Consider the following 115343-nt stretch of genomic DNA (forward strand, 5'->3'; position numbering starts at 1 on the left):
AGCTTGCTGGTGGTTTGACTTAGTTTCTAAGTGAATAAAAAGAAAGTTGGAATATTTTAGGAGAAATTGATGAGTAAGTTTCTGCTGTTCCTGATTTTAACTATGAGTGCCTTTGTTGCGGCTGCAAACCAAGATGTTCTTATCGGTAGCGGAGAATGGTCTCCGTATGCTGGCGCTAAATTGAAAGGATTAGGTTTTTTAAACGATGTGGTCACAATCGCTTTTGAGCAGGAAGGAATTACCGCAAAATTCGAGTTCAAACCTTGGGCTCGTATTGAAGTCGAAACCGGTAATGGGTATTTTCTCGCGTCACCCGGTTGGTCCATTCAAGAAGATCGTAAAGCCCAATATCTGTTCAGTAAGAAACCGATAATCGTTTCTCGCAGCGTATTTATTGAACGAGTTGATAGTCAGTTTGACTGGAAGATTATGAGTGATCTTAAACAATTTACTATCGGGTGCAACCGAGCCGATTACTATGTTAAGGCACTGACTGAGATAGGAGTTAAAGTTCAAGAGTTAAACGAATACCCACAGGGAATCAAGATGCTACTTGCTAAACGTTTTGACGCGTTCCTTGTAAATGAAGCCGTGGGGCGGAAACTGATACGTGATTTATCCGCTGAAGAACAAGCTAAAATTCAAATTCACCCTTTAGCGTATGATGAAAATTTCTCCTTCCTCATGTTTTCTAAAAATTACCCTAATGTCGAAGCTTTTGTCGAAAAGTATGATTCTGGCTTTGATAAAATGCAGAAATCAGGGCTATATCAATCAATGGTTCAAGATTTATATAAAGGTAAATATGATTGATTAGATTTTATTGCGCGGTAAAAAAGTGGGATATTTTTACGATTAAAATGTTTTTCACCCTCAAGTCATTGTCTAAACGTGTGACTTAACTAACCATCATAGCTTTGCAGCGGCGGGCTATGGTGGTTAACATGTCGGCTGGCATAGCTCATGTCGATATTTCAGCTTTATGGGCTATTTCTTTTTGATACCCACTTATGACTTTTATATGAAACTCATTCCTCTGCTAAAACAACCGCGTATTCACTGACTATTCTAATGTGAAACTTCTCATAACATTATGTCTTATATTTATTATTTTGTTTATAAAGAGGATTTACAATGCAGAACAAGCATTGGTCAAAAGTTCAGTTATTGCATGAGGTGGTCACCAATCCCAATATCATAGTCAAAGGCCAACATAGCTATTACAGTGATTGCTGGGATGCTGGCTTTGAGGGAGCAGCGGTGAGATATCTTCATGGTGATGAAGTGAGCCGTGAGTGGGAGCCTAAGTGGCCTATCGATAAACTTTATATCGGGAACTATGTGTGTATCGCCGCCGAAGTTGTGATCTTAATGGGCGGAAATCATACACATAGAGCGGATTGGTTTTGTTTATATCCCTTTATGGATTTCATCGAGGAGGCCTATGTAGGCAAAGGCGATACTCATATTGGTGATGGGGCTTGGTTAGGTATGAGATGTATGCTGATGCCTGGGGTGACGATAGGTGAAGGTGCGGTTGTTGCCGCAAATAGTGTCGTCACTCAAAATATCGAACCCTACAGTATTGTGGCGGGATCACCTGCGAAATTAATCAAGTATCGGTTTGATAAAGACGTCATTACTGAGTTACTGGCGTTAAAAATCTACGATTGGCCTGCCGAAAAGTTTGAAAGCTTAAAGCGGTATTTGTGTTCGGCGGATTTTGACGCGCTCAGCAAAGCGATCACTCTCTATGACCAATCTGTACATCAAAATAAATAGCCGTTAGTCCCAAAGTGAAAGGTCGCGCTTAGTCGAGGCCTTTTACTTATCCTGCCTTAAATCTGCTTTTGGGCGCTTTCGCTAAGTCGACCAGTTCTTCGATGATCACCCGTAGCTTGGGTTGGAGGTAAGGGGTTTTAAGCCAAATCAAGTGGATGGGTGTGTCGTCACTGGCGAGTTCGTCCAGTACCGAGATAAGTTCACCAGTTTTAAGATAGTCCTCAACCAACCATATAGGCACTTGCGCTAAACCCACTCCCGCCAGTGTGGCCGCTAAAATGGCTTCGCAATCAGCGATTTCGTGGCGTACTGGAATGTCATAAGCCTCGATAATCCCATCCTCATTTTTAAGTAACCAGCGATGTTGCTGCCCAAGCGGCCAGCCGACAATGCATTGGTGCTGGCTGAGATCTGCTTTGTCTTGTGGCGTACCAAGTCGAGCGAAATAGGCGGGAGATGCGCAGATTACTCGGCGTTGTTCTCCTAATCTACGGGCGACTAAATCCACAGTGTCGCCGAGTTGTCCGACACGCACCGCCAAATCAATGCCGTCACTGAATAAGTCGGTCATTCTATCGTTGAAGGTGATAGATAACTCGAGCTTGGGATATTTTTGCGATAGTGATAATAGGGTTGGCAGTATATATCGCCGCCCAAATGTGACGGGTAAATCCACTCGCACTCGACCTGAGGGAATTTGCTGTTCGCTGCCGAGTCGGCTCTGTGCATTGTCTAGGATTGCCATAGCATTTTGGCAATCTGTGAGGTATGAATCGCCATCATTGGTTAAGCTCACCCGCCTTGTGGTGCGGTGCAGCAGCTTAGTACCTAAGCGGGTTTCTAATCGCACTATGCTTTTACTGAGTGCCGAACCAGTCATGCCTAACGCCTGCGCCGCTAAGGTAAAACTGCCGAGTTGTGCAACTGTGACGAAATGGCGTATCTCAACAAATTGATTATTTATCACGGCAATTAATTCCTTGAAGGACTTAGTGATGGTAATTTTAGTGACTTAATCATGGAAAGTGAATCGCGTAAGCTACTACCACAGTATGAAAATGAGCGTTAATAACTGGTCAATGGTTAATTTATGATTGATAAGTAACGTTTTCTATACCATAAATTTTTTATCCCTATTGAGTGAGCTAACTATGAAATCGTCAAATAATCTGCAAGGTAAAGTGGCTTTTGTACAAGGTGGTAGTCGTGGTATCGGTGCCGCCATTGTTAAGCGTTTAGCGAGTGACGGCGCAGCGGTTGCCTTTACCTATGTGTCTTCTGAGGCGCAGTCACAATTGCTGGTGGATGAAGTTATATCGCAGGGTGGTCAAGCCGTTGCCATTAAGGCCGACAGCACAGAGCCAGAGGCGATCCGTCGTGCCATTCGCGAGACCAAAGCGCACTTCGGTGGTTTAGATATTGTGGTCAATAATGCGGGCACGTTGATTTGGGATAGCATCGAGAACCTGACGTTAGAGGACTGGGAGCGAACCGTTAACACTAATGTGCGTAGTGTGTTTGTGGCGAGCCAAGAAGCCGCGCTACACATGAATGACGGCGGCCGCATCATCAATATCGGTAGCACCAACGCTGAGCGTATTCCGTTTGTAGGTGGTGCGATTTACGGCATGAGTAAATCGGCATTAGTCGGTTTGGCCAAAGGGTTAGCACGGGATTTAGGTCCAAGAGCCATTACGGTGAACAACATTCAGCCAGGCCCTGTGGATACCGATATGAACCCTGATAACGGTGATTCATCTGAGCCAATCAAGGCGATGGGGGCTCTGGGTCGCTTTGGTAAAGCCGAAGAGATTGCCAGTTTTGTTGCTTTTATCGCGGGTCCAGAAGCGGGCTACATTACAGGTGCGAGTTTGATGATTGATGGCGGGTTTTCGGCATAAGCTTTGTCTGTATCTATTTTTCAGGCAAGCCAAATTAATTTGCTTGTTGATGAACTATTGTTACAATCCGCCGGTCTTATCTTCAGCTATCTGTTGCAAGACACTCATTTTTTATCTTTATTATCAAAGAATAAGACGAAGAGAAATCCAAATTTTTACGTTATTGACTAAGAAAACAGGCAACTTATGGGGCGTGATGGTGTTTACCATTCTGACCTTGTTCTGTTTGACTCAAAACAGTGGAATACTTAACTTGTTGCTCAAAGAGTCGAGCGCGCAAGCGATGTCGGCTACGTCTTTTTCTGGAGCTGGTTTTAGCGCCAACTCAGTTTTAAACTCAAGTTCAGCTTTAAACAGCAGCCCAGCTTCAAGCAATATGGCGAGTCACGTCGATGCCCAAGTGGCGGGTACTGAGCTTGTCAAAAGCGAGCCTAAAAAATGTGAATTGTCTGAGAAATCGATCCGAACCTGTATCGATGCTCCGAGTTCCATTCCATTTCTTATCCTGTTGTTCCTACTGCCGTTACTTCCCCGCGTCTCCCGCGTGATAACACTGTTACCCATACAAGGTTATCAAGCGAAGCCTAGGCGAATACATCTCACACTCTGCCGCTTTCAAGAATAGAAATAACCTATTTATCAAATTGATAGGTGAGTTTATTCTGGCGCCCATTCTCTAGCTCGATAGTTGGCTTTCTTACCCGTTTACCGGTTGAAAGGATCATTACCCAGCTGCAGAACGTCCGCTTTACACATCCTATCTCAGATCAAATTTCTTGAATTAAGCCTGCTATCACACTGATTTTTCTTTAGCCATCACGCCCTTTGTAATGGGGGCAGAGTTAAGCAGTAAAGCAAGCATTTACAGGGCATAACGAACGGTTCATGCCAATGGGGACAAAATGAGTACATTAAAATCCATGTTAACCAGATTCTGGATACTCGCCTTGATAGTGACGAGCCCGTCGCTATTGGCGGCATCGACAGGATGGTTAGTTAACGATAATCACCCGCCAGCCAAAGTACGTTTTATGCTGACGGGCGAAGTTGATCCCGCAACGAATACTTTGCCCGCTGTGCTTGAAGTACAACTTGAGGGCGATTGGAAAACCTATTGGCGCAGTCCTGGGGAAGGCGGTATCGCGCCGAGTATCAAGTGGGATGACTCACGCAATCTACGGCAAGTGGATTGGAGGTGGCCTGCGCCAGAGGAATTCTCATTATTGGGATTACAAACCTTTGGTTACAAAGGTAATACCACCTTACCATTAACCTTGAAAGTCGATGATATCTCTACCCCAACTCAGTTGCGTGGCAAAGTGACCTTGTCGACTTGTACCACTATCTGTGTACTAACGGATTATCAGATTAGTCTCGACTTCACGCCCAATGCGCTGCAAGCAGATACCGATGCCATGTTGGCTTACAACAAGGCCGTGTCACTTGTGCCACAAAAAGTGTTGACCCAAGAGGGCCAGAATCCTGCCATGACAATGGGTTGGGATGCCGCCAAAGGTCAACTTGAAGTCAGACTCAATGATGCCAACTGGCAGAGTCCAACCGTGATTATCGATGGTGAGCCAGATACCACATTCAAGCTAGTGAGCTTAAAACCAAACGAAAGTGATGCTAACGGCAAGCAATTGGTCGGTATTTTTAGCGGTAAAAGTTGGCTGGGTGAGCCTGAAGTTTTGGGTAAATCGCTGAACATGACTGTCGCCGATAGCGAGCGGGCGTTGGAATACAGCGCCGAAGTGAAGCCTGTGGTGATTTCCCAAGCAAGTACCTCGATATTTGGCATGATTTTGTTAGCGCTTATCGGTGGTTTGATCTTAAACGTCATGCCCTGCGTGTTACCCGTTCTCGGTATGAAGCTCAGTTCAGTGGTTGCTGCGCCTGATCTGAAGCGTAATCAAATCCGCCAACAGTTCATCGCATCAGCGCTGGGGATATTGGCCTCATTCTGGTTACTGGCTGGCTTTATCTTAATGCTTAAGCTCACGGGTCAAGCGATTGGCTGGGGTGTGCAGTTCCAAAACCCTTGGTTTATCGGCTTTATGGTGCTGGTGACCACAGTTTTTGCCTTCAACATGTTAGGTGTGTTTGAGATTAACTTACCCTCTAACGTTCAAACTAAGTTGGCGACGACGGGCGGCAATAATAACAGCGGTCACTTTTTACAGGGTATGTTTGCGACGCTACTGGCGACACCGTGCAGTGCACCATTTTTGGGTACCGCGGTCGCCTTCGCTTTGGGCGCCGATGTACTGAGCCTGTTTGCCATCTTTACCGCGTTGGCCGTGGGTATGGCGTTCCCTTGGTTGATTGTGGCGGCATTTCCACAAGTGGCGGGTTATTTCCCTAAACCCGGTCGCTGGATGAATACAGTCAAAGTGTTTTTCTCCGGCATGTTGCTCATCACCAGTTTGTGGCTGATTAGCCTGTTGGCCAGCTTTATTGATGTGCTCTACCTCTGGCCGTTAGCGGGTGTCATTACACTGATATTTATGGTGTTTATGGCTAAAAAGTATGGCGCGATTGCCATCGTGAGCTGCTTAGGTATCGGCATTTTACTGTCGGCGGTTATTGCATTTATGACGGCGAACCAGTGGGCTAAACCTTTACCTGCGGATCTTGCTTGGACGCCATTGGATCAAGCATTGATTAATCAGCAGGTTGCCCAAGGCAAGACAGTATTTGTCGATGTGACTGCCGATTGGTGCATTACCTGTAAGGCCAATAAAGTTGGTGTGATCTTGCAAGATCCTGTTTATAGCCTGTTGCAACAGTCGCATATTTTGCCGATGAAGGGCGATTGGACTACGCCTTCTGAGCCCATTACTCACTACCTGCAAAGCCATAATCGTTTTGGAGTGCCATTTAACGTGGTTTACGGCCCGGGTGCACCGCAGGGGATTGAGTTACCGGAAATTCTATCGACTGACCTTGTGCTTGCTGCGATTGAGCAGGCCTCTGCGTCCCCTGAAAAGTCATCCGTAGCGGCAGGGAAATAACGCTAACGACCAGCCATTCACTCGGATATGTCACTCGGCAATATCACTAGCCAATCTCGTACGGTAGCTCGCCGAGTGACACTCAACAAATACTCAGGTCAGGAAGCTCCTGACCTGAAACAATGGAAATCGATTATGAAACAGACAATTGAAGCACAAAACATCACTGAATCAATGCGGAATACTCAAGTCATTGGAGGCACTAAAATGTCGAAATTTAGCTCTTTATTCAAACATCGCAAGTTGCAGATGTTTGCTGTCTCGGGTGTCGCCATGGCAATGCTGGTGGTTTCCTTGCCTTCGGTGAGCACCATGGCCTATGCCAAGGACAGCAGTTTATCGGCGGCGCAGCAGCAAGAGGTGCGAGCGATTCTTAAAGATGCCTTGATCAATGATCCTGACCTTATGAGGGAAGCGATTATTGCGTGGCAAGCAAGGGAGCAAGAGGGGGCAAATACAGCCATGCAAACCAATCTTGTGACTCATCATAAAGCCATGTATGAGACCAAAAGCGATCCGTGGAAGGGCGCTGCGACACCTGAGATTGAGATGGTGTACTTTACCGATTTTAACTGCCCATACTGCAAGAAAATCGAGCCTTCGCTGAACCAGCTGATTGAAGAATTTCCGCAGTTAAAAATCATAGTCAAAATGGTGCCACTGCAGGGCGAAGGCTCCAAAATAGCGGTCGATTTTGCCCAAACTGTTTGGTTAAACGAGCCTGAAAAGTATCTCAAGGTGAAGGATATGTTGATGTCGAGTCCGCGTGGACTCGATGCCGCCGCCATCGCTAAGGTCGCTAAACTGACGGCAACCGAGCGCTGGGTCGGCAACACAGATGAGCGTGTGGCTAAAATGGTCGATGACAATGTTAATTTAATGAATGAGTTAGGCATAGGTGGCACGCCAAGTATGATAGTGGCCGATACGCTTATTCCCGGGTTAGTGCCTTACGAAGTGTTAAAAGAGCAGCTCGAAGCCGCGATTGCCGCTAAAGATAAGACGCAGAAGAGCAGTTAAGATGCCGCCAAAGGAAACTGAAAATATGAGCGCCGAACAAGTTTCGATATCTTTACCTAAACGCATATTGGGCTGGATTAAGCAGCTGGCACTTTGGCTGCTCATTGCCCTTATCGTGACCAGCGTGATGGACATCTGGCGCGGCAAAGATATCCCGCGGGATAATTTGCCACAGCTACAAGGGACGACGTTGGCAGGGGATACGCTTGATATTGCCACGCTCAGCCAAGATCAGGCGGTATTGGTATACTTTTGGGGCACTTGGTGCCCTGTGTGTAATTTTGTCAGTCCAGCGGTCAATCAAATGTCGGCCTATTACCCAGTGGTGACGTTTGCCATGAGTTCGGGTGAGGATGAGAAACTGAGAAAATATCTGCAGCATCAGGATTATGGCTTTGACACTATTAACGATAGTGACAGCAAGATTGCCCGTGATTGGTCATTGCAGTCGACGCCAACCATTATGATCTTTAAAGATGGTGAGTTAAAACACTACACGACTGGTTTTACTAGCCTGCCAGGCATGTGGTGGCGAATGATGTTCACTTAGAAGTGATACATCAGGGGCTGTTTTAAGGTAGAAAAAAAGCGCTAATCTAGGTTAGCGCTTTTGTATTATCAACTTATCTCAGGACTAGGCAACTAGCTGAAAGCTTAGGGTTTACTTCACTAAGGTGAGCAGTGGCGCCTGACTCACAACTTGAAAGTCGAGCGCCATAGTCACGCTGAGCGCCGTAATAGTGATGATTGAAAAACCAAACACTTGGCGAGCCCAGCGGTGCATGTCGACGCCGTGGCGATAACCTTTTAATGCCATGGCAAGCCACCACAGGCTGGTTGCACAGGTGACCGCCATAAAGGCGATACCTGTGTAACCCGCGAGTGGCAACAGTGCGCTGACTAAGGCGAACACGGCAATATAAAGCACGATATGCAGTTTTGCTTTGGTCATGCCTTCTGCAACCGGCAGTACTGGAATATTGGCGGCCGCATAGTCATTAAAACGGAAAATCGCGATGGCATAGGAATGTGGCATCTGCCATAGACTGAACATCAACAGCAAAATAGCCGCGCCCATGTCCATTTGCCCTGTCACGCTGCAATAGCCAACCACGGGCGGTACTGCGCCCGAGAAGCTGCCAACCAAAGTGCCATACACTGAGTTACGTTTCATGTAGAGGCTATAAACCCCCACATATACTATGTAACCAATAACGGCAAATAGCAGGGCTAATGCATTGGTAAATAAGGCTAAGATGCTAAAGCCCAACACGCCTAAGGCGAGTCCAAACGCGAGTACGTTACCCACGGCAATTTCGCCCGTGACGGTCACGCGTTTGCAGGTTCGCTGCATCTTGGCGTCGATATCACGGTCAATACAGTTATTGATTGCGCAGCCCGAGGCTACGACCAAGGACAATCCCACTAAGCTCGCTAGCATCAAGACCAGATTTACGTCGCCTTTGGCGGCTAATAAAAAACCGCCAGCAACGGAAATCAGATTCCCGAAAATGATGCCAGGCTTAGTCACCTGTACATACCCTTTGAAGCGTGCTTTCCATTGCGGTGACATAAATCTGTCTTGTATTTGCATAGACTGTTTCTCGTTACATCATCAAAGCGTTGGCTTCGAGTATGATCCACACCGACAGGCCGACTACCATGACAATAATCAGGGCGGTAAACAGGAAGGAGAAGGTATTTACTTTGCCTTCTTTCGAGAAATCTAAGTGTAAGAAGTACTTAAGATGTACCACTATCTGCACTATCGCCATCACTAGCACTAAGCTAAGTGTGGTCGCTTTCTCGAAGTGATGGGTCATTACGGCCCAAAACGGAATGGCGGTTAATACCACTGACAGCATAAAGCCCATTAGATATGACTTAATGCTCGCGGCCAGATCGTCAGTGCCATGGCTAGGCTTATCAGTATGACTATGTGCGCTCATTAAAGTGCTCCCAATAAATACACGACCGTGAATACACAAATCCACACTATGTCGAGGAAATGCCAGAACAAGCTTAAGCAGCTCAGGCGGGTGATGCTGCGATGACCTAAACCAGTTTTCGCCACTTCAATCATCATGATCGCCATCCAAATCAGACCTGCGGTCACGTGCAAGCCGTGCATACCGACAAGGGTGAAGAAGGACGACAGGAAAGCGCTACGCTGTGGGCCATTGCCGTGTTCAATCAGGTGATGGAATTCATAGACTTCCATCCCGATAAACACACATCCGAGGGCGAAGGTGACGAGTAACCAAGCCAAGGTCGCGGCTTTGTTGTGGCGCTTAGCAAAAATCAGCGCCATGCCATAGGTAATACTACTAACGAGCAGGGCGGCAGTTTCAATCAGCACAAAGTCCAATTCGAAAATGTCTTTACCCGAAACGCCACCGTCCGTGTTCATGTAGAGCACGGCATAGGTTGCGAAAACCGAGGCAAACAAAATGCAGTCGGTCATCAGGTAAATCCAAAAACCAAACAGAGTGTTGCCACTCGTGTCATGGTGTTCGTGGTGATCTTCTGCGTGAGCTACTTCTAAATCTGCTGGGATTGCAATACTCATATCAGCCCCTTACTACATTGTTTAAGTGGGCATTTTCAATGCGAGCCACTTCATCGGGTTGCACGTAATAGTCGACGTCATTGTTATAAGCACGGAACAGGAACACCACGAAAGCGCCCACTAAGCCCACAATGGCTAACCACAGGATGTGCCAAATAGCGGCAAAACCAGCGGCAGTGATCCCCAGCGCCATTAAGATACCGCTTGGGGTATTTTTCGGCATATGGATAGCTTGGTAGTGTTTTTGACGTTGATAAGCCACGCCTTTTTCTTTCGCATCGGTAAAGGCATCAATATCAGCAACCTGTGGCAGCTTAGCGAAGTTATAGAACTGTGGTGGAGAAGCGGTTGACCACTCTAAAGTATGACCATTCCATGGATCGCCTGTGGTGTCGCGGTTTTGGTCGCGGTCACGGATACTCACATACAGTTGGATAAACTGCAGAATGATACCGACCATGATGATACAAGCACCCACGGCGGCTAAGTAGATCCACACGTTCCACGCTGGGTTATCAATGTGGTTGATACGGCGTGTCATACCCATAAAGCCCAGAACGTACAGCGGCATAAAGGCTACATAGAAACCGATTTGCCAGCACCAGAATGACGCTTTACCTAAACGCTCATTTAAGTGGAAACCTGTCGCTTTCGGGAACCAGTAAGCAAAGCCTGCTAAGTAACCAAATACCGCACCACCAATAATAGTGTTATGGAAATGCGCGATTAAAAACAAACTGTTATGTAGGACGTAGTCGGCACCTGGTAAGGCTAATAACACACCTGTCATGCCGCCTATGGTGAAAGTCACCATAAAGCCCAGCGTCCACAACACAGGTACCGTTAAACGTAGGCGGCCACGGTAGATAGTGAACAACCAGTTAAACAGTTTTACCCCGGTTGGAACCGCGATCACCATAGTCATAACCCCGAAGAAGGCGTTGACGTTGGCACTTGAGCCCATGGTGAAGAAGTGGTGTAACCAAACGATGAAACCTAGAATTGAAATCGCACCACTCGCCCACACCATAGAGGTGTAACCGAACAGACGTTTAGAGGTAAAGGTTGAGATCACATCGGAGAAAATACCAAAAGCAGGCAAAATCAGGATGTAAACTTCAGGATGTCCCCACGCCCAAAACAGGTTGATATACATCATGGCGTTACCGCCACCGTCATTGGTGAAGAAGTGGAAATCCATGTAACGGTCGAGTGTCAGCAAGGCTAACACAGCGGTTAAGATTGGGAATGACGCGACGATCAATATGTTCGCCCAAGTACAAGTCCAAGTGAAGATTGGCATTTGCATCAGCTTCATGCCTGGGGCACGCATCTTCAGTACGGTGGCGATAAAGTTCACCCCGGTTAAGGTCGTCCCTATGCCCGAAATCTGCAGTGCCCAGATATAATAATCGACCCCAACCCCCGGACTGTAAGCCAGCTCTGAGAGGGGTGGATACGCCACCCAACCTGTCTTAGCAAATTCACCTAAACCCAAAGAAATATTGATCAACACAGCGCCGGAGGCGGTAAGCCAGAAGCTGAGGTTGTTCAAGAATGGGAAGGCAACGTCGCGAGCACCAATTTGCAGCGGCAACACTAAGTTCATTAGACCTATCATAAATGGCATCGCCATAAAGATAATCATGATCACGCCGTGGGCGGTGAAGATTTGGTCGTAATGTTCAGGCGGCAGATAACCTGCGGCGCCGTTGGTGGCGAGTGCTTGCTGGGTACGCATCATAATGGCATCGGAGAAGCCACGAATGAGCATCACCAAAGCTAACACTATGTACATGATACCGAGGCGTTTATGGTCAACTGAGGTTAACCAGTCGTTCCAAAGTACGCTCCATTTTTTGTGTTTAGTGATCAAGGCTGCGATATACAAACCTACCACGGCGACGACCGCTAAGGTCACCATGATGATAGGCTCGTGATACGGAATCGCATCTAAGCTTAATTTACCGAGAAATGACATGATTACTCCGCCTCCACTTTTTGAGTGGATGAGTGCTCTAAGGATAAAGGTTCTGTGGATGAGTCCTGTGTTGATGACGGTACAGAAGGTGTTGAGCTATCCATGTCGGCCATGTTCTGTGTATTTTCCATCGCGTGCTCGCCTGCCATATGTGCCATGTCGTGCATACCTTTCATGTCTGCCATGTCAGATGTATGCTCAGTGCCCATGTGTTCCATGCCTGCGTGCATGTCCATTCCTTCGTGACCTTTCATGCCGTCATGTGAGTCCATGTGCATGTACTGCATCACGATTTGGTCAAACATCCCTTTGCTCACTGAGCCAAAGTATTCAACCGGATTGTATTCACTCGGTTTAGCCAGTGTGGCGTAGGCCGCTGAGTCCAATGTCTTGCCCTGTTGTTTTAACTTGGCAATCCATGCATCGAAGTCGGCAGGTGTCTGAGTGGCAATCGCTTTAAACTTCATACCCGCAAATCCGGCGCCGCTGTAGTTAGCCGAGATACCGTCGAAGGTGCCTGGCTCGTTAGCGATCAAATGCAATTTAGTAGTCATGCCCGCCATAGAGTAAATCTGGCTGCCTAACTGCGGGATGAAGAAGGAGTTCATCGCAGTGTCAGAGGTGATCTTAAAGTTCACCGGCACATTGGCTGGGAACGCCAACTCATTGACCGATGCCACGCCTTGTTCTGGGTAAATGAATAACCATTTCCAGTCCAGCGACACCACTTCAACCGTGACGGGTTTAGCTTCGTGATCTAAAGGTTTGTATGGATCAAGATCATGGGTCGAACCCCAAGTGATCACACCGAGCACTATTACGATCACAATCGGCACTATCCACACGACGGTTTCAATCGCTGTTGAGTGTGCCCATTTAGGCGCATAGATTTCTTGATCACGGCCATCGCGATATTTCCACGCGAAGTACAATGTCATGGCAATCACAGGGATAACGACAATGAGCATGAGTAGGGTGGCGACGATAATCAGGTGTTTTTCATCGATACCGATTTGGCCCTTAGGGTCCAACACACCGCCATCACAACCCGCGAGCATGAATGCTACTGCCGCGATTGCCGCTTTACTTAATTTTCGAATTAACAAAGGAAGATTCCTCTAACCCTAAGGTTTACAACTCTGCCAAGCGTGAACCGGCAGTCGCACTAAGCGGCGTTATCTGAGCGCAAATCCTGAAATCCAAGAGGAATGACACAAAATGTGCCGCCATCCCGACGAAATCGAAGATCAGCTTTCAGCGCTTAATGCTTAATTTGAATTTAAAAACAGAGGGTTAAAATGGTGGGGCGCGACAACCGTGGGCGGTATGTTCGAGGGATTTTAGCCTTGGGGGTGCTAAAAAAAGTGAAGCGTTCGTTAAATCGAGATTATTGAAAAATTTGAAGCAGCAGTCGATTAAATGCCATAACTGCAGAATAACGAGGGGGTTGAGCAATAACAGGCTGAGCAGACTGGCGCCGATAAACTCGACTAAAAAGCCATTGCTGAGGCTGATGAGTTCACTAATATCGACACAACCGCCGATCAATACGTACAAAACGTCAGCTACAGGCAGCACAAACAATAACCCGAAAAACAGGGTTAGGTTTGTCATGCTAAAGGTTGAAAACCGAATAATCAGGTTCAATCTTTCAGCAATGAATTGGCTAAGAGCTAATTTCAATTAACGGGTCCGGTTGAACGGGAAAGGGAGTCAGTTGGCAGAACAAAAAATATTCAGCATGCAACTTTTTTATGCGGCAGGAGGATACCAAGAAGCGGCTATTGAATGAAAGCGGATCCCCGCGGTAAAAGGGCTTAAGCGTTAAAAAAACCTTAATTAAAACCAAATAAAATCAATAAATTTACAAAATTAACCAAAATTTAACTGATTTGGTTCTCATAAAATAAAAATGTGTGAGGCGCTTCATTTATTCGTTTTGGCTAAAGTTGATGTGTTGGCGACGGTATGGCGTGGATTGATCCCCCCATAAGCATGTGGGTTTTAGCCAACAGTCGCTTTTATCGCATACGAATGACACTGCTATTTACCCTTGCGCGCCGCACATTTTTGCATGCTGATTTTTGATGCGAGTTAAGTGTCGTGGAATGGATTTTAGCTGGGCATCTCAAATAAAAACATCAAGTTAAAACAGTGACAGTGTCAGTCATTTACGCTATTTACATTAGATAAAGCGATTATTAGACTGTGATTTCATCACAACCTTGATATCTGCTTGAGATTGATCGAGTGACTAGTGCATGATACTTGTTAACATTTAGATGTGCCAGCTAGAAGGACTACACATAAAGTCATTTATTCCATACCTTAAGGTAAATATTTTCATCGCCTTAGCTTACATTGTTGTAGGTAAATTAGGCTTGATGATTGCTTTGCCGCCTGGATATTCTGCGGCGATTTGGCCTGCTGCAGGGATTGCTATTGCCGCATGTATCCTGTGGAAAGAATATGTCCCTTGGGTTGGCGTGTTAATTGGTTCGCTGCTGATTAACATCAATATTGGCGGGCATATCCATTGGGGCTGGTTACCCTTTGCTATCTCGATTGGGTCTTGTATACAGGCTGTGCTTTCAGCCCATGTACTTGGCCGAGTCGATCATTTATTCACCTTAGATAATCCTAATACCGTCATTAAATCCTGCTTGAGCTTAGCCTTAACTTGTATTGTGGCGACCGTTTTTGGCAACAGTGCCTTAGTGATCAACGGTACGATTCCACCATCTGATTTACTGGGAAGTTTAATAAATTGGTGGACGGGGGATTTGCTCGGCGCCGTGATCTTTATCCCTTTGACTATGTTGTTATTTGATAAGCGGACTATCTGGCGTGCTCGCCGGATTCAGACGGGTGTTCCCCTGCTGGTGGGCTTTTTATTCTGCGTGGGGATTTATTACTACTCGGATATGAACCAGCGCCAACAGTTGCAGGATAAGTTTCAGATCCAATCCAATGCCGTGATTAGCAATATTGAAAGTTTTCAAGAGGCTAATCTGCAGCAAATCGTCGCCCTAGCGAGCTTGTTCGATAATAGTGAGCAGGTTTCAGAGGATGAGTTTGTGCAATTTGGCAAACGTAACATGCTGCAGCAAGATGGCTTTAGAGCTTGGTCTTGGTCGCCGTTAGTGGCGGCCGCCGATCTGCCCAGTTTTGAGGCATCGACCCGCTCAGCCATTGGCGGCCCTTACAAAGTCACGCGGCCTCAAGGCTGGCAAACTAATACCGATGGCTGGTTAGTGCCTGTGATGTACATTCAGCCAATCATAGGCAATGAGGCGGCGCTGGGATTAGATCTCAATAGCGAGCCGACACGAGCCGCTGCCGTTGCCAAAGTGCGCGCGACCTTAGCGCCTGTGATGACGGCTAAGATTCAATTAGCTCAAGATCCCAATGGCCCAGGTGGTACTTTACTCATTGCGCCCGCGTTCGACCGACTAGGTAGAATCTCAGGATTTTGTTCAGCTGTGATTGATTTGCAGAGCATTATTAATGATGTTGAGAGCGTAAAGGGACTGCAGTGGAAACTCTCCGACATGAGTGCGGGCGGTGCATTACTTTATAGCAATACCACTAAGTCGTTTCCCGCGTTTAGCAGCAAGTTATTTAGCGATAAAACTGGCCAGTATTTTCAAGCAAACCTGATGCTAGCGGATCGGCATTGGCACATAGTGATTTATCAATCCTATGCCGTGCTGATGGGCGATACTTTTAGCTTATCGCTACTTATGCTGCTCCTCGCCTTTATCACCTGTGCTGTTGTGGGTGGTATGACGCTGGTTTCCTCCGGCGAGCGCCAACGTATTGCCGAGAAAGTGACTGAAAAAACCATGGCCTTGTCGAAGGAAATTGCCCGCCGTCAGGCTTTTCAGGCTACCTTGGTACAAAGCGAGCAAAGATATCGTAATTTGTTTGATAAGGCGCCTGTAGGGCATGTGCTTAAACGTTTAGATGATGGTCAGTTTGTGGCGATTAACCCCGCATTCGAAGCGATGACGGGTTACTCACTCGATGAGTTAAATCAGCTTGACCCTTGGGATCTCACGCCAAAGCGTTATCAATTAAGTGAAACTGAGCAATTAGAGCGCCTAAAGCAAACGCGTCGTTATGGCCCCTATCAGAAGCATTATGTTCATAAGAACGGCCAGTTAGTGGCAGTGCGCCTCAACGGTGCGTTAGTCACAGGTGCCGATGGTGAACAGCTTATTCTCTTTATCGTTGAAGATATTACCGAGCAGGAGCGCACCGTTGCGCGGGTAAATCTATTGGCGCAGGTGTTCCAGCAGAGTGGTGAAGGCATCACTATCATGGATGCCAACGACATTATTGTGGATGTGAATAGTGCGTTTTCTCAGATAACCGGTTATTCACGAGAAGAAATCATTGGTAAAAACTGCCGCTTTTTAGAGGCCGAGCGTACCGACAAAGGTATCGATCCTCAAGTGCGTGCTGCCCTAGAACAAACAGGTTTCTGGCAAGGTGAAGTTTGGGACAGGCATAAGCATGGTTACGATTTCCCTAAATGGTTGATGATGTCTGTGGTGCGCGATGACGCAGGTGCGGTGAGCCATTACATCGGCAGCTTTACCGATATCAGCGAGCGTAAAGTCAGTGAGGAACGGATTCATTTCCTCGCCCACCATGATTCTTTGACGCTACTGCCTAATCGACTCAGCTTGCAGTCGCGTCTCGAAGTGGTATTCAGTGAGGCGCTGGCATCCGACAGCCAAATTGCTGTGATGTTTATCGACATGGACCACTTTAAAAATATCAACGACACCTTGGGTCATCATGTGGGCGATCAACTGTTGTTAGAGGTCGCGCGTCGTTTGAAAAACATTGTTGGTGATACTGACACTGTGGCGCGTCTGGGTGGCGATGAGTTTGTGGTCGCATTATCTGATACGAATCATGATAAGGTGGCCAGTTTAGCCGAGGCGCTGCGCAGTGGTTTGAGTCAAACCTATATCATTAATAATCAAGCATTACATTCATCGCCAAGTATAGGCATCAGTTTATTCCCGACCGATGGTGACAGTGTTGAAGCCCTGATGAAAAACGCCGATATGGCCATGTACCGCGCCAAATCGGCGGGACGCAATAACTATCAATTCTTTACTGCGGCGATGAATACCTTGATCACTGAGCGCCAGCAAATTGAAACTGGCCTCAGGCAAGTGCTCGCCAACGATGAATTGCGGCTGCATTATCAGCCACAAATTGATATCCGTACTGGGCAAGTGGTCAGTGTTGAAGCCTTAGTGCGCTGGCAACATCCTGAATTTGGCATGGTAGCGCCAGACCGCTTTATTCCCATTGCTGAAGAGATCGACATGATCATTCCTATCGGCCAATGGGTGTTAGAAACCGCGATGGCGCAGCTTGCCGCTTGGCGCGCTGCGGGTGCGACCGAGCTGCGAATGGCGGTGAATCTGTCGGCGCATCAACTCCGCAAAGATAGCATTGTCGCCGATATCACCAATGTGCTTTTAAAGCATAAGTTGGGCAAAGGAGCATTGGAGCTTGAAATCACCGAGAGTGTGGCGATGCAATATCCTGAGCAGAATGCGCGCCTGTTAGCGGAATTGCGCCAGCATGGTATCGAACTTGCGATTGATGATTTCGGCACAGGTTATTCCTCGTTATCCTATTTGAAACTCTTGCCCTTAGACAGATTGAAGCTTGACCGCTCCTTTGTGAAGGATATTGAGAGCGACCCGAACGATGCTGCTATCAGTGCTGCGACCATTTCTATGTCCCATGAGTTGGGGTTAACTGTGGTGGCCGAAGGGGTTGAAAACGAGGCGCAGTTGGTATTATTGTCGAGCATGGGGTGCGACTTAGTGCAAGGGTTTTACTTTAGTAAACCCTTAGCGGCAGAAGAGTGTTTCCGCTTTATCCAGCGTAATTTATAACGGCAGAGTGTTGTTGTTTTTCTAATGCTGGCGCAGAGTTGGACTATACTTGAGTTCGCGTTATGTATGCGTTGATCGAAATACTAAGGATGGTTTTATGCAAGTCATCTTCACCAAAGGAACCCAGCGTTATGGTCAGTTGCGCTGCGTGCGCATGGACGGTAGTGCGACCCAAACCCAAATGCCAGAACAGGGCATTGCTCCCCACGATATGATTCATTATGTGGTTGAAAAACGTCTGCATATTCAAGGGGCTTTCTTCTCGCAGGTCAGAGCTGGCGCCGATATCAGCTTCGCCTTGGAACATAATGAAACCTCCCGCGCTATCGCTGATAAAACGGAGGTGTGGCAAACCGAATCCATAGTTGAGACCCTGCAGTCGCTACTCTGGTCGGGTGAAACGCCAACCTATGACGGCTTTATTTATCTGTTAGAGCAAGCCTGCAACAGCCGTGACCTAGCCGTTCCAACCGTTAGCCAATCGGACTTTGAACATATTCTTAATGAGATTATGGATTTGAGCATCGAGTGGCAGGGCATGGGCGAAGGTCAGTCCCTGACTTTGAAGTTTTAAGCGGTTTAAAACTAATTGATTTAAAAACAACTGATTTAAAAACAACTGATTTAAAAAAAGAGCGCAGTTAACTGCGCTCTTTGTGTTACTGCGGCTATAGCGAAATTATTCCCTATGACGACGTTCTTGGCTTTGAGTTGAGCGGCCTTGGTTATGTTCTACCGAGCGAGCAGTTTGCGCATTTTGGCGTGGCTCACTTTGTCTCACTCTCACTTCTTCGCGTTGTCTCGGCGCTGCTTGTCTTGGTTGTTCAATACGTTGCGGTTCTGCGCGTCTTGTCTCAGGTCGTGGCGTTTCAACTCTTGGGGTCGCAGTTCTTGGATTTTCTTGTCTTTGTGGCTGCGTCCTTTGTTGATCGACATTACGCGGCTGTGACTCCCGAGTTTGATATTGCCTTTGCTGTGACTCCTTCGATGGCATTGGCTTTGACTGCACGGGTCTCGATTGCGCGTCATTACGATCCTTGTGAGTCGGCGTTTGTACCATAGTCGCGGATCGACGTTCCTTTAACTCGGCCTGCGTTTTTTGATAACTCGGTGCGCGGTTATCACGTTCACGACTGGCGTTGTGATAGTCCTTATTGTCACGACTCTTATGACCCTGATTACTCATATTACCCTGATTGCTATGGGTATCTTGGCGTTCTTTTGACTTCGAGTATTGGCTATTAAAGTGCTGCTTGCTGCCGCTAGAGTGTGAATCTCTGCCGCGATACTTGTCTTCGTTGTAATAGCGTTGCTTCACGACGGGGTTGTGGTAACTCACGCCACGTCTATGTTCGGGTTTATGTTTCCAAGGCTGGGCACCATAACTGACTGTGTATCTTTCACGTGGGCGATAACGATGTGAATGGCGATAGTCGATCACGACCACTTTATGGTTGTGCCAGTGGAATGAACTGAAGAAGTAGTTAAAGGAAATATGGATGCCAGGTGACCAGTAGAAATGGTTATGACTCGGACGATAGGGATAGCCAGCATAGCCGCCAAATTCCCAATACACGGGGGGATAAGCCACACCCCAGCGCCATGTACCATAAACCACGCGCGGATCATAATAGGGCACGTAGACGATTTCTCGCTTAACGGGTTCTATGATGATCTGATTGTTGGCGCGGGTGATCGCCATGTTATCCATGTCTGCTAAGCTGTTCGCTTTATCAGCCTGTTGTCTTAGGGACTGAATGCTGTTCATCACTTGGCCTTCATCTTCTAAGAAGGCTTCACCGAGTCTTTGAGTCCAGTCGAGATCTTCACTCATTTTTTGCAGCAGCGTCGGAAAAGCCAGCAAAGCTTTGACGCTCGGGTCCCAATCTTGATCTTCGGCCTGCGTCATCAGTTGATCGACCGAGGATTTGGGGCGCTGGGTTAACCAACGCTGTGCCTGCACGATTTCGAGTGGATAAGTTGAGGCAATAAGTATGTGGGTCAATAAGCTATCGGGATACAGGGCAATAGGCGCCAGCATTTGTTCGAGTTCGGCTTGGCTTGCCGCAGCGCTCGAGCCCTGGCTCACAGATACGCCCGCAGCTTGTGCTGTGGTAGTGAAAGGCAAGGCCACTAATGCCGCCGTTAACACTAGCCAATTCCATCGATGTAGTCTGTTCATGGTTTGCTCCAATAATCCTGTTCGAGGATGTTATGGGCATCATAGGCGTTTGAATATGAACATAAGCTGAAAGTATTTTGCGGTTAAAAAGTTATTTTTAACCGCAATTTAGGTGGGAATTTTAATCTATGGTATTGAAACTAAATCATTAAATTGAGTGTACAAAGCTGATGCTGAACTTGGCGCCGCCCAAGGTTTCTGAACGTGAGACTGAAATTCTGCCGTTATAGCTGTCGACTAAATCGCGCACGATCGCAAGCCCAATACCATTACCCTGATGATAGGAATCAGCACGAATACCGCGTTCAAAGATTTGATTTTGCAGTGCTTCACCGATCCCAGGTCCATCATCTTCGATGCAGATCAGCAATTGATAGGCATCGCCGGTCACGGTTAATTTAACTGTGGACTTTGCCGCTTTGCAGGCGTTGTCGAGCACGTTACCGAGAATTTCCGTGAGATCCGCTTCATCACCTTTGAATACTGCTGCGTCCGCCATCTCGCCGCTGAGATTGATTTGCGGCTCACGATAAATTTTAGCTAAGGTGCGTAATAACTTAGCGGCGACGTCATCGACGCGAATCCCTAAATGCCACGAGGCTGCCGCTGCCGTTTGGGCGCGTTTCAACTGGTGGCCAATAATGCGGCTGATCACCGACACTTGCTCGCTGGAGGCTTCGCTTAAGTCGGCCTGACTCTTGATCACCGCCAGCGGTGTTTTGAGGCTGTGGGCAAGATCGGCCAAGGCATTACGATAGCGTTTGCGCTGGGTTTGTTCGGTATTGAGCAAAATATTGAGCTGCCGCGCAACGGCTTGTAATTCAGTGGGGTACTGACTACTTAGCTGCATCGACTTACCTTGCTCGACGGAATGTAATTCTTGGGTAAAGCGCGCCAATGGTTGCAACGTCCACACTAGCCAGCTCAGTTGGAACACCAGCATGACGAACATGAGGATCAGCAGCCAAGTCCAAAGCTGTTGGTTAAATTGATCGATTTGTTGCTGAAATTCGCGCTCGTCCTTAATGATGTGAATCGTTACTGGCACGTTTTGATTTTGGCTGGCGAAACTAACGCTAAAGCTATAAATCAAATGGGGTTGTTCGGCGAGCTCGATTTGCTCAAAGGCACTTTGACCCGTTGCTGGGATGGTAAAATGTGGCGGTGGCATCATGCCCATAAAAGATTGCGAGTGCCACACGATCGTTTGTTTGCCGCTGGCATCTTCAGTGGTCGCAATGGCATACAGCCCAGATTGAATGAGGTTAAAACGATTTTCGAGTACTAATTCTGGGATAGAGATTTGCTTATTCTCGACTTCAGTCACCGCGAGTATTGAATAAACATAGGCGCTGAGTTCATTTTTGGTCGCGCTTTTAACTTGTTCGGTAAAGGCATCGTTTAAGGCGACGCCGATCAAAGGCAATAACACTAAGATAAACAATAATGCACTGGCAACTAAGCGCGCTTTAAGGGAGTTCAACACTTGCCACACAATGGCACGTTTACTCATCGGCAGCTGGCTCGGGCGTTAACGCTTTTAGGCGATAACCTTGGCCGCGCAGGGTTTCAATCAGGTTGTATTGATTATCAGGATCGAGTTTTTTACGTAATCGGCGGATAAAGACTTCAATGACGTTTGAATCTAAATCAAAATCCTGATCGTAGATGTGCTCCGTCAATACGGTTTTGGATTTCACTTCGCCTTGATGCAGCATAAAAAATTCGAATAACTTGTATTCAGAGCCGCTGAGGTTAACCAACTCTTCACCTTTACGCACTTCTAAGCTGCTGGTATTCAAGCTAAAGGGCCCGTTATAAATCAAAGGGCTGGCCTTGCCGGCAGAGCGACGGATCAAGGCTTTTAGCCGCGCGACCAGTTCTTGGGGATGGAAAGGTTTCGTCAGGTAGTCGTCGGCACCGGCGTCGAGTCCTTCAACCTTATCTTGCCAACTGTCCCTCGCGGTTAAAATCAGGATTGGGAAGTCGCGTTCCTGTTCGCGTACGCTGCGGATAAGCGCGATACCATCGAGCTTAGGCAAACCGACATCGATTATCGCCGCATCATAGTTGTATTCGAGTGCTTGAAATAAGCCTTCTTCACCATCGCTCGCCACATCGATACTGTAATGGGCATCGAGCAGATGTTGTTTTAAGTTCGCCTGCAGTTCTAAATCATCTTCAACCAATAACAATCGCATAGTTAGTTCCTCGACACTCGGCCAGTTGCGGCATCCACTGAGACTGAAAACACTTGGCCGTCATTATTGAGGAGCTTAACCCGATACCCTGAGCCGCTGGATTGCACGCTCAGAACCTTGCCTTGGTATTGGCGCTGCACCATAGCCACAGCTTGATCTGGGCTATTGACCGCCAGACGGCGCTGCTCATTCTTCGCACCTTGGTTGCGATCATTCTGTCTATCATTGCCTGCCATGCTGCCAAAGGAGGCAAACAAGCAAGCGATTAGGGCCAATGTCAAACCAAGTTTCATATCTGGTACCCGCAATGTTCGGCGATCTTAAGTTAATGAGTGAGATGGATAACTTATCGAGTCGACTAAGAATACCTCATCACCTTAACAAACACATAGAGATCAGCCAATTGGTTGGCACAATTCCATCAAAATTAACTTTGGTAGTCATTTTGTTATTCGTGACAGAACTGAAGCTCTGTCAGCGAGTCTATTCCTATGCTCGCATTCAATATGCCCTAGTGTCGGCTAATCCAGATGAACTAAGGCTGAACGTATTGTCGCGCTAAGAACACTAAATGTTGATGTTCAGCTTATGTTCACCTTCATTGCACTTTAATGGCTCCAATTTGAACGGATTATCCATGGGGTATTCAAGATGAGCACACTCAATAAACAAGGTATGGCAGCCACAGTTAACAGTCAGGTTAACACCCATTTCGTTAAAGCGACGGCCATTGCCGCGCTGTTTTTAGCGTCCACTGCCGTCAGCGCTCAGCCCCGCGAACTGGAATCATCGCAAAGCTTAACGCCATTTACTGCGGCCAGTGTCGGCATTGCCAAAAAAGCTGAAAACAGCGAGCAAGCAGCCGAGCAGGAACAGCAAGCTTTAGCCCTGTTACAACAAGCTGCGCCCGCAAAAAATGTCACTGAAGCCGCTGCTGCAGCCGTTAAATCCTTGGCGCCCGCGTTATCCTCTAAAGCGCCGACGGCAAACCGCGTGCAACTAATGGGCGCATCGCCGATGACGCGTGAGCAAGTGACTGCGAAACATGCGAGCCAAGGCATGCCGAGTTCGAGCGCGACCAGTGAAGATCCCTACCGCGCCCCTGTGTATCACAGCTTTTCGATTTTTGATGCCAGCAGTCGTTTGTTCGAAGACTTTGACTACGATGGGTTTTATCAAACCTTTAGCGTGACCTTCGACGTCGATGTTAACGGCGCGTATCTTAATGAAAGAGCTGACTTATTTGCCGAGCTTTATCTCAGTCGTGATGGCGGCCCTTGGGTGCATTACTACACCACGGACGTGTTTACTATTTATGGCGATTCAACACAGGACGATTATGAAGTGCTGACCACGCTCTACACGGGTTATGCGACGGACCACTACGATGTGCTAATCGATGTGTACGAAGTGGGTTACAGCGATATTGTCGCGACCATCAGTGCCGATGAAACCGATGGTTTGTATGCGTTGCCACTGGAAAGTAGCGATCGAGACAGAGAGCCTGAAGTTATCGTCGTCGAAGAAAGTGGCGGTAGCTTATCGGTATTGGGTCTGTTGTTCCTCGGTTTGTGTGCTGGGCTGCGGATGAATCGTACTCGCGGCTAATCACCCTTTTTTCTCTCTGTGTTTATCTCAGGTAAATAGGGCTAGTATGGTCAGGTTAATTTAACTAAATGGAGATAAATATGATTGCTCAAGGTCAAACATTACCAGCAGCTACATTAGGCCAACTAACGAAAGATGGCATGGTGAATCACCAAGTTACTGAACTGTTCGCTGGTAAAAAAGTGGTATTGTTTGCTGTACCCGGTGCTTTTACTCCGACCTGTTCTGAAGCGCATTTACCTGGTTATGTGGTATTAGCCGATCAATTTAAAGCGAAAGGCGTGGATTTGATTGCCTGTGTATCAGTGAATGATGCCTTCGTGATGAAAGCCTGGGGCGAAGCGCAAAATGCTTCTGAATTGATGATGTTAGCCGATGGCGATGCCAGCTTTACTAAAGCGTTAGGCTTAGAAATGGATACAGCTGGTTTTGGTGGCGTGCGTTCACAACGTTACGCCATGATCATAGATAACGGCGTAGTGACTCTGCTGAATGTTGAAGAGCCAAAGGCTTTTGAAGCCAGTAAAGCCGAAGTGGTTTTAGCTGCACTGTAATGATTAAGGTCCGAACGTAATCGGACATCAAAATAAATGGGAGCTTAGGCTCCCATTTTTATTGGTATTTTAGTGGGTTAAGCGGCCCGCGACTGCGGTGCTAAGTTACCAACATCGGCAATGCCTAAACTGGTCTCAATATCCTCGACGCTCTGCTGTACTTCTTGGGCGATGACTTCACTCTGTTGTGAACTGGTTTGCGCCTGTTCTTTTAAACTATCCATAGTGCGCACAAATTGATCGAGATAATCGACTTGCTCCTTGGCATTGAGCGAGCCTTGTTTGGCGGTATTGGCCATGTCACTCGCTTGATTTTGCACCGTTTGCGCCACTTGCCATAGGCTTTGAGCGCGCAGTTTTTGGCTGCTGGTGGCCTCTGCTATGCCATCGACACTCTCACTGAGAGCATGATTCGATTGGGTCAGTTGCTGCAGAATCTTCACGATTTCATTTAAAGACACTTGGGTGCGCTGACTTAAATTTCGCACTTCATCGGCGACCACGGCAAAGCCGCGACCTTGCTCTCCCGCCCGCGCAGCTTCAATGGCGGCATTGAGGGCGAGTAAGTTAGTTTGTTCGGCGATATTGCCAATCACATCAATGATTTTCGACACGTCCGTCACTGAGTTATTCAGGCTTTCGAGGGAAGCATGGCAAAGGCCAACGGCGGTTTGCGTCTGCTCGGTTGCGCTCAGTACGGCCTCGGCCTGTGTTTGACTCGACTGCATTTGGCGCATGGTTTCGGCGGCGCTGTCTTCCACGAGTGCCGAAGTGTGGCTCACCTCATTGGCGAGGCTGCGGATATGTTCGGTCTGTGTTTGCGTATCGGCCACAATCGTTTGGGTGTGCTCTGTGTGCTGCGATAGCTGAGTAATGCGCGCCACCAGTTGGCTTAATGATTGAGAAACCTTAGTGATTTGCTGGCGTTGTGCCTCGTCTTCCTGTTCAAACCTGTGTAGCAACTGGTTGAAATGACCCGCGATTTGGCCCGTCTCGCAGCGCCGATTAATGTCTAAACGCTCGCGGCTGTTCGATTCGCTTAATTTCATAAAGGCTTGGTTGAGACGTTTTAACGGTTTGACGACGCGGTTTTGCTGCAGGATTAAATAACCTATGGCAAACAAGGCCATGATGGAAACCATAGTGTAGAGGATCAGTTGTAGCTCATATTTCAGCTGTTGATTCTTTGCTGCTTGCGCCTCACCTAAGCCAATAAGCTGTTGTTCCACATTGCTAATCGCTTGAATGAGTTGATCTTGCATCTCTTGGTTGGCTTGCAGCAATTGGTGGGTATTAGCGACTTCTTTATTGTATCGATTGGCGAGACTCAGCAGTTCACTACGGTCACTTTCGCCGACTTCAACCTGTTCCGGTTCGCTGGCACCGAGGGCAAATTCATCGGCTTCTTGCTGCTCATATACACCGATTAACGGCAGTGCGCTGAGGGCGTCGTGCCACGTATTGAGCTCTTTGCTGGTGCTGTCTAAAATGCCCTTGAGTTGCTGATTTTTGCCGATGAGGTAGCCATCGGTTAGCTGGGAAAGTTGGTAGACGATGGAAGGTAAATCGCGGCTCAATTGCAGATATTGTTCGGCGACCGCAGCATTTGTGGTTAAGCCTTTATCGGCATAACTGCCCAGACGACGGTTATAGTCGAGCATTTCAGATTCGGCGTGGGCCAGCAGTTGCCTAGGATTGCCAGCGAGTTTACCCGCGGCGCGGTACTTGGTATCTAAATCTTGAATGAAGCTGCTTAGGCTAGCTTGCAAGTCATTATCGGTAGCGCCCATGGTAGCGAGATTAAGCTCTGTAAGCTGGTTCTTAATGGCGCTGAGTTTGGTTTTCGCTTGTTCCAGTTGGCTAGCGTTGCCGCTCGCGAGGTAGCCGTCGAGATCGCGGCGTACGCCGACGAGGAAGTCTTCTTGTATGCTTTGCAGTGTGAGTGTTTGCTGTTCTATATTTTGTCGCTGATCACTGCTCCACAGCACTACGGCCGCCAATAATCCCGCGAGCAATAACAACAGGGCAGAAGCAGAGAGCGACAGCGTTGAAATTTTCATTTTGCAATCTTCATAATTGTCAGAGCCAGTTAACTGTTCTGAGTTTATGAATTTAGCGTGACATTAATATGACAAGCGCCCACATGAATGTCAGCGTTGTCATTTGATTTGTCGATATGTGATCTCGCGCTATTCCAGCGGCAGCCACACTTGGGCTCTTAAACCGCCTTCGGCGCGGTTGGAGAGGGTGACTTGCCCTTGGTGTCTATCGATAATCCGTTTGATGATGGCGAGACCTAGGCCTGAGCCGACACTGCCTCGGGCGATATCACCTTGGGTAAAGGGTTGAAATAGTTTGGTGATTTGTGACTCGTCGATTCCTGGACCATTATCTTCAACACTAAAACCGATACGTTTGCCATCGAACTGCGAGCTAATGCGGATCCAGCCAGAACCATAGCGAAAGGCATTTTCGACTAAGTTACTCAGTACCCGCTTGATGGCAATCGCTTGGAATTGGGCTTCGGGGCAGTCAGTTAATACTACTTCAATTTCACCGGCGCGATTGGCTTCTGCTTGAGCGACATCTTGAATGAGTTTATTGATTTGCCCTAGCTCACGGCTGGTTTCCTGATCTTGGCGAATATACGCAATAAACTGGCTGATGATGGCGTCCATATCTTCGATATCGTTGACTATGCCATCTTTAAGATATTGATCTTCCTCAACCATCATTTCAGATGCGAGACGAATACGGGTGAGCGGCGTGCGCAAGTCGTGGGAAATCCCCGCCATCAATAGCGCTCTGTCCTGCTCCAGTTGTTTCATGCTGTGCGCCATCTGGTTGAAGGCGTTAGTCACTTCGACAATTTCACTCGAACCATTCAGCGGCAAGGGATCGGGGAATTCACCGCGGGAAACGGCAATCGCGGCTTTTTGTAGTCGTCTAAGTGGACGGTTTTGTTGGCGGGCAAACCACCACCCCCCGGCGACGCTGAGGGCGCCAATGACCATTAAATAGAGGGTCAGCGGCGAAAGATCTGAAACATTTTGGCCGATAAGCGGCACTTTTATCCAAATCGAAGGCGCCTGTGGTGGACGGATCCAAATCTGCAATACACTGCCGTGGGTGACGCGCACTTCGGCGTCGCCGCCGAGATATTCCGACATCTGCGCCGACCAGAAACCATAGTAGGTCGCTTGCTCAATGCCAGCTTCACGCGCTTGCTGTTGATTGTAGATTTTCATGCCATCGTCGTGGACTTTGGCATTGAGGGCATCGACTATGGTTAAGTGTTCGCGGCCAATATCTATGCCATCGACAAACAGCAATTTGACTTGGCGAGCGATTAACTGATTGATTTGCTGGTAGCTTGGCTTAAGCACATAAACGGCAACTGTGACGTAAGACACCAGCTGATTGATCAGCAATAGACAACCAATCAGCATCACGGTTTGGCTAAACGCGCTGCGAGGCACAAACCGCCACCAAAACTTAGCTTTCATCGGGGGCTCAATAACCGCAGCAGATTAAGATGGCAGCGCGGCTCATCGACGCGCGGCGCCATCGGGCACAAACACATAACCTAATCCCCACACAGTTTGAATGTAGCGCGGATTCGCAGGGTCTTTTTCGATTAAACGCCGCAGACGTGACACTTGCACGTCGATGGAGCGTTCTAGCGCCGAATAATCGCGGCCACGGGCGAGGTTCATCAATTTATCCCGAGACAAGGGCTCGCGTGGATGGGTAACTAGCACTTTAAGCACGGCAAACTCACCGCTGGTGAGCGCAATCGATTCGTCGCCGTGGTACATCTCACGGGTGGCTAAATCCAGCGAAAACTCACCGAAGCTGATCTGCGCTTCCTGCTGGGCTGGCGCACCGGGCACATCTTGGGTTTGGCGACGCATCACGGCTTTGATCCGTGCGAGCAATTCCCGTGGATTAAAAGGTTTTGGCAGATAATCGTCGGCGCCTAACTCTAGGCCAATAATACGGTCGACTTCATCGCCCTTGGCCGTCAGCATCACGATCGGAATAGGATTACCTTGCTGGCGCAAACGGCGGCAGATAGATAGGCCATCTTCACCGGGTAACATCAAGTCGAGCACGAGTAGATGGAAGTTTTCGCGTTCTAATAGGCGGTCCATCTGCTCGGCATTGGCCGCGCTGCGCACCTGATAACCTTGCTCCATCAGGTAACGCTCGAGTAACGCTCGCAGGCGCATATCATCATCGACGACGAGGATTTTCGAGGTTTCTTGTCCCATGGGATGTCCTTTAATTGCTCAGATTGGTGCTTATTCTACTGACGAGAAACAGTTAAGATTAACCAACTGGCTGAAATTGAAAACGAATCTGCCTAATATAGCCGCATTCAACCAAGGCGACTAGCTCACCTTAGTAACTTGAATGCGATAAATGCTGATATTGATTGCCCAATGTTAATACTAAGCAAATGAAATTGCATGGGAATACTCGCGTTTATTCACGCTATAGCTGAAATTGTAACTAAATGGGCATCAGCAACTTTTGGCGCATTTATCGTTTGTTGCCACTCGCTGAGTGGCAAAAGAATTTTTATTAGTCCAAAATCATAACTCTCTGATTAAAAATTATTAGGCGTTTATGCACTTGTCCATGAGTTATAAAAATGCTTCGAAATGGGGCTTATTAGTCCTGTTGATTGGATTGGTGCTAAGCGCGTTATTAACAGGGTTGACGGGGCGCATGAACGCCCAAAAGATTGAGCAAGCCTTGCGCGAGGACGCGGAGCAAATCAGTGAGAACGTGATTAACCGTATCACCTTATATCAATATGGTTTACGCGGTGCACGCGGCACGATAGTCACTGCGGGTGAGCATGATATTAGTCGTGCTAGCTTCCATCGTTATAGTTTAACGCGGGATGTGGACCATGAGTTTCCCGGCGCCCGTGGATTTGGCTTTATTCGTCGAGTACCCAGTGCCGATGAAGCGGCATTTATAGCAAGAGCTCGTCAAGATGATTGGCCTGACTTTAATATTCGCCAACTTAACGCTCATGATGGCGAAAGATACGTTATTGAATATATTGAGCCTGTAGACCGCAATAAAGCTGCCGTTGGCTTAGATATTGCGTCAGAGGCACATCGTAAAGCCGCTGCCGATGCGGCTATGTTATCCGGTGAAGTGCGCTTATCTGCACCCATCACATTAGTGCAGGCTACGGGTAGGCCGCTACAATCATTCTTAATTCTGCAGCCTATTTATCGCACGGGTTTAGTACCTAAATCACAACAGGATAGACTTTCAGCTGGGTATGGTTGGAGTTATGCCCCCTTAGTGACGAACGAAGTTCTAATGGGATTAGCGTTGAATCAGAAGATGACTAAGCTGTTGCTTAGCGATATCACCCAAGCTGAGCGTCCCATCAGTTTTTTTGAAACACACCCTGATGAGGCGTCTCCATTATCTGCATATCGCCATAAAATGACGAAAGACATTTTTGGTCGTCAATGGCAGATAGAAGTCATCGCTTATCCATCATTTATTAAGTCATTGCATCTTAATCAACCCAGTTTAGTGCTGTTGAGTGGCAGTTTGTTTAGCCTGCTTTTAGCCGCATTAATTGCCATGTGGTCCATCAGTTTGCAGCGTAAGCAGCAGGTGCTGCTTGAACAGGCAAGGCGCGCTAGCATGTTGGAGCATTCTCTCGATGGCATTATCAGTTATGACACTAAAGGCCAAATTACCAGTTGGAACCAAGGTGCGGAGCAGCTATTTGGCTATACCGAGGCGCACGCTCTTGGCCAGTCGTGTTGTAAATTGATTGTTCCTGCCAGCATAGTGCAGGAAGAAAGAGCATTATTCGCCGAAGTGTTAGCGGGTAAAACCTCTTTAAATCGGATAACTAGCCATCAACGGCAAGATGGTAGTCATTTATCGACCTCAACTACGGCCGTGCCTATTTATGACGAGCACGGCAAGATAGCTGGCATGAGCCAAACGATCCGCGATATTACAGCGCAGCTTGAAGCTGAACGACATATTTTAAGCTTGAATGCGAGTCTCGAACGGCAAGTCACCAAGCGTACCCATGCGTTGCAGCAGGCGTTACTCGAAAACCAAACCTTGCTCGACACTATTAATCAACAGCTACTCTATTCCGTTACTGACCCCAATGGCGTCATCTTAGAGGTGAATGATAACTTTTGCCGCATTAGTGGCTATTCGCGTGAGCAACTGGTGGGGAAAACCCATGCAATACTTCAGTCAGGTGAACATGATGTGTCTTTCTGGCGATCTATGTGGCAACAGATAAACTCGGGACAGTCTTGGCACGGTGAAATCTGCAACCTTGATAAGCATCAAACGTTGAAATGGTTCGATACTGTGATTGGTCCCGTTTTTGATGAATACGGTAAAATTGAACGTTTTGTGGCATTAAGGATTGATATTACCGACCGTAAGTTGACACAGATTGAGAAAAATAACTTAGGGTCATTACTGACTAACGTGCTCGATGCCGCCTCTGAAATGTCCATCATAGCCACTGATGTGCAAGGGAATATCACCATTTTTAACCGTGGAGCAGAGCGCTTACTCGGTTATTCAGCCGAGGAAATGATAGGTCAATCTACCCCTGCGCCTCTGCACTTGCTCGAGGAGGTGATGATAAGATCTGCAGAGTTATCCGCTGAATACGGTAAAGACATTCAAGGCTTTGATGTTTTTGTTTATAAAGCAAAAGCCGAAGGTTCTGAAACTCGCAATTGGACCTATGTGCGTAAAGACGGTAGCCAGTTCCAAGTGTCACTTTCTGTCACTGCTATGCGTGATAGTGTTGGCGAGATTATTGGTTATTTAGGCATTGGCGTCGATATTTCACTGATGTTACTGCAGCAACAAGCACTGATGACGGCCAGTAACCATTTAAGTAAGGCAGCCGAAGTGGCTCAATTAGGTATCTGGACTTGGAATCTGCTCGGTAATTCGCTTGAATGGAATGAACGTATGTTTGCGATTTACGATCAGCCTGAAAGTCTTCGTGAACAAGGATTAACCTATGAACACTGGTCGATGCGGGTTCATCCTGACGATATTGCTTTTGCTGATGCTAAATTGAAAGGCGCTGTGGAAGGAACGGCGCAATATGACCCTATTTTTAGGGTGGTAAGGACAGATGGCTCGATTCGCTACGTTCAGGCAGCCGCCCAAGTTGAGCGCGATAAACAGGGTCATGCGATTAGAGTGATTGGGATTAATTTAGATATCACTGAACAGCAACAATTGGAAGAAAGCTTGCGAGAAGCTAAGCAGGAGGCCGATGCGGCGAGTGCGGCTAAGTCTGCATTTTTAGCCAATATGAGCCATGAAATTCGCACCCCAATGAATGCCGTATTAGGCATGCTGCAATTAATTCAATACACCTCTTTGTCTAGGCAGCAGCAAGATTATGTTAATAAAACTCAAACGGCCGCTAAGTCCTTATTAGGACTGCTGAACGACATTCTCGACTTTTCTAAAATTGATGCTGGCAAGTTAGTACTCGATCTTCATCCCTGTTCGATTGAATTGCTGATGCGGGATCTTGCCGTTGTACTGTCGGGTAACCATGGTGATAAAGATGTCGAGGTGATGTTTGATCTCGACACGGCTTTACCTCCTTGGCTGTTAGCAGATCAACTTAGATTGCAACAGATCCTCGTTAACCTCGCGGGTAATGCCCTTAAATTCACTCACCACGGTCAAGTGATTGTCGGCATTGAATGTTTACGCCATGAGGCAGATACAGTCACAGTACAAATTTCAATTACCGATACGGGTATTGGTATCAGTGATGAGCAGATTGAGCGGATTTTTACCGGATTTGAACAGGCAGAATCCTCAACATCACGCCGCTTTGGGGGCACAGGGCTCGGGCTAGCAATAAGCAAAAGGCTTATCGGCCTTATGGGCAGTGAGTTACATGTGACCAGCAAGGTGGGTGTTGGAAGCCGTTTCTGGTTTGATATGACGTTTCCTATTATACAAGTCGAACAAACTCGGCACACAGACCTTAGCGGATACCGTGTGTTAGTGGTTGATGATAATGAATTGACGACGGAGATTTTAGAGAAAATTTTGACCGGATTTGGGTGTGAGGTTGAAACTGCCTTAGGTGGATATGCGGCTCTAGAGAAGGTTAAAAAATCCCATGACAAATCGGTACCGTTTGATGTGGTGTTGATGGATTGGCGTATGCCAGACCTTGATGGGTTACAAACCGCCGAAATGCTGCGTAACTCAGACGCGAATAATCAGACTCCGCTGGTGGTGATGTTAACGGCCTACGGCCATGAAGTGATTGCCGAGAGTCAGCAGATTAGACATGTCCCTTTCGTTAATTTCCTCACTAAACCTGTGACATCGCAGATCTTGGCTGAAGCTGTGTTAAATGCCATCGAAGGTAAGACAATGGAGGCGCACCCTCAGCCGCGTTCACAGCGATTTTTAGCAGGGCTAACCATATTAGTGGTGGAAGATAATCAACTCAATCGACAAGTTATCGATGAGCTATTGAGTTATGAGGGCGCGAATGTCGTATTGGCAGAAGGCGGCATGGAAGGTGTTTCCTTGGTGCTCGAGAGTGGTGACTTATTCGATATTGTCATCATGGACATGCAAATGCCCGATATGGATGGATTGGAGGCGACTCGACGTATCCGAGCTGATGAACGTTTCGCAGCATTACCGATACTTGCGATGACAGCTAATGCTTCACAGTCCGATAGGCAAGAGTGTCTCAATGCGGGTATGAATGACCATGTTGGCAAACCCATCGATATGCCATTATTACTACCGAGTATTTTGCGCTTAGTTGGCCGTGAGGATATGACCTCTGCTGAATTTGAAGGGCACTGGCCTGAAGCGACGCAGGAGCAGAGTGATGAGCAATTACTCGATGATATTCGCCTGATCCTGCGTCGTTTTGGGGGGAATCAGTCTTTCTTCCAAAAAATGGCCAAAAGTTTTGCGCCTGAAATGATGAAGCAACTCGCGCTCTTTAAGCAGTCGACTAAGATATTTGATCACTCAACGGCGGCGGCGATTAGCCATGGTATTAAAGGCATTGCCAGTAATTTTGGTGCTCGGCGTTTAGCTGCGCATGCGGCTTACATAGAGAAACAGTTTAAGCAAGAATGCCCTGAACTGATTGATATTAAGCGCTGGACGGATACGTTAGAGGTACTCATTAATCAGAGTAGTCAGCAGCTTTCAACCTACTTTGAGGTGGAAGAATTTAATGCAGTTATTAGCGATAATGTAGGAAAAGCCGTGTATTCTTCGGTATCGGTGCAAAGTGTTAAGACGGACCTTAATACCCTAATGAACCTATTAAAAGAGAACAATTTAGAGGCTATAGCCTTAACTGACCAGTTAGCTGAATTGCTGTCAGGCCATCCACAATGGTCCATATTGCATGGGCAAGTGCAAGCGCTCGATTTTAATCAGGCATTAGATACGCTACGGATTATCATGTTGGAGGAGGCGTAATGCATCTTGCAGAATTAATTGCTCGGCCCCAAAGTGAGAAAGGTAAGATCCTCATCGTTGATGATCAGCCGCTCAATATCAAAATACTGCATCAACTCTTCAATGAAGAGTATGAGTTGTTTATGGCGACCAATGGTGAGCAGGCGATAGCCATATGCCAGAAGGTACAGCCAGATTTAGTGCTGTTAGACATTGAAATGCCTGGTATGTCGGGTTTTGACGTTTGCCAACATCTTAAAGCCGATCCTGAAACCGCGACTATTGGGGTTATTTTTGTCACGGCTCATTTTGATGAAGTGCAAGAAGTTAAAGGTTTTCAGCTGGGTGCAGTCGATTTTATCCATAAACCTATCAATCCAATTATCACCACTGCGCGGGTAAAGAATCAGTTTACCCTCAAGCGACAATCCGATCTGTTGCATTCCATCGCGCTGCTTGACAGTTTAACGGGCGTCGCCAATCGACGTCAGTTTGAGCAGCGACTTCCTGAAATATGGAAACATTGCTGCCGCAACGAGTTAGCCTTATCTGTGGTGATGCTAGATGTGGATTTTTTTAAACGTTTTAATGATCGTTATGGTCATCAGGAAGGTGACCAATGCTTGCGGCATGTTGCAAAAGCCATAAGCGATTCTCTGCTGCGCGCGACTGACTTTGTTGCACGTTATGGCGGGGAGGAGTTTATTTGTATTCTGCCAGAAACCAAGCTTGTCGGTGCCATTCATACGGCACAGAAGATAGTAAATGCAGTACAAGCTTTGCATCTTGAACATCTCGAGTCGAGCTTCCAAGAAGTGACGATTAGTGCGGGTGTCGCGAGCGTGCTACCCAAAAGTGATTTGACTTGGCAAACACTGATCGAAACAGCGGACCAGCAATTGTACTTGGCGAAAGAGAGTGGACGTAACCAAGTAGTGGGCCTAGGGCTTTAGCCTGTGAGTTTGTATGTGATTTTTAGCGTGCATTTTGTGAAATTGCCGCTGTTTTTTGCTCAGCATGTGGATAATAAAGAGTTATGAAAGCGCATTTGATCACCCGACAGGGTTGGCAAACTTTAGATAAAGAATTGAAGTATTTGTGGAAAGAATATCGGCCGCAAATCACCCTTAAAGTCCAAGAAGCGGCGGCGCAGGGCGACCGTAGCGAGAACGCTGATTACACTTACAACAAGCGTTTATTAAGACAAATTGACGGCCGAGTCAGGTACTTAGTTAAGCGGCTGGAAGAGTTAAAAATCGTCGATTACTCACCGCAGCAGGAAGGTAAAATATTCTTCGGCGCTTGGTTCGAGCTTGAAAATGAAGCTGGTGATCGCGTGCGTTATCGGATCGTCGGTAAAGATGAACTCGATACCAAATTGGGCTACATCACCATCGACTCGCCCATGGCGCGTGCCTTAATCGGCAAGCAAGTGGACGATGAGGTGGTAGTGCAAACGCCATCGGGTCCAAAAGAGTGGTATATCAATCAGATCCGTTACACTCCTTTTGAAACCACTCTCGCCAGCGAGGCAGATTAGCGACAGGGTTGCCGCCGTGACAACCGCTGCGGTCACCATGGCATGGCGATGAAAGATCAAAGACTCTGCTTTGACCTAGGCTTTAGCATGAAACATACGGGGCGCCTGTGGTATCTTTGGCGCAATAACGACTTACTTTACAGTTAGGCACGACACTTTATTTATGCAAACTAATGCACATAACATCGCTCAGATTATCGCTCAAGAACTGAATGTTCGTGAGCAACAAGTTGCCGCAACCATCACTCTGCTTGACGATGGTGCGACAGTTCCCTTCGTTGCCCGTTATCGTAAAGAAGCCACGGGCGGATTAGACGATACGCAACTGCGTACCTTGTACACACGTTTAGGTTACCTGCGTGAGCTGAACGACAGACGCCAAGTGATTCTGTCTAGCATCCAAGCTCAGGGTAAGTTAACGCCAGAATTACAAAGGGCTATTGACGACGCAGACAGCAAGACACGTCTCGAAGATTTGTATCTGCCCTTCAAACCTAAGCGCCGCACTAAGGGCCAAATCGCTATCGAAGCTGGGCTTGAACCATTAGCCGATGCCTTACTGGCTGACCGTAGCGCCGATGTCGAAGCCAAAGCGGCGGGTTATATCAATAGCGAAGCGGGTTTCGCCGATGTGAAAGCTGTGCTTGAAGGCGCGCGTTATATCCTGATGGAGCGCTACGCCGAAGACGCGGAATTACTGCGTAAAGTGCGTGAACATTTAAGCCAAAACAGTGTGTTAGAAAGCCGCTTAATTGCAGGTAAAGAGAAAGAAGGCGCGAAATTCCGTGATTATTTCGAGCATACCGAACAGTTAGCTAAGATCCCTTCTCACCGTGCGCTGGCGATGCTGCGTGGCCGTAACGAAGGTTTCTTAGCGTTATCTATGAATGCCGATCCTGCTGCCGAAGCGGGCCAAGGCAGTTACTGCGAAGTAATTATCTGCGATCATTTAGGGCTGAAATTGGGTGATAGCAGCGTCGACCAGTGGTTGAAAACCGTCGTGACGGCGACATGGCGTATCAAGATTGCGCTACAGATGGAAACCGAGTTTATTTCGCAAATGCGCGAACGCGCCGAAGCCGAGGCCATTAAAGTTTTCGCACGTAACTTAGGTGATTTATTGATGGCCGCTCCAGCGGGCGCGAAAGCGACTATGGGACTCGATCCAGGTTTACGTACCGGCGTGAAAGTGGCTGTGGTCGATAACACGGGTAAGATGTTGTGCCATGCGACGATTTTCCCGCATGCACCGCAAAATCTGTGGGAAAAGTCGATCCGTACTTTGGCTAACTTAGTCAAAATGCATAAGGTTGAGCTGATTGCGATTGGTAACGGCACTGCATCACGGGAAACCGACAAGCTGGCCGCTGAGCTGATTGCCGCCGTGAAAGATACCCATCCACACTTGACCAAAGTAATGGTCAGCGAAGCGGGCGCGTCTGTGTATTCGGCATCGGAATTGGCGGCGCTGGAGTTCCCTGATCTCGATGTCTCGATTCGTGGTGCTGTGTCTATCGCGCGTCGTTTGCAAGATCCGTTAGCCGAATTGGTGAAGATTGAGCCTAAGTCTATCGGTGTGGGTCAATACCAACACGATGTGAGCCAAAGCCAATTATCGGGTTCACTGGAAGCTGTGGTGGAAGACTGTGTAAACGGCGTGGGTGTGGATCTCAACATGGCCTCTGTGCCGTTATTGTCACAAGTGGCGGGGTTAAATAAGACGTTAGCGAAAAACGTGGTTGATTACCGCGATGCCAATGGTCAGTTTAAAAATCGTAAAGAGTTACTGAAAGTGCCACGTTTAGGGCCTAAAGCCTATGAGCAAGCGGCGGGCTTTTTGCGTATTCGTGAAGGTGATAATCCACTCGATGCTTCGTCTGTGCATCCAGAGGCTTATTCACTCGTCGAAACTATCGCTAAGGCTAAACAAGTGGAACTGGCGAGCCTGATGGGTAACTCTGATTTGCTGCGTAGCATCAAGCCTGAAGAGTTTATTACGGCGGAATTTGGTTTGCCGACCGTGACGGACATTTTGGCCGAACTGGATAAACCGGGTCGCGATCCCCGTGGTGAGTTTAAAACCGCTAAGTTTAAAGATGGCGTCGAAGAGCTTAAACATTTGAAACCAGAAATGGTGCTCGAAGGCGTAGTGACCAACGTGACTAACTTTGGTGCCTTCGTTGATATTGGCGTGCATCAAGATGGACTGGTGCATATATCTTCACTGACCGACAAGTTTATCAGCGATCCGCACACTGTGGTGAAAGCGGGTGATGTGGTCAAAGTTAAAGTGATGGAAGTGGACGTTGAGCGTCGCCGTATCGGTTTGAGCATGCGTTTGGAGGAAGCTATCGACCAGAGTAAGTCGCAGCAAAGACCGCACAACTCTGCCAAAACTCATAATGGCAAGGCGCCTCAGTCGGCAAAACCTGCTGCACGTCCGGCGCAAAAACAAGCACCTAAAGCGCCGGCAAATGCGGCTATGGGCAATGCCTTTGCCGATGCCTTCGCTAAGCTGAAAAAGTAAGCGTTAACCGTTAAGACTCGGACTTAAACCTTGTCCGAGTCGACTTTTTTACATGTTACTCACAAAATTGTTGCATCAATGTCGCCTTAGGGAATATAAAGTCGGCATTTAATGCAACGTTAAGCAAAATCGGTTGTCATAGCACAGCTTATTCACCGATTTTTTTCAAATTGACACTCCAACGCTGAGTGGCTCTTTATACGTTTTGGGGTAACACATGCAATCTGGTTTATCACCTCGCGGGCATCACAATGCCCATGGGCCTTTCCGCGCCATCTTTATTTTCTCATTATTAGTGCTTTTTATTGCCACCGCGAGCCGTATCGCTTTAGGGCTTTGGCAAGCCGATCGCGTGGCCGCTGTTGATGGTTGGTCGCATCTATTAATCCAAGGTTTGCGTGTCGATATCGCTACCCTGTGTTGGTTATGGGGTATTGCCGCCCTAGGAACCGCATTATTTTCGGGTGATCATTTTATTGGCCGTCTGTGGCAGCCGATTCTACGGGTGTGGTTAACCGTCGGTCTGTGGATCATGTTGTTTTTAGAAGCATCGACCCCTGCATTTATCGAAGAATACGGTATTCGCCCGAATCGTTTGTATGTGGAATATTTGATCTACCCAAAAGAAGTGCTTTCTATGCTGTGGGCGGGTCGTAAACTTGAGCTGATTTTCTCCGTGTTATTAACTATAGGTACACTATGGGGCGGTTGGATATTAAGCGGTAAGCTCACTAAAAATTTACGCTTTCCACGCTGGTATTGGCGTCCAGTATTAGCATTAATTGTTATCGCTATCACGATATTAGGTGCCCGTTCAACCTTAGGTCATAGACCACTTAACCCTGCTCTAGTGGCCTTTGCCGATGATCCATTAGTTAACTCGTTAGTTATCAATTCAGCCTATTCATTAGTGTTTGCCATCAAGCAAATGGGCAGTGAAGAAGATGCTTCTAAAGTGTATGGTAAGTTAGATAATGCTGAGATTATTGCGACCATAAGACAGGAAAGTGGTCGTCCTGACAGTGCATTTACCTCTACGGATATCCCATCGCTAAGCTTTAACCAAGCCAGTTATACCGGAAAGCCAAAGAACTTAGTGATCTTACTGCAAGAGAGTTTAGGCGCACGTTTTGTGGGGAGTTTAGGCGGTTTACCGCTGACTCCGAATATCGATGCTTTATCCAAAGAAGGTTGGTATTTCGATAATTTGTACGCCACTGGTACTCGTTCAGTGCGCGGGATAGAAGCCGTAACGACAGGTTTTACCCCGACGCCAGCTCGTGCTGTGGTGAAACTGGGTAAGAGCCAAGTTGGCTTCTTCAGCATAGCTGAATTACTTAAAAATCATGGTTATACCACGCAGTTTATCTATGGTGGTGAGAGCCATTTCGACAATATGCGTAGTTTCTTTTTGGGCAACGGCTTTAGTGACATCATAGATCAGAAAGATTATAAATCTCCGGCCTTTGTGGGTTCGTGGGGCGCCTCTGACGAAGACTTAATGCGCAAAGCGAATAGTGAGTTTGAGCGTCTGCACAGCGAAGGTAAGCCTTTCTTTAGTTTAGTGTTTAGCTCGAGTAACCACGATCCATTCGAATTCCCAGATGATCGTATCGAGCTGTACGAGCAACCTAAGCAAACCCGTAATAATGCGGCGAAATATGCCGACTATGCGATTGGTGAGTTTTTCAAACTGGCGAAAAATGCGGACTACTGGAAAGATACGATTTTTATCGTGGTTGCCGACCATGACAGCCGAGTAGGTGGTGCGGATCTGGTGCCAGTGTCACGTTTTCGTATTCCGGGTTTAATCCTTGGGGATAATTTAGCGCCAAAACGCGATCATCGCATTGTGAGCCAAATTGATTTACCGCCAACACTTCTATCATTGATTGGTATTTCAGACTCCTATCCTATGCTGGGCCGAGATTTGACCCAGGTCAGCGATGATTGGCCTGGACGCGCGTTAATGCAATACGATAAAAACTTTGCCCTGATGGAAGGTAAAGATGTAGTGATCCTGCAGCCAGAAAAAGCGGCTCAAGGTTTCGAATATAACGAAAAAACTGAGCAGTTAACGCCTTATGCGCCAGCTGCAGCAGCGTTAGAGAAGAAAGCCTTAAGTTGGGCATTATGGGGCAGTTTGGCCTACCAGCAAGAGCTGTATCGTTTGCCTAAATAAGCGTTAAACAGCATAAAAAATGCCGCTATTTTTAGCGGCATTTTTGTTTATCATTCATGTTAATTTTGTGCGCAAACGGATTTATACGATTAGAATAGGTTAAATCCACGTCGACATAATAGATTCTTGCTCTGGCTGAGTCTGTTGCTGATAGAACTGACCAATACGTTGTCCAAGCTGTTGATAAAATTGAGTCGGTTCTCCTTGGAGCGATTGACGCGCCGCACTACTGGTATTCGCTTTAGCGTTACTGCTGGCATAATTTGCCGCACCTTGACTGACCTTTAAGCGGATATCCTTACGTTGCAGCGCCGCTTGACCGCGTGCAGCAACTTTAAGCGTCTTAGGTAACACCCGCTCGGCCACCACAAGGGAGGCTTTTTTCTCTTGCTGTTGTTGGCTTTGTTGCTGCGAGGATTGCTGTTGCTGCTGTTTTTCTTGAACTTGTTGCTGATTATTCTCGAGCGTTTTGGTTTGTTGCTGACTTTGATCTGCTGTGCGTTCATTCTGCGGATTAAAGGCGCGTTCTTCATGACCTTTAGTGGCAGCTTGTGGGGGAATGACCACAGGTTTCAGTTGGTTGTCGACCCGAGCCGAGTCCGTCGCGACATTACTGGTCGCTAGTGGGACTTGGGGGTAGTTACTGACAACTAACATGGAAAATTCCTTGGTGCACTAATGGTTAAATACTAGCCATTAATCGCTCAAAGATAAAGCGTTAGCGTGTCTGTAACGCTAACCAAGGCATAAATACCTGCAAAAACTCCTGTTGATGGGAAATAAACGGCGCATGGGAGGCTTTGGCTAGCATCACATCTTCAATTTGCGTCGTGATCGGCATCTTAGGTTGTACACGTTTGGGGACGAGTCCATCGAGTCGTCCCCAAATTCTAAGCCAAGGTTGCTGTAACTCTGTCAGTTGCGGCCTTAAGTCGATGTCGGTCAGCATACTCAGACCTTGAGTTAAGGCTCTGGCATCGGGTAACGGACGCGCAAGCACAAGATCGCGCAGCCGTTTGATATCTTCTTTAGCGGTTGCGCTGCCCATGGCCTGAATCGCTAGAAATCTCTCAATGGTTTTAGGTAAATTTTGCCCGAGTTGTTCTCTAAATTGATTAAGAACTTGTGGTGGAATACCCGGCCATGCTTCGTCTTCCCTTGCCATAAAGCAGGGGGATGAGGCGATAGTGATCAAGCCTTTGATTTTTTTTGGATAACTCAGTGCTGCCTGAGTCGCAACTAGCCCACCAAGTGACCAGCCGGCCCAAATAGCGTGTTCTGGTAATGCGGTGACTAAGGCATCGACCCAAGTTGATAGGCCACCCTCCACCATTTGGCTATGGCCAAAGCCCGGCAAGTCGACATAGTGCACCCTATACTGAGACAGTGACTCATGTAATGGCGTAAACACAGCGCTATTGACTCCCCAACCGTGAAGCATCACCAGATCTGGCCCTTGGCCGCTGATTTCAATATGCAAATTTGCTTGGTTTGTGGATGTCACTTGGCTCACTTGAGTGCCTCAAAAATGGATTAGGTGAAGGTATGTCGCGCTTTGTTAAAAGGATTTGGCCGCCATCCGCTTGGCGGATAGTGTGTTTAGGCTATCAACTCAGCACAAGGTGGTTGGCGGGCAGTTTACCTAACCGTTGCCTGCTGTGCCACCAATCCATACCTATCCCCGAGACGGGCATTTGCATCGTTTGTCTTCAATCTGGCTTATATCATGGACATATTTGCTTAGGCTGCGGTAAGTCGATGCAAATCGAGGTTGATTATTGCGGGGAATGCCAAAAGCGTCAGCCGCGTAAAGTCGTTGCCCCCTGCAGTTACCATCAAGGTTTAGGTGCTTGGATCGGCGCGATTAAATATCAGGGGCAACTTGCCGCTTTACCTGTGCTATGCCGCGCCTTAGTGGCGCGAATTAAGCTATTAGAACAGCAAGGATTAATCATGCTGCCGCAAGCTATAGTGCCAGTCCCATTGCATCCAAAACGCTTGCAACAACGGGGGTTTAATCAGGCGTGGTTAATTGCCCATGAGTTATCACAGCTCTTGCAACTGCCATTAGTGAGCGAAGGATTAACGCGCCAGCAAGACACTCGGCCGCAGGCCGGACTTTCAGGTGCACAACGACGACGCAACTTACACGATGCCTTTATGTTAGCGGATGATTTTGCGTTCCAGCGTATTGCACTGGTGGATGATGTGGTCACGACAGGCACCACAGTCTCTGAAATTGCCCGCTTATTCGAAGCGCGATACGTGCACGTGCAAGTATGGTGTCTGGCAAGGGCAGAGGCGCCAGGCTTGTTGGATGATGTTGACGCTGTTTAAAACATAGCGGTCACATCATTATATCTATGTGTATGTCAAAATTATGTCAAAAATACTGAGTGAAAATGAATAAGTTTTAATTCTGAGACAAGGTGTAAGTATCTGTATCAATGGGTTTTGTTTATTTTTTGTATTGAGATACCTTCCTATATTATTTCGTTTGGAGGGTATTTATGGACGCTAAACTGGCGCGATCAAATGCAGATACGGCATCAACGCTGAAGGACGTTATTCAGGCGATAAACTACTCTTTAAAGCTACATGGTTTTTGTGGTTTCTGGTTTCAAGGAGTTCCACATTGTGCGTATGAAAATTATCACTTTCCAAAAGATACCAATCTGTTCTCTCCTACGGCACTAAGAAAACCTATCGCCAGCATAGCTTCTTCCCCTGTTATGGCTGAATTACAGCGTTTTTATTTAAATCAGATAGCCTCCCATGATTTCAATTTTGGTTTTTCATTGGATACTTCAAAATCTTATATGTATAGATTCACGAGTGAAAAAAATGATAAGACCAGCCTACTGTTTAGTAAGCATAATATTCAAAGTGTTTTGAGCTGGCCCATCTCTTGCCACTCTAATCGTCATTGGGCTGGCCGCTTCATACTACTCAGCCATCTTAGTGCCTCGGAGGTGGTGTTAGAGGGATTGGCAGACACTTTAAAGGAAGCCCAAAACAAGCTGTTTGAATGTAATAAACAATTGTTCAATCCATTTCTACAAAGCTCGCTACTTAAAGATAATGCGAGAGATATCCTGCTCATGGTCGCAAACGGCCTTCAGAATGACGAAATTTCAACTCAGCTCCCGATAAGTGTCAGAGGAGTTGAATATCATATGGAAGCTATGCGCAAGAAATTTGGGGCTACAAATAGAGCAAACTTAATCCATTTAGCCCATCAATATGAGTTGATCTAAATATGTTGATATTACTGGTTGAAGATAATCGACTTCTCTCTAACAACATCATTCAATATCTTGAATTGAGTGGCATAGAGTGCGATTACGCTTTCAACCTAGCTCAGGCTGATATGCTCATTAGTCAGCAGCAATTTGACGCTATTATTCTCGACCTAAATTTGCCTGATGGTGATGGGATTGAAGCATGTGAACGCTGGAAAGCACAGTGCATTACTTCGCCCATAATAATGTTAACCGCACGTAGTAGTCTGAATGAGCGCTTGAATGGGTTTGCTGTTGGCGCGGATGATTATTTAGTAAAACCATTTGCAATGGAGGAACTCGTCGCGCGATTGAAGGTGGTTGCTCAGCGTCGTCCGGCGCCTCAAAGGCTAGTCATTGGGGAGCTAGAAATTGATTTTGGAAACCATAGGGTATATCGCCAAGGACAGCTTCTTGCTTTACCTAAAACAGGCTGGCAGATCCTTGTTTTATTAGCTCGGCGTAGCCCAGAAACAGTGAGTAGAGAAGAGATTGAGCGAACGATTTGGCCCAATAGTGCTCCTGATAGTGATAGTTTACGCAGCCATATTCATCTGTTACGAAGGGTGATAGATCGACCCTTTGAACGACAAATATTGCATACGATTCGTGGAGTCGGTCTAAGCCTTAGGGATGATATCAATGCAAGCTCCTAAGCTTAGCCTCAAGCGGAGCTACCAAGTATGGGGTGTTATTTTTCTATTAATAACATTAGGTATTAATAGCTTTATACCACTGTGCATGATGTGTGCAGGTATGATTTCTATGCATGAGGTCACCATACATAATGCAGGGCAAGCTGCTGAGTCATTACTGACTATGGCGGAACATGCTCAACCGCAAAAACAATTACTTAATCAGCCGATTCTAAAAACTGATAACTTAACCGTCTATCTTAATTGGTCAGATATCCCTCCGCTGATTCGACAATTAAGTAATGATGAAGTCTTAACTGATGCGAATACAATTCTGTATGAGCATGCAGAAGGTCCCTTTGTTGATGCTTTGAGTGTGTACTACACACAGAGTGGCCAGCCACTCTATGTTTGGCTGCAGTACAGCGTTACCCATGACTTGCAATTTGCACCTAAAAACATGACTGCAATCTTGCTTCTAGTATTGATAACCTTCTGTGCAAGCGCAGGCCTTGCGTTTTATATGCAAAGTAAAGTGATTACACCTGTCCATCAAATTAGCCATGCGATTAAGCAGCATGATTGGGAGGGAGGAGGGAAACTTAGCTTACCGAAACAAGAATATGCTGAATTAAAGGCTATTGTTGATGCTTTAGATAACTCAATTTTACAACTTCAAGAGGCTCAGCAGCGGGAGCTAAATTTTCTGCGATTTGCTAGCCATGAATTACGTACGCCTGTTGCAATATGCCAGTCTTCATTCGAAATCCTCGCTTTACAACAAGGTGAACTCACTGGAGCGACTTTGTATGCTTCTCAAGCGACTGGACAAATGAAGTCTCTTATTGAAACACTGCTATGGTTAACAAATAAAGAGTGCTCCAGCCTAGAAAAAGAAAACGTAGCTCTGTCACCTTTACTTCTCAGTATTATCGAGGAGCAGCAACAAGTACATGGTCATGAACAAAAAATACAGTTATTAGCTGATGATACTTGTTTGCTAGTTCAGCTCCAGCCTTTAAAAATAATAATAAGTAATTTATTAAGGAATAGTATTGAACATGGTGGAGTCGATATTAATATTACTCAAGAAGGTCATTGTGTTGAAATTATTAATTCCTACAATAGTAACGGTCATAATGGATTCGGTTTAGGATTACTGTTGGTTAAACGGCTGGCAGATCAACTCGATTGGTTTTTTACAACATCATCAAAAAATGGCATGTTTATAGCAAAATTAATTATAACTAAATGACTTAAATATATTTCATCGATGTTTACTACATTTAACCACACACTTTTTAAATCTAACAGCGCCTTTGGGTCTAGATCACATAGCCTTCATGTTAGCTATAGTAAATTAATCCAATAAAGTTTATCAGGCATGGATAGTATTCTTTTTTTAAAAGAACATTGTCTCAAATAATATATGGATATGTGAGAGGTTTTATGTGTAACAAGAGTGTTATAACAGCTTTGTTTGGCGCGATTTTTGTCAGTGGTTCAGTATATGCTGATGTGAATAAGACTAGCGTAGATTTAGGTTATAAATTCTACACAAACGACACGAAAAATGATAACCCAGGCGTTTTTAATCAACCTTTTGTTAAGTTAAATCATCTGGGAATTGCAGATTGGGGATCCTATTTTGCTAATGTTAAGTTAGAAAATCCTGCCGAACTCGCTGAAAATCAAAGAAACATAGATGGCAAAACTACAATTAAATCGTTAATGATAATAGAAAATAGGCTAGGAGACTCTCAGTTTAATTTTTGGACGCAAAACTTTGTATCAGCGAGTGAAACTTTAGTTGAGGATAATCTTTATTTTGGTCTTACCCATAATGCTAAATTCAAAGACTTATCATTAAATTATGGTGTTGGTTTGAACTATACATTTGGAAATTTTTCACCTACATCAGCGAAGTTTAACGATTTATCAGGCTACGCTGTCGTACTGAATGCAAAGTATCCATTTGACTTTTTGGGTTTTAACCACAGTTTAAGCTTAAATTATGAGGCTCAAATCGATAGGGATGAAGTACATCAAGAGCTTTTTTCATACAACAGTTACGGCCACCAAATCATAACAACTATACAAACAAAACTAACAGATTCGATATATTCTAAGTTGCATCTAACTCATTATGATAGTTGGGGCTCGCAATATAACGATGGGCTTGAGTATGGTATATCGATTGGTTATCAATTTTAACTATTAATCAGAGGGTCTGATGTTTTTCAAATATACGGCCTCATCTCTATTAGTGATCATTTCAAATATTCAATCTCTTTATAAAAGTTGATAAGGGAAGCAATAATGCATTATAAAAAATCCATGATAGGTCTTACTGTAACTGCGATAGCTATTATTGCTGGCTGCCAAGTTACGCATCAAATAATAAAAAGCCAAGGTACTGCTCAAGGTAAGCATGGCGAAGTGCAGGTCGAAACAACATTCAAAGACGGGCATATTGTTGCGATTGATGTACTTAAGCAAAAGGAAAATAAAGTCCTTGCAGGTGCCGTATTTAAAGATGTGAAACAGGCAATTATTGATAACAACTCTATCGAGGTTGATGGTATCACTGGTGCAACAGTGACGTCTAAAGCGCTAAAAGAAGCCGTGGGCAAGAGTATTGAAGCCGCAGGGGTAACACTAGTTGCTGTCGCTTCAGCTAAAAAAAGTGAAGCATTAACTCCTGCAGAATATACCTATGATGTCGTGGTCATTGGCTCGGGTGGTGCAGGTTTTAGTGCAGGCTTAGAGGCAATGGCTGCAGGTCGAACAGCTGTTATTATTGAAAAGATGCCAATTATTGGTGGTAACTCATTGATCTCTGGTGCAGAGATGAATGTGGCTGGTAGTTGGGTGCAAAAAAATATGGGAGTAACTGATAGTAAAGACCTGTTTATTAGCGATACGTTAAAAGGTGGAGATTTCAAAGGCGATCCTGAAATGGTTAAGACCATGGTCGATAATGCTGTAGAGGCTGCAGAGTGGTTAAGGGATTACGTCAAAGTAGAATTTTATCCAGATCAGTTATTTCAGTTTGGTGGACATAGCGTTAAACGGGCCTTAATCCCTAAAGGTCACACTGGCGCTGAGGTGATCAGTAAGTTTTCTATTAAAGCCGAAGAAGTGGGCTTACCAATTCATACAAATACAAAGGCTGAAAAGTTAATCCAAGATCAAACAGGTCGAATTGTTGGTGTAGAAGCGACTCATAATGGAAAAACGATCACTTACCATGCAAAACGTGGTGTTGTGATTGCTACGGGTGGATTCTCATCTAACATGAAAATGCGCAAAAAATACAACCCAGAGTTAGATGAACGTTATGGTAGCACTGGCCATTCAGGTGGTACTGGTGACGGTATTGTGATGGCAGAAAAAATACATGCAGCAGCTAAAAATATGGGATATATCCAGTCATATCCTATTTGTAGCCCAACCTCTGGTGCTATTGCCTTGATTGCAGACTCTCGCTTCTTTGGTGCAGTGTTAATCAACCAGAAGGGCGAGCGCTTTGTTGAGGAATTAGAGCGCCGCGATGTTATCTCACAAGCTATTTTAGCCCAACCTGGCCGTTATACTTATGTGTTATGGAACCAAGCTATTGAAGATGTTGCCCATACCGTTGCTATGCACCAAGGAGAGCTAAAAGAGTTCACTAAAGATGGTCTGATGCATAAAGTTGATACATTGGAAGATGCGGCGAAGGTTTTCGATATTCCAGTGGAAAAACTAGCATCGACTATCAAAGATGTTAATCATTATGCTGCTACAGGTAAGGATGAGGCTTTTAATCATCGCTCAGGATTGGTTGATTTAAGTAAAGGACCTTATTGGATTTTAAAGGCTACACCTTCCGTGCATCATACAATGGGTGGACTAGTGGTTGATACTCATACTCGTGTATTGGATGAGCAAGGCAATGCTATTCCGGGCTTGTTTGCCGCGGGTGAAGTGACAGGCTTAACACATGGTACCAATCGTCTCGGTGGTAACGCCTACACTGATATTATTGTTTTTGGGCGCATAGCAGGGCAAGCTGCGGCTAAATAACTTGTGTTTTATGTCTAACTTAAGCGACTCAATTGGGTTGCTTAAGTTTGTAAAGAATGATTGTTTATTCGTGCATAATACGGTGTTTACAGTCTTATTTATGATGAGTAAATCGTGATCGCTATGGCAAAAATCCACAAACTTGCTACCCAAGGGACTACAAAGCCAAGGTGAGTCGGAGTATCATACGGCTAATTCTTACTAAAACACTCAGGTATCCCCTGACGGAGCAGGTTTTCATGATTACCATTTCCGATGCGGCTCAAGCCCATTTTGTTAAGTTGTTAGCAGATCAACCTGAAGGCACTCATATTCGCGTATTTGTGATCAGTCCAGGAACCTCGCAAGCCGAGTGTGGTGTGTCTTATTGTCCACCGGATGCAGTAGAAAGTGATGATATTGAAATCGAGTTCACTGGCTTCAATGCTATGGTCGATGAGAAGAGTGCACCTTTCCTTGAAGATGCCACTATCGATTTTGTGACTGACCAATTAGGTTCACAACTCACGCTGAAAGCACCTAATGCAAAAATGCGTAAAGTGTCTGGCGATGCACCTTTAGTCGAGCGTATCGAATACGTGATCCAATCTGAGATCAACCCTCAGTTAGCCGGCCATGGTGGTAATATCATGCTGGTTGAAATCACTAAAGAAGGCGTAGCTGTACTGCAGTTCGGCGGTGGTTGTAACGGTTGTTCTCAAGTTGATATCACCCTGAAGGATGGTATCGAGAAACAACTGTTAGACATGTTCCCAGGTGAGTTGACTGGCGTACGTGACGTGACAGATCACCAACACGGTGAACATTCTTACGCTTAATCTTGTTTGTTAAGCTGAATAAAAAACGCGACCTTAGAGTCGCGTTTTTTTATGTTTTGGCTTTCGCTTAAAGTACTGTTGTTCAGTTATAACTTAGGGTTGAGATTATCAGCTAAGAACTTATCTAAGGCTTTAAATGTCGCGAGTCTGTTGTCGTTATTGCTCAGGTAATGATCGCCATTTTCCAGCTCAATATACTCCACTGGTTTTTTCAGTGATTTGAGTTCGTCATACATTTCTCGGCTGTGTTGAACCTTAACCACTCTGTCCTTATCGCCATGTAGCAGTAATACTGGGATGTTAATTTTATCGGCTTTACTGATCGGCGAGCGGTCATAGAGCGCATCAAAGTCATCCCCTATTTGCTCTTTAACCACTTTGTAGTTAGTAAATCTTCGGCTCGATTTCACTAGATAGGCCACATCGGTGACACCCGCTACACTCACGGCGCAGCGGTAGAGATCGGGAGTCATGGCGGCCCCCATTAAGGCCGCGTAACCACCATAGCTAGCCCCGACAATACAAATATGTTTAGGATCGCTAATCCCTTGATCTATTAAGTAGCGAGTTCCGTCTTCGACGTCATTTTGCATTTCGAGTCCCCAGCTTTTTAGGCCAGCTTTCATAAACTCATAGCCGTAACCTGCCGAGCCCCTGAAGTTCATCCGAAATACCGCATAACCACGATTTGCGAAGAACTGTGCCCAGTAGTCGAAGTCGTTGCTGTCGTAACTGATGGGGCCGCCATGGGGGAAAATAATCGTCGGCAGTTGCTTGGCTTCAAGCCCTTTTGGCACGGTTAGGTAAGCATCGATTTTGAGCTTATCCCTTGCCTCATAAGTTAAATATTGGGTATCGGCGAGGAGTTCACTCTTGAGCCTGCCATATCGGTTAGCGATGGGATAAAGCGTTTTTTCGTCCCTATCGCCAAAATAGTAAGTACCGGGCTCGGTCGAGCTAGTGGAATACACTATATAACGGCGTTCATCTGCACTGAACTGAGTGATGTAGTTGTGTGCATTGGGTAACACGGCTTTTAGGCCATTTTGTAGGCCCACATATTCTTTTTCCCAAAAGGTGTATTCTTCGCCGTCACCCTCACTGATACCAATGACTTTTTTCTTCAGTTTCGAATAGAGTAAATTACCTTCAACGTCAGTATCTTCATTGGCGTAGACTAATTCTTTTGTGAGCTTAGGATCGGTCAGATTGACTTTAAATATGGCTTCGAAACCTTGGTGATAGGCGCGAACGTAAAGAATGTTAGGATCAGCATCGAAACCTAAGGGCCAAACACTGTCTTCTGAAAAGGCTTTAAAGGTCCAAAGTAAGCGTGAATCACTCTTCTGTTCTGGCTGTTCATAAATACGGTACTCAGTCTCATCGTTATAGATAGAAATACGGACCTTGTGTTGTCTGTCGGTAATCCAACTGATGATCTTCTTTTTAGCATTTTGGCTGTAACTGGACTTACCCTGCGCTAAATTGACTTTTAGTACGCTATCTTCGCCTACGTTTTCGCCCATTCCGTCTAATGACAGTAAAATATTGTCGGGATCATCTGGCATAAGATCGATAATTTGCCCCTGATGTTGCGGGATCCAATTGAGACGATCTAAGACACTGCGGGGAATGACACTTGAGGTCTTTTTTGTGGTCAAATCATACTTAACAAGGCGGGTTTCGGTTGTCGGTGTACCGTAACGGTTAGCCGGAAATTTAGCACTGATCAGTAAGATATTATCGTTTGCCCACTGCAGAGACAGGATGACAAATTTTTGATTATCCGTGTGCAGCGGAATGCTTTTTTCGCCCGTTTCTATATCTTGGATACTAACGACAGTACCTTTGAGTTTGGCTTGGTCGACGCGGACAACAGAAGCGATTTTTTTGCCATTAGGTGAGAGTTGTACAGAGCTCACATCTGGGATGCTGGCAAAGGCTTCAACGGGTAATTGTGGCGCGGTGTCGGCAACGGCATGGTTGCATAGCCACAGGAAAAACAGCGGTAAAATCCTTTTCATTATCGATTCACATCATTGTTACAATTGTAAAATCAATATCATAATGATTATGAGATTAGTAAACTACTGTCTTTACAGATTATTTATTTAAAAAGTTTTTGCTGAAATAATAGTGCCCCGCAAGCGTCAGGCTTCTGGCGATCATAAAGGCACTCATGGCGGCCCAAAGGGCGTGGTTACCTTGCTCAGGCAATAATAGTTGCTGCAGCAAATACCATGTCGGGAAAAATGCACCGAAGGTGGCGAGTATCATGCTATTGCGCATCACTTTTCCTTTAGCTGCACCGATATAAACCCCGTCGAATAAATACGAGCTAAAAGACCATAAAGGCAAAAATATCAGCCAGATAAGATAGGTCTGTGCTGTGGCTCTGACCTCATTAATGCTGGTCAATAACGCGATAATATTGCTACCAAAAAGACTGAATACAGCGCAGAACCCTAACGCAGTAATGGCCGACCAGCTCCAGGCTAAGATCACTGCTTCCCGTAATTGCTCCGCCTGTTTTTGGCCATAGGCTCGGCCGACTTCTGCCTCGGCATAATAGGCAATGCCATCGAGCGCATAGGAGATTAACAGCAGTAAATTCAGTAACACGGCATTGGCGGCAACGGTATTATCACCCAGACCCGCACCATGGAAAGTCATAAAGGCAAAGGCCGCTTGCAGGCAGAGGCTGCGGATAAAAATATCTGTGTTGAGCCTTAGTAATTTGCCGTACCCCGTCAGGGTGACATGGGGTAATAGCTGGGATAAGTGAAAATCGGCTTCGCGCTTGAGTTGCTGCAACACCATAGTGAGTGCGACTGCGAAAGCGGTGATATCGGCAAAGACTGAGGCGAGGGCGGCGCCTTTAACGCCCCAGCCTAAGCCGAGGACAAACACCACATCGAGAATAATATTGGCAAGGTTCGCTAATATCAGCTGCCACATGGCGGCTTTAGGTTGTTGTCGTCCTAAGAGCCAACCTAACATCACTAGGTTGAGTAGGGCGAAGGGCGTTGACCAAATCCGTACCTGAAAATATTCGCGGCAATAACGTTCGACTTCGCTACTCGCTTCGGATAATCCTAAGGCTAAATTCAATATCGGGACTTGCAGCGCGATAACGCCAGCGCCCAATAACATCGCTAGCATAGCGCCTTGGACTAAGAGTTTGTGCTGGGCATGAAGATCGTCAGCACCAAAGGCCTGCGCGACTAAGCCTGTGGTCGCCATACGCAAAAATCCCAATAACCAAATGATTAATGTGATAATCGTTGACCCGACGGCGACTCCCCCTAAATAATAGGCTTCACTCAGATGACCTATGACAGCCGTATCGACTAAGCCCAACAGTGGGACAGTGATATTGGAGAGTATCATCGGCAGGGCGAGGATGAGTAATTGACGATTTTTCGCGCCGTTGAGCATCAGGTCGAGCCAAGTTGATTTAGCTGTATTCATTAATTTCAGAGGTGTTCACATTATGGTTAAACGTGTGCTGTTGGCACTCATAGGGCTAATGACGTTTTCTGCCCATGCCGTGGTCATTCTGCAATATCACCATGTATCAGAGACTACTCCGGCGGCCACAAGCGTGACGCCCGCGCAATTTCGTGAGCAAATGCAGTTTCTAGCCGATGATGGCTTTAAGGTGATCCCGCTTTCTCAGGTGGTTGAAGCGATAAAGCAAAAACAAGATTTACCGGCCAAAACAGTCGCGATTACCTTCGATGATGGTTATCGCAGCATAGCCACGACGGCGCATCCTATCCTAAAGGAATTTGGCTTTCCCTACACCTTGTTTGTGGCAATTGAGCCGATTAAACAAAAGTTTACCGAGATGATGACCTGGGATGAGCTGATAACGCTATCCAAGGAAGGCGCCGATATTGCTAACCACAGTTGGGCGCACGAACATTTGATCCGCGCCTTAGAAAATGAATCACAGGCGCAATGGTTAACGCGGATAAAAGCCAATATCTTAGATACAGAAAAGGCGATTGCAGATGCCACTGGGCACAATTTTAAAATGCTGGCTTATCCCTACGGTGAGTACAATCAAGCCTTGCAGGATATGTTAACCGAGAACGGCTTTGTCGCTTTAGGGCAGCAATCGGGAGCCGCTGGGCCCTATTCGCCGTTAACGGCACTGCCGCGTTTTCCTGTTGCGGGACAATATGCGGACTTAAAAAGCCTTAAGGCCAAGCTATACAGTTTAAACATGCCTGTAATTGCACAGAGTCCTAGCGATCCTGAGTTAAAGGGCGGCCACTGGCGCCCAGAGCTTAAAGTGACCCTCGATATGAGCGATATCTCCGCTAAGCAGGTGATGTGTTATATCCAAGGCCAAGGTTCAAAACAGCCGACTTGGCTCAGTGAAACCGAGTTTAGTGTTCAAGCGGATTTAGCCTTACCTGCGGGGCGTTCGCGTTACAACTGCACTGCGCCGAGTAAGGCGCGCAATGGCTACTATTGGTTTTCTCAGCCTTGGGTGAGGCCAAAGGATGATGGTTCTTGGGTCAGAGAGTGATCAACGGTTAGGTTTGTATTGCGCCACTATTTTTCTAAAATCGCTAATCATTTCATCATTTAACACCTGCGGCGGCTTGCCTAGCGCAGCCGTAGGTTTGAACACTGCAACGCGCGTACCCTGCGGTGACACCAACACATAACCCGCACTATGGTCGACTAGGTAGTTTTCCCCTTCACCGACCATGGCGTAGGTGAGCCCGAGACTGCGGGTGAGCGGGAAGATTTGTGTCTGCTCGCCCGTGACCGCTTTAAATTCTGGATTGAAAAAATTCACATAGGTCAGGAGTTTATCCGGTGTGTCCCGTTTGGGGTCGACGGATAGAAACACCACCTGTAATGGCGCAATTTTGTTTAGATCGGGATAAGCCGCCGCGAGTTTATTTAAGGTCGTAGGGCAAACATCGGGGCAAAATGTAAAACCGATAAAGAATAAGCTCCACTTCCCCTGCAAACTGGCGTTGGTAAAAGCCTGCTTATGTTGATCGACCAATTCAAAGGGCGCTAATTCATAGGCCTGTGGATACAGAAATCCGCTCTCTAGCTCGATAGGTTTAGGGGAATTAAATTTCACCGCAAATAGGCCGCCAAGACCGAACAATAAAATGGCGATGATTAAAATTCTTTTCTGCATTATTGGCTCCATAACGACAGGTTAGCGCGACAAATGAGTTGCATACACTAGTTCCACAAATAGTGGTCGAGTAGTAATGCCATAAATAACAACATCAAATGATAGATAGAGAAGCGGAACACTTGCATCGCCAAGCCATCATGATCTCGATATTTAAGTTGCCACGCTTTATAGATAAATCCCGCGCTGAGTAAACTCGAGCAGACGAAATACACGGGCCCACACATACCAACCAGTACAGGTAATAGGCAAGCAATTGCCAGCAATACTGTGTAGAGCAGAATACAGGTTTTAGTAAACTCGACACCGTGGGTAACCGGCAGCATGGGAATATCCACTTTGGCATATTCGGCGCGTCTGTGAATGGCCAGAGCCCAAAAATGTGGCGGCGTCCACGTAAAGATGATGATCACTAACAACAGCGCATGGCCGTGAAATTCGTTCGTCACTGCAGTCCATCCCAGCAAGGGTGGCATGGCTCCCGCAAGGCCGCCAATCACAATGTTTTGTGATGTCGCGCGCTTCAAATAGGCAGTATAAACCAAGGCATAACCAATCAAGCTGGCAAAGGTGAGCCAAGCCGTGAGTGGATTTACTAAGGAACATAAGACGATAAAGCCAAGGCTACCTAAGCTAGCGGCGAAAATTAACGCGCGGGTTGCCGAAATACGCCCTTTGGGTAGTGGGCGATTGTAGGTGCGTGCCATTAAGCCATCAATACGACGATCGATCAGATGATTGAGCGCCGCCGCCGAGCCCGCCATCATGGCAATGCCCAGCATACCCGCGAGTAAAGGTTGAACGGGCACCGCATGGGGCACGGCCAGACACATGCCGACTAAGACAGTGAGCAGCATGAGTGCGACCACTTTAGGTTTAGTCATTTCAAAATAGGCGCGCCATGTCACGCTGAACGTGGGTAGGCTACTGGTGATTGAGAGTGGTTTTGCCATCTTGGAGCCCTCGCTTAGGCTTTGCGCCATAAGAAATAGTTGATTGCGACTAAGGTCAGCAGCAGTAGTGCCGCCCCGCCGTTGTGAGACACGGCAATACCCAGTGGTAAATGCATCACTACGTTAGAAATACCTAAGCTCACTTGCAGGATCACTAACCCTGCCAATAAGAGGCTTATGGCCCTCATCCCTGCAGCGCCAACAAATAATCGATAGGCGAGCACGAGTAATAAACTCGCGGTAACGATAGCGCCAATTCGGTGGGCGATGTGAATAGTCATGCGGGCTGGGTAATCGAGTACCCCAAATTCGAAACTGTGGTGTTGGCCTTGGAATGGTGAAAAGGCCTCCGCTATTGCCAAGTTATCCATCCAGTTGCCTTCGCAAATGGGTAATGCGGTGCAGGCTAGCGCCGCATAGTTAGATGAGGTCCAAGCGCCCAGCATAATCTGACCCACAAGCACGAACAGGCTCACCAGCGCCAACGGTGCCAGATTACGGGCATGGGATTCGCTATTAAAGATCCGCCGCGGCCGCGTTCGTAGATAGAGAAGTAACAACAGTGAAATTAGGCTGAAACCACCAATAAGATGCGACATCACAATTATTGGCATGAGTTTCATCGTCACAGTCCACATGCCTAGCGCTCCTTGAAAGAGGATCAGCAGCACTATGATGAGCGGTAACTTTTTCGGTGCTTCTGGCGTTTTCAGGCACAAAACTAAGATTAACAACACCAGTAAGCCAAGTCCGCCTGCGATATATCTGTGGATCATCTCCAGCCAGGCTTTTTCTGGGTGGATATCATGATCGGGGAAGATGGTTTGGGCATGGGCGATTTCATGGTCTTGGGTAGGCACCTTGATATGGCCGTAGCAACCCGGCCAATCGGGGCAGCCTAGACCTGCATCCGATAGGCGAGTGTAAGCACCCATTAAAATCACTAATAGGGTAAAGACTAAGGTTAAGCGTAGAACCCAAGTTAGCTGCATCAATCTACCCTCGACAGTTTTAACAACTTACGCAGATCCGCAATCAAGGCTTTGCCTTGAGCTAAATGCGCTTCTCTACCCTGCACTTGGGGATAGCGCAGCACTAAGCTGCCTAAGGGATCGACTATGATCAGCTGCTGTTCATCTAGCCAATGGCTTAAGCCTGCATTGGCGGGACGAGTGTTGAAGTGAAAGGCGCTTAAAGCGTTAAGATCGCTGTCGGGATGGGTGAGAATGAGTGGTTCGACTCGCGCCTGATCTGGCCCTAGCGCAGTGTGGCTTTGGCGTAAAATATACAGGCGTTCGCGGCAAGCATCGCCGCATTGGGCGGGCAGTAAATATAGCAGTTGCCATTCTTTAGGATTGGGATTTTCAACCCCAAGGCTGGCATAACTGGTCTCAGGATTGATCAGCTCGCCATGATTAGTGGCGCCGCCGTGGTATAAATTCAGGCTCAGCACTAGCTTGGCTATCACCACGGGCGCGATAAACGCCAGCAACAACAAGCCCAATGCCTTGTGTTTCGATTTATTCTGGGAGTTCATGCTTGCTCCTCTCATTCAAATTATCCCTAATTTATTGTTTTATATTTATTTAGTTTTTATTTGTGTCTTGCTAAGTATGGGTCGAATTTGCCTATTCGCTCCTTGAGTTTGCGATTGTTTCGGCACTCTGGCGTTTTACATATTTAATCCCTTGCCACAACATGAGCCCAGCAAACACGGCCGCCATCGAAAACCACTGCAACGCATAACCCCAATGTTTTTGCGCCGACAGTGGGAAAGGTTGCCAAGGATGGGGCAATGTGAGGGAAGGTAATTGCTCTGGTTGCAACACGACAGGTAACACTGGGTGCCCTAATACCTTAGCCATTTCGGGCATATTTAAATTTTGAAAGCGAATACTTGTCCCTGTTTCTGCCATTAAAGCTTGGCTCAAGGGATTGATTTGCTTTTGATAAAGCCTGCCTTCGATATTTAATGCCCCGCTTAGGGGAGTGATGTGGGGTAACTCATCCCGATGGGATCCAGCGGCAACAAAGCCTAACTCGACCAGCAACCAAGGTGTTCCAGCTTCCACTTGCAGGGGCTGAAAGGCTAAATAGCCCACTTGACCTTGATAGATTTGATTATCCTGTAGCCAGATTTGTGAGCTCGCGGGCGTCGCCTGTATTTGTAGACGATAACCTGTGACGCTTTCCTTATTTACCTTAAGCTGGAGCTGCTCAAAACTGAGTGGCAATAAGGATTGCCTCGCCTCCATTTGCGCTTGTAGGACGGTTTTTTCTTCACCTCGGGCTAATTGCCATAGACCCAGCTTGACCAAAATCCCGAATACAGCCACAGTCAGTATCAGCAAAAAAACCGTTAATTTATTCAGCAGGACATAAGGATATTGTATGAATACCCTGTTTATTTTTAAGTTGGCCTTAGTTCTGCTGTTGCTGTTTATCATTTTTAATTTAGGTAGAGCCTTGTTTATTATGGTGAAAGGCGGCAACAAAATGCCTATGAGTCGCTATCTTGGTCGCCGGGTGCTCTTCTCTGTGCTCGTTATCCTGCTATTGCTGGTGGCATTAGGGACTGGATTAATCAGCCCCAATCCTACGCCTTACTAAAGCCTTAGAGTACGTAGACGAAAATAAACAAACACAGCCAGACCACGTCCACAAAGTGCCAATACCAACTCCCCGCTTGGAAGGCGAAATGCTTATCTGCGCTAAAGTGCCCCTTCAACACTCTGAAAAACAACACTAATAAGAATACCGTTCCTAGGGTCACGTGCATGCCGTGAAAACCCGTTAGCAGGAAGAAGGTATTGCCATAAATCCCAGAGGTTAAGGTGAGTCCCATTTCCTGATAGGCGTGGATATACTCTTCGGCCTGTAAGGCAAGGAAACCCATCCCTAAGAGTATGGTGATCCCGAGCCAGAGGGTAATGGCGGAACGTTTGCCTTTTTCTAAGCTGACATGGGCAAAATGTAAGGTGACAGAAGAGGTTAGCAGCACAATAGTGTTGATTAATGGCAGACCAGTCCATGGCATAGCCTCGGTTTTTGTCCCATCAGGCGTGGTGATCAATGGCCAAACGGCTTCGAACTGTGGCCAGAGCACTGCGTGGGTCATGGCATTATTCGAGGCGCCGCCGAGCCAAGGCACTGCGACCATGCGGGCGTAGAATAATGCACCGAAAAATGCCGCGAAAAACATCACTTCGGAGAAAATAAACCAGCTCATGCCTTGGCGAAAGGATCTATCCATTTGGTGGGAATAGAGTCCTGTCATGGATTCGTTGATCACGGTTCTAAACCAACCCACTAGCATAAAGAGGATTACGGCGATGCCTGCGAGCAGTATATAGCCGCCACCTGAGGCACCCGATTTGAGTTGTTGTACAAAGCTTCCTGCACCAAAGGCGATTAAAAACAGCCCTATAGCACCAATGATGGGCCAAGCGCTTTGGGCGGGGACATAGTAAGGTTCATGTTTTGTAGTCATTTTGCAGCTCCTTGCTCTAGGGCAGACGCTAACTGCTTGTCGGTAATGTCGTAGAGGGTGTAAGAGAGGGTCAGTGTGTGGATGGACTCAGGTAACTGAGGATCCACAAAGAAAATGAGTGGCAACTCTGCGCTGGTCGAAGCCGCTAAGTGCTGTTGATTAAAGCAAAAACATTCAGTTTTATTAAAATAGGCAGCGCCTTGGCCGGGTGATATTGAAGGTATCGCCTGACCAACCGTGGCTCTGTCTGACACATTGCGTGCCAAAAATGCTGTGTGTATCAGCTCGCCGGGGTGGACTTCGAGCCGCTTGGTTTGCGGCTCAAATTTCCACGGCATACCTGTTTGTACTTGGGAGATAAATTCCACGGTGACAATACGGCTAGTATCGACGGTTATCGCTTGATAACTACTGGCAGTATTGGAGGTTTTACCGTTAATCCCTAGCTTCTCACACAGCACATCGTATAGCGGCACCAGCGCAAACCCAAAGCCAAACATACCGATACAACCCATGACTAATAGGCTGATGAGTTTACGATTTGACTTAGGTTTTTCTGGCTGGCTATGTTTGGTCATTTCATTTCACCTCGGGTGGTGTCGTGAAGGAGTGGTAGGGTGCTGGGCTTGGCAATGTCCACTCTAAACCCTCACTGCCTTCCCAAGGTTTAGCGGGGGCTTTTTCGCCGCCACGGATGCACTTGATCACTAGTACTAAGAAAATCAATTGCGATAAACCGAAGGCAAACCCACCAATAGAGACGATTTGATTAATATCGGCAAATTGAATCGAGTAGTCGGGAATACGCCTTGGCATACCCGCCAGCCCAAGGAAATGCATTGGGAAAAACAGTACGTTGACCGAAATCACCGAACACCAGAAGTGCCATTGCCCCAGTCGCTCGTTGTACATATGCCCCGTCCACTTAGGTAGCCAGTAATAGGCCGCCGCCATGATGGAGAAAATCGCCCCAGTTACGAGCACATAATGGAAATGCGCCACCACAAAATAGGTGTCGTGGTATTGGAAGTCGGCGGGCGTAATGGCGAGCATTAACCCCGAAAAACCGCCAATGGTGAAGAGTATGATAAAGGCCACGGCGAACAACATAGGGGTTTCGAAGCTGAGCGAGCCGCGCCACATAGTCGCCACCCAGTTAAATACTTTCACCCCCGTTGGCACCGCAATCAACATAGTGCAATACATGAAAAACAGCTCGGCAAACACTGGCATACCTGTAGTGAACATATGATGTGCCCACACGAGGAACGACAGAATTGCAATACTCGCAGTTGCATAAACCATTGATGCATAGCCAAATAAGGGTTTGCGACTGAAGGCGGGCACTATGGCTGAGATGATACCAAAGGACGGCAAGATCATGATGTAAACTTCGGGGTGGCCGAAGAACCAGAAGATATGCTGGAACATCACAGGATCGCCACCCCCCGCGGCGTCGAAGAAGCTAGTGCCGAAAAACTTATCGGTCAGCACCATAGTTACAGCGCCCGCAAGTACGGGCATCACAGCGATCAGCAGGAATGCAGTGATAAGCCAAGTCCACACAAACAGCGGCAACTTCATCCATGTCATGCCGGGCGCACGTAAATTCACTATGGTTACAATCACGTTGATTGCGCCCATGATCGAACTTATCCCCATGATATGAATAGAGAACACGAAGAGTGCCGTGCTGTCAGGACTATAAGTGGTAGACAGTGGCGCGTAGAAGGTCCAACCAAAGTTAGGTCCGCCGCCTTCCATAAACAGCGAACTGAGTAGGATGGTAAAGGCGAAGGGTAAGATCCAAAAACTCCAGTTATTCATCCGTGGCAGCGCCATATCGGGCGCACCAATCATCATAGGGATCAGCCAGTTTGCTAGCCCAGTAAAGGCGGGCATTACCGCGCCGAATACCATGATCAGCCCATGGACTGTGGTCATTTGGTTAAAGAAGTTGGGCTCGACCAATTGTAATCCGGGCTGAAACAGTTCAGCGCGGATCACCATGGCCATAGCGCCACCGGTTAAAAACATAATGAAGCTGAACCATAAATACAAAGTACCAATGTCTTTATGGTTGGTGGTTAGCACCCAGCGCATGATGCCCTTTGGCGCACCATGATGATGGTCATCATGGGCTGCGGTTTGATCTTGAGTCGTTGTGCTCATCATAATCCCCTACTGTCCATGGCTTGCGATATCAGCAGGTTGCACTGTATCGCCGGTATTGTTGCCCCAAGCATTGCGCTCATAGGTAATGACTGCTGCGAGTTGCTGTGGGCTGAGTTGTTTGCCAAATGCTTGCATAGCCGTGCCTGTTTTGCCGTGCATCACAATATCGAGATGATTGGCGACGGGCCCAGTGGCGATAGCACTGCCAGCGAGGGCGGGGAAGGCGGGTGGTATGCCAGTTCCCGTCAACTGATGGCAGGCCGCACAAGTGGTGGTGTAGACAGTTTCACCTTCGGCCATCAGTGCCTCATGGGTGAGAGTGGGGAGGCTCGCCGGATCGACTATGGTTGCGGAGTCGACAACGGCTGCGGGCTCAGTTGTAGGTGCGGGTGTTGGGGTCGTGTTGACTGGTGCGGTAGCAGGTGCCTGTGTGCCAGTACTGCCGTTCATATGCTCATTAACATCTTTGGCCTGCACAGCATCGCCAGTATTATTACCCCACGCATTACGCTCATAGGTAATCACAGCGGCCATTTCTTGTGCCGTCAATTGCTTACCAAAGGCTTGCATGGCGGTACCCGCTTTACCGTTAATCACGATTTCAAGGTGGCCGCTGAGCGGTCCCGTTGCTATCGGACTGCCTTTGAGGTGTGGGAATACGCCTTGTAACCCCTCGCCATTAGGCTGGTGGCAGGCTGCGCAGTGACCGAGGTACACTTGCTCACCTTGGGTCATAAGCTCTTCTTTACTGAGGGTCTGTGCTAATGCGGCTTGAGCTGCGGTGGCCGCAGCACCTGCGGCTTGTTTTTGCTCCGCTACCCAAGCTTCAAACTCGGCTTCGGGTAGGGCTTGCACTACAATGGGCATAAAACCATGGTCTTTACCGCAAAGCTCGGCGCATTGACCACGGTAAATGCCGGGTTTGTCTATGCGAGTCCAGGCCTCATTGATAAACCCAGGATTAGCATCTTTCTTCACGGCAAAAGCAGGTACCCACCATGAATGAATGACGTCTTCTGAGGTCATTAAAAAGCGGATTTTGCGATTTATCGGTAGCACGAGCGGCTTATCGACCTCCAAAAGGTAATTTTCCCCTTTGGTTTCGGTACCGTCGATTTGTGCTCTAGGGGTTGCGAGTATGCTGTAAAAATCAATGTCCTGATCGAAATAGCTGTAGTGCCATTTCCATTGGGAACCTGTGACTTTAACTGTGAGATCGGCATTGCTGGGATCTTCCATCGCAATTAAGGTTTTTGTCGCTGGAATCGCCATTAAGATCAAAATGATAAATGGCAGAATCGTCCAAGCGATTTCAACTTTAGTGCTTTCGTGAAAGTGCGACGCGACAGCGCCTTTGGATTTTCTGTGATTGATCATGGCGTAAATCATCACGCCAAAGACCACAAGGCCAATGGCGCAGCAGATATACAAGATGGTCATGTGCAAGTGATAAACCTTGCCACTGATCTCGGTTACGCCAGGGGTCATGTTGAACCGCATGTCCGCGGCGGCCAACGGTGGTGCGAATAACACCACGAGTAAACAATACAACAATTGCTTCACAAGACTTCTCCTCTGCCAATTGCGAATAGCAACTACAAAGAAGAGCAACACAGTAAGTCTCAACTCTATGCAAACTCTTCAGTTCCCAAAAAAGCGTTTTTGACTTCAACGTGCGTTGGCGGCTGTTACTTTTAATTAAGTATTGTTACTGCTGGTATTAGCCACGCTGGCACATACGACTGAAATAAATCTGTTCTCTATTTTTAGTGGCATTTTGAACTCGATTACGGCTCGATTTATTTGCCACGGGCGGCGATATATCATCGCCGACTAAATCAACCATACTTGCTGTTTAAATATTGATCAAGATCACTTATTTATCTAATTGTCTGAAAAATTGCCAAAAAAAAGCCTCACATTCATAGGCGAGGCGGCTTTCAAGGTAAAAAAATAAATGAATATTTAATGTACAGCGCTAAAAAAAGATTGTTGGCCGAAGAGATTGCCTTGCTCAATGCGTACGTCGCCATGTAAGTGACTGTTTACGTCTTCAAGCACTATGCCCATGGCGCGAGCACTTTTAGCCACGATTTGCAGGCGACGATTATCGCGTGCATCCAGTGATTGGGTCCAAGTAATAACTGCACTGGACGTACCACTTGTTAAGGCTTTTTCCATCGCCCACAGGGTTTCGACTTCATCTTTAGCGTGCACCAGCAAGACTCTGTCCATACGCACGCCTGCATTGGCGAGCATTTGTTTGTAGCCAATACTCGGCGGGTTGATGAGCACTAACCAACGGCCCTGTTGGCTTAACTGGGCGAGTTGCGCGCTTAGATGGATTAATTCTTGGCGACCTTGAGTCTTCGTTGGCATGCAGGCGATAGGTGCATGGTGCCAGTCATAGTCGGCATCACGGACTTCATCGAGCCACAAGCCTGGGTGGCGGGGTGCATTGCCAAGTAGTTTGTTCATAGCCAATCTCCATTACGGATCACACCGACGGCGAGTCCTTCAATTGTTAAACTTTGATAGCCTAAATCCACTTTAATCGGGGAATAGTCTTCATTTTCGGCGTGTAGATAGACTACATTACCTTTTTTTTCGAAACGTTTAACAGTGACATCGTCGTCGACTCTCGCGACAACCACTTGACCATTTCTAGCTTGTTGTACTTTATGAACTGCCAGCAAATCTCCTTCGAGAATGCCGATATTCTTCATGCTGTCGCCTTTAACCCGCAGTAAGAAATCGGCGGCGGGATGGAACATGCTCGGGTCGACTTGGTAGTACTGTTCGACATGTTCTTGGGCAAGAATAGGTTCGCCAGCAGCCACTTGACCGATAAGTGGTAAACCTGTTTCAGTTAAATCTTCGACTTCCGCAGGTAGGCGAATGCCCCGCGAAGTGCCCGGCATGATCTCAATGCAGCCCTTTTTCGCCAACGCTTTAAGATGCTCTTCAGCCGCATTGGCGCTCTTAAAACCTAAACGGGTCGCGATTTCTGCCCGTGTGGGTGGCATGCCAGTATCGGCAATATTTCGTTTAATTAGCTCTAAAATTTCAGCTTGGCGTGGCGTCAAAGGTCTCATGGTGTTTCCTGTTTTTCTATACAGTTACTGTTAGTATATACAGTATTATTTGCAGCGCAAGTATTAACCACTTTTTAGCTATGTTGGAGAGAATTAGCGAATATTACCCATAGTCTGGTATTCTACCGGGCTAGTAAACGTACTTAATTGCATAAGAATAATGCCTAAACACGACTCTCTTTGGTTGAAATCATTACGCTGGATCCAAAAACACTTAGTGCACACTATTGTTGTGCCTCAGGATCCCTTTGCCGATCTGAATCTGGATGCCTCCAGACCCCTTGCTTATGTGATGAAAACGGAATCGCTGAGTGACATCGCTGCCCTGAGTGAAATAACGGCTAAGTTAGGACTACCGAGCCCCTATGAGCCTTTAGTGGCAAATGGTGTGATTGCGCCTCGGGTTGTCTGCCTTCAAGGGCGTAAGCCGCTGTTTGGTGAGCGTGCCGGTAACGAGCCTTTCCTCGAATGCTTTATGCGTTTGTTGGCCGTGCATAAGGAACGCCCTGAATTAGACATTCAACTAGTGCCCGTGAGCCTGTATTGGGGCCGCACGCCAGGGAAAGAAGACGACACTATGAAGGCGGCTGTGTTTGAGCGGGAAAACCCGACTTGGCTGCGCAAATGCTTGATGATTTTATTCTTAGGTCGACATAACTTCGTACAGTTTTCAAATGCGGTATCTCTGCGATACATGGCCGACGAACACGGCACTGACATGGGGATTGCCCATAAATTAGCGCGGGTCGCGCGGGTGCATTTCCGCCGTCAACGTAAGGTGATGACAGGGCCTGTGCTGCCAAATCGCCAAGCACTGTTTCATTCGCTGCTCAAATCCGAGTCCTTGCGTAAAGCGATTCAAGAAGAAGCGGCCAACAAAAAGATTTCTGAGACCCAAGCGCGCGAGACGGCTATTGAGTATCTCGATGAAATTGCTGCCGATTACTCAGATAGCTTAGTGCGTATTGCCGAGCGTTTCTTAACTTGGTTGTGGAACAAGCTTTACAGCGGGATCAACATTAAAGGCGCCGAGCAAGTTCGCCAGCTGCACCATGATGGTCACGAGATCGTTTATGTACCTTGCCATCGCAGCCACATGGATTACCTGCTGTTATCGTATATTTTGTATTATCAAGGCATGGTTCCGCCGCACATTGCTGCTGGTATTAACCTCAACTTCTGGCCCGCGGGACCTATGTTTCGTCGCGGTGGTGCCTTCTTTATCCGCCGTAGTTTTAATGGCAACAAGCTGTATACCGCAGTATTCCGTGAGTATTTAGACCAACTGTTTGCTAAAGGTTATTCGGTGGAATACTTCTCCGAAGGCGGCCGCTCACGTACCGGTCGTCTATTGGCGCCAAAAACCGGCATGATTGCTATGACGATGAACAGCGTGCTGCGCGGTATCGAGCGTCCGGTAACATTGGTGCCTGTGTATTTAGGCTATGACCATGTGATGGAAGTGGCGACGTACCATAAAGAGTTAAGTGGTAAGAAAAAGAAAAAAGAATCTGTGTGGCAGGTGTTTGGTGCGATTCGCAAACTTGGTAATTTCGGCCAAGGGTATGTGAACTTTGGCGAGCCGATTACTCTGCAAAACTTCTTAAATGAGCGCGCGCCAAACTGGCGTACTGAGTTGGCCGATGATCCTGAGCAAAAACCAAGCTGGTTAACGCCAGCGGTAAACGTGCTGGCGAATCGAGTGATGACAAATATTAACGATGCTGCAGCGGCGAGTTCGGTGACCTTGACGAGTTTAGTGTTGCTGGCCACAGATCAAAATGCCTTAGAGCGCAGTCTGCTGGAGCGTCAGCTTGATCTGTATCTGACCCTACTCAAAAAAGTGCCTTACACTACTTATACTTCGGTTGCCGAAGGTGATGGTAAGCATTTAGTGCAGCAAGGTTTAGAGCTGAATAAGTTTGTTGTTTGTGCCGATCCTTTAGGTGAAATCGTGTCTATCGAAGCGAGTCAGGCAGTGTCTATGACTTACTATCGTAACAATATCATTCACTTATTTATTGTGCCGTCATTAATTGCGAGCTGCTTAACGCATAATGAGCAGATCCCGCGTCAGCAAGTGGTGTCAATCGTTGCCGATTTTTATCCACTGCTGAAAGCCGAACTCTTTATGGGCATTAAAGATGTACCTGCCTATGTCAATCAAGTGCTGGATTTCTTCATTGAACAAGGGTTAGTAGTCGAGACTGATACCTTAACTGTCGTGCCTGAACACACTAGCCAACTATTATTGTTAGCCAGTTCAGTGAGCGAGACTCTGCAACGCTATGCCATTATTTTCAATCTGTTAGCGAACAGACCTAAGATGGAGCGCTCAGAACTTGAGTCTGAGAGTCATCTACTCGCCCAGCGTTTAGGCGCTTTGCATGGCATTACCGCGCCTGAGTTCTACGATAAGAAACTTTACGGCACCTTGAGCGTTAAGCTCAAAGAATTGGGCTATCTAGCGGATAACCAAGATAAGTCCAATATCAATCGCATACGAGATCAAGCCAATAGCTTATTACGTCCGTCAGTGAAACAAACGATAGTGGCGAGTGTCACCGCGGAGCATACAGTTTAATGGCAAATCATATGAATGCGGCTAAGCATAAGCCCGCAGGTAAGTCCTTGCTCGGCGGCGCCATGATTATTGCCGGCACGACCGTAGGTGCAGGGATGTTTTCTCTGCCCGTGGTCGGTGCCGGTATGTGGTTTGGCTATTCGATTTTAATGTTATTGGGCATTTGGTTTTGCATGTTGATGTCGGGCTTATTGCTGCTCGAAACCAATTTGCATTTCGAACCGGGTGCTAGCTTCGATACTTTAAGCAAGCAAACCTTAGGGCAGTTTTGGCGGATAGTGAACGGCGTTTCTATCGCGTTCGTGCTGTATATTTTGACTTATGCCTATATCAGCGGTGGTGGCTCGATTGTGAATCACAGCTTGCAGGGCATGGGAATTGAGTTACCGCAAAGTGTTGCTGGGCTGGTGTTTGCCATAGTGTTGGCTAGTATCGTATTGATCAGCACTAAGGCCGTGGATCGCATTACCACGATTATGCTCGGCGGTATGATCATTACCTTCTTCCTTGCAATCGGCAATTTACTGATCGAAATCGATGTGACTAAGTTGCTCGAACCCGATGGTAATAATAGCTTTTCACCTTATCTGTGGGCGGCGCTACCCTTTGGTCTTGCCAGCTTTGGCTACCATGGTAACGTTCCCAGCTTAGTGAAGTATTACGGCAAAGATTCCACCACCATTATCAAGGCGATTTTCGTCGGCACCTTTATCGCGCTGGTGATTTATGCCTGTTGGTTAGTGGCGACTATGGGCAATATTCCCCGCAGCCAGTTTATCGATATTATTGCCCAAGGCGGCAATATGGGGGTCTTGGTGGGCGCTTTGTCTGAGGTGATGGCGAGTAGCTGGTTGAACAGTATGTTAACGCTGTTTGCTAACTTGGCCGTGGCTTCATCTTTCTTAGGGGTGACCTTAGGTTTGTTTGATTATCTCGCCGACTTGTTTGGTTTTGACGATTCGCGCTCGGGCCGGATGAAAACTGCGTTAGTGACCTTTGTGCCGCCGACGATTTTAGGATTACTGTTCCCCGACGGTTTCTTAGTGGCGATTGGCTTTGCGGCATTAGCGGCGACAGTGTGGGCGGTTATCGTCCCGGCGCTGATGGCCTATAAATCGCGGCAGTTATTCCCCGAGAGCACAGGTTTTAGAGTGATAGGCGGTACACCGCTGATTATTCTTGTGGTGTTATTTGGCATAGTCACGGGTGCTTGTCATCTGCTCGCGATGGCAAATTTACTGCCGCAATATTCCTAATTTGTTTCGATGATTTAAGCCCTCTGCGTGAGGGCTTTTTTGTATTTGGCGATTGAGTTGTAATCCAGCAGATCTTTTTTATCTCGACACTGGACAGAAGTACGAACTCAGGCTTAACTCGAATGATTGTAAAGACAAAGGAGCAAATGATGAAAATTACTCAGTACGCACAAGGACATGCATGTTGGGTTGAACTCGCAAGCCACGATTGGCAAGCTGCTAAGACATTCTACCAAGCGTTATTTGGTTGGGATTCAGTAGACATGCCAATCCCAGAAGGTCATTTTTCGCTATTCAATTTAGCGGGGGATGATTTAGGTGCCATGTACCAAATTTCCGAGTCAGAGTCGCAGATCCCTAGCCATTGGCGAGTCTACTTTGCCGTTGATGATATGGATGCCAGCATTGCAGCGATTCAAGCGGCGGGCGGCCAAGTACATATGGGGCCGCATGTTGTAGGTGATGCGGGCGTGATGGCGCAGGTGAGCGATCCACAAGGCGCACGTTTTGCGCTGTGGCAAGCGAAGAATCATATCGGTGCTAGCTGTCAGGGTGAACTCAATACTCTTTGCTGGGTTGAGCTGGCTTGCAGAGAGCCGCGCGCTGAAGAAGCCTTTTACTGCAAAATATTCCCTTGGACTAACTCGCCCAGCGACATGCCGGACATCGAATACTCTGAGTGGCAAGTTGATGGTCAATCCATCGGCGGCATGATGACCATAATGCCCGAATGGGGCGATATATCTCCCCATTGGCTGCTTTATTTTGCAGTAGCCGATTGCGATGCATTTGCAGAAAAAGCCCAAGCGTTAGGCGCGCAAGTGTGCATTCCGCCCAGTGATATCCCCGATGTGGGTCGATTCTCTGTGATAGCCGACGCCCAAGGTGCCACCTTTGCGGTAATCAAGCTTAATCAGGTGTGACAGCTATATTTAGGACGAGTCACATTTAAGATTAAAAACGGCGACACTTAGTCGCCATTTTTATTCGTCTAACCATTTGTTTAATTAGCATTATCAATCATGATTGTCTCAGGGCAGGAGCCTCTGCCTGCCTTGTTAGCTTTGGCGAGTAGGCTAGGCAAGGAGTCTGAGGCTTTAATGACCTCGGGCAAATTAATGCGGATTTCACTCAGTAATCCCTTGCCACATTCTAGACTCATTTTAGTGTGAACGCCTTGACCGAAGCTGATATCAAAACTTTGGTTTAACTCACTTTTACTGACACTCTTACCTATGTTGTCATGAATAAATTTTTGTACCCATGCCGAGGCATTGACCGCTTGGGTCAGCTGGGTTGCCAATAAAAAGTACTCGTTAGGGTCTTGGCTACGGCAAGTGCCGTGTTTCCACCATTCGTGGCGTTCTAAACAGGTGCCATATTGGGCGCTTGGCATGACTTCTTCTAAATTTTTGCGCACCGATGGGTTAAGTTCAAGCTCAGGATAAGTACAGAAATCATTTGGTTGCAGTTTGACTGTGCTGCAATAGCCATAACGAGTGCCGCATTGTTGTTTATTCGGCCACAGTCCGTGCAGGCTGAAGTGTTGCCACTGGCTCGATTCTGGCGTTTGGCTGAGGGCGCGGCATTCGGCTTTGCGGCGGCCATAGAGTTCGCAGAAGGTGCTTTGCCAGCTTAATGCCAGCACGTTGGCGTCAAATTCACCGCCGATTCGGCATTGATCTCCTTGACGTTTTTCTGGTGTGCCATGCTCTTTAAGGCCGTCTCGGCTTTTGGCTTTGATATCCGATGCTGTAGTGGTTTGCGCGGGTTCTACCGCTGTTGCAGGTGTCGATACATTACTGCCTGCAACATTGGAAAGATACTGACCACAAGCGCCACTGATCCACCGCATGGGAGACTTCACTGCGTTGGTGCGCACTCGCAGCCAATCAGGTTTGGCGCTGTTGCCGAGGATTTCGAGTACTGGGTAGCGCTCACCAATATTGCTCTGCCATTGATCTGGATTCGTCTGCTTATTTTTCGATTGAAATAGCTCACAGCGTTTATCGGCAACGAACTCACCGGTCGCGGGCGCGGCAAAGGCAGGTGCTGCTGAAATGATTAACGCAGCGCATAAACCGAACGTCGCAAGTAACGTACGCGATAGGCTTTTAAGGGAAAGTGCTTGCGGCCATATCCGGCGGATGGTCAAACAAAATGGCTTGGTCATGTGATGGAATCCTTTCTGCTGCAGTAAGTCGGGTCAATCCTGTGGTGCGCTAAGTTAATGGTACACATAAGCGTTATAAACTAAGAGGCTTATTTTACTCAGAGTGGTGTGTGGCACTGCTGCTAAATTAGATTTTTAATCTGATTGAATGAAAAATCCCCTCAAACCTTAATTAGATTTTTAATCTGATTGAATGAAAAATCCCCTCAAACCTTAATAGCTTGAGGGGATTTTTATGGGTGCTCTCTTGCTGCTAACTTACGTGCGCAGCGTCTTTGTTTAATTTACGCGAGTAAATCAGTAGATAGAGTGCGGGTAGGACAAATAGCGACAGTATGGGCGCTGTGACCATGCCGCCGACCATCGGCGCGGCGATTTTCTGCATCACATCGTTACCCGAACCTGCGCCCCACATTATGGGCAGTAGGCCGAAGAAGATGGTCGCCACTGTCATCGCTTTGGGGCGGATCCGCATGACGGCGCCTTCAATCAAGGCTTCTTTCAAGTCATTGACGCTGTGGTAATTATCTTTTTCTTGCCTGTGTTTGATGGCGTTATTGAGATACACCAACATCACCACCCCAAACTCGGCTGCGACACCCGCTAAGGCAATCATACCGACAGCAACGGCCACTGAGATGTTGTAATCCAGTAGATATAACAACCAAGTACTGCCGACCAATGCGAAGGGGAGGCTGAGCATAATAATGCTGGCCTGAATGGTGGAGCCGAAGGTCATCATCAGCAGGATGAAGATGACGGCTAATGCCATAGGGATCACTTGTTTAAGCTTAGCATCGACCCTTTGCATATATTCGTACTGACCCGCAAAGCTATAGCTGTAACGGGGTGGAACGACGAGTTCGGCATCTAAGGCAGTTTTCGCGGTGGCGATATACTCACCGATAGAGGTGCCTTCGATATCGATAAACACCCAAGAGATTAAGCGGCCATTCTCACTCTTTAACATAGGCGCGCCATCGTTAATTTCGATGTCGGCTAAGTTACGTAGCGGCAGATAATGCCCCGACTTAGTGATCACGGGCAGCTCGCGCAGCTTCTCAATGTTGTCGCGCAGCTCACGGGGGTAACGCAGGTTGATAGGATAACGTTCGGCGCCTTGTACTGATTCGCCAATATCCATACCGCCAATGGCGTAACGCACCACATCTTGAATATCCTGCAACGTCATACCGTAACGTGCGGCCACATCCAGTTTCGGACTGATATCGATATAACGGCCGCCGCCACTGCGTTCGGCATAGGCCGATTTGGTGTGTGGCACTTTGCTTAAGATAGCTTCAATCTTAGTGCCAATGCTTTGCAGTTCGTTGACATCGGCTCCAGTGATCTTAATGCCGACAGGGGTTTTGATCCCCGTCGAGAGCATGTCGATACGGGTTTTGATGGGTTGCACCCAAGCATTGGTGAGTCCCGGTACTTTTACGGTTTGTTGTAACTGGGCAATGATGCCATCTAAGGTCATGCCTTCACGCCATTCGTCATGGGGTTTAAGCATGATAGTGGTTTCAAGCATGGTCAGCGGCGCGGGATCGGTCGCGGTTTCAGCGCGGCCTACTTTGCCAAACACCCGGGCCACTTCGGGCACGGTTTTGATCAAGCGGTCGGTTTGCTGCAACACTTCGGCGGCCTTGCTGGCACTGATGCCGGGCAATGCCGTTGGCATGTAGAGCAAATCGCCTTCTTCGAGTGCGGGCATAAACTCGCTGCCCATGCGGGTCATAGGATACCAAGCGCTGGCCAGCGCGACTAAGGCTAACATCAGGGTGACTTTAGGGAATTTCAGCACCAGTTTTAGTGAAGGTTGATAAATCGCGATCAAGAAACGGCTGATGGGATTGCTACGTTCGCTGGGGATTTTGCCGCGAATAAAGTAACCCATCAAAATCGGCACTAAGGTAATGGATAAAAAGGCCGCCGCTGCCATGGCGAAGGTTTTAGTGTAGGCCAATGGCGCGAATAATCGACCTTCCTGCGCCTCGAGCGCAAACACAGGTACAAAGCTTAATGTGATAATAATTAATGAGAAAAATAGTGCTGGGCCGACTTCAATCGACGCTTCGGTGACGATACGCCAATGCTCTTTCGTATCGGGTTCGCGATCATGATCCGCTTTAAAATGCTCTAAATGTTTGTGCAAGTTTTCGATCATCACAATCGCGCCGTCCACCACGGCGCCGATGGCAATGGCGATGCCGCCAAGGCTCATGATATTGGCGTTAACACCCATTTTATTCATCACGATAAAGGCGATAAGGATGGATAGCGGCAAGGTGATCACGGCCACGAGTGTGGAGCGCGCATGCAGTAAAAACAGCAAACAGACTAAGCCGACCACCAACATTTCTTCGACGACTTTGCTAAACAGGTTGTCGACGGACTTAAGAATCAAGTGGGATCTGTCATAGGTTGGGATAATCTCAACCCCATCGGGCAGGCCGGCTTTGAGTTCTTCGAGTTTTGCTTTCACCGCATCAATTGTCGCTAAGGCGTTTTCGCCGTAACGCATCACCACAATTCCGCCAACGACTTCACCTTCACCGTCGAGTTCGGCTATGCCGCGGCGTGAAGCTGGGCCTTTACGCACAGTAGCAACATCTTTGAGGGTTAAACCTGTGCCAGAAGGACTGGTGATACCAAGGGGGATTTCACGAAAATCCTCTAGCGTCTGGCGATAGCCTTTGGCGCGTACCATGTATTCGGCTTCGGCCATTTCGATCACTGAGCCGCCGGCTTCGCTGTTGGCTTTATCAATGGCTTGTTTAATGGTGGCGATATCGAGCTTATAGATCGCCATTTTGTCGGGCTCAAGCACTATCTGATAGGTTTGCTCCATGCCGCCGACGGTGGCGACTTCAGACACGCCTGCCACGCTTTGCAGCTCTAGCTTGAGATACCAATCCTGCAGACTCTTGAGTTGCGATAAATCTAAATTACCGGAGCGATCGACTAGCGCATATTCATACACCCAACCAACACCAGATGCATCTGGGCCGAGGGAAGGTTGCACATTTTGCGGTAAACGGCTGCTGATCTGACTCAGGTATTCGAGCACCCGTGAGCGAGCCCAGTAAATGTCGGTGCCATCTTCAAAAATCACATACACGTAAGAGTCGCCGAACATGGAATAACCACGCACGGTTTTAGCACCAGGTACGGCTAACATGGCGGTCGACAAGGGATAAGTCACTTGTTCTTCAACCAATTTTGGCGCTTGACCCGGATAAGGGGTTTTAATGATCACTTGCACATCGGATAAATCCGGCAGCGCATCGAGCGGCGTTTTTCGCAGCTCCTGTACGCCCCAAACAGTGATCATGATGGCGATAATCAACACCATAAATCGCTGCCTGATGGACGCCTCGATAATATATTTCAACATAACGCGCTCCTAGTGCTGATGACCGCTGCTTAAACGCATTAAACTACCCTTGAGGCTAGCCTCGGAGTCGAGTAAGAATTGCCCCGAAATCACCACACGTTCACCTTCATTCAGGCCTGAAATAATCTCGGCCTTACCTTGGCTCATCATGCCGACGGTTACGGCCTTGGCGGTAAAGCTGTCGTCGGTTTGCTTGACGATCACGCGGTTTTCTTTGCCCGTTTGGATTAAGGCTTCCTGCGGGATCACTAGCACATCTTTATTCGGGCCACCGAATAGTGAGACTTTGGCGAGGGTTTTAGGTCTTAAATCTATCTCGGTATTGTTGAGCACTACTCGTACTCGCAGGCTGCGAGTGACAGGATCAAGCTCAGGATAGATGTAATCGATCGTGCCTTCGATGCCGCTGATATTCATGGCGGGAACGGCAATTTCGGCCTTCTGACCTTTGGCAATCCAGCTTTGCTCGTTCTCAAAGACGTCGGCAATCACCCAAACTTTGGAGAGGTCCACCACAGACATGACTTCGGTCGAAGGCTGAATATACATGCCATCGCGAATGTCGAGGGCTTTCACTATGCCGTCTTCTTTGGCGTAGAAAGGTACCCGATATTGGGTTTGATGTGACTCGGCTAATTGTTTGATTTGCCTGTCGTTAAAACCAAGGAAGGATAAGCGTAAGCCCGCATTGCGCACCAAATCTTTGTAGCGGCCTTGGCCGTTTGCTTTGGCGGTGTCCATAGCGAGCAGATAGTCATCCTGGGCGTTGATTAAATCGGGGGAATAGATCTCGTAGATCAGCTGGTCTTTCTTTACGGTATCACCCACGGATTTGATCATCAGTTTTTCAATCCAGCCAGTAACGCGGGCATGGATATGGGTGATTTGGCTTTCGTCATAGTCGATTTGACCGACGGTTTCGACAAATTTCCACAGTGTGTCGCGTTCAACCTTGGCCACCTTTAACGCCAACGCTTGCTGCATGCTGCCGGATACATTGATGTTGATTTCTTGGGTATTGCCGCCCGTTTCGACCTTTTCTAAGTTCATACCGCAGATAGGGCAAGTGCCGGGTACATCACTGATAATGTGGGCATGCATAGGGCAAACGTACTTGATTGTTGTCACATGATTTTGGGCTTTAACTAAACTGTCGGCCTTAGGTGTTGGGGTATCGAATACCTGACTCGAAGCTTTGGCGGCAGAGGTTTGCGCATGCTCAGAGGCTTGGTGATCTGCGACTTGATGCTGTGCATGCTCGGCCGCAGGATTCGCGGCATCGAGTTTCTCAACTAAAAACATATTGCACTTAGGGCAGCGACCGGGCTCATGGCTGAGCACTTCGGGATGCATAGGGCAAGTGTAGGTTTTCACTTGATTTAACGGATTATTCTTAGGCGCAGTTGCAGAATTTGCTGCCGCTTCGGTCGCCGTGTGCTCTTGTGTGTTCGCCAGCTGGGCATGACTCAACCAAGGCGTACTGATGAGTAAGCTACTCAAGATCAGTACGGCCTTAGGGGCCTGCTTTTTTACTGTATTAAATTGGTTCATATGCCTCATCTCCAGCCTAGCTTAGTGGTGTTCGTGCGCGTTGTGCATCGTACCTTCAGCCGTTTTTACTTCCGTCGCCTTTGGCTCTAAGTCCATGCCACATTTAGGGCAAGTATCGCCTTTATTACCAGTCACTTCGGGGTGCATAGGGCAAACATAGGTTTGTGCTTGTTGCTGTGGATTTGCATTGTCGTGTTGATGTTCGTGCGGCGCAGCCGTGGCAAACACGCTAGTGCTGGTCAGCAAGAATGCGATTAAGGCGAGATTAGTTAGTGTTTTCATATTATTCACTCCATCGGATTAACGGCCGAATATGAGCGCATAAACGTCTGTGAGCACAGTGGTTCAAAGCAGTTCGCTTCGATAGACGGATTGATGCCCAAACTTGGCATTCGGCTCAGTTATCAACGTTTTGCTAGACTCGGGTGCATGATTTAACGATAAGGCACCACAATAAACGGCTAATTTGGCGTTAGCTTAGGGCTAACTGAATTGTCGTTTTAGCTTGGCTTCTTGAGGGCGATTTGCCCATTAAGCGCAAAGTAGGCCTAGGCTATCGGAGGTTTAAAGGCCGAAGACAAAGAGATCGAGTGGAAATGAGGCATAGGAGTGGCCATTGCAGTATCGCTCATGCTCACACTTGGCCAGAGGTGTGGGCTGAATAGAGTGCCAGCGACTGAAATCGTCAAACAATGACCACAATCATTTGAACATGATGTGGTGCCATCACAGCAATGCTGTTTCGCGCCGGGAAGCATTTTATCGTTGCAGCAATCCGCGTTGGCCATTGAATGTGAGTCAGAAGGGTTCTCTGTGTTCATCTGCATCATGGCAGCATGGTGCATTTGGGGGGAAGCTTCATGATTCATCGCACTCATATCCATAGTGTGTGGCACCATGGCGTGACCATTAGACACAACACTTTGCCCGACGAGTGCGAGTAAAGTGAACATGACTAAAAAGTAACGACCGAGTGTGTGATGCATAAGTATTCCAAATGATGAACGGCTCGAGTCTAGCATAGAGGCATTATGCTGTAATGATTTAACTCACATTTCAGCACATGCCTCAAATTAAATATTTTGCTTTTCTAAATTAGAAAGCGGGATTGCTGACTAACATTTTCGCCATCAGCTGGCTGTGGCTTTGCAGTGGATATTCGCCCGCTTTGTCACCATTAATACTGAGTTGAATCGTTGGATATTTAATAAATTGGCGCGCTTCAGCTTCAGTCATTATTTTGGGCTGGGTGATTTGGTAGCTATCACTCGCCTTCACATCCAGCACTAAGTAAAGCGGCGCTGATTTAACCCAGTTACCACTATCATCGGCGCGATAATTAAAAATATCCTGATATTTTAGCTCGAGCAGTACTTTCCCGGCGGAGAGTTGGATAGGCTTAAAGGGTGTCGCTGGCACACCATTGATACTGATAACACTGAGCGCATCTGTGCTTTTTAAGCTGGCGGCTGTGACAGTCGCGCTACTTAACAAGGCACCGATAACGAAAGTAAGGCTTAGTAAGCTTTTGTTCAATAAAGTGGTTTTCATAATAAACTCCAAAAATTCTCTGTACCTCGTTGCGGTGCGAATATGCAGCGGCGCAATCAAAGGTGTTTAGTCGGTTTTACGTTGTAAAAAACGAAAGACGTTACAGTGAATTGGAGGTGGGAGGCGGCGTAGTGAGTCCAAGATCGGCAGTTTGCATCGCCCAGCCTTGGATGGCAATACGCTTGCTTGCTGGGTTGGCGAAGGCCAGTTCTAGCACTGCAGGCTCAAGGTAAAGTGATGATAGGCAATGGGTTTGACAATGACTTGTCATACTATCTTGGCAGTGTTGCAAGCAATCGGATGCAGAACAATCTGGCATGGTGCAGTTCATTTCTGCATCCATCATCAACATGGTTTGACTGCTGTGGCCATTGGTATTGGCTGAAGTTGGCATAGCACTCACCATCGCCGATTGGGCGATTAGCGAAAATAGCACTGCTATGGTGATCCAAAATTTAGCCATGATAACTCGGAAAATTGATTGCTTACCCTTAGAGACCTTAGCTAACCCGATAAAGTTTCATATCGCGTTCAATTTTTAATTTCTAATTTCTAATGATTTATTTCCTGACCACTTCTAATAATTAAACAAAACGTCGATTAGATCACATTTCTATTTTCTAGAAATGATTTGATAGTTATTGATTCTCAAAGGGGAAATCTCATCGCGATAATCGCTAACTTGCGATTATGGGGTGATTGCATTAGCTTTAGTTAAAGTGCATTGCAGCTCAGCTAGCGGTTTTTACCAAATGTCGTCCTAATAGTTAGAGCTAAGTCTCATTTTGCGCTTTTAAGGTTAATTTAATCGGCAAATTTCGGCTTAAAATCAAATTTCTAATAAATGAAAGAACATAAACTAGTCTTATAAAAACTAATTTTGACAATTTTTGGAGATAGAGTGATGAACTGGCGTGCACTATTTAAACCTAGCGCAAAATATTCAATCCTGGCGCTACTGGTCGTCGGTATTGTTATCGGTGTTGTGGGCTACTTCGCAACCCAAACAACCTTACATGCAACCAGCCAAGACGCATTCTGTATGAGCTGCCACAGCCAACATTCATTGAAAGATGAAGTGATGGCGTCTGCCCACGGTAACAACCGTGTGGGTATCGTGGTTCAGTGTCAGCAATGTCACATCGCACAGGAACCATTCCAATACCTGAAGAAAAAGATCATCGTTTCTAAGGACGTTATTGGTTTCTTAACTATCGATGGCTTTAACACGCAAGCATGGTTAGATGAAAACCGTAAAGAACAAGCTGAGTTAGCGCGTGATTACCTTCGTGCAATCGATTCTTCAACCTGTCAAAACTGTCACAACCGTATTTATGAAAACCAATCAGAAAATATGAGCAAAATGGCAGTGAGAATGCACAGCAATAACTTCAAGAAAGCCCCAGAAGACAGAAAAACCTGTATCGACTGTCACAAAGGCGTCGCTCACCCTTACCCTAAAGGATAAGGTTTAACGGTTAACTTACGTTATCGTTAGTCATTAAAAAGCCCTCTGTTGAGGGCTTTTTGCTGTCCGTGTCTGAGTACCTGACGGTGCCTAAATGTTAGGTTAACTCGCTGGAGTCATCACTTTTTGTCGATAAGCTAACAGGCTAAAAATACCGAAGATAAATACTTGCAGATAATCAAGCTTTGTTAATGGCAGTAAGGTCTTAAATAGCATGTGGAAAATGGCCACTTGGAAGCAGTGCATCATGCAGGTTATGCCAAACAGGATATTCAAAATAATCGCCACATTACCTTCAAATGGCATAACCAAGTTGTAGGCCATCATCAACCAAGCGATGAGGGTAATGGCTTTACCTAGGTTAATCAGCAAGGGCATGGCTTTCAACTTCGATAGGCTCGGCAGTGTTGTCGGCTTGATATTGATATAAGCGGTAGCTCACTTGTCCCGCATTCTTTTCTTTCAAGGCGTGCCAGCAAGGTGGAATGGCCAGTTGGGTTAATTCAGATTCGATCTCGACATAAATCAGCGCGCCATCATTGAGCCAAGCTTGTGTATCGAGCAGTTGAATGGTCTTTTCTGCCAATCCCTTGCGAAAGGGCGGATCGATAAATACCACATCGAAACCTTGCTCGCAGCCCCTTTGCAACACCACTAAGGTATCGGCGTTGAGCACTTCGGCCTTGTCGCATTTTAGGGTTTGCAGATTTTCTTTTAATTGCATGGCTGCGCCGCGTTGCAACTCGATAATCTTGGCGAAACTGGCATAGCGAGATAGGGCTTCGAGCGCTAAAGCGCCGCTGCCGCCGAAACAGTCGAGCACTCGCGCATTAACTAAGTCATTGGCAAGCCAGTTAAACAGGGTTTCGCGCACTCTGTCTGTTGTCGGGCGTAAACCTTCGAGATCTTGAATAGGTAAACGACGCGAACGCCATTGGCCCGCGATGATCCGCACTTGACCGCTACCGGGTTTATTTTTGGCTGTTGGACTTTTGGTCACATTATTTTTGACCGTTCGATTCTTAACCAAAGTGCCCCCGTGATTTTGCCTGAAGAAAGAAAGTGGTAGACTATGCCACCTTAATAAAGGCCACTATTTTATATCAAAGTCTCACTAAAAGGTGAGAAGGCTGAGTGAGCTTAGCTAATTGCCGACTTTTTGGGCGTAATTGCCGAGGCAATCTGGTATAACATCAGGGTCTTATTCAAAATTCAACACTGAAGTAGAGCGCTGGAATCACACATGGCAAAGAAAGGTTTTTTCTCCTGGTTTCGTAAAGATAAGTCACAAGATGAGGTCGTCGCTGAAACTCCAGTTGTTACTCCAACACAAGACACTGAAGCAGCAGAGCGTTTAGAACAGGAACGCGCAGAGGCGCAACGTTTAGCTGCTGAGGCAGAGGCTCAAGCGGCCGCAGAACAGTTAGCTGCCGAGCAGGCGCAAGCCGAGCGTATTGTCCAAGAACAAGCCGCAATCGAAGCCCAGCGTTTAGCCGAGCAACAAGCCGAAGCGGCGCGTCTAGCGGCTGCTCAGTTAGAAGCGGAACAACTAGAAGCGGAACAACTTGCGAAAGTGCAAGCCGAGCGTATTGCTCAAGAGCAAGCGCAAATTGAAGCCCAGCGTTTAGCCGAACAACAGGCCGAAACGGCGCGTCTGGCGGCTGTTCAGCTAGAAGCTGAACAGCTTGCAGTTGATAAGTTAGCCGCTGAACAAGCAGCTGCAGAGCAACTTGCTCAAGCCCAAGCCAAGGTTGAAGCCGAGCGTATTGCCCACGAACAAGCACAAATCGAAGCTCAACGTTTAGCCGAACAACAGGCCGAAGCGGCACGACTGGCGGCAGCTCAGTTAGAAGCTGAACAACTTGCAGCAGATAAGTTAGCCGCTGAACAAGCTGCGGCAGAGCAATTAGCCCAAGCCAAGGCTGAAGCCGAGCGTATTGCTCAAGAGCAAGCACAAATCGAAGCTCAACGTTTAGCAGAACAACAAGCCGAAGCGGCACGTCTGGCGGCTGAACAAGCTGCAGCCGAGGAAGCTGAACGTGCTCGTGTTGCCGCCGAACAAGCTGCCGCTGAAGCGTTAGCTGCGGAGCAACTCGCTGCTGAAGCATTAGCACGTGAGCAAGCAGAGGCGTTAGCGCAACAACAGGCCGAAGCTGCGCAAACCGCTGGGCCCGTTACTGAATTGCAGCCAGAGCCGCAGGCGAGACCCGTTAAAGAAGGGCTATTTGCTCGTCTGAAACGCGGCTTGATGCGTACCAGCGAGAATATTGGCAGTGGTTTTATTGGTCTATTTCGCGGCAAGAAAATCGATGATGATCTGTTTGAAGAACTCGAAGAACAGTTATTAATCGCCGATGTTGGCGTCGAAACAACCACGCGTTTGATCAAGAATTTGACCGAGCAAGCGTCGCGTAAGCAATTGAAAGATGCTGAAGCTTTATATGACTTGCTACGGGAAGAAATGCAGAAGACGCTCGACCCAGTCGCAATTCCGTTAGTGCCAGACAATGCAAATGGCCCATTTGTGATCTTAATGGTCGGCGTTAATGGTGTGGGTAAAACCACTACTATCGGCAAATTAGCCAAACAATATCAGAGCCAAGGTAAGTCAGTTATGTTAGCCGCGGGCGATACCTTCCGTGCAGCTGCGGTAGAACAGTTACAGGTTTGGGGTCAACGTAATGATATTACTGTGATTGCCCAACATACGGGTGCCGATAGTGCCTCTGTACTGTTCGATGCTTTGCAAGCGGCTAAAGCCCGTAAAGTGGATGTGTTGATCGCTGACACTGCGGGTCGTCTGCAAAACAAAGCGCACTTGATGGAAGAATTGAAGAAAGTGGTGCGAGTGATGAAAAAACTCGACCCAGATACGCCGCATGAGGTCATGCTGACACTAGATGCGAGCACAGGACAAAATGCGATTAGCCAAGCGCAATTATTCCAAGAAGCCGTAGGTGTAACGGGTATTACCATCAGTAAGTTAGACGGAACGGCTAAGGGCGGCGTGGTGTTTGCGATTGCCGACAAGTTTAATATTCCGATCCGTTACATAGGCGTGGGTGAGCAAATTGATGATTTGCGAACCTTCAATTCGAAAGAATTTATCGATGCCTTGTTCACTCAAGAAAAAGCGGATAGCTAATTTATGATTGATTTTCAGCAGGTCAGTAAGATTTATCCTGGCGGCCAAATGGCGCTGGAAGATGTGAATTTTCATCTTCAACAAGGTGAAATGGCATTTTTAACCGGCCACTCAGGTGCGGGTAAAAGTACGCTGTTGAAATTAATCACGGTTATCGAGCGGGCGACGACCGGTCGTGTCGCCATCAATGGCCACGACATCGCCAAAGTTAGCCCTAAACATGTGCCTTATTTGCGTCGCAATATCGGGATGATTTTTCAAAACCATCACCTGTTGATGGACCGAAGCGTGTTCGACAATGTGGCTTTGCCGCTGGTGATTGAAGGTTTCTCCCATGGTGAAATCCGTAAGCGAGTGGCCGGCGCCCTTGACATGGTGGGTTTATATGGCAAAGAGCGCCATAACCCGATTATGTTGTCCGGCGGTGAACAGCAACGCGTCGGCATTGCCCGTGCGATTGTGAACAAACCGCCTCTGCTGCTCGCCGATGAACCAACGGGTAACTTAGATCCTAAATTATCGATGGATATTTTGCGTCTGTTTGAAACCTTCAACGATGCAGGAACCAGCGTGTTAATCGCTACTCATGATTTAGGCTTAATCGCGCGGATGAAATATCGCACTTTCACCCTCAAACAGGGTCGTATGTTGGGCGCACAGGAGTTACATCCTAGCGTGCATACGCGCGCGCCGACGAATAGAGGTGAAGGGCAATGAGCGACAGCGCTAAATTAACCCGCAGTAAGTTACCTCTGTCTGGGCGGATTGTGATGTTCTTTATTCGTCACGTACAGCAAGCGATGGCGAGTATGGGAGAACTCTGGCGCAACCCAGTGTCTTCCGTGATGACAATGGCGGTATTGGGTGTGAGCCTGAGTTTGCCTGCGGCTTTGCAAGTGTTAGTTAAAAACGCTGAGACCATTACCAGCTCGTGGAACAGCGCTGCGGAGATCTCTTTGTTTATCGAAGACAATCGCAGCGAGCAAACGATTCAGAGCCTGCTGACGCGGATTCGTACTTATTCCGAAGTGGATAAAGTGCAGTACATAGATAAAAACCAAGCCCTAGAAGAGTTTCAACGCTTATCTGGTTTTGGTGAGGCCTTGGCCTATTTAGATAAAAACCCTCTGCCAGCGGTCATTACCGTCACGCCGACACCGCGTTACTCAACGCCAGTTGGCGCCCGTGAACTGTTAACTAAGCTAGAGCGCGAGCCTGAGATTAGCTTTGGCCGTTTAGATATCGAATGGCTAGAGCGGTTACAGGCGGTAGTGCGTCTTCTTGAACGCACTGTGATGGCGATTGCCGCATTACTCGTGCTGGCTGTGGTCTTAGTGATAGGTAATACGATTCGCTTAGCAATTATGAATCGACGCAGCGAAATCGAAGTGATGAAGCTAGTCGGAGCAACTGAAGCCTTTATTCAGCGTCCATTCCTCTACACTGGGATTTGGTATGGTGTGATTGGCGGCATATTGGCGTGGCTGATCATTAATTTATTAGTCTGGTATCTCGATTCGGCTCTTGCCGAGCTGTTGGGCTTATATGGCAGTCAGCTCGAGATGAAATCGCTCACTTTTACTGAACTGCTGCAATTGGTTGGACTGGCATCATTTTTAGGCTGGTTAGGTTCGTATTTGTCTGTACGCCAGCATTTACGGTCGATTGAACCTTCATAATAATCAGTCGATTAAACTAAAAAAAGTGATGAAAAAAATGCTGAGGAATGAACTTTTGTTCACTTGCAATGTCTACTTCAGCGAGGTAAAAAGGGTATCCGCAAACGAGCTGAGGTTGACATACTCTGTCAATTAGCCGATAGTTCGTGAGCTTATTCTTAGGGTATTTTGTTATCGAACCTTAGAATGCACTCGTAAGTAGTCTGATAAATGTAGGAGAGCGAATGACCTTTCAAACGCAATCAATGGCACTGACAGTCCCACAGGGCGCCAGTAGTCTAGAAGCTTATATCCATTCAGTGACTAGCATCAGCATGCTGGACGCTGAGGCTGAGTATGAGTTGGCCAAGCGTTTACAGGAAACTGGTGATCTACAAGCTGCGAAGCAACTGATTATGTCGCACTTACGTTTTGTAGTGCACGTTGCTAAAGGCTATTCAGGCTATGGCTTGCCACAGGCAGATCTGATCCAAGAAGGCAACATAGGCTTGATGAAAGCGGTTAAACGCTTCGATCCCGATGTTGGCGTGCGTCTCGTGTCTTTTGCTGTGCACTGGATCAAAGCTGAAATTCATGAATATGTGCTGAAAAACTGGCGCATTGTTAAAGTCGCGACCACTAAAGCGCAACGTAAGTTGTTCTTTAACATCCGTAAAGCGAAAAAACGCTTAGGTTGGTTCAGCGATGCAGAAGTCACTATGGTGGCTGAAAATTTAGGTGTATCTAAGGCCGATGTGACCGAAATGGAATCACGTATGGCTGCGCAAGATCCTGCATTTGATTTAACCAATGATCAAGACGAGGAGCATGATTTTGCCCCAGTCCATTATTTGGAAGATCATTCATCGGATTTAGCGGAAAACATTGAAAACGACAACTGGGAATCGAATGCCCAAGGTCGTTTATTATCGGCCATCAAGACCTTAGACGAACGCAGCCAGCATATTCTGCGCGCCCGTTGGTTAGATGACGATAAAACCACACTGCAAGAACTTGCAGAGACTTACCAAGTGTCGGCCGAACGTATTCGCCAACTTGAGAAAAATGCCATGAACAAGCTAAAAGCTTGTATGGAAGCCTAAGTCACGTCACGTGTAAAGTGATTGTAACTTAAACATAAAAAAACCTGCTGCGGCAGGTTTTTTTATGGGAGAAAGAATAGATTTAATCGCGACACTTAAAGTGAATTTCGCTATAGCTATAAAGCTCAATCGTATTGAAACGTACGCAACTATGGCTGATTTCACCACGAGACATCAGATTTATCCTACATTTAGAACCGTTATAAATAGTTAATATATCTGTAACTTTTGAGCCTCAATTCAAAAGTTGTTTTCGATGCTTATTACAGAACGTTCTTGTTCCTCCGCATTTTGAGTATCGCCTTAAGCAAAGTTGATATGGATATTGAGCACGGAAGATTTGGTCGGGTAGCGATGGATTATGTACCAAGGAAAGCTTTTAAGTTAGAAGGGATGCCCGCCAATTTACGATAGATACTCATTATGCGGTTTTTTTAATGCTTACAAAGGTGGGAAGTTATGTTCTCAATGATCACTAAGTTAGCCCTATCATCAGAATCTGGTTGGGGTACTGCATTTCGTGTCAATGGGGGCGTCGAAGTATGTCAGCAGAGCTTGTTTTGGTTAATTTGCAAGGGTATCGCTTTTGAACGCGAGGACTTAAAGCTTAGTTATGTATTGGGATCTGAAGTCATTTTATGCCAATTTGAGACGAGAGTTTTAATTGAGCTGCTTAAAAAAAACAATATTCATTATTTTCAAGACGATAGCCAAGTGCGATGGTTGCTGCCCCGCAATGTATCAACAATCTTCTATGCGCAGTGGAAGAGTCGTATAGCACTAGATTTGAACACTGATAACATTGAATATTGTATGTCGTAAGTTAATTATTACTTATTAAAGTTATTTTTCTAGTTACAATTGTATTTTTATCTATTTTTTATAAATATCAGTCTGTAATTAATTGGCAACTAATCAGCATAAGCATAAATTCAAACTAAATTATGACCTGATATTTTAATATCCTTTCTCATGGTTATGCCTTCTAAATTATGTTGTTTTTTAAATTAAAATCCTATTTCTAAATTTCTTATCAACATATTATTCATTGTAGTAATAATCTGATGAAATTTATTGTGGCCATTACTATTAACTCCTGCACTGAGCATTTTCTAGTGCTCTATTGTAATTATCCTTCTTAAGCTTTACTTCCTATTTGAACGATTGAATGTTGCGGAGTATGTAACTTTTTCTTCGCTCTTGGTGGTTTGCGAACGGTTAACGCAGATTTTCAGCTAACTTTGGGCGTAGCAGCTCCTAGTTGGAATTGCTAATGCTCGCTAGGAATCTTCCTACACGTGGGCGGGATTGCTCCTCTTCGGTTCGGATTCGCTATCGCAGATAATGACCACACTCAGTAGCACTGATGTTTAACTCTGTTGCATAAAGATTTTTAATGTAAACAGAAATTTTAATTATATAACGGGTGAAATTTAATGAAAAAGACAATCTTATTTTTAGCTATGGCTTTATCAACTTCTGCTATGGCTGCTGATCCAGTCGCAAATATCGTTTGGTCTGGTTTTGTTCCAGGTTCAACCGCTGGTACTAATTTAATTATTACTGGTTTAGCTGGCCAAAGCATTGAAAATGGTCAGTTGATTGTGGCTACTGATGGTACTTTTACATCTACTGCAGTGACTGTAGAAGCACATGACTATACTGAAGCTACCCAGATTACTGGCGCGCTTGCAGCTGCAAACTGGACATTGAGTAATGCTCAAGTGAGTTACTCAGGTGGCGCAACACCAACAGCAGCATTAACTGTATCTGCCAATGGTACTCCGTGGGTTGTTGGAGCACAGGTGGCAGCAGAACAAACATTGAGTTTATCTGTTGCTCAGTCTGTAGCACAAGCTGCTATTGCAGGCGGTGCTGTACAGGCTCAAATTACTATCGTAGCTGAAAAAGTTTAATAAAAACTTTTTACGATATTAGAAATAGGTAGATAAATCAACACCCATACCTTTATGGGTGTTTTTTTTGAATGAGGGAAGATTGTGTTTATCTTTATTATAATGCTAATTTTTATTCTCATATCGCCTCATTCAGAGGCCGTACCTATTGCAAGGCAAGTTCAACTGACAACAGAGATAGATAAGAATAAATTTGCAGCAGGTGAGTTTTTAGATGTTAGGTTTGTTCCAGAAATATTAACCGTAGTTTTTGATAAAAATATTCGAACATTTACTAATGTCAAAACGAATATGTCAGTATTGACAAGCGTTTCGGATCAAGATGCAAACAATGGTTTTTCCATATTGATGACAGATAACACTTTAGTATGTGTAAATAGTTTAAATCAAGTCACTACACTGGTATCGTCATTGGAATCTGATACCTTTGGTTTTGCAAAAATTAGCATTGATGGCTTTGCGATCCCTGTTAATGGTCGCATTTCAATTTCTAAATTTAATATTAAGAATAATGCGCTGTGGGAAGGTTATTATCCAGTAGATATTAGCTTTTTAGAAATGGCAAACACAAATCTTAGTGAAGGTAGTTGCTCGGGAAATATTTCAGTCAGGGTTGAATTTAACATATGAAAATTTGCAATTTTTTCGTTATATTAGCTATTTTTTTTACTGGGAATTCTTGGTCTGACTCGAGCATACCTGAAGGCTTTGCAGAACTGTTTGAATTTAATGAGCGCTTAGTATCAATAAAAGGACTTGAGGATACAACAGGTAGTAGTATAAACCTAAACGTAAATTATGATACGGTGAAATTACCAAAAGATCCCTTTAATTCAATAGTGCAATTGAAAAATTATTTTGTGAAAAATAGGGTTTCAGAGGAAATATCACAAAAAATATTGGCCGATCTTGCTATAGGTATAAAAAATACCAGTGCATGTGAAGGATATATCAGCGATTGCGCAGTCGTCCCTACAGAATATGAGTTTTATTACGACTATGAAGCATCATTGCTAACGGTATTTATCAATGGAAAATATCTTGATAAACCTATGGTAGAGGTTGAGCATGCTAAATCATACAATAAAGATAATGCATTTATAAATCACGTTGATTTATTTGCTAATATTTATAATGAATCCACTTCTTCATTTGCTTTGAATAATAAATCAATTCAAGGTTTGCCCTATGGCCATATAACCTCTGATTTTACTGTGAGTGATTCGGTTAATAAATTTTATGAGCTATCTTACGATGTTTCATTTAATGATAACAATAGATTATATGTTGGGCAGTTTAATAACGGCGTATCTTTTAATTCTACTAACATGATTAGCCCAACACGTTATATTAAACAGACATCTGTTAACTATGGTACAACAAATAATCTTATTTTGAATAATGAGCGTAGTTATGAGCGTCTATACTATTTTGCTCCATCCGCTGGCGAGCTAAGGATAACTCGAGAGGGGCGAGTGATAAAGCAGCAATCCATATCAGGAGGGCAAGGTTTTATTTCATACAGCGAGATGCCGACTGGTCGTTATGATATTGAAATTCAAGTTGTAGTTGCTGGTACTGTGGTGTCTTCAGAGAAGAAAACGATCTTTAATGAGACAATGAATATCCCTAATGTTGGCGAGGGTGATTTTTTATTCACTGCAGGCTTGATGAATGGTTCAAGATCTTTGTTTACGGACACAATCGACTTTGAAAATAACGATATACCAATAGTTGAACTTGAATCTAATTTTAATAATTCCTCATTTTTTAGTGCGCTTTATTCTAACCGATTACTCGACTCACTCGTTGTCGCTGGCGGAGGATTGATTTCTAATAACAGCGTGATGGCAGTTATTGGTAGCCAATGGTATTTACCTATGGGCAGTAGTCTTAATAGTTCTATATCAATGTATAGTGCTAGTGCAATCTCACTGGACCTAGTGTTTGCTACACAGTATTTTTCAGTCCAGTATGAAAGATTTGACCAAAACGAAAGTGGCGATACCTTAGCCGCTTATCTAATGGGGGCTTTAGAATATAAAAAAATATCAGGCAATTTATTTTATACTTTCGATAATGGAATTAATACTTATTATACTTATAGTCGTGGTAGCTATCAGTCACCTTTAAGTCGCAATGTTTATACAGAGTATGGCGTTTCTACCATAGGTGCCGGGTATAATTTACCTTATAATACTAGGGTCGATATCACAGTTGATTATGATCATGTAACTGACAATAATTCTTTTTTTCTTACGCTACAAATTCCATTCGGAAGTAAGTGGGAGACAAAATTAAGTGCATATAATAGTTCCGATTTAGGAAACGAATTCAGAGGTCGGATTGTAAGGAATGATATTATTGATTACCAGAATGTGAATAGTTCTCTTGAACTTGCTTCTGTCTATTCTGATTCGAGAAATGAAACGATTAATGAGGCCCATGGTCAGATATCAGCTGCAGCAGACAAGTTTAGGGCTGGTGCAAATATGTACACAAATAGTGATGGAAATTATGGCATATCAGGCAACCTTTCAAGTAGCCAGATAATCACTAACCAAAATATTCATTTTATTAACCTACGTTCCGATGCATATGCAATTGTTGATTCTGATATTAAAGAAATAGTTCCAGATGGGAATGAGGCTTATGGCTTTGTTACAATACGAAAAAATAATAAACTGGAAAATAAGCAGTTTATTTACGATGACAGTAAAGTAATACCGATTAGTACATATGATAGTTATAACATCAATATCGATACTGAAAGTGTTTCACTGCACAACAAAGGTGATCTAGGATTTGATGGGTTTACTTACCCAGGTAGTGTTGTTGTCATAAAGCCAAAATTAAAACCAGTCGTTACCTTTGTGAGTTCCTTCTCCGATGTTTTCGATGAACCGGTAGAAGAGGTTGAATGTAAAGGCTTTGGTTGTATTGATGTGACTAAACTGATGGATGGTGTTTTTCGTGTAACACTTATGGAAGGTACTGAATTTGCACTATATGCAGGTCTAGATAGGTGCTTAGTGCCTAGTGAATATGCTAATACAGAATACATGAATTTTGGTGATAACTATTGTTTACCTGACGCGATACCAAGAACATTTGTAAGAGTGCCCAATAAGCGCTTATCTAAGGATTCGGAGCTTTACTATGTTGGAACCTTTGATGATAGTAAACTTGTTCAAGCTCAGATTAAGCAATTAACGTTACTTGATAGTAAGATATATGAAAGAAAAATTGGTTCTGACATAGCTTTATATTTACTTTTAGATAATAAAGAATCACTAACACTTTCGAGCGCACAACAGTCTATTATTGATAGTATTCAACTTTATGCGAAAGAAAATCATAGTTTAGATGTAATAAATCAACCCTTAGCGATGCGTGAAAACAGTAAAGGTCAATAGTATGAAAAGAATAATTTTATTTCTTATAGTGATAGCTTTTAGTTTTAGTGCAAACGCTTTGAAGGTTGATACTATGTTTCTACTCTCTGATACTAAAGGTAATGGTGTAGTTACGGTAACAAATGATCTCCCTAAAACTAGCTTTATAAAAACGTCCATATTCGAAATTACAACGGATAATGCTGGTGAGGTTATACGTACTGAGTATACGAAGCAAAATATTCAGAGTTGGCAGATAATGACGACGAGCCCTAAATTAATTCTTGAACCAAGCAGAGTTAAGGATGTTGGCATACGTTCACTTTGTCATAAGGTAAAGTGTGACAAAACGAAAGATAGGACGTTTAGTATAGTGTTTGAGCCTTCACCTTATTTAAAAAAAGGTGAAGAACAAGAAAATGCTGTTCAAGTAAATTATGGATATTCTGTTATCTACGTAGTACCTGCAGAAAAAAGCGATATGCAATATAGCATAAAAAGAAATGGCAGTGTGATTGAGATCTTTAACAAAGGTAATACGATGCTGACTTTTGTTATTGATCGTTGCTCAATGGATAAGACTATGGATTGTAGAGTACAGGAAAGAGTGATTGCAGGACGTTTTAGAACGTTTAACATTCCTGAATATATGAAAGCAATAAAGGTTAATGCCTCAATATATAATCATGATGAGAGTTATAAGCGAGAAATTGCATTAGAGCCGGAATCACAATTATGATCATGAAAATTTTATTAACTATTTTATTACTCTTGCCTATGTCGTTTGGATTTTGTTTTACCCTGAATGGAACGGTTGCGAATGGTCAATTAACTTGGGATAACCTTGTTTCTTCTCAAGGTCAGAACACGTTAAGCACTTGGTCACCTCAGAGTGGTTTGACGCCTACAACGAAATGGCGGCCAGGTTTTATGGCATCTCCTCAGCCATTATCCTCTATTACGCTGAGCAATGGTGGTAATACTATTACATTTCCATTAACTATTACAGGTATAGAGTATAATGCAGGTAGTAATTCAATTGCTGATGTAATAGATAATCCGGGCACACAACAAATTTGTGATACTAGTATCGCTTTTGGCAATGTAGTCCATTTGGCTGGGACGGGGAATTGTACTTATAATAAATTGATTAATAATGGTGTTTCAAAAACGCCATTTTTTTTCCTGCGTCCATTATTCTATTTTGATGAAACAGCGTTGCTTGAACTGTTTTATGAAAAGCCTAAAGGTCAATATTCGGGAGTGATACCTTTTACTATTCGTTATTATTACTACTCCTCAAGCGGAGCATTAACTTATAGAGATATTCGACAATCTTTTGCAATTCAGATATTTAATAATCCTTCTTACATTAGTACGGTTGTAATTAATGGTGGAGGGGTACTAGTACCAGTTTATGACAAAATCCAAAAAACTGTGTCTGCTACTACAGATTTCCAAGTGAATGCAACCGGAAATTTTGATAAAGGTATGAAAATGATTTTGCAAGATAGAACCTATCATCTTAGCAGTTTAACATTAACTAATACTATTCCATATAGTATTAGTTGTGTAGGTGCTGCATGCACAGATAGTAGGTTAGTTTCTGGAGGGGTTCTTTCTCTTTCTGACAAATCAACAATATTGAATTCGGTTGCAGGAAATAAAAAAAATATTGCTTTTGTATTGAATGTATCGTACGAAAATATTGCAGCAGCGAATGTTGAAAGTGGTATCTATACAGATAGCTTCACCATCCTATTTGAAGCTGATTTCTAATTTTGAAAAATTAATTCGAGGCTATAATGAGACATATTATTTTCCCTATATTAATGTTATTTCTAGTTGCTGGCTGTGGTGAGAATGGTGAAAGTAATACTCTTCCTTCAAATCCTACCCAACCTGATGTAATAGATGTCAATGTATCGGCAATTGATACTATTCATGTTTTTAAAACAAATGAGCAAGGTTTTATTGATCTAGGTCCATTTACAGCATCCTCAGATGGTGGGGATATATATTTAGATTCATTAGAATTACTTACAGGTGATAAATTTTGTGAGAATGTACTAAGGGAAACTAATGGCTTTAAGGTTACCTCTACTGAGGATGGTTCTTGTTTATTCAAGTATACGGTAAAAAATAGCAAAAACATCAAAAAAAGCGCAATTAGTCGTTCTGTATTTGTTGAGAGTTCAAGTGCACAAAATGTACAATTGCCCCCATTAAGCCTTACATTGGCAGAATATGCTTTTGGTACTATTGATGTCACTGCCGCTGGTTTAACTATAGCCGACAATGTAACTGTTCTTGGTTCAGGAACTTCAACTGTCGATGTGGCAAATAGCAAAATTAACTACACTGCACAAGAATCTGGTATTACTAGAATTTTATATGAGATGAAAGATAATGCAGGCGCTGTTTATCTTGGAAGCATAGATGTCGCTGTTTCAAAAGGGATTAATACCGCTCCACTCGCTCAAAATTTTTCTTATCCAGTTGCGCCTCAGGTCATTAAGCCCGGTGTAGAAGTTATTATTGATGTTAGCGATTATATATCAGATCCCGATGGTGGTAGCATTCAGTTGTATGATGTCCATTCTTTTAATGGTCTAGCAACGGTTGCATTTCCTGAGGATGTCACTAATACAAAAATTAAATTTAAATCCTTTATCCCGGGTGTTTATTATATTACTTATACTGTGACAGATCATAATGCAGGTTTTGCTTCGGCTAACATAGCTGTTACTGTGGTCAATTATTACTCTGATATTGTAGTTCCAACGACTTCAGTTAGTTTTTCTGCCCCACTGAGCTCAGATCAAGCTCAATTTTTAGATTTAAGCTACCAACCAAGCTCAGAAAATGATATTCCGGGAAGTGATGGAATATTTACGGCTGCTAGTTTTTCATACACGGCTGCAACCGGTTTTTGTCAAGCTAAGGGGGGAAGATTACCAACATTGAATGAGCTCATCGAGCTGAAGAGTACTGGAATATTAGTCGGAAACTGGCCAACTCAAAAGCAATACTGGTCCAGTTCACCGTTAATTGAAGGGATCTCTTATAGTGCAATTGACATGCGTAGTTCTGATGTGCCTGTTGAACTATTCTCACATGAATTTGCCTATGTAACATGTGTTTCCGATGATTCTGACATGGGCGGATATTTTATTGAAATTCCATTACCACAAACTGTGAAAACGGCAACATCATTTGATTATTCAGTTTTTTATAGAGGTAAAACTGAGTCAGTTTTTCAACCATTTCTTGGGGATGTTACTTTAACGAATAGTGATGTTACATTTACCACTACGCCAAAAGGAAATGGCGAACAAGTTTTTCATGCAGGGTTTAAGACTGGACAATATCAATTGCAGTTTAAACTTTCTGAAGTAGGTCACCCCCTCGATGGAAAGACAGTAAATAAGTTAATTTATTTTACTGGCGCAGATTTAAAAGGGACATATGGTACTTTAACCTATCTTAATGGCAGCCCCTTATTTAATAAGACATTTAACTTTTCTGCTGGTAATGACATTTTTTGTCGTAGTGGGTTAATTGTGGATGCATTAGGTGTCTCTTCTTCGAATTATATAGGTGGAACTGGTGGCAGTATAATGAATTTGTCAGTAGGAACGTCTATCACTAAATTACATATTCGTTCAGGGCTTTACCAGTATGTTTCAGATCCTAAGCGAGTAATTAGTTATTTTGGTGTCGTAAACACTCTTGGCAATGAAAGTGGCTGTGGAACTAAGGGAACAAGTAGTTCATTGACTAGTGTACAGGATTTTATTATCGATATACCTTCAAATGAAAGGCTTACTGAAGTGACGGTATATTCCACTGGTATGACAGGATATTTACATGGTATAAGGGTTGCTACTGAAAAGAGCAATTGAGTGTAGCATAATAGTTTAGCCCCAAGTCTAAAATATACTTGGGGCTTTGACCTTTAATTGAATCTGACAGAGTCTGATATATGTGTAATCTCAATTTTTCAATTAGACAAATATTTATCTAATTTTGTACTCTGCTAACCTTTCGACACAATTTATCGTTAAGGTAATTTAATGAGTACAATAAAATTTTACTATTAGCCTCATTAACTATTAATATCTAATGTCGTCAATTATCCATTTTCGTATGTTTTTGTAATATATTGTAGATAAAAATAGGTTTTAACGTAATCAGTATAAAATAATGATGATTATGCTTCAAACTATTCCATTGACATAATGGTTAATCTTGGCTTGGCTAATTCCATTTCTTCATAAATACATATTTTAGCTGTTTTTTCATCATGAACCGCTATATTTTTCGCTTGTATATATACTAACGTTCTTCCATTTATACTAAGCTCATTTTTTACAATGTTAACAGTATAATTATCGCTGGGTTTTGTGAAGTCATCAGTGTCTGATACCCAAACTTTTAAGTTAATTTCTTTATTTCGATTGTTTGCTAGCCAAACAGCTACTTTGCTTTGGCTTAAGTTAACTGCTTTACTTCCTGTTAATAGCGTTATCGCTTGACATGAATGAAATGGAGTGAGTAAAAATATCGGAAATAATATTTTTAGCATAGTCATTTTATTTAATCTCTATGACTATTATTTCATTTTTCGTATCATTTATGTCTACATTTTTAGTGTAGACTTTTGTATTTATAAATTTATCACACAAATTTATTGTTGATTTTTTTGTAATGTCTGCATCTGTTAAGCTGTCAATATTACAGGTTTCCCCTGGAACTACTCCTGAAAAAGTGATGTTATTGCTCGCTTGTGGGTGGATTGCGGCAGTCAGAATGATAAGATAGAGAGCTGAGTTCATGGCATATTCCTCTAATGAATAATTTTTCTAATTATTACTCTAGTTCACTATTCATGTGAGTGCCAATTTTATGGATAAATCTATAAGAGGTGTTCGTCTTGGGATATTGATTCGATTTATGACAAGGTTTCAAGCTACTACTTCAATGGTAACTCAGCTTCGTGTGCTGCAGAAGTTGATTTATGCCCAGATATTCTGCGCCCTTACATCATGCGGGTTCTCCGATCACTGCGGATAACTAATCATGTCGGCAAACATCAATGCTTCAGTTTTTAATTTAGCATTAACGATTTTACATCTATTCTTGTTGACATGATTCACCTTGCTAAGTGATTTTTCTCATTTAGCAAGGTGTTAAAAACACTTGTACTCTTTACTAAGTGTTCTCGGAAAATGTGTGAAAAAGTGACTAGACTAAAATTTTGCTCATATTGCATATTTTAATGTTTAGTCTGTAGTAAAAAAATATTTATTTCGTTCTCAAGCGAGAGAATACAATGTTCGAGTTGAGTCGATAGTTGTGTCATTGCTTCAGAACTAGCAGAAATCTCTATTTGTTCGCAGACAGAAATTAAGGTATTAGCGTCAATGATTTTTGCCGCACCTTTTATTTTATGTGCAAGATTTTTAGTGAGACTAAAATCCTCGATTTTAATTGAATTTAAAATACTCTCTAAGTCACTTGTATTACATGATATTAGTTCTCGCAGAAGTTTAGCTGCTAGTTCTGTGTTGTTATTAGTGAGTTTAAGGAGAGAATTGACATCAAAGTCACAATATTTTTTACTGCTTTCATTTTGTACTCGCTCTGCAAAATTATTGAGTGTTTGATCTAGTTCTGTAAGGCCTATCGGCTTAAATAGGCACTCATCCATTCCTACATCTAGACAGGTTTGTTTTACTTCTATCTGTGCATTAGCAGTATACCCAATAATAATACAAGTATTGAATCTGAATGTTTCTTCTAGCTGGCGGATTCTTTTACTGAGCTCGTACCCGTCCATTTCTGGCATATTACAGTCTGTTACTATGAACTGGTATTCATGTTCTCTAAACATTTTTAGTGCCAGCTCACCATTATCAGCCTCATCTACAGAGTGTCCTAGATAGCGGAGTTGTTGGGCAAGTAGTAAGCGATTTGCTGGGTGATCGTCGACAATAAGGATTTGAAATGAACTTTTAGATTGAGAAACTCTTACTGCAGGAGATTCTATAATGTCATCTAAATTATCCAATTGTTTTAGATTAAGTTCCATTTTGACTTCGGTACCTGAGTTTTCCTCACTCTGTAAATGTAAAGAGCCACCCATCATCTCACAAAGGGATTTCGATATCATTAGGCCAAGTCCCGTTCCACCATAATTGTTGTGGGAACCATGCCCTTGTGAAAAAGGTTTAAACAGGTTTTTTTGGTCTTCAACAGATATTCCTATACCAGTATCTTTGACTGTGAAGATATATGAAACTTGTTCGTTAACAGAATCACCAACATATACCTTTATTGACACTGAACCTTTGTTGGTAAATTTAATGGCATTGCCGATCAAATTTGACAGTATTTGTTTAATTCTCATGGGATCGACCAATACATCTTGCTTAATCTTATTATCGAAATCTAATTCTAGTTTTATTCTCTTTTGATGGGCTAGACCATTGAAGACTCTAACTACAGACGCCACAATTGATTTTAGATCCGTTCTAACAGGTGATAGCGTGAGTTGACCCGCTTCAATGCGAGCGATATCTAAAATATCGCCAATAAGTTCAAGCAAGCCATTGGCTGAGTCGTAAGCAACTTTTATTGAATTTAAGTCAACCTGTCTAGAATTAGCACTTTTTAAGGCTAATTCAAGCATACCTATGATGGCATTCATAGGTGTACGAATTTCATGACTCATAGTTGCTAAGAATGTACTTTTGGCTTCATTTGCACTTTCTGCTAAATTTTTTGCCAGCTGAAGATCTTCTAGAAGTTTTATTCTGTCACTAATATCAATCCAGCCTCCAACGATACCTTCGATTTCCCCTTTTGCATCCCTATACGGTTTAAACCAATGGTAAGCATTTAGCTTTACACCATTTATATGCATTTCTCTATCTTTGAAGTAGGATATACCAGTCTTTAAAATATTGGCATACTCTTTTTCAATTTCAATTGCTTCGCTTATTTTTAGCGCTTCTCTTGTGATGTTTCTAGCAAGCAGGTTTTCACGCGTAGTCTTAAAAGCATCGACATAGCTTTCATTGCATAATATAAGTTCCATCTCCTTATTGCGTGCATATATAGGATGAGGAATACCATCTACAATTTCTTGCATAAACAATAATTGAGAATCAAGCGCTCGATTGGCTTCAAGACGCTTTTTATAATGACGACGAGTATAATATGCCCAGCCAATTGAGGCTAAAATGAGTATTGTTGCGGCAATAAGAATGGTATATATAGTATAACGATAGTCTTTCCATGTTTGGTTTGCAGGTAACGTATTTAGCCTCCAGCGATTTTCAAGTACTTGTAGCTCATTGGGAGGAATGGTTAATAAGGTCTTGTTGAGGATCTCTTGAAGTATAAATTCGGATTTTTTTAGTGCAAATGCCGCCGTAACATCCGGTATTTCATTCACCACATGGCTAACTTCAAGTTGGTCATTGAAATAGCTGTTTGTATAATAGTCCGCAACATTTAAAGGGATAATTGTACTGTCAGCTGAGCCATTTTTAACTTTATCTAAAGCTTCAATATAATTACTCGTGAGCAATAATCCTCTAAATTTTAGATGTTGACGTACTTCTGTTTCAACGGCATGACCTTTAGGTACCGCTATAATTGGGAGTATTGAGTTTTCAGTATTTTTCTGTTGCACATAAACATACGGAGAAGTTGAGAATTCTTTAGAAAATATAAAATCCTCAGACCTTTTTGTGTTTGGTGTGAGTATTGTTAGGTAAATATCTTGGTTATCAGTCAATAGTTCTTGTTGTTCTGAAAAGTATTTGGTGACAACATATTCGAAATCGATGCCAGAATATAAGCTAATCAGCTCTGCAGTTTCTATGGCATACCCTGCCGGCTTACCTAGATTATCAATATATGTTAATGGGGCCATGTATTCATTAACAACCATTTTAATTTTTTTATGTGTTTTTATCCACTGATTTTCAATGTCAATAAATTTAGGTAATTCATTTAGCTCTGGTATAATAAATCCACCACCACTCCATCGCTTTCTGATGAGTCTATTTTCATCTAGCGATATTGAACTCACTGCTTTGTTTAAAACTGTCAATAAAATAGTGTTGCTTGGTGCAATCGCAAACGCGGTTCCTTTCGAATTAATCTGAAGTGAGGTTTCGAATGTGAGTTTTCCAGAGTAAACATTATTTATTAGATAATTAGCCGATGCAAGATCAATGAGAACTGCATCAGTTTGTCCAAATGCTGCGGCTGCAACCGCGGCTTGCCTCGATGGATAGGTCACAAGTGTTGTTGCAGGTAATTTTTGCTTCACTAAATCATCTGGCAGGTATTCATAGGCCACTGAAATTGATTTGATCGGACCTTTTAATGATATGTTTCTGAAAACTGTAGGCCTATCTGTAATATACGGAGTAGAAAGAATCAGGCCGCTATTTTCTTCGTAGTTATTTGCTGTAGTTAATAAATCGATTTCACCAGTTTTTACGGCACTAATGACCTCTTCTCTAGTGGGATACCGAATAATATCGATATTGATGTTAAGCATTTTACTGATCAGTTGTAGGTTGTCTGCACTTATCCCTTCATAATATTGACTTTCTCCATTCATAGTCATGTCAAATGGGTGATAATCAGGTGCAGAGATCCCTACTTTAAGTGTTGCCTTATTATTAACGTAATCACGTTCTTCTTTACTAAGTGTTATCTGTTCTGGATGTAGATTAGGGTGCCCACTTAATTTATAGTATGGTGCATTTACAGCATGTGCTGATAATAAAAAAGGTAAGAATAGTGGTAGTAACAAAAAGATAGTATAAAAAAACACGTGATTAGTTTTATTCATATTAATTGGTGTCTTTTAGCTATGTCAATTATATCTACTAAGGTTTTTGCGTTTAACTTTTCAAGTAATCGTGTTTTATATGTACTTATAGTCTTATTGCTGAGCAGCATACGTTCGGCTATTTCTTTATTCGATAAACCTACCGCTAATTGTTGAAGAACTGCCATTTCGCGAGTTGAGAGTTTTTTTATAAGTTCAACTTCATCCTGACTGGATTTAGATATTATGTTGCTATTGTTAACAATAGGGAAATAGGAATGACCACTGAGAATTGCTCTAAGCGCGCCAGTGACTTCATTCATATCCTTTTGTTTAGAGACAAAACCTGAAGCGCCGGCTTGAATACAGCGGGAGACAAAGTGATCTGATGGTTGTGCAGTTAATACTAGTATCGGAGGGCTCTTAACTAGATTTCTTGATCTTTCTATCACTTCTAATCCATCTAGCTGGGGGATGCCAATATCGAGAATGACAGCATCGGGTGAGAGTTCTTTAATGAGTTTTAACGCATCAACACCATTATTGGTTTCTGCAATCACTTCAAAACCACTTTGTTCCAAAATGATTTTCAGTGCTAAAACAACAACTGGATGATCATCTACTATTAATATTTTTCTCTTCATTTATAACTCCGCGACGATTTGAGTTTGATTCTATCCTTGTAAGTCACTTGTGTGAAATAAATTCAAGTGATTAGGATTTTTCCTACATTTTGTTCGGTGATGCTTAATGAATAATAGTCGTAGAATAGATGAAGAGAGTGGACTTAATCATCAAAAAAATCTCATTCTGCTAGAGTATCAACTTTTATGTGTGGTTGTTTCGCGTAATCAGATTTCAATTGTTTGAAACGCCACACTAATCATACTAGCTTAAAGTTGCTACATTTTATGTGCCAGCGATCAAAAATGTTTGTTTACTGTAAATTATTTTAATTTTGAGGATATTCAATGGATAAGGTAAGAGTGATTGTGTTAGAAGATCACCCCTTTCAGCGGGCAGTACTTGAGCATAATCTTGCGTCTCTTGCCAATGTTGAAGTCTTTGCCTTTGGCGCAGCTCAAGATGCGCTTGCTTGGCTTGATGAGCATCATAATGCTGATATTGTGATTTGCGATCTTATGATGGCCGGTATTGATGGGTTATCTTTTTTGCGTAAAGCTAAAGCGAAGTACGGTATAGCTTCAGTTGCATTATTTAGTAGTATTGATAAAGAGCTCAGGCGAGCTGTATCACAGATGATTAAAATGCTTAATTTTGAATACCTTGGAGATTTAAAAAAATGCCCCTCAGTGGAGAATCTACAGCGAATGCTTGATAGATTTACTAATAGTCGCACTGAAAAGCGTCAGACTGCTTCCCGTCCGATTGTTTGTACTCGCTTCGCATTTGAAGATTTTGAACAGGCATTAAAGCTGGGTCAGTTCGTTGGTTTTTATCAACCTAAGTTTGATGTCGCCGGTTTTAGCTTGAAAGGTGCTGAAATGCTTGCGCGCTGGAATCACCCAGATTTTGGGATTGTAGGTCCAGGTGTATTTATTGAGCCGCTCATTTCATACGGCTTACTCGATGAACTTTTCTTGCAGCTGTTTAAGCAAGGTTGTGTTCTGCAACAGCAACTACAACAACAAGGAAATCAGATTTCTCTCGCCTATAATCTCGATATCTCTCAACTCAATTCGACTAAATTAGTGTATCAGATTGTCGATATGGTAAAGAAATTTAACATTCTTCCTCAATGTATTACCCTCGAAATTACTGAGACGGGTTTGTTGGCTGCGCCAGCAGTGAATATGGAGAATTTAATCCGTTTGCGAATGCTAGGATTTGAATTGGCGATTGATGATTTTGGTGCTGCACATTCTTCATTGGCACGTTTATGCGAATTGCCTTTCTCACAAATTAAATTAGATGGTTGTTTTGTGCGTGAACTTAGTGTTGAGCCTAGGTGCCAAGCCGCAATTTCCAGCGTGATAGCGTTATCACAAGCACTTAATATGGAGTTAGTGATAGAAGGTATTGAAACAAATTCCCAATTAGTATTGTTGCAACAGCTTGGCTGTACGATTGGACAGGGTTTTTGTTTTTCTCGTCCTATTGATGAGCAAACATTTATCCAACGTTTTTTTCCTGCGAGTTTACAGCTTAAAGAACTACAGGAGCTTAGCCTTGAGTTTTAGTGGACTAACTTGTTTTTGTTAGCTCACGGATCAAGGATTTTCGGTTCACTTTCAGTCCTATTTGTTCATTATTTTCTGGCCATACATAATACTGTCTTGGACGTTTGAAGCGGGCGATTTTGTTGGCAAGGAACAGTTCGAGCGTATTTGCAATCGACTCTGGGTGGTGGGTTAAACTGCCGCGAATGATGGCGGCAGGGAGATTGCCAAATTGTACATCTGGTATGGCGAAAACGATTGCATCGTCTATTTGTGGATGTTGTTTAAGCGCGGCTTCGATTTCTTCTGGCTGGATGTTTTCGCCGCCGCAGATAAACATATTATCGACGCGGCCAAGAATGTGCAGATTACCATTTTCGTCCCATTCGCCCTTGTCTTTGGTGTAAAACCAGCCATCTTGCTCAACGCACTTTTGTATTCCATCCGCCGTGAGATAACCCATAAACAGGCATTCGCCGCGCACCAAAATTACACCGTCTTCGATTTTGAGCTCACGTTTGGGGAGTAGTTTGCCACTGCTACCGTCGCTTAAAGCGTGACCTGTGGTGATCTGCGAGCCCATTTCCGTCATGCCGTAACTGGTGTAACTGGCGATATTGCGTTGCTTAAGTTGTTGGAGTAAGTCAATTGAGACTGCGCCGCCGCCCAGCAATAGGGCTTTGATACTTTTAAGTTTACTACTTGTATCGGCTAATAACTTACTCAGTTGTGTGGGAACGAGAGATATGTGAGTCAACTGATCTTGGTCAATCTGCTGACCAAGACTTAGCGCTTGATCTGGTATGACAATACTGGCACCGACTAAGGCACAGCGGTTTAATATCGCAAGACCGCCAATATGGAATAAGGGCAAGGAGAGTAGCCAGGCATCACCTTGTTCGAGTGGGATTAAGCTGCGGGCACCTTCGGCATTGGCAATATGATTCGCTAAGCAATGCACCGCCGCTTTGGGAAAGCCACTAGAGCCTGAAGTTAAAATCACATTAGCTGGACTAGTAAAGTCGACAGGTTGGACCAAGTCACTGCTAATGCGATTAAAATTTAAGCGCAAGTGATGACAATTCTGTAGTTCACAAACCTCAGCACTCCAAACATAGCGGATCTGATGTTCATCGATTAAACCTTGGATCTGCGCGAGAGGAAAACGAGGTGAGATAGGAAAAAAGATCGCCCCGATATCGATGCAGGCCCAATAGAGGCAAATCATCTCGAGATTATTCAATGCAATACAGGCGAGTGGCTCACCCTCTGCGATGCCTGCTGCTCTTAGCTGCTGACCCAGTGCGATAACGCGTTGACTAAGCTCAGAGTAACGAATGCCTTGTCCCGCCAATTTGATGGCCGTCTGCTGTGGAAACGCCAGTGCGGCTTGGTGCACGGGGGACAGTGCTAGCGACTTCGATAGGCGGGTGTCAGACAAACTAGTTTTCCTCACGCTTGGCTGCACCCAAATCACTTTGCTGCGTTGAATCAATGGCGTGTTGTGCAATAGGCTCAAGTTGCGCCAGAGTAAGGCAGTGTTTTTTACCCGATGACACGACTAAATCTTGGCTAAAGGCTAGGGTATCGAGTCCTGGGATTTCATCGGGCGTGAGAATCGCGGCTAAATGGGCCAGATCGCTAATGCCTAAACTGCTTTCAAGACTCGAACTGATAATGCAACGCACGCCATAGCTTTGCGCCGTCTCGATTAAATTAGCTAGCTTTTCAATACTGCCGAGCAGCATAGGTTTGATGACGAGCGCTGTTAGGCCATTGTGCATGGCAAACTGATAATCGGGATCGTTAAGCGATTCATCGAGGGCGTAGGGCATGCCAATCGCTTGATAAAACTCCAGATTATCCTGTGGATTTTGACAAGGCTCCTCTATGTATTCGATGGTGTCTAGGGGCAAACAAGCGGCAAATTCGATCGCTTGTTCTAGTGTAAACCCTCGGTTTGCGTCTAAACGCAATTTGAGATCGGGGCGGGTACGTAAAATGCCATAAATCAGGCTCAGTTCATCTTCGATTGAGGTTTGCGCGACTTTGACTTTCACCGAATGAACATGCATGCCGAGCGCCGCAATCTTGTTATCGAGCAAGTCTTTGCCCGCATCCGTTGGATGATAAATCAAAGGGACTGTGGCGGTTTGTGGGCGGATAGCATCGAGCTTACCCATTAACTTGGCATGCAACAGACTTAAACCGAAGGCCAAGGAAGGGTAAGGACTTTGCTCGGCGTAATCCAGCAGGGTATCGATATGCTGACCGCAGAGTTGGGGTAATAACTCAGTTAACGCCGTTTGCACTTGAGCCAGTGTTTCGCGGCTAAATCCCACTAAGACTTGTTCATCGATATCTATACCAGAGAGTGGGGCGATTTCAACTTCGACTTGTTTATACTCACCACCAACATTAGCGCTGGCGCAGGCTTGCAATACTAATCCTGCCCTGTGGTCGATGCGTTGCTTGCCGACGGGCAATAATACGTCGAGTGGTAGTCGATATTGATACAGGTTAAGCGAAGTTAAGATCATATATTTCCTACATTTAAATGCTGTTATTTACCCTAGCAGCTTAACTATTGTTGCGATTAATGCCTCGGGAGCTGCTTGGTGTATGTTGTGGCCGGCGCCGTGAATACTATGGACGAGGATGGGCGCGTGTAATTGCCATTCTTGGGCGAGGGCGTGGAACTTGGTATCTTGGCTGCCCACAAAGAAATGGCACTCACAGGCAAGTTGCGAAGGCACATCCCACATCGATGCTTGGCGCGCAAGTGAAGTGGCGACGAATACCTCTTTAAGCAGCTGTTTGGGATGCTGATCTAAGACGGCAGATCTTTGCTTGATTAATGCTTTACGTTTGGCCGCAGTCATGTCGGCAAATACGGGCTGCTGATACCACAAGTTTAAAAAATCTTTGCTAGCCAGATGCAATAAACGCTCGGCCCACTGGGTATCATTCTTGGTTCTGGCCGTTTTTTCTTGCGGGTCTACCAGTCCTGGATGGCAGGATTCGAGGTTCAGACTTAACAAGCGCTGCGGATAGGCTTTTGCAAGGTGCAAGGCAATACGCCCGCCTAAGGAATAACCGTAGAGATGAAACGGTTCGGGACTTGGATTAAGGCTATCGAGCCGCGCTATTATGTTTTCGACGCAAAAGTCGAAATCGAGTTTAGCTTCAGTCGACCCTTCAGCTTGATTATCTCCATGGCCCGGCAGATCTAAGCAAATACAATGGAAGTGCTGGCTTAGCGCAGGCATTAACGGCAACCAGTCGGCCTTAGTGCCTAAAAAGCCATGTAGTAGCACTAAGGTCGGTAGTGAAGGATCGCCGTAACGGGCCATGTTTGGCATTAGCTTTGTTTCACCCAAAGGTTGAGCGCGGCGATTTGGTCGCTGGCTTGGTTTTGGCTCACATTGACTTCAATGATTGAAGCCCCCTGAAAATCCAGCGCTTCATTATAGCTATCTTGAAAATCGGCTAAATTATCCACCTGATTATAGGGCAAATTAAACATGGCAGCGGCATAGCCAAATTCTAAGCCGTGGCTGAGTCGATAATAATCGCTGCGAACTTGTTCATTGGGAACCGGCAATAAGTTAAAGATATTACCGCCATCGTTATTGAGGATCACGATCACCAGCGGGCTGCTTAAGCCTTTGGCGATGGCCAGCGAGTTGAGATCGTGCAATTGCGATAAATCACCGATGATCAAACTGGTGGGCTTGCCTTCGTGGGCCGCAATGCCGCAAGCGGTGGCGAGCAAGCCGTCAATACCAGAGGCGCCACGGTTGGTATAAGTGGTCGCTGTGCAGCAACTGACTGGGGCATACATGTCGTACAAGCGTACAGGCAGACTGTTACCAATAAAAAGCTGCTGTTCTAAGGGACGAGTGTTGGCGATAGCGCGTATCACCTGCGCTTCACCAAATTCCCCTTGATCGATATTACGCACAAATAAGTTATGCAATTCATCGTTATAGGTGATTAAGGTATTCGCCCAGTTCGCTGAGGATGAACGATACCAGTTCAAGGCCGCAAACTGCTCTGCATTAGCATGCCAAATGTGCTTCGCATTGTGGCTCGGATCCAGTCTGTCTTGCTCGGGTAACACCTGCCAGTAGCTGTGCCAATTCTGCTCGGCGAGATAACTGATGACGCGTTTTGACAATAAACGGCCGCCGAACACGAGTACGCGATCCGCTTCTTGTAATAGATTGCGTGCCTTTGGATGTTGTAGCAGTTGGTCGATATTGCCTATTGCCGCGGGATGTTGGCGCAGTTGCGACTGGGCATCGGTAAGCAAAGGCCAGCCAATTTTTTGCGATAACGCGATAAGCTGCTGTGGATCTTGCTCGGGTGTGAGTGTGCCGACAACGATCACGCCTTTACCGTGGACGAACCGCATGATGGCATCGTCACTGGGGCTGCTCAGCTGTTTGCTCTTACCGTATTGAGTATACGGGCGGGCGAGTTGCAGCCAAGTTTGCAGTGGTTTGAGGTAAGGCGATTCGGCATCGAGAATCACGCCACTGAGTTCACTCGGGTACAAGGGCTCGCGATACATGCAGTTGATGTGCACTGGACGAGTTTGATTCGCCACTGCCTCATCCACTGTGGTGAGCAATGCCTGCGGTGCGATATGCGCATCCGGCGTTGGCAAATTCACTTGGGTGGCGTAATTCGCAAAAATTCCCGGTTGGACTATGGCTTGATTGGCGCCGCAGCCGAGTAATTCCGGCGGACGATCGCCGCTTAAGACGATCAAAGGTACGTGGGTTAGCCAAGCTTCAACAATCGCAGGATACAAGTTAGCGACCGCAGTGCCCGAGGTGGTAATGATAGCGACCGGTGCGCGGCTGGCTTTTGCCAGACCTAAGGCCATAAACCCAAGTCCACGTTCGTCAAAATGCAGGTGACGCTGGAGTTTAGTTTGCTGGGCGGCGGCGAGGGTTAACGGCGTCGAGCGCGAGCCCGGTGCCATACACACATGTTGCACGCCAAGACGTGCTAACTCCTCAAGAATAAGGGCGCCCCAAATAAGATTAAGAGTGGCTGTATTTTCGGTCCGCATAGCTGAATCTATTAGGATAAAGATGGGCTTAGTGTAACGTGTTTATGCTCCAAGATGTATGTTTGGCTTAACAATTCTCGGCGGGTTTGTGTGGGAGCTGAGGTGGAGCCTAAGCTAAGGCAGGGGATGCCTATCACCTCTGTACAGTGGCTAATCTAAGCGTTGCGTAAGCGGCTTTGGGCTAAATAATATGGTCAACAATCTTTTTAATTTGCCCACTTAGCCACACTAAATCATCACTCACTTTGCTTGGCTGATTTTTTTGCACTAAGAAAATGGTTGGCGCTTCAGTATGAGCATATAAACGTTCGGCTTCGTGTTGTGACAGTTGGCATGTGTGCAGCTCAGCCACATCACTCACCATCTCGTAAACCACGCGGTAGGGTAATAACGACAGTGCCTGACTCTCACCTAGGTATTCAAACAAACTTGAAATACTGGTAATGGTAATTTCAGTATTGAGTTTAATGTTGCTCTTCAGGCAAAACTCTTGGTAAGGACTGAGCTTAGAGCTGGGATTACCGAGGTCGGTATTGACGTAGGGATATTCTGCAATCGTCTCTAAAGTAATTTCCCGTTTGAAAATAGGATGATTACGGCTCGCAATAAGGTAAACCTTATCCATGCGTTGCAAAGTGGTCGTCAGGAGTTTATCGCCAAAGGCGGCCACATCTGCCGTACTTTTATTGCAGCAAATGCCCAGTGTAGTATCACCGTTAACAATATCTTGGGTCGTATGCATAGACCAAGGCGTGATATTAATGTGCATCAGCTTCTGTTCATCTTTAATGGCTTGCATTAATGCTTTCGGAAAAGCGTAAGCAATTAAGCCGGGAGCTGCAATTTCTATATGCGTCTTTACTAAGTTAGCATTTGCGGCTCTGGCCTTATGAAACTTATCAGTACATTCAATGGCTTCTTTCGCGATTGGATATAAATGGGTCGCAAACTCATTAGGGAATAGTCCGTATTTACGACGAATAAAAAGTTCATCACCAAAAATTTCCCGTAGATTTTTAAGGCTACGACTTATTTTAGGAGCCGGAATATCAAGGGCCTTAGATACATAAGTTGCAGACTTGTTCTCATATAATGAAACGAGTATTTTCAAACTCAGAATATCCAGGCCATCCATGTTACTAATGTGCATTTTTTATATTCCTTTTGTCGAGCAAATACTTTAAAGAACGATTAATTATGGCGTCATTAAATAATTTTAATGTGAAACATATCTCAACTTCAAAACTATAATATCGCAGTCTGCTAGTGTCGTTTTTAGATTTAATATTTTTTATATTTCAAAATGCGATAAAGATAAATTTGGAATTTTAAAAGGTGAAATTCATATAGTTTAATTTCACATTGGCGATTATCAATTATCAATTATCAATTTTTACATTCAAGATTTGCGCTAAATAGTAATGAGATCTGATTCTTAACTTGTTGTTTATTATTAAATTGCCATTGTTAAGTGTGATCTGGGTCAAAAAAAATAAAACGCTTCACGTTAATACTGAAGTTGCTTTAAAGGAGATAACAAAAAATAAATAGGTTATTGGAGGCGTTATGAATACTTCAGTCATTTTCAGCTATGCGTTTATGTATTTCGTGCTGTTTGTTGCAGTGCCATTTGTTTTTGTCATGTTCGTCATGACCTGCATTAAGTTTTTTAAAGCGGGCCCCGATGAGGCAGAACATCATGAAATGAAACTTAAACCAGTACTGTTCGATAAACAAAGTTTTAACTTTTTTAAATCTTTAAAAACCGTAGTGGAAGGCAAATACGATGTTTGCTGTAATGTCCCGCTAGACACTGTATTTGAAATGGACCAGCATGATGCTGATTTAAATCATGAGTGCCGACTAGACTATGTGTTAATAGATCATGACTCATCTGAAGTGAAAATGGTGATCAGTGATTTTGGCAAAGAAAATAACTCGCCAATGAAAAAGCTGTTTAGTAAGTTCAATATCAACTTTATTGAAATGAACCAACATAAACAGTGGGATACACAAAGCCTAAAGCAAGCGTTAGCCGTCTGATCCGACCGTCGGGTTCGGGTAACTCCGAACCCTGACACTCCTCTTCTTCCTTCCCCAAATAAATGTGAGGACTCCCTATGTCCAAAAGACAATGGCTGTGGTCGATTCGCTTGGGTGCAATTGCATTGCTTTTAAGCTTTGGTGCGACAAGTGCCGAGTCGGCCCTTCAAATTAACAGTGACATGAGTTGTATGAAGTGTCACAAACGTAACGGTCAAATGTTAGGGCATCACGGCCAAGATGCGATGAAAATGACCTGTTCAACCTGTCATGGCGAAAAAGGCGACCACCCTAAAAAGCCGAATGATATCGTAGTGTTTGGTCTGAAAGATGGCTCGGAGCTTGATACTCAGCTCGCCGTTTGTCACAAGTGCCATACACAGCGAAAACTGGGTGAAACCGAGTGGACGCATAATGTGCATGCACAAAAAGTGCCCTGTGCCGCCTGTCATAAATTACATAGCCCAACCGAACCTATGGCGGATATGACGCCAAAAGTTCGCAGTGAGCTGTGCCGCAATTGCCATAGTGGCCAGTAGGGGTAGGTTATGGAAAATTCAAAAAGAAGATTTCTAAAAGGCACATGTGCCTTATTTGCTGGCGCTACGGGCGCATCACTGCTCGCCACAGTGAATGCATCGGATAGTGTTAAAGCAGAGTCAGATATTAAATATGCGATGATTCATGATGAAGCTAAGTGTATTGGTTGCCGCGCATGTGAAGTGGCATGTCGTGAAACCAATCAAGTGCCAGAAGGGGTTTCCCGGGTCAGGATTGAGCAAACTGGAGCGTTCGGTGAGTATCCCAATGAGTATTATCACTTTAGCCGTGTTTCTTGTCAGCATTGTGAAGATGCACCTTGTGTCAACGTGTGCCCAACGGGGGCTGCCTTTATTGATAAAGAAACCGGCATAGTGTCAGTCAATGCGTGGAAATGTGTCGGCTGCCAATATTGTATTGCGGCTTGCCCTTACAAAATTCGTTTTATTAATCCAGTCACCCACGCGGCGGATAAGTGTGATTTCTGCCGTGAGACGAATCTTGCGCAAGGTAAACAGCCTGCCTGCGTTGAGGCTTGTCCGACTAAGGCGTTAGTGTTTGGTAATTTAAAAGATCCAACGTCTGAGTTAGTACAAGTGCTGCGCGCTAACCCAACTCAACGCGCGAAAGTCGCCCTCGGAACGCGACCTAAGTTGTTCCGTATCCTGGCAAAATCCGGGGAGGTGATACTATGAGTGCCCTACATTTTGATACCTTAGTCTGGCATTGGCCGATTGCGATCTACCTGTTTTTGGCGGGTGTATCAGCAGGGGCTATGTTCTTCGCCGTACTGTTGAAACATTTTGTTTTGAAGCAAAACGCCTATCAGTCTGGTTTTATACGTGCCGCCTGTATTGTCGCCCCAGTCGCCGTAATGGCGGGCTTAGGCATATTGGTCGCAGATTTAACTAAACCCCTCGATTTCTGGAAGATTTTGGTGTTTTACAATCCTAAATCTGTGATGTCGATGGGTGTACTTATTCTGTTGATTTACCAAGTTTTTATGTTTATGTGGATTGGGTTGATCTTTCGCAAACCAGTCGATGCTTGGTGTGAATCGCGCTTTCCTATCGTCCTTAAATTGACGGCTTTACTCGCTCGGTTTGAGGCGACGATTACGGGGTTACTGGTGATTCTATCCTTAGCATTAGGCGCATATACCGGCTTCTTGTTATCGGCATTACCCGGCTATCCCATGCTGAAAAATCCTGTGCTGCCTTTACTGTTCTTGGCATCTGGATTGTCTTCCGGTGCGGCATCTTCATTACTTGGTGGCGTGTTGATGAATGGCAAACCGAATGACAAAGAGGTGCACTTTATCCACAAGGTTGAAATTCCACTGATTTTAGTCGAAATTGTGCTGATTTTTACCTTCTTTATGGGCTTAGTACTAACAGGTGGACAGAGTAAAATTGCCGCCTTTAATGCCTTAGGTTATGGCTTCTGGGGCTGGATTTTCTGGGTGGGAATTATCGGGCTCGGTTTATCAGGCCCCTTAGCGATGAACCTGTTTATGACTACGACGTCGAAACGCAAATGGGCTTATGTTGCAGGGACGGCATGCTTGAGTTTAATCGGGGTTTTATTGCTGCGTAACTTCATTCTGTACACAGGACAAATGACGATCGCTTAAGGCGCGACACTACATTCATAATGAACAAGATGATAAGAATCAAGGAAATCGACGGATCGCGGAAACAATGTCAAAGGAAAACATTGTAGATGAGGCCCTTGCGGCGCTGGCTGAGCTCTCAAGGGGTAAGTCTAGTCGCGATTGGTTGTGTAACAGGGAGGTCGCTGGGCAAGGATGCCATGTTTTACACTTCAATATTTTGCCCTGCCTCCAAATGGGCCTCGCCACCTCTATTCCTTAGGGTGGCGTTTCTTGTTTTAGGGCAACTGTCCTTTACTCGCCTAGATTATTAATCCACTCACTCATCACCACATGGGTTTTGATCTTGATGATATCTGTGTGCGTGTCGATGTACTCACGGATCTCATGCAGGCGGCGCATTGAAGGTACATGCACGTACACGAGTAAATCCATATCTCCGGAAATACCACGGCAGGTTATCACCTCTGGAATCGCTTGAAATACGTGTACTACGTCGGCGCAACGTGGACATTGATGCTGGATTTCGAAATAAGCCGACACCCCTTCTTTTTGCGACTCACTCAAGAGCACTTGATAGCCACGGATCACCCCAGTCTGTTCGAGTTTTTTAATCCGCTCGGCTACCGCGCTGCGGGAAAGGTTCACTTGTTCGGCAATATTCGACACGCTCTGGCGTGCATCCTGACGCAAACTATGAATGATGGCGGTATCGAATTTATCCAAGGGTGACTCCAGTGAAAATGGCTATATTGGATCTGTGTGCAATTTTGGCATTGGTTTGAATAGTAAAAAAATTTACTGAGTATTTTGGCTGGTTATTTAGCCACATCTTAAGTTGACCGTCATTTTGATGGAAATAACGCTATATTCCGTGATTTTGCCGGTATTGGGCGTGGAGAACACTGAAATTAACGGCAGATTGTGGGGCAAAATCTCACTATACTGACAGCTCAAATACCACAGAATATTAACAGATGAATTCAAATAGCGGAACTATAGGTCGTTGGCAAGGTGCGGGTCTAATGGCGACCACTTTGCTTGGTACTGGGGTGTTTATTTTACCTCAGATGACAATTGAAAAAGCGCAATCTGGCGCGCTAGTCGCATGGATATTGCTCACCTTAGCCATTATTCCTGTGGCGCTGGTTTTTGGTCGTTTAGCGAGTGTATTTCCCCATGCTGCTGGCCCCGCTTACTTTGTCGAAAAAGCCTTTGGTCGCACCGCTGGTCGAACAATTGGACTGATCTTTTTACTGGTTGTGCCCATGGGCGCCCCCGCCGCGATTTTGATGACCTTTCAGTTTGTGAATGCCTTAATGCCGATATCGGGTTGGTCCAAGGTCGGTGTTGAAGTATTAGTGATTTTTGGCCTGTTCCTGATTAATTTAAGGGGCATTCAAGTGTCGGCCAAGCTGCAATTTGGCTTAACGCTGTGCATAGTGGCCGTCGTTGTCCTCTTATTTGGCGCAAGCAGTTTTCAGCCCGGTCATCTGACAACACTTGCCAGCCATGGTATGCCTGAAATGCCAACCGTGATGATTGCCGCTGGCATCGCTTTTTGGAGTTTCTTGGGCATAGAAGCGATGACCCATCTGGCCGATGATTTTCGTCGTCCGCAGCAGGATATGATCCCCGCTATGATGATGGGTACTGTGCTGGTGGGCGTCATTTATGTGGCTTGTACACTATTGCTACTGTTAGTGCCGACGGATAAAAGCGTCGCTATGATCGGTGTGTTTGATCAGTTGCTCGGTGGTTACGGCGCGCAAGTGATTGGCGTGTTGGGGATCGCAAGTGGATTAGCTACCGTGAACGTGTATTCGGCCAGTGCGGCACGTTTAGTGTGGAGCTTTAGTTGTGAAGGCATTTTGCCGCGCTTTTTTGCGGTGAAGAATGCCCACGGCGTACCTATTCGCGCACTGGCTGCACTGTTATCTGTGATGGCGAGCGTGATAGTGCTGACTTATCTTACTGGACAAGAGTTAGAACACCTTATTGCATGGAGCAACGGCGTATTTGTGGTGATCTATTTGATGGCTATGTTAGCGGCCGCTAAGTTATTACCGCGCCATAATTGGCCACTAGTAGCACTGGGTTGTGCGTTTTGCTTGGCATTAGGTTTTGCCCTAGGTGCGAGCATGTCCTATGTGTTGGTGTTGATATTAGTGGTGGCGCCATTTCTGTGGTGGCAAAAGACCCATATCAGCCGCAAACAAGGTTTAGCGATTCCTGAGTAATATTCGGCTCCTCTGGGGCTAAATCAAAATGATGGGTTAATTAAGAAGGCCCCGAACTCTTTATGGTTATTAGAGTTCGGGGCTTTTTTGTGTGGCTGAGTGGATTTCGTAACTGGATATGATTGAGTGTGATTAAATTGAATGAAATAAAGAGGTAAACCTTAAGTTTGATGGTCGGTAATAGGTGTCGCAGAAGGATTGCACATTACTGATATTTAATTATATCTCGCGAGCGAGGCGTTAGTTTGTGTTCTATATTTTGATCATTCATACAGAAGGAGCATAAAAATGGATTCAGCTGCGTTACTCAATCGAGTGGATGAATTACCCAGGTTACCCAAGGCGATCAGTGAACTATTAGACGCAGTCAATGATGATAATGCGACAGTAAAAAGTATTGCCACTAAGGTTGCACACGATCCCTTAATCAGCGCGAGGGTATTACGCCTTGCCAACTGTGCCCACTATGGACGCAGTCGAGAGGTGGGTACGATCGACGAAGCCGTGGTGCGTCTTGGGATGCAAACCCTGCGTACTTTAGTGCTTGCATCGGCCGTCATTGGCGCGGTTCCTAAGTGTGAAGGAATCGACTTAGCCCAGTTTTGGGGGCAAACCTTTGAGATTGCCCTCTATAGCCAAGAAATGGCGAAACGTTGTGGTGCTATGCCTGAAGAAGCATTTACCTGCGGTATCTTGCACCGTATTGGCGACTTACTCATTGCGGCTGTGTCACCTAAAGATGCGGCAAAAATTGCTGAAGCCGTGGCGCAGGGTAAAGATAAGCATGAGTTTGAACGTGAGTTGCTTGGATATGATTCACCCGATATCGGCGCATTGCTGGCCAAAAATTGGAAATTCACCACAGCGTTGGTGGAAGGTATTTTATATCAAGATCATCCTAAGGATTCGGACCCATTCTCAAAACTTGCCGCATTATTATGCCTATCTTACAAAGTGTTGGATGAGTGGGATACCATTGAGGATGATGAGAAAACCAGTTGGTTATCCCAGTTAGCCACCAAGAAAGGATTAAGAATGGAGATGGGTGGATTGCGGACTAAGTTGACTGAGTTACGAGGTTCAGGGTTCGAAATCGGTAAAGCCTTAGCTTAGGATTTCACTGAGCTTAGTTTAGTGCTTTATTGATGGGTTTTTACTGGTTCGGTTTAGCTGATGAGTGACGTTCAACTGGCTAGTGTTTAACGAACTAAGGCTTAACTGACTAGGATTTAAGTGAGTTGGGTTTAAGTAAATCGCGCGGCAGGACAAATCATTTTTAGTCAAAGACGATATCAATAAGGTCTTAAGACTACAGCGTGAATGTGAAACGAGATAGCGTTTCGCATTCACGCTTTTTTATGCGACGGATTAATCGAATTAGTACTTTGATTAAACCGTTGAATCACTGGGGCGCCTGATCAATATGTCGATTGGCGGCGATGGCAAGATTGCGCATTTGAATTAACTCGCTGTGTTTGAGGTACAGCAAATCAGCGGTACGGCGAATGATTTGGTCTTCATATTGGGATAACTGCCCATCAGCATAGGCCAGTTGCCACATCGCGAGCAATAATTGCTGCTTTTGCGCTAGGCTAAATTCGGCGTTAATGGCTGAGGTAAATTCAAACAGTGAGGTCGCGCTACCTTGCACGTTTTTGGCTTCATCAATCAGTATCTTAGCGTCAGCTTCTGACATTGATAGCGTATCGGTCAGCAACTTAGGTAATAAGGCTTCTTCCTCTGCCGTTAAGGTATCATCGGCAAACACCACTTCAAGTAACATACTCGCCGCGGCGAGTTTAAGTTGATGCGCCTTGTCTTCAGGGGAGACTGCTTGCGTATGTGCTTCAAAGAATCGTCTTAACTTCGCAATCATATTTGGCGGTTCTCATGTTGGAGGGAATATTAAGGTAGAGTCGATTGGGGGGCGAAAGTTCACCCTAAGCACTGTATTGCTTAGGGTGAGATAAAACGTGATTACAGTAGCGAGTTCAGACCTTTCATCAGTAAGTCTGAGGTGCCTTCAGTGCCATTGGTATCTAAGTAAGACTTAGCTATGTTGATCATCGGCATCGCAAGATCTTTAGAAATGCCCAATTTTTCAAAGGCGTCGAACACCATCGCACTGCCTTGCAGTGATGAACCTAAATCACCCGCTTTGGATAACAAGCCAGAAACGCCTGATTTTGAGTCCAATTTAGGCGCTGCTGCTAACAAGCTATCGGCATTAGGAATGCTGGCAGCCAGTTTTGAGTAGTCGGTTGTCCCTAGGCTAGATTGCGCTAAGCCTAATAAACTGCCTAAGCCACCTTCGGCTTGAGTTTGGTTTAAACCCAATTGTGACATGACGCTGCCAACCAAATCATTTGACTGAGTTGCTGTCGCCGTCGTGGCCGCTTTTTCAGTTTTGGCTTGAGTTCCGGCCAAGTTATCTAACCATCCTGCACTGGCTGGCGCCGCTAAAATACAAGTGCCGAGGAAGATAGAGAGGGTAAGAGTGTGTTTCATATGGAAGCGTCCTTTGATGGTTTGCGCATGTGTTCGCGGGACAGTTTAGCGGGTTTGCAACTTTTGTTGCAGTAGTTTTCTGTGATTTACGATTCACACTGGTGATTTCTGCTGTGCATTGCTACGGGATTTTCGGTATCCTTAGCGCAATTCTAAGTGTTAATTCATTTCAATTATTTGGAAAGTCGCATGTCACTGTCCGCAATTTTGTCAGAAGCCTATAACTTCTTCCGTAATCATCTGGCGCAACTCGCTATGCTGACGATTCCATTACTTTTGATCCAAGTAGGGATCCAGTTGTGGCTTGGCGTAGAGATGAGTAAAGTCGATCTTGAAAATCCACAGTTTGGCGCACCACACATGGTCGCCATGATGCTGTTACTGCTCACCTTTTCGGTATTAATCGCCGCCCTGACACTGTTTTTAGAGCTGCGTTCTCAAGGGCATAGCCCTTCTGCTGGCATGGTGTTGAAGGCCAGTTTACCTTTCGTTCCACCACTATTATTAGCTGGGGTGTTTTCTGGTTTAGCGATTTTAGCGCCAGTGATGCTGTTTGCCGCCTTCGGTCCTTTGTGGCTGGTGGGGTTGGTTATTAGCTTCTATCTCTTCGCCCGTTTGGCCTATGTGAACTTTATGGTCGTGGTTGAGCGTTTAACACCGCTGGAAGCCATCAAGGGCAGTTTTAGCTTTAGTGGTCCTATCGTGCTGAGAACTATTGCACTATTAATGCTCTATCTGCCGCTTTCAGTGGTGGGTAATCTGCTGTCAGGTGCTGCCTCTATGGGCGGATTACCGCTGCAAATGCTATCGGATACCTTTATGTCTTTCATTGGCTTATTCGTTAACGTGGCTTTGTTCCGCTTATATATGGTGTCGAAAAAACCAAGCGTCGAATAG

Annotated in this window: 98 protein-coding genes; 48 read left to right on the forward strand and 50 right to left on the reverse strand. The window is 45.5% G+C overall.

The annotated features are described in order from the left end of the window. The first annotated feature begins 69 nt into the window (after positions 1-69). On the forward strand, positions 70-813 hold the full coding sequence (locus tag Q4Q54_RS07455) for a transporter substrate-binding domain-containing protein (protein ID WP_311988107.1): 744 nt from the start codon (positions 70-72) through the stop codon (positions 811-813). 321 nt (positions 814-1134) lie between these two features. After that, positions 1135-1782 (forward strand): CatB-related O-acetyltransferase, encoded by a 648-nt coding sequence (locus Q4Q54_RS07460; protein WP_311988108.1) that lies wholly within the window; start codon positions 1135-1137, stop codon positions 1780-1782. A 46-nt stretch (positions 1783-1828) separates the two neighbouring features. On the opposite strand, the gene Q4Q54_RS07465 is transcribed toward Q4Q54_RS07460, so the two are convergent. Continuing rightward, complete coding sequence (locus Q4Q54_RS07465) at positions 1829-2749, reverse strand: LysR family transcriptional regulator (protein WP_311898355.1); 921 nt, start codon at positions 2747-2749, stop codon at positions 1829-1831. A 184-nt stretch (positions 2750-2933) separates the two neighbouring features. Here Q4Q54_RS07465 and Q4Q54_RS07470 point away from each other — a divergent pair, with 184 nt between their 5' ends. The 5 genes from Q4Q54_RS07470 (at position 2934) to Q4Q54_RS07490 (ending at position 8267) form a co-directional block, all read left to right on the forward strand. Beyond that, a complete protein-coding gene (locus Q4Q54_RS07470; protein WP_311988109.1) occupies positions 2934-3683 on the forward strand; it encodes a 3-oxoacyl-ACP reductase family protein in 750 nt (249 codons plus the stop codon). A 196-nt stretch (positions 3684-3879) separates the two neighbouring features. Further along, entirely contained in the window at positions 3880-4308 is a 429-nt protein-coding gene (locus tag Q4Q54_RS07475; protein WP_311988177.1) for a hypothetical protein, read from the forward strand. A 277-nt stretch (positions 4309-4585) separates the two neighbouring features. After that, positions 4586-6697, forward strand: coding sequence for a protein-disulfide reductase DsbD domain-containing protein (locus tag Q4Q54_RS07480; protein WP_311988110.1), 2112 nt, complete (start codon positions 4586-4588; stop codon positions 6695-6697). Between the two features lie 135 nt (positions 6698-6832). Then, entirely contained in the window at positions 6833-7717 is an 885-nt protein-coding gene (locus tag Q4Q54_RS07485) for a DsbA family protein (RefSeq protein WP_311988111.1), read from the forward strand. Positions 7718-7742: 25 nt separating this feature from the next. After that, the gene (locus Q4Q54_RS07490) at positions 7743-8267 is read left to right on the forward strand and encodes a protein disulfide oxidoreductase (protein WP_311988112.1); all 525 of its coding nucleotides are present in this window, start codon (positions 7743-7745) and stop codon (positions 8265-8267) included. Positions 8268-8378: 111 nt separating this feature from the next. Here the strand turns inward: Q4Q54_RS07490 and cyoE (Q4Q54_RS07495) are convergent, their stop codons facing one another. The 6 genes from cyoE (Q4Q54_RS07495) to Q4Q54_RS07520 form a co-directional block, all read right to left on the reverse strand. Continuing rightward, on the reverse strand, positions 8379-9311 hold the full coding sequence (gene cyoE / locus Q4Q54_RS07495; RefSeq protein WP_259542495.1) for a heme o synthase: 933 nt from the start codon (positions 9309-9311) through the stop codon (positions 8379-8381). A gap of 13 nt (positions 9312-9324) precedes the next feature. After that, positions 9325-9666, reverse strand: coding sequence for a cytochrome o ubiquinol oxidase subunit IV (gene cyoD / locus Q4Q54_RS07500; protein ID WP_226059688.1), 342 nt, complete (start codon positions 9664-9666; stop codon positions 9325-9327). Then, entirely contained in the window at positions 9666-10286 is a 621-nt protein-coding gene (gene cyoC / locus Q4Q54_RS07505; RefSeq protein ID WP_011787513.1) for a cytochrome o ubiquinol oxidase subunit III, read from the reverse strand. The genes cyoD and cyoC overlap by 1 nt, the downstream gene beginning before the upstream one ends. A 1-nt stretch (position 10287) precedes the next feature. After that, the gene (gene cyoB, locus Q4Q54_RS07510; RefSeq protein ID WP_006079491.1) at positions 10288-12267 is read right to left on the reverse strand and encodes a cytochrome o ubiquinol oxidase subunit I; all 1980 of its coding nucleotides are present in this window, start codon (positions 12265-12267) and stop codon (positions 10288-10290) included. A 2-nt stretch (positions 12268-12269) separates the two neighbouring features. Further along, positions 12270-13373 carry a ubiquinol oxidase subunit II gene (gene cyoA, locus Q4Q54_RS07515; protein WP_311988113.1) on the reverse strand — a complete coding sequence of 368 codons (1104 nt, stop codon included), beginning with the start codon at positions 13371-13373 and terminating at the stop codon, positions 12270-12272. 187 nt (positions 13374-13560) lie between these two features. After that, entirely contained in the window at positions 13561-13950 is a 390-nt protein-coding gene (locus Q4Q54_RS07520) for a hypothetical protein (protein ID WP_006079495.1), read from the reverse strand. Between the two features lie 599 nt (positions 13951-14549). Here Q4Q54_RS07520 and Q4Q54_RS07525 point away from each other — a divergent pair. After that, complete coding sequence (locus tag Q4Q54_RS07525; protein WP_311988114.1) at positions 14550-18197, forward strand: EAL domain-containing protein; 3648 nt, start codon at positions 14550-14552, stop codon at positions 18195-18197. A 97-nt stretch (positions 18198-18294) separates the two neighbouring features. Then, a complete protein-coding gene (locus Q4Q54_RS07530; RefSeq protein WP_006084642.1) occupies positions 18295-18771 on the forward strand; it encodes a hypothetical protein in 477 nt (158 codons plus the stop codon). A 105-nt stretch (positions 18772-18876) separates the two neighbouring features. Here the strand turns inward: Q4Q54_RS07530 and Q4Q54_RS07535 are convergent, their stop codons facing one another. The 4 genes from Q4Q54_RS07535 to Q4Q54_RS07550 all read right to left on the reverse strand — a co-directional run bounded on the left by Q4Q54_RS07535 (position 18877) and on the right by Q4Q54_RS07550 (position 22873). Continuing rightward, complete coding sequence (locus Q4Q54_RS07535; RefSeq protein WP_311988115.1) at positions 18877-20379, reverse strand: DUF3300 domain-containing protein; 1503 nt, start codon at positions 20377-20379, stop codon at positions 18877-18879. Positions 20380-20527: 148 nt separating this feature from the next. Then, a complete protein-coding gene (locus Q4Q54_RS07540; protein ID WP_311988116.1) occupies positions 20528-21892 on the reverse strand; it encodes an ATP-binding protein in 1365 nt (454 codons plus the stop codon). Continuing rightward, a complete protein-coding gene (locus tag Q4Q54_RS07545) occupies positions 21885-22580 on the reverse strand; it encodes a response regulator transcription factor (RefSeq protein WP_311988117.1) in 696 nt (231 codons plus the stop codon). The genes Q4Q54_RS07540 and Q4Q54_RS07545 overlap by 8 nt, the downstream gene beginning before the upstream one ends. A gap of 2 nt (positions 22581-22582) precedes the next feature. Continuing rightward, on the reverse strand, positions 22583-22873 hold the full coding sequence (locus Q4Q54_RS07550; protein WP_006079501.1) for a PepSY domain-containing protein: 291 nt from the start codon (positions 22871-22873) through the stop codon (positions 22583-22585). A gap of 358 nt (positions 22874-23231) precedes the next feature. Between Q4Q54_RS07550 and Q4Q54_RS07555 the strand changes: the two genes are divergently transcribed. Together Q4Q54_RS07555 and Q4Q54_RS07560 are read left to right on the forward strand one after the other, a co-directional pair. Continuing rightward, positions 23232-24188, forward strand: coding sequence for a choice-of-anchor H family protein (locus Q4Q54_RS07555; RefSeq protein ID WP_311988118.1), 957 nt, complete (start codon positions 23232-23234; stop codon positions 24186-24188). Between the two features lie 80 nt (positions 24189-24268). Further along, positions 24269-24742, forward strand: a complete 474-nt coding sequence (locus Q4Q54_RS07560; RefSeq protein WP_311988119.1) for a peroxiredoxin — start codon at positions 24269-24271, stop codon at positions 24740-24742. 77 nt (positions 24743-24819) lie between these two features. On the opposite strand, the gene Q4Q54_RS07565 is transcribed toward Q4Q54_RS07560, so the two are convergent. The 3 genes from Q4Q54_RS07565 to ompR all read right to left on the reverse strand — a co-directional run bounded on the left by Q4Q54_RS07565 (position 24820) and on the right by ompR (position 29016). Further along, complete coding sequence (locus Q4Q54_RS07565) at positions 24820-26802, reverse strand: methyl-accepting chemotaxis protein (RefSeq protein ID WP_311988120.1); 1983 nt, start codon at positions 26800-26802, stop codon at positions 24820-24822. A 129-nt stretch (positions 26803-26931) separates the two neighbouring features. After that, positions 26932-28248, reverse strand: coding sequence for a two-component system sensor histidine kinase EnvZ (gene envZ, locus Q4Q54_RS07570; RefSeq protein WP_063882184.1), 1317 nt, complete (start codon positions 28246-28248; stop codon positions 26932-26934). Between the two features lie 42 nt (positions 28249-28290). Further along, on the reverse strand, positions 28291-29016 hold the full coding sequence (gene ompR / locus Q4Q54_RS07575) for a two-component system response regulator OmpR (protein ID WP_006079507.1): 726 nt from the start codon (positions 29014-29016) through the stop codon (positions 28291-28293). Positions 29017-29374: 358 nt separating this feature from the next. Here ompR and Q4Q54_RS07580 point away from each other — a divergent pair, with 358 nt between their 5' ends. The 5 genes from Q4Q54_RS07580 (at position 29375) to Q4Q54_RS07600 (ending at position 40492) form a co-directional block, all read left to right on the forward strand. Beyond that, entirely contained in the window at positions 29375-34264 is a 4890-nt protein-coding gene (locus tag Q4Q54_RS07580; protein WP_311988121.1) for a PAS domain S-box protein, read from the forward strand. Continuing rightward, a complete protein-coding gene (locus tag Q4Q54_RS07585) occupies positions 34264-35196 on the forward strand; it encodes a diguanylate cyclase (protein ID WP_311988122.1) in 933 nt (310 codons plus the stop codon). Before Q4Q54_RS07580 ends, Q4Q54_RS07585 begins: the two co-directional genes overlap by 1 nt. Positions 35197-35279: 83 nt before the next feature. Further along, the gene (gene greB, locus Q4Q54_RS07590; protein ID WP_006079584.1) at positions 35280-35783 is read left to right on the forward strand and encodes a transcription elongation factor GreB; all 504 of its coding nucleotides are present in this window, start codon (positions 35280-35282) and stop codon (positions 35781-35783) included. A 163-nt stretch (positions 35784-35946) separates the two neighbouring features. Then, complete coding sequence (locus Q4Q54_RS07595; protein WP_311988123.1) at positions 35947-38310, forward strand: Tex family protein; 2364 nt, start codon at positions 35947-35949, stop codon at positions 38308-38310. 217 nt (positions 38311-38527) lie between these two features. Further along, the gene (locus tag Q4Q54_RS07600) at positions 38528-40492 is read left to right on the forward strand and encodes an LTA synthase family protein (protein WP_220776484.1); all 1965 of its coding nucleotides are present in this window, start codon (positions 38528-38530) and stop codon (positions 40490-40492) included. A 99-nt stretch (positions 40493-40591) separates the two neighbouring features. Here the strand turns inward: Q4Q54_RS07600 and Q4Q54_RS07605 are convergent, their stop codons facing one another. Beyond that, a complete protein-coding gene (locus tag Q4Q54_RS07605) occupies positions 40592-41149 on the reverse strand; it encodes a hypothetical protein (RefSeq protein ID WP_311988124.1) in 558 nt (185 codons plus the stop codon). Between the two features lie 61 nt (positions 41150-41210). Further along, positions 41211-42005 carry a pimeloyl-ACP methyl ester esterase BioH gene (gene bioH, locus Q4Q54_RS07610; protein ID WP_311988125.1) on the reverse strand — a complete coding sequence of 265 codons (795 nt, stop codon included), beginning with the start codon at positions 42003-42005 and terminating at the stop codon, positions 41211-41213. A 32-nt stretch (positions 42006-42037) separates the two neighbouring features. On the opposite strand from bioH, the gene Q4Q54_RS07615 reads away from it, so the two are divergent. The 7 genes from Q4Q54_RS07615 (at position 42038) to nfuA (ending at position 49294) form a co-directional block, all read left to right on the forward strand. Beyond that, positions 42038-42829, forward strand: coding sequence for a ComF family protein (locus tag Q4Q54_RS07615; protein WP_311988178.1), 792 nt, complete (start codon positions 42038-42040; stop codon positions 42827-42829). Positions 42830-43002: 173 nt separating this feature from the next. Beyond that, positions 43003-43749 (forward strand): helix-turn-helix transcriptional regulator, encoded by a 747-nt coding sequence (locus Q4Q54_RS07620; RefSeq protein WP_311905475.1) that lies wholly within the window; start codon positions 43003-43005, stop codon positions 43747-43749. A 2-nt stretch (positions 43750-43751) separates the two neighbouring features. Then, a complete protein-coding gene (locus Q4Q54_RS07625) occupies positions 43752-44429 on the forward strand; it encodes a response regulator transcription factor (RefSeq protein ID WP_006084628.1) in 678 nt (225 codons plus the stop codon). After that, positions 44416-45663, forward strand: coding sequence for a HAMP domain-containing sensor histidine kinase (locus Q4Q54_RS07630; protein WP_311905476.1), 1248 nt, complete (start codon positions 44416-44418; stop codon positions 45661-45663). The genes Q4Q54_RS07625 and Q4Q54_RS07630 overlap by 14 nt, the downstream gene beginning before the upstream one ends. Before the next feature lie 194 nt (positions 45664-45857). Beyond that, complete coding sequence (locus tag Q4Q54_RS07635) at positions 45858-46622, forward strand: outer membrane protein OmpK (protein ID WP_311988126.1); 765 nt, start codon at positions 45858-45860, stop codon at positions 46620-46622. Positions 46623-46727: 105 nt separating this feature from the next. Further along, a complete protein-coding gene (urdA, locus tag Q4Q54_RS07640) occupies positions 46728-48476 on the forward strand; it encodes a urocanate reductase (RefSeq protein WP_311905478.1) in 1749 nt (582 codons plus the stop codon). A 239-nt stretch (positions 48477-48715) separates the two neighbouring features. Further along, positions 48716-49294 carry a Fe-S biogenesis protein NfuA gene (gene nfuA, locus Q4Q54_RS07645; protein ID WP_006079591.1) on the forward strand — a complete coding sequence of 193 codons (579 nt, stop codon included), beginning with the start codon at positions 48716-48718 and terminating at the stop codon, positions 49292-49294. Positions 49295-49380: 86 nt separating this feature from the next. Here nfuA and Q4Q54_RS07650 read toward each other — a convergent pair whose 3' ends face one another. Together Q4Q54_RS07650 and Q4Q54_RS07655 are read right to left on the reverse strand one after the other, a co-directional pair. After that, positions 49381-51318, reverse strand: a complete 1938-nt coding sequence (locus Q4Q54_RS07650) for a S9 family peptidase (protein ID WP_311988127.1) — start codon at positions 51316-51318, stop codon at positions 49381-49383. A 79-nt stretch (positions 51319-51397) separates the two neighbouring features. Then, positions 51398-52765 (reverse strand): MATE family efflux transporter, encoded by a 1368-nt coding sequence (locus Q4Q54_RS07655; protein ID WP_311988129.1) that lies wholly within the window; start codon positions 52763-52765, stop codon positions 51398-51400. A 22-nt stretch (positions 52766-52787) separates the two neighbouring features. Between Q4Q54_RS07655 and Q4Q54_RS07660 the strand changes: the two genes are divergently transcribed. Next, complete coding sequence (locus Q4Q54_RS07660) at positions 52788-53834, forward strand: polysaccharide deacetylase family protein (protein WP_261272335.1); 1047 nt, start codon at positions 52788-52790, stop codon at positions 53832-53834. Here the strand turns inward: Q4Q54_RS07660 and Q4Q54_RS07665 are convergent, their stop codons facing one another. The 5 genes from Q4Q54_RS07665 to Q4Q54_RS07685 all read right to left on the reverse strand — a co-directional run bounded on the left by Q4Q54_RS07665 (position 53835) and on the right by Q4Q54_RS07685 (position 57813). Continuing rightward, positions 53835-54467: an SCO family protein gene (locus Q4Q54_RS07665; RefSeq protein WP_261272336.1), complete on the reverse strand. Its 633-nt coding sequence runs from the start codon at positions 54465-54467 to the stop codon at positions 53835-53837. A gap of 47 nt (positions 54468-54514) precedes the next feature. Beyond that, positions 54515-55420 (reverse strand): heme o synthase, encoded by a 906-nt coding sequence (gene cyoE / locus Q4Q54_RS07670; RefSeq protein WP_261272337.1) that lies wholly within the window; start codon positions 55418-55420, stop codon positions 54515-54517. Positions 55421-55434: 14 nt separating this feature from the next. Then, entirely contained in the window at positions 55435-56412 is a 978-nt protein-coding gene (locus tag Q4Q54_RS07675; RefSeq protein WP_261272338.1) for a heme A synthase, read from the reverse strand. Continuing rightward, complete coding sequence (locus Q4Q54_RS07680; protein ID WP_261272339.1) at positions 56412-56957, reverse strand: hypothetical protein; 546 nt, start codon at positions 56955-56957, stop codon at positions 56412-56414. Before Q4Q54_RS07680 ends, Q4Q54_RS07675 begins: the two co-directional genes overlap by 1 nt. A 91-nt stretch (positions 56958-57048) precedes the next feature. Then, on the reverse strand, positions 57049-57813 hold the full coding sequence (locus Q4Q54_RS07685) for an SURF1 family protein (RefSeq protein WP_261272367.1): 765 nt from the start codon (positions 57811-57813) through the stop codon (positions 57049-57051). Here Q4Q54_RS07685 and Q4Q54_RS07690 point away from each other — a divergent pair. Then, a complete protein-coding gene (locus Q4Q54_RS07690) occupies positions 57812-58030 on the forward strand; it encodes a DUF2909 family protein (protein WP_261272340.1) in 219 nt (72 codons plus the stop codon). The genes Q4Q54_RS07685 and Q4Q54_RS07690 overlap by 2 nt on opposite strands. Positions 58031-58034: 4 nt before the next feature. Here the strand turns inward: Q4Q54_RS07690 and Q4Q54_RS07695 are convergent, their stop codons facing one another. The 6 genes from Q4Q54_RS07695 to lexA all read right to left on the reverse strand — a co-directional run bounded on the left by Q4Q54_RS07695 (position 58035) and on the right by lexA (position 64180). Further along, positions 58035-58910, reverse strand: coding sequence for a cytochrome c oxidase subunit 3 (locus Q4Q54_RS07695; protein ID WP_261272341.1), 876 nt, complete (start codon positions 58908-58910; stop codon positions 58035-58037). Next, positions 58907-59488 carry a cytochrome c oxidase assembly protein gene (locus Q4Q54_RS07700; RefSeq protein WP_311988130.1) on the reverse strand — a complete coding sequence of 194 codons (582 nt, stop codon included), beginning with the start codon at positions 59486-59488 and terminating at the stop codon, positions 58907-58909. The genes Q4Q54_RS07695 and Q4Q54_RS07700 overlap by 4 nt, the downstream gene beginning before the upstream one ends. 1 nt (position 59489) lies before the next feature. After that, complete coding sequence (gene ctaD / locus Q4Q54_RS07705; RefSeq protein ID WP_261272343.1) at positions 59490-61082, reverse strand: cytochrome c oxidase subunit I; 1593 nt, start codon at positions 61080-61082, stop codon at positions 59490-59492. Between the two features lie 9 nt (positions 61083-61091). Continuing rightward, complete coding sequence (gene coxB / locus Q4Q54_RS07710; RefSeq protein ID WP_311988131.1) at positions 61092-62648, reverse strand: cytochrome c oxidase subunit II; 1557 nt, start codon at positions 62646-62648, stop codon at positions 61092-61094. A 402-nt stretch (positions 62649-63050) separates the two neighbouring features. Next, positions 63051-63563, reverse strand: a complete 513-nt coding sequence (locus Q4Q54_RS07715) for a cell division inhibitor SulA (protein WP_006084614.1) — start codon at positions 63561-63563, stop codon at positions 63051-63053. Beyond that, complete coding sequence (gene lexA, locus Q4Q54_RS07720; protein ID WP_106649027.1) at positions 63560-64180, reverse strand: transcriptional repressor LexA; 621 nt, start codon at positions 64178-64180, stop codon at positions 63560-63562. The genes Q4Q54_RS07715 and lexA overlap by 4 nt, the downstream gene beginning before the upstream one ends. Before the next feature lie 160 nt (positions 64181-64340). Here lexA and plsB point away from each other — a divergent pair, with 160 nt between their 5' ends. The 3 genes from plsB (at position 64341) to Q4Q54_RS07735 (ending at position 68943) form a co-directional block, all read left to right on the forward strand. Beyond that, positions 64341-66764 (forward strand): glycerol-3-phosphate 1-O-acyltransferase PlsB, encoded by a 2424-nt coding sequence (gene plsB / locus Q4Q54_RS07725; RefSeq protein WP_006079610.1) that lies wholly within the window; start codon positions 64341-64343, stop codon positions 66762-66764. Then, on the forward strand, positions 66764-68020 hold the full coding sequence (gene mtr, locus Q4Q54_RS07730) for a tryptophan permease (protein WP_012588833.1): 1257 nt from the start codon (positions 66764-66766) through the stop codon (positions 68018-68020). The genes plsB and mtr overlap by 1 nt, the downstream gene beginning before the upstream one ends. 149 nt (positions 68021-68169) lie before the next feature. Further along, the gene (locus Q4Q54_RS07735) at positions 68170-68943 is read left to right on the forward strand and encodes a VOC family protein (RefSeq protein WP_311988179.1); all 774 of its coding nucleotides are present in this window, start codon (positions 68170-68172) and stop codon (positions 68941-68943) included. 80 nt (positions 68944-69023) lie between these two features. Here Q4Q54_RS07735 and Q4Q54_RS07740 read toward each other — a convergent pair whose 3' ends face one another. From Q4Q54_RS07740 to Q4Q54_RS07770, 7 genes are all read right to left on the reverse strand, one after another. Continuing rightward, positions 69024-70193 carry a ribonuclease T2 gene (locus Q4Q54_RS07740; protein WP_311988132.1) on the reverse strand — a complete coding sequence of 390 codons (1170 nt, stop codon included), beginning with the start codon at positions 70191-70193 and terminating at the stop codon, positions 69024-69026. Between the two features lie 253 nt (positions 70194-70446). Beyond that, entirely contained in the window at positions 70447-73596 is a 3150-nt protein-coding gene (locus Q4Q54_RS07745) for an efflux RND transporter permease subunit (RefSeq protein ID WP_311988133.1), read from the reverse strand. 9 nt (positions 73597-73605) lie between these two features. Continuing rightward, entirely contained in the window at positions 73606-75147 is a 1542-nt protein-coding gene (locus tag Q4Q54_RS07750; RefSeq protein WP_311898407.1) for an efflux RND transporter periplasmic adaptor subunit, read from the reverse strand. A gap of 21 nt (positions 75148-75168) precedes the next feature. Next, a complete protein-coding gene (locus Q4Q54_RS07755) occupies positions 75169-75429 on the reverse strand; it encodes a heavy metal-binding domain-containing protein (protein WP_011845451.1) in 261 nt (86 codons plus the stop codon). A 266-nt stretch (positions 75430-75695) separates the two neighbouring features. Further along, a complete protein-coding gene (locus Q4Q54_RS07760) occupies positions 75696-76133 on the reverse strand; it encodes a hypothetical protein (protein ID WP_006079621.1) in 438 nt (145 codons plus the stop codon). Positions 76134-76242: 109 nt separating this feature from the next. Further along, on the reverse strand, positions 76243-76698 hold the full coding sequence (locus Q4Q54_RS07765) for a DUF2057 family protein (RefSeq protein ID WP_311898411.1): 456 nt from the start codon (positions 76696-76698) through the stop codon (positions 76243-76245). Positions 76699-76798: 100 nt separating this feature from the next. Next, on the reverse strand, positions 76799-77161 hold the full coding sequence (locus Q4Q54_RS07770; protein ID WP_014620549.1) for a hypothetical protein: 363 nt from the start codon (positions 77159-77161) through the stop codon (positions 76799-76801). 441 nt (positions 77162-77602) lie between these two features. Here Q4Q54_RS07770 and Q4Q54_RS07775 point away from each other — a divergent pair, with 441 nt between their 5' ends. Then, positions 77603-78166 carry a NapC/NirT family cytochrome c gene (locus tag Q4Q54_RS07775; RefSeq protein ID WP_006079625.1) on the forward strand — a complete coding sequence of 188 codons (564 nt, stop codon included), beginning with the start codon at positions 77603-77605 and terminating at the stop codon, positions 78164-78166. A 102-nt stretch (positions 78167-78268) separates the two neighbouring features. Here Q4Q54_RS07775 and Q4Q54_RS07780 read toward each other — a convergent pair whose 3' ends face one another. Both Q4Q54_RS07780 and rsmD read right to left on the reverse strand, forming a co-directional pair. Continuing rightward, the gene (locus tag Q4Q54_RS07780; protein ID WP_086014862.1) at positions 78269-78544 is read right to left on the reverse strand and encodes a DUF1145 domain-containing protein; all 276 of its coding nucleotides are present in this window, start codon (positions 78542-78544) and stop codon (positions 78269-78271) included. Further along, entirely contained in the window at positions 78528-79196 is a 669-nt protein-coding gene (gene rsmD, locus Q4Q54_RS07785; RefSeq protein ID WP_259587138.1) for a 16S rRNA (guanine(966)-N(2))-methyltransferase RsmD, read from the reverse strand. The genes Q4Q54_RS07780 and rsmD overlap by 17 nt, the downstream gene beginning before the upstream one ends. Before the next feature lie 213 nt (positions 79197-79409). On the opposite strand from rsmD, the gene ftsY reads away from it, so the two are divergent. From ftsY to Q4Q54_RS07840, 11 genes are all read left to right on the forward strand, one after another. Then, positions 79410-81311, forward strand: coding sequence for a signal recognition particle-docking protein FtsY (ftsY, locus tag Q4Q54_RS07790; protein ID WP_311988134.1), 1902 nt, complete (start codon positions 79410-79412; stop codon positions 81309-81311). Positions 81312-81314: 3 nt separating this feature from the next. Then, complete coding sequence (gene ftsE / locus Q4Q54_RS07795) at positions 81315-82028, forward strand: cell division ATP-binding protein FtsE (RefSeq protein WP_006079632.1); 714 nt, start codon at positions 81315-81317, stop codon at positions 82026-82028. After that, on the forward strand, positions 82025-82990 hold the full coding sequence (ftsX, locus tag Q4Q54_RS07800) for a permease-like cell division protein FtsX (protein WP_006079633.1): 966 nt from the start codon (positions 82025-82027) through the stop codon (positions 82988-82990). Before ftsE ends, ftsX begins: the two co-directional genes overlap by 4 nt. 224 nt (positions 82991-83214) lie before the next feature. Further along, on the forward strand, positions 83215-84072 hold the full coding sequence (gene rpoH / locus Q4Q54_RS07805; RefSeq protein ID WP_006079635.1) for an RNA polymerase sigma factor RpoH: 858 nt from the start codon (positions 83215-83217) through the stop codon (positions 84070-84072). Between the two features lie 459 nt (positions 84073-84531). Continuing rightward, positions 84532-84894, forward strand: a complete 363-nt coding sequence (locus tag Q4Q54_RS07810) for a hypothetical protein (protein WP_311988135.1) — start codon at positions 84532-84534, stop codon at positions 84892-84894. A gap of 614 nt (positions 84895-85508) precedes the next feature. Further along, positions 85509-85988, forward strand: a complete 480-nt coding sequence (locus Q4Q54_RS07815; RefSeq protein ID WP_311988136.1) for a hypothetical protein — start codon at positions 85509-85511, stop codon at positions 85986-85988. A gap of 84 nt (positions 85989-86072) precedes the next feature. Next, complete coding sequence (locus Q4Q54_RS07820) at positions 86073-86618, forward strand: hypothetical protein (protein WP_311988137.1); 546 nt, start codon at positions 86073-86075, stop codon at positions 86616-86618. Beyond that, positions 86615-89404: a TcfC E-set like domain-containing protein gene (locus Q4Q54_RS07825; protein ID WP_311988138.1), complete on the forward strand. Its 2790-nt coding sequence runs from the start codon at positions 86615-86617 to the stop codon at positions 89402-89404. The genes Q4Q54_RS07820 and Q4Q54_RS07825 overlap by 4 nt, the downstream gene beginning before the upstream one ends. A 1-nt stretch (position 89405) precedes the next feature. Beyond that, on the forward strand, positions 89406-90122 hold the full coding sequence (locus Q4Q54_RS07830; RefSeq protein WP_263204335.1) for a hypothetical protein: 717 nt from the start codon (positions 89406-89408) through the stop codon (positions 90120-90122). 2 nt (positions 90123-90124) lie between these two features. Further along, entirely contained in the window at positions 90125-91162 is a 1038-nt protein-coding gene (locus Q4Q54_RS07835; RefSeq protein WP_311988139.1) for a hypothetical protein, read from the forward strand. A 26-nt stretch (positions 91163-91188) separates the two neighbouring features. Beyond that, positions 91189-93288, forward strand: a complete 2100-nt coding sequence (locus Q4Q54_RS07840) for a beta-prism lectin domain-containing protein (RefSeq protein WP_311988140.1) — start codon at positions 91189-91191, stop codon at positions 93286-93288. 320 nt (positions 93289-93608) lie between these two features. Here the strand turns inward: Q4Q54_RS07840 and Q4Q54_RS07845 are convergent, their stop codons facing one another. From Q4Q54_RS07845 to Q4Q54_RS07860, 4 genes are all read right to left on the reverse strand, one after another. Continuing rightward, complete coding sequence (locus Q4Q54_RS07845) at positions 93609-93977, reverse strand: hypothetical protein (RefSeq protein WP_311988141.1); 369 nt, start codon at positions 93975-93977, stop codon at positions 93609-93611. 1 nt (position 93978) lies between these two features. Continuing rightward, complete coding sequence (locus Q4Q54_RS07850) at positions 93979-94221, reverse strand: hypothetical protein (protein ID WP_311988142.1); 243 nt, start codon at positions 94219-94221, stop codon at positions 93979-93981. Between the two features lie 440 nt (positions 94222-94661). Further along, positions 94662-98261, reverse strand: a complete 3600-nt coding sequence (locus Q4Q54_RS07855; RefSeq protein WP_311988143.1) for an ATP-binding protein — start codon at positions 98259-98261, stop codon at positions 94662-94664. After that, positions 98258-98884, reverse strand: a complete 627-nt coding sequence (locus Q4Q54_RS07860) for a response regulator transcription factor (protein ID WP_212599536.1) — start codon at positions 98882-98884, stop codon at positions 98258-98260. Before Q4Q54_RS07860 ends, Q4Q54_RS07855 begins: the two co-directional genes overlap by 4 nt. A gap of 327 nt (positions 98885-99211) precedes the next feature. Between Q4Q54_RS07860 and Q4Q54_RS07865 the strand changes: the two genes are divergently transcribed. Further along, the gene (locus tag Q4Q54_RS07865) at positions 99212-100441 is read left to right on the forward strand and encodes an EAL domain-containing response regulator (RefSeq protein ID WP_311988144.1); all 1230 of its coding nucleotides are present in this window, start codon (positions 99212-99214) and stop codon (positions 100439-100441) included. A gap of 4 nt (positions 100442-100445) precedes the next feature. Here the strand turns inward: Q4Q54_RS07865 and menE are convergent, their stop codons facing one another. From menE to Q4Q54_RS07890, 5 genes are all read right to left on the reverse strand, one after another. Further along, positions 100446-101861 carry an o-succinylbenzoate--CoA ligase gene (gene menE, locus Q4Q54_RS07870; RefSeq protein WP_311988145.1) on the reverse strand — a complete coding sequence of 472 codons (1416 nt, stop codon included), beginning with the start codon at positions 101859-101861 and terminating at the stop codon, positions 100446-100448. 1 nt (position 101862) lies between these two features. Beyond that, on the reverse strand, positions 101863-102960 hold the full coding sequence (gene menC, locus Q4Q54_RS07875; RefSeq protein WP_311988146.1) for an o-succinylbenzoate synthase: 1098 nt from the start codon (positions 102958-102960) through the stop codon (positions 101863-101865). A 27-nt stretch (positions 102961-102987) separates the two neighbouring features. Then, positions 102988-103782 (reverse strand): 2-succinyl-6-hydroxy-2,4-cyclohexadiene-1-carboxylate synthase, encoded by a 795-nt coding sequence (gene menH, locus Q4Q54_RS07880; protein ID WP_311988147.1) that lies wholly within the window; start codon positions 103780-103782, stop codon positions 102988-102990. Further along, positions 103782-105503, reverse strand: coding sequence for a 2-succinyl-5-enolpyruvyl-6-hydroxy-3-cyclohexene-1-carboxylic-acid synthase (menD, locus tag Q4Q54_RS07885; protein WP_259510999.1), 1722 nt, complete (start codon positions 105501-105503; stop codon positions 103782-103784). The genes menH and menD overlap by 1 nt, the downstream gene beginning before the upstream one ends. A 181-nt stretch (positions 105504-105684) precedes the next feature. Next, entirely contained in the window at positions 105685-106653 is a 969-nt protein-coding gene (locus tag Q4Q54_RS07890; protein ID WP_220591423.1) for a LysR family transcriptional regulator, read from the reverse strand. 416 nt (positions 106654-107069) lie between these two features. Between Q4Q54_RS07890 and Q4Q54_RS07895 the strand changes: the two genes are divergently transcribed. The 4 genes from Q4Q54_RS07895 to nrfD all read left to right on the forward strand — a co-directional run bounded on the left by Q4Q54_RS07895 (position 107070) and on the right by nrfD (position 109719). Next, positions 107070-107546, forward strand: coding sequence for a hypothetical protein (locus tag Q4Q54_RS07895; RefSeq protein WP_311988148.1), 477 nt, complete (start codon positions 107070-107072; stop codon positions 107544-107546). A 77-nt stretch (positions 107547-107623) separates the two neighbouring features. Then, a complete protein-coding gene (locus tag Q4Q54_RS07900) occupies positions 107624-108085 on the forward strand; it encodes a nitrite reductase (RefSeq protein ID WP_107402906.1) in 462 nt (153 codons plus the stop codon). Between the two features lie 9 nt (positions 108086-108094). Further along, positions 108095-108781 carry a 4Fe-4S dicluster domain-containing protein gene (locus Q4Q54_RS07905; RefSeq protein ID WP_311988149.1) on the forward strand — a complete coding sequence of 229 codons (687 nt, stop codon included), beginning with the start codon at positions 108095-108097 and terminating at the stop codon, positions 108779-108781. Beyond that, entirely contained in the window at positions 108778-109719 is a 942-nt protein-coding gene (gene nrfD, locus Q4Q54_RS07910; protein WP_311988150.1) for a cytochrome c nitrite reductase subunit NrfD, read from the forward strand. The genes Q4Q54_RS07905 and nrfD overlap by 4 nt, the downstream gene beginning before the upstream one ends. Positions 109720-109992: 273 nt before the next feature. Here nrfD and Q4Q54_RS07915 read toward each other — a convergent pair whose 3' ends face one another. Then, complete coding sequence (locus Q4Q54_RS07915) at positions 109993-110424, reverse strand: Lrp/AsnC family transcriptional regulator (RefSeq protein WP_311988151.1); 432 nt, start codon at positions 110422-110424, stop codon at positions 109993-109995. A 251-nt stretch (positions 110425-110675) separates the two neighbouring features. On the opposite strand from Q4Q54_RS07915, the gene yjeH reads away from it, so the two are divergent. Together yjeH and Q4Q54_RS07925 are read left to right on the forward strand one after the other, a co-directional pair. Further along, positions 110676-111938 carry an L-methionine/branched-chain amino acid transporter gene (gene yjeH, locus Q4Q54_RS07920; protein WP_006079647.1) on the forward strand — a complete coding sequence of 421 codons (1263 nt, stop codon included), beginning with the start codon at positions 110676-110678 and terminating at the stop codon, positions 111936-111938. A 288-nt stretch (positions 111939-112226) separates the two neighbouring features. Then, on the forward strand, positions 112227-113051 hold the full coding sequence (locus Q4Q54_RS07925) for an HDOD domain-containing protein (protein WP_012586447.1): 825 nt from the start codon (positions 112227-112229) through the stop codon (positions 113049-113051). Positions 113052-113340: 289 nt separating this feature from the next. Here the strand turns inward: Q4Q54_RS07925 and Q4Q54_RS07930 are convergent, their stop codons facing one another. Further along, a complete protein-coding gene (locus Q4Q54_RS07930) occupies positions 113341-113814 on the reverse strand; it encodes a TerB family tellurite resistance protein (protein WP_311988152.1) in 474 nt (157 codons plus the stop codon). Between the two features lie 101 nt (positions 113815-113915). Continuing rightward, positions 113916-114446: a DUF2780 domain-containing protein gene (locus tag Q4Q54_RS07935; protein ID WP_012090531.1), complete on the reverse strand. Its 531-nt coding sequence runs from the start codon at positions 114444-114446 to the stop codon at positions 113916-113918. A 189-nt stretch (positions 114447-114635) separates the two neighbouring features. On the opposite strand from Q4Q54_RS07935, the gene Q4Q54_RS07940 reads away from it, so the two are divergent. Further along, complete coding sequence (locus Q4Q54_RS07940) at positions 114636-115343, forward strand: hypothetical protein (protein ID WP_006084586.1); 708 nt, start codon at positions 114636-114638, stop codon at positions 115341-115343.

Source organism: Shewanella sp. SP2S2-4 (genome assembly GCF_031932025.1).
In the GTDB taxonomy this organism is placed as follows: Bacteria; Pseudomonadota; Gammaproteobacteria; order Enterobacterales; family Shewanellaceae; genus Shewanella; species Shewanella baltica.

Excerpts from the sequence above, each read along its gene's own strand:
- Q4Q54_RS07455 (WP_311988107.1), top strand. The coding sequence starts at position 70 with ATGAGTAAGTTTCTGCTGTTCCTGATTTTAACTATGAGTGCCTTTGTT.
- Q4Q54_RS07460 (WP_311988108.1), top strand. The coding sequence starts at position 1,135 with ATGCAGAACAAGCATTGGTCAAAAGTTCAGTTATTGCATGAGGTGGTC.
- Q4Q54_RS07470 (WP_311988109.1), top strand. The coding sequence starts at position 2,934 with ATGAAATCGTCAAATAATCTGCAAGGTAAAGTGGCTTTTGTACAAGGT.
- Q4Q54_RS07475 (WP_311988177.1), top strand. The coding sequence starts at position 3,880 with ATGGTGTTTACCATTCTGACCTTGTTCTGTTTGACTCAAAACAGTGGA.
- Q4Q54_RS07480 (WP_311988110.1), top strand. The coding sequence starts at position 4,586 with ATGAGTACATTAAAATCCATGTTAACCAGATTCTGGATACTCGCCTTG.
- Q4Q54_RS07485 (WP_311988111.1), top strand. The coding sequence starts at position 6,833 with ATGAAACAGACAATTGAAGCACAAAACATCACTGAATCAATGCGGAAT.
- Q4Q54_RS07490 (WP_311988112.1), top strand. The coding sequence starts at position 7,743 with ATGAGCGCCGAACAAGTTTCGATATCTTTACCTAAACGCATATTGGGC.
- cyoE (WP_259542495.1), bottom strand. The coding sequence starts at position 9,311 with ATGCAAATACAAGACAGATTTATGTCACCGCAATGGAAAGCACGCTTC.
- cyoD (WP_226059688.1), bottom strand. The coding sequence starts at position 9,666 with ATGAGCGCACATAGTCATACTGATAAGCCTAGCCATGGCACTGACGAT.
- cyoC (WP_011787513.1), bottom strand. The coding sequence starts at position 10,286 with ATGAGTATTGCAATCCCAGCAGATTTAGAAGTAGCTCACGCAGAAGAT.
- cyoB (WP_006079491.1), bottom strand. The coding sequence starts at position 12,267 with ATGTCATTTCTCGGTAAATTAAGCTTAGATGCGATTCCGTATCACGAG.
- Q4Q54_RS07525 (WP_311988114.1), top strand. The coding sequence starts at position 14,550 with ATGTGCCAGCTAGAAGGACTACACATAAAGTCATTTATTCCATACCTT.
- Q4Q54_RS07530 (WP_006084642.1), top strand. The coding sequence starts at position 18,295 with ATGCAAGTCATCTTCACCAAAGGAACCCAGCGTTATGGTCAGTTGCGC.
- Q4Q54_RS07535 (WP_311988115.1), bottom strand. The coding sequence starts at position 20,379 with ATGAACAGACTACATCGATGGAATTGGCTAGTGTTAACGGCGGCATTA.
- Q4Q54_RS07540 (WP_311988116.1), bottom strand. The coding sequence starts at position 21,892 with ATGAGTAAACGTGCCATTGTGTGGCAAGTGTTGAACTCCCTTAAAGCG.
- Q4Q54_RS07545 (WP_311988117.1), bottom strand. The coding sequence starts at position 22,580 with ATGCGATTGTTATTGGTTGAAGATGATTTAGAACTGCAGGCGAACTTA.
- Q4Q54_RS07550 (WP_006079501.1), bottom strand. The coding sequence starts at position 22,873 with ATGAAACTTGGTTTGACATTGGCCCTAATCGCTTGCTTGTTTGCCTCC.
- Q4Q54_RS07555 (WP_311988118.1), top strand. The coding sequence starts at position 23,232 with ATGAGCACACTCAATAAACAAGGTATGGCAGCCACAGTTAACAGTCAG.
- Q4Q54_RS07560 (WP_311988119.1), top strand. The coding sequence starts at position 24,269 with ATGATTGCTCAAGGTCAAACATTACCAGCAGCTACATTAGGCCAACTA.
- Q4Q54_RS07565 (WP_311988120.1), bottom strand. The coding sequence starts at position 26,802 with ATGAAAATTTCAACGCTGTCGCTCTCTGCTTCTGCCCTGTTGTTATTG.
- envZ (WP_063882184.1), bottom strand. The coding sequence starts at position 28,248 with ATGAAAGCTAAGTTTTGGTGGCGGTTTGTGCCTCGCAGCGCGTTTAGC.
- ompR (WP_006079507.1), bottom strand. The coding sequence starts at position 29,016 with ATGGGACAAGAAACCTCGAAAATCCTCGTCGTCGATGATGATATGCGC.
- Q4Q54_RS07580 (WP_311988121.1), top strand. The coding sequence starts at position 29,375 with ATGCACTTGTCCATGAGTTATAAAAATGCTTCGAAATGGGGCTTATTA.
- Q4Q54_RS07585 (WP_311988122.1), top strand. The coding sequence starts at position 34,264 with ATGCATCTTGCAGAATTAATTGCTCGGCCCCAAAGTGAGAAAGGTAAG.
- greB (WP_006079584.1), top strand. The coding sequence starts at position 35,280 with ATGAAAGCGCATTTGATCACCCGACAGGGTTGGCAAACTTTAGATAAA.
- Q4Q54_RS07595 (WP_311988123.1), top strand. The coding sequence starts at position 35,947 with ATGCAAACTAATGCACATAACATCGCTCAGATTATCGCTCAAGAACTG.
- Q4Q54_RS07600 (WP_220776484.1), top strand. The coding sequence starts at position 38,528 with ATGCAATCTGGTTTATCACCTCGCGGGCATCACAATGCCCATGGGCCT.
- Q4Q54_RS07605 (WP_311988124.1), bottom strand. The coding sequence starts at position 41,149 with ATGTTAGTTGTCAGTAACTACCCCCAAGTCCCACTAGCGACCAGTAAT.
- Q4Q54_RS07615 (WP_311988178.1), top strand. The coding sequence starts at position 42,038 with ATGTCGCGCTTTGTTAAAAGGATTTGGCCGCCATCCGCTTGGCGGATA.
- Q4Q54_RS07620 (WP_311905475.1), top strand. The coding sequence starts at position 43,003 with ATGGACGCTAAACTGGCGCGATCAAATGCAGATACGGCATCAACGCTG.
- Q4Q54_RS07625 (WP_006084628.1), top strand. The coding sequence starts at position 43,752 with ATGTTGATATTACTGGTTGAAGATAATCGACTTCTCTCTAACAACATC.
- Q4Q54_RS07630 (WP_311905476.1), top strand. The coding sequence starts at position 44,416 with ATGCAAGCTCCTAAGCTTAGCCTCAAGCGGAGCTACCAAGTATGGGGT.
- Q4Q54_RS07635 (WP_311988126.1), top strand. The coding sequence starts at position 45,858 with ATGTGTAACAAGAGTGTTATAACAGCTTTGTTTGGCGCGATTTTTGTC.
- urdA (WP_311905478.1), top strand. The coding sequence starts at position 46,728 with ATGCATTATAAAAAATCCATGATAGGTCTTACTGTAACTGCGATAGCT.
- nfuA (WP_006079591.1), top strand. The coding sequence starts at position 48,716 with ATGATTACCATTTCCGATGCGGCTCAAGCCCATTTTGTTAAGTTGTTA.
- Q4Q54_RS07650 (WP_311988127.1), bottom strand. The coding sequence starts at position 51,318 with ATGAAAAGGATTTTACCGCTGTTTTTCCTGTGGCTATGCAACCATGCC.
- Q4Q54_RS07655 (WP_311988129.1), bottom strand. The coding sequence starts at position 52,765 with ATGAATACAGCTAAATCAACTTGGCTCGACCTGATGCTCAACGGCGCG.
- Q4Q54_RS07660 (WP_261272335.1), top strand. The coding sequence starts at position 52,788 with ATGGTTAAACGTGTGCTGTTGGCACTCATAGGGCTAATGACGTTTTCT.
- Q4Q54_RS07665 (WP_261272336.1), bottom strand. The coding sequence starts at position 54,467 with ATGCAGAAAAGAATTTTAATCATCGCCATTTTATTGTTCGGTCTTGGC.
- cyoE (WP_261272337.1), bottom strand. The coding sequence starts at position 55,420 with ATGGCAAAACCACTCTCAATCACCAGTAGCCTACCCACGTTCAGCGTG.
- Q4Q54_RS07675 (WP_261272338.1), bottom strand. The coding sequence starts at position 56,412 with ATGCAGCTAACTTGGGTTCTACGCTTAACCTTAGTCTTTACCCTATTA.
- Q4Q54_RS07680 (WP_261272339.1), bottom strand. The coding sequence starts at position 56,957 with ATGAACTCCCAGAATAAATCGAAACACAAGGCATTGGGCTTGTTGTTG.
- Q4Q54_RS07690 (WP_261272340.1), top strand. The coding sequence starts at position 57,812 with ATGAATACCCTGTTTATTTTTAAGTTGGCCTTAGTTCTGCTGTTGCTG.
- Q4Q54_RS07695 (WP_261272341.1), bottom strand. The coding sequence starts at position 58,910 with ATGACTACAAAACATGAACCTTACTATGTCCCCGCCCAAAGCGCTTGG.
- Q4Q54_RS07700 (WP_311988130.1), bottom strand. The coding sequence starts at position 59,488 with ATGACCAAACATAGCCAGCCAGAAAAACCTAAGTCAAATCGTAAACTC.
- ctaD (WP_261272343.1), bottom strand. The coding sequence starts at position 61,082 with ATGAGCACAACGACTCAAGATCAAACCGCAGCCCATGATGACCATCAT.
- Q4Q54_RS07715 (WP_006084614.1), bottom strand. The coding sequence starts at position 63,563 with ATGAACAAACTACTTGGCAATGCACCCCGCCACCCAGGCTTGTGGCTC.
- lexA (WP_106649027.1), bottom strand. The coding sequence starts at position 64,180 with ATGAGACCTTTGACGCCACGCCAAGCTGAAATTTTAGAGCTAATTAAA.
- plsB (WP_006079610.1), top strand. The coding sequence starts at position 64,341 with ATGCCTAAACACGACTCTCTTTGGTTGAAATCATTACGCTGGATCCAA.
- mtr (WP_012588833.1), top strand. The coding sequence starts at position 66,764 with ATGGCAAATCATATGAATGCGGCTAAGCATAAGCCCGCAGGTAAGTCC.
- Q4Q54_RS07735 (WP_311988179.1), top strand. The coding sequence starts at position 68,170 with ATGAAAATTACTCAGTACGCACAAGGACATGCATGTTGGGTTGAACTC.
- Q4Q54_RS07740 (WP_311988132.1), bottom strand. The coding sequence starts at position 70,193 with ATGACCAAGCCATTTTGTTTGACCATCCGCCGGATATGGCCGCAAGCA.
- Q4Q54_RS07745 (WP_311988133.1), bottom strand. The coding sequence starts at position 73,596 with ATGTTGAAATATATTATCGAGGCGTCCATCAGGCAGCGATTTATGGTG.
- Q4Q54_RS07750 (WP_311898407.1), bottom strand. The coding sequence starts at position 75,147 with ATGAACCAATTTAATACAGTAAAAAAGCAGGCCCCTAAGGCCGTACTG.
- Q4Q54_RS07755 (WP_011845451.1), bottom strand. The coding sequence starts at position 75,429 with ATGAAAACACTAACTAATCTCGCCTTAATCGCATTCTTGCTGACCAGC.
- Q4Q54_RS07760 (WP_006079621.1), bottom strand. The coding sequence starts at position 76,133 with ATGCATCACACACTCGGTCGTTACTTTTTAGTCATGTTCACTTTACTC.
- Q4Q54_RS07765 (WP_311898411.1), bottom strand. The coding sequence starts at position 76,698 with ATGAAAACCACTTTATTGAACAAAAGCTTACTAAGCCTTACTTTCGTT.
- Q4Q54_RS07770 (WP_014620549.1), bottom strand. The coding sequence starts at position 77,161 with ATGGCTAAATTTTGGATCACCATAGCAGTGCTATTTTCGCTAATCGCC.
- Q4Q54_RS07775 (WP_006079625.1), top strand. The coding sequence starts at position 77,603 with ATGAACTGGCGTGCACTATTTAAACCTAGCGCAAAATATTCAATCCTG.
- Q4Q54_RS07780 (WP_086014862.1), bottom strand. The coding sequence starts at position 78,544 with ATGCCCTTGCTGATTAACCTAGGTAAAGCCATTACCCTCATCGCTTGG.
- ftsY (WP_311988134.1), top strand. The coding sequence starts at position 79,410 with ATGGCAAAGAAAGGTTTTTTCTCCTGGTTTCGTAAAGATAAGTCACAA.
- ftsE (WP_006079632.1), top strand. The coding sequence starts at position 81,315 with ATGATTGATTTTCAGCAGGTCAGTAAGATTTATCCTGGCGGCCAAATG.
- ftsX (WP_006079633.1), top strand. The coding sequence starts at position 82,025 with ATGAGCGACAGCGCTAAATTAACCCGCAGTAAGTTACCTCTGTCTGGG.
- rpoH (WP_006079635.1), top strand. The coding sequence starts at position 83,215 with ATGACCTTTCAAACGCAATCAATGGCACTGACAGTCCCACAGGGCGCC.
- Q4Q54_RS07810 (WP_311988135.1), top strand. The coding sequence starts at position 84,532 with ATGTTCTCAATGATCACTAAGTTAGCCCTATCATCAGAATCTGGTTGG.
- Q4Q54_RS07815 (WP_311988136.1), top strand. The coding sequence starts at position 85,509 with ATGAAAAAGACAATCTTATTTTTAGCTATGGCTTTATCAACTTCTGCT.
- Q4Q54_RS07825 (WP_311988138.1), top strand. The coding sequence starts at position 86,615 with ATGAAAATTTGCAATTTTTTCGTTATATTAGCTATTTTTTTTACTGGG.
- Q4Q54_RS07830 (WP_263204335.1), top strand. The coding sequence starts at position 89,406 with ATGAAAAGAATAATTTTATTTCTTATAGTGATAGCTTTTAGTTTTAGT.
- Q4Q54_RS07835 (WP_311988139.1), top strand. The coding sequence starts at position 90,125 with ATGAAAATTTTATTAACTATTTTATTACTCTTGCCTATGTCGTTTGGA.
- Q4Q54_RS07840 (WP_311988140.1), top strand. The coding sequence starts at position 91,189 with ATGAGACATATTATTTTCCCTATATTAATGTTATTTCTAGTTGCTGGC.
- Q4Q54_RS07845 (WP_311988141.1), bottom strand. The coding sequence starts at position 93,977 with ATGACTATGCTAAAAATATTATTTCCGATATTTTTACTCACTCCATTT.
- Q4Q54_RS07850 (WP_311988142.1), bottom strand. The coding sequence starts at position 94,221 with ATGAACTCAGCTCTCTATCTTATCATTCTGACTGCCGCAATCCACCCA.
- Q4Q54_RS07855 (WP_311988143.1), bottom strand. The coding sequence starts at position 98,261 with ATGAATAAAACTAATCACGTGTTTTTTTATACTATCTTTTTGTTACTA.
- Q4Q54_RS07860 (WP_212599536.1), bottom strand. The coding sequence starts at position 98,884 with ATGAAGAGAAAAATATTAATAGTAGATGATCATCCAGTTGTTGTTTTA.
- Q4Q54_RS07865 (WP_311988144.1), top strand. The coding sequence starts at position 99,212 with ATGGATAAGGTAAGAGTGATTGTGTTAGAAGATCACCCCTTTCAGCGG.
- menC (WP_311988146.1), bottom strand. The coding sequence starts at position 102,960 with ATGATCTTAACTTCGCTTAACCTGTATCAATATCGACTACCACTCGAC.
- menH (WP_311988147.1), bottom strand. The coding sequence starts at position 103,782 with ATGCCAAACATGGCCCGTTACGGCGATCCTTCACTACCGACCTTAGTG.
- menD (WP_259510999.1), bottom strand. The coding sequence starts at position 105,503 with ATGCGGACCGAAAATACAGCCACTCTTAATCTTATTTGGGGCGCCCTT.
- Q4Q54_RS07890 (WP_220591423.1), bottom strand. The coding sequence starts at position 106,653 with ATGCACATTAGTAACATGGATGGCCTGGATATTCTGAGTTTGAAAATA.
- Q4Q54_RS07895 (WP_311988148.1), top strand. The coding sequence starts at position 107,070 with ATGAATACTTCAGTCATTTTCAGCTATGCGTTTATGTATTTCGTGCTG.
- Q4Q54_RS07900 (WP_107402906.1), top strand. The coding sequence starts at position 107,624 with ATGTCCAAAAGACAATGGCTGTGGTCGATTCGCTTGGGTGCAATTGCA.
- Q4Q54_RS07905 (WP_311988149.1), top strand. The coding sequence starts at position 108,095 with ATGGAAAATTCAAAAAGAAGATTTCTAAAAGGCACATGTGCCTTATTT.
- nrfD (WP_311988150.1), top strand. The coding sequence starts at position 108,778 with ATGAGTGCCCTACATTTTGATACCTTAGTCTGGCATTGGCCGATTGCG.
- yjeH (WP_006079647.1), top strand. The coding sequence starts at position 110,676 with ATGAATTCAAATAGCGGAACTATAGGTCGTTGGCAAGGTGCGGGTCTA.
- Q4Q54_RS07925 (WP_012586447.1), top strand. The coding sequence starts at position 112,227 with ATGGATTCAGCTGCGTTACTCAATCGAGTGGATGAATTACCCAGGTTA.
- Q4Q54_RS07930 (WP_311988152.1), bottom strand. The coding sequence starts at position 113,814 with ATGATTGCGAAGTTAAGACGATTCTTTGAAGCACATACGCAAGCAGTC.
- Q4Q54_RS07935 (WP_012090531.1), bottom strand. The coding sequence starts at position 114,446 with ATGAAACACACTCTTACCCTCTCTATCTTCCTCGGCACTTGTATTTTA.
- Q4Q54_RS07940 (WP_006084586.1), top strand. The coding sequence starts at position 114,636 with ATGTCACTGTCCGCAATTTTGTCAGAAGCCTATAACTTCTTCCGTAAT.